General features: G+C 64.2%; 59 protein-coding genes, 4 other RNA genes and 8 pseudogenes. 32 read left to right on the top strand and 39 right to left on the bottom strand.

Features of this window, described 5'->3' with window-relative positions; genetic code table 11:
* Nucleotides 1–249: 249 nt before the first annotated feature.
* Nucleotides 250–771: pseudogene (locus tag NX05_RS14785) on the top strand (transposase); the annotation flags it as partial.
* Nucleotides 772–1,072: 301 nt separating this feature from the next.
* Here the strand turns inward: NX05_RS14785 and NX05_RS22780 are convergent.
* From NX05_RS22780 to NX05_RS14760, 6 genes are all read right to left on the bottom strand, one after another.
* Nucleotides 1,073–1,747: a DUF2290 domain-containing protein gene (locus NX05_RS22780; protein ID WP_080764561.1), complete on the bottom strand. Its 675-nt coding sequence runs from the start codon at nt 1,745–1,747 to the stop codon at nt 1,073–1,075.
* Nucleotides 1,747–3,969: a DEAD/DEAH box helicase gene (locus NX05_RS14780; RefSeq protein ID WP_039438892.1), complete on the bottom strand. Its 2,223-nt coding sequence runs from the start codon at nt 3,967–3,969 to the stop codon at nt 1,747–1,749. The genes NX05_RS22780 and NX05_RS14780 overlap by 1 nt, the downstream gene beginning before the upstream one ends.
* A 90-nt stretch (nt 3,970–4,059) precedes the next feature.
* On the bottom strand, nt 4,060–6,747 hold the full coding sequence (aceE, locus tag NX05_RS14775; RefSeq protein WP_010379561.1) for a pyruvate dehydrogenase (acetyl-transferring), homodimeric type: 2,688 nt from the start codon (nt 6,745–6,747) through the stop codon (nt 4,060–4,062).
* Between the two features lie 510 nt (nt 6,748–7,257).
* Nucleotides 7,258–8,259 carry an arabinogalactan endo-1,4-beta-galactosidase gene (locus NX05_RS14770; RefSeq protein WP_039434208.1) on the bottom strand — a complete coding sequence of 334 codons (1,002 nt, stop codon included), beginning with the start codon at nt 8,257–8,259 and terminating at the stop codon, nt 7,258–7,260.
* A gap of 424 nt (nt 8,260–8,683) precedes the next feature.
* Nucleotides 8,684–10,006 (bottom strand): XVIPCD domain-containing protein, encoded by a 1,323-nt coding sequence (locus NX05_RS14765; RefSeq protein ID WP_039434206.1) that lies wholly within the window; start codon nt 10,004–10,006, stop codon nt 8,684–8,686.
* Complete coding sequence (locus tag NX05_RS14760) at nt 10,003–10,602, bottom strand: hypothetical protein (RefSeq protein ID WP_039434204.1); 600 nt, start codon at nt 10,600–10,602, stop codon at nt 10,003–10,005. Before NX05_RS14760 ends, NX05_RS14765 begins: the two co-directional genes overlap by 4 nt.
* A gap of 182 nt (nt 10,603–10,784) precedes the next feature.
* Here NX05_RS14760 and NX05_RS14755 point away from each other — a divergent pair, with 182 nt between their 5' ends.
* From NX05_RS14755 to NX05_RS14740, 4 genes and pseudogenes are all read left to right on the top strand, one after another.
* Nucleotides 10,785–12,845 carry a SpoIIE family protein phosphatase gene (locus NX05_RS14755; RefSeq protein WP_052239585.1) on the top strand — a complete coding sequence of 687 codons (2,061 nt, stop codon included), beginning with the start codon at nt 10,785–10,787 and terminating at the stop codon, nt 12,843–12,845.
* Entirely contained in the window at nt 12,842–13,273 is a 432-nt protein-coding gene (locus NX05_RS14750; RefSeq protein ID WP_039434197.1) for an ATP-binding protein, read from the top strand. The genes NX05_RS14755 and NX05_RS14750 overlap by 4 nt, the downstream gene beginning before the upstream one ends.
* Nucleotides 13,270–13,689: an STAS domain-containing protein gene (locus tag NX05_RS14745; RefSeq protein ID WP_039434193.1), complete on the top strand. Its 420-nt coding sequence runs from the start codon at nt 13,270–13,272 to the stop codon at nt 13,687–13,689. The genes NX05_RS14750 and NX05_RS14745 overlap by 4 nt, the downstream gene beginning before the upstream one ends.
* Nucleotides 13,690–13,915: 226 nt before the next feature.
* Nucleotides 13,916–14,538, top strand: a pseudogene (locus NX05_RS14740) (HAD hydrolase-like protein).
* 149 nt (nt 14,539–14,687) lie between these two features.
* Here the strand turns inward: NX05_RS14740 and NX05_RS14735 are convergent.
* From NX05_RS14735 to mdcA, 9 genes are all read right to left on the bottom strand, one after another.
* Nucleotides 14,688–15,407 (bottom strand): GntR family transcriptional regulator, encoded by a 720-nt coding sequence (locus tag NX05_RS14735; protein ID WP_039434190.1) that lies wholly within the window; start codon nt 15,405–15,407, stop codon nt 14,688–14,690.
* Between the two features lie 79 nt (nt 15,408–15,486).
* On the bottom strand, nt 15,487–16,842 hold the full coding sequence (locus tag NX05_RS14730) for an SLC13 family permease (protein WP_039434187.1): 1,356 nt from the start codon (nt 16,840–16,842) through the stop codon (nt 15,487–15,489).
* 87 nt (nt 16,843–16,929) lie between these two features.
* On the bottom strand, nt 16,930–17,850 hold the full coding sequence (gene mdcH, locus NX05_RS14725; RefSeq protein WP_039434185.1) for a malonate decarboxylase subunit epsilon: 921 nt from the start codon (nt 17,848–17,850) through the stop codon (nt 16,930–16,932).
* A gap of 226 nt (nt 17,851–18,076) precedes the next feature.
* A complete protein-coding gene (gene mdcB / locus NX05_RS14720; RefSeq protein WP_039434182.1) occupies nt 18,077–18,946 on the bottom strand; it encodes a triphosphoribosyl-dephospho-CoA synthase MdcB in 870 nt (289 codons plus the stop codon).
* Complete coding sequence (gene mdcG / locus NX05_RS14715) at nt 18,943–19,584, bottom strand: malonate decarboxylase holo-[acyl-carrier-protein] synthase (RefSeq protein WP_039434180.1); 642 nt, start codon at nt 19,582–19,584, stop codon at nt 18,943–18,945. The genes mdcB and mdcG overlap by 4 nt, the downstream gene beginning before the upstream one ends.
* Before the next feature lie 2 nt (nt 19,585–19,586).
* Nucleotides 19,587–20,291, bottom strand: coding sequence for a biotin-independent malonate decarboxylase subunit gamma (gene mdcE, locus NX05_RS14710; protein WP_010371719.1), 705 nt, complete (start codon nt 20,289–20,291; stop codon nt 19,587–19,589).
* Complete coding sequence (locus NX05_RS14705; RefSeq protein WP_172645747.1) at nt 20,282–21,184, bottom strand: biotin-independent malonate decarboxylase subunit beta; 903 nt, start codon at nt 21,182–21,184, stop codon at nt 20,282–20,284. The genes mdcE and NX05_RS14705 overlap by 10 nt, the downstream gene beginning before the upstream one ends.
* Nucleotides 21,185–21,308: 124 nt before the next feature.
* A complete protein-coding gene (mdcC, locus tag NX05_RS14700) occupies nt 21,309–21,626 on the bottom strand; it encodes a malonate decarboxylase acyl carrier protein (protein ID WP_039434174.1) in 318 nt (105 codons plus the stop codon).
* Between the two features lie 9 nt (nt 21,627–21,635).
* On the bottom strand, nt 21,636–23,282 hold the full coding sequence (mdcA, locus tag NX05_RS14695; RefSeq protein WP_039434171.1) for a malonate decarboxylase subunit alpha: 1,647 nt from the start codon (nt 23,280–23,282) through the stop codon (nt 21,636–21,638).
* Between the two features lie 193 nt (nt 23,283–23,475).
* Here mdcA and NX05_RS14690 point away from each other — a divergent pair, with 193 nt between their 5' ends.
* Together NX05_RS14690 and NX05_RS14685 are read left to right on the top strand one after the other, a co-directional pair.
* A complete protein-coding gene (locus tag NX05_RS14690) occupies nt 23,476–24,015 on the top strand; it encodes a PadR family transcriptional regulator (protein WP_039434168.1) in 540 nt (179 codons plus the stop codon).
* Nucleotides 24,016–24,359: 344 nt separating this feature from the next.
* A complete protein-coding gene (locus NX05_RS14685; RefSeq protein ID WP_039434248.1) occupies nt 24,360–25,154 on the top strand; it encodes a siderophore-interacting protein in 795 nt (264 codons plus the stop codon).
* 72 nt (nt 25,155–25,226) lie between these two features.
* Here the strand turns inward: NX05_RS14685 and NX05_RS14680 are convergent, their stop codons facing one another.
* The 6 genes from NX05_RS14680 to NX05_RS14655 form a co-directional block, all read right to left on the bottom strand.
* Nucleotides 25,227–26,507, bottom strand: coding sequence for a histidine-type phosphatase (locus NX05_RS14680; protein ID WP_052239582.1), 1,281 nt, complete (start codon nt 26,505–26,507; stop codon nt 25,227–25,229).
* Nucleotides 26,507–29,008, bottom strand: coding sequence for a TonB-dependent receptor (locus NX05_RS14675; protein WP_039434165.1), 2,502 nt, complete (start codon nt 29,006–29,008; stop codon nt 26,507–26,509). The genes NX05_RS14680 and NX05_RS14675 overlap by 1 nt, the downstream gene beginning before the upstream one ends.
* A gap of 258 nt (nt 29,009–29,266) precedes the next feature.
* Nucleotides 29,267–30,352, bottom strand: a complete 1,086-nt coding sequence (locus NX05_RS14670) for a FecR family protein (RefSeq protein ID WP_039434162.1) — start codon at nt 30,350–30,352, stop codon at nt 29,267–29,269.
* Nucleotides 30,345–30,863, bottom strand: coding sequence for an RNA polymerase sigma factor (locus tag NX05_RS14665; protein ID WP_039434159.1), 519 nt, complete (start codon nt 30,861–30,863; stop codon nt 30,345–30,347). The genes NX05_RS14670 and NX05_RS14665 overlap by 8 nt, the downstream gene beginning before the upstream one ends.
* 393 nt (nt 30,864–31,256) lie before the next feature.
* Nucleotides 31,257–32,000, bottom strand: a complete 744-nt coding sequence (locus NX05_RS14660; RefSeq protein ID WP_080764563.1) for a YceI family protein — start codon at nt 31,998–32,000, stop codon at nt 31,257–31,259.
* Nucleotides 32,001–32,210: 210 nt separating this feature from the next.
* Nucleotides 32,211–32,801 carry a malonic semialdehyde reductase gene (locus tag NX05_RS14655; protein WP_039434156.1) on the bottom strand — a complete coding sequence of 197 codons (591 nt, stop codon included), beginning with the start codon at nt 32,799–32,801 and terminating at the stop codon, nt 32,211–32,213.
* 133 nt (nt 32,802–32,934) lie between these two features.
* Here NX05_RS14655 and NX05_RS14650 point away from each other — a divergent pair, with 133 nt between their 5' ends.
* Together NX05_RS14650 and NX05_RS22770 are read left to right on the top strand one after the other, a co-directional pair.
* Nucleotides 32,935–33,882, top strand: coding sequence for a mitochondrial fission ELM1 family protein (locus tag NX05_RS14650; RefSeq protein ID WP_039434240.1), 948 nt, complete (start codon nt 32,935–32,937; stop codon nt 33,880–33,882).
* A gap of 32 nt (nt 33,883–33,914) precedes the next feature.
* Nucleotides 33,915–34,439 carry a hypothetical protein gene (locus NX05_RS22770; protein ID WP_174856691.1) on the top strand — a complete coding sequence of 175 codons (525 nt, stop codon included), beginning with the start codon at nt 33,915–33,917 and terminating at the stop codon, nt 34,437–34,439.
* Between the two features lie 55 nt (nt 34,440–34,494).
* On the opposite strand, the gene NX05_RS14645 is transcribed toward NX05_RS22770, so the two are convergent.
* Nucleotides 34,495–36,276: a S53 family peptidase gene (locus NX05_RS14645; protein WP_230597691.1), complete on the bottom strand. Its 1,782-nt coding sequence runs from the start codon at nt 36,274–36,276 to the stop codon at nt 34,495–34,497.
* Between the two features lie 318 nt (nt 36,277–36,594).
* Here NX05_RS14645 and NX05_RS23845 point away from each other — a divergent pair, with 318 nt between their 5' ends.
* A complete protein-coding gene (locus NX05_RS23845; RefSeq protein ID WP_155282152.1) occupies nt 36,595–36,771 on the top strand; it encodes a hypothetical protein in 177 nt (58 codons plus the stop codon).
* Nucleotides 36,772–36,985: 214 nt separating this feature from the next.
* Here the strand turns inward: NX05_RS23845 and xopB are convergent, their stop codons facing one another.
* Nucleotides 36,986–38,824 (bottom strand): XopB/HopD1 family type III secretion system effector, encoded by a 1,839-nt coding sequence (gene xopB / locus NX05_RS14640; RefSeq protein WP_230597693.1) that lies wholly within the window; start codon nt 38,822–38,824, stop codon nt 36,986–36,988.
* Between the two features lie 107 nt (nt 38,825–38,931).
* On the opposite strand from xopB, the gene NX05_RS22765 reads away from it, so the two are divergent.
* The 3 genes and pseudogenes from NX05_RS22765 to NX05_RS14630 all read left to right on the top strand — a co-directional run.
* A non-coding RNA gene (locus NX05_RS22765) (sX9 sRNA) lies at nt 38,932–39,003 on the top strand.
* A gap of 334 nt (nt 39,004–39,337) precedes the next feature.
* Nucleotides 39,338–39,602 (top strand): annotated as a pseudogene (locus tag NX05_RS24980) (transposase); the annotation flags it as partial.
* Between the two features lie 6 nt (nt 39,603–39,608).
* Nucleotides 39,609–40,004: pseudogene (locus NX05_RS14630) on the top strand (VUT family protein); the annotation flags it as partial.
* Nucleotides 40,005–40,085: 81 nt separating this feature from the next.
* Here the strand turns inward: NX05_RS14630 and glnE are convergent.
* The gene (gene glnE / locus NX05_RS14625) at nt 40,086–42,911 is read right to left on the bottom strand and encodes a bifunctional [glutamate--ammonia ligase]-adenylyl-L-tyrosine phosphorylase/[glutamate--ammonia-ligase] adenylyltransferase (protein ID WP_039434233.1); all 2,826 of its coding nucleotides are present in this window, start codon (nt 42,909–42,911) and stop codon (nt 40,086–40,088) included.
* Between the two features lie 162 nt (nt 42,912–43,073).
* Here glnE and NX05_RS14620 point away from each other — a divergent pair, with 162 nt between their 5' ends.
* Complete coding sequence (locus NX05_RS14620) at nt 43,074–43,592, top strand: cupin domain-containing protein (RefSeq protein WP_039434145.1); 519 nt, start codon at nt 43,074–43,076, stop codon at nt 43,590–43,592.
* On the top strand, nt 43,592–44,512 hold the full coding sequence (locus NX05_RS14615) for an SMP-30/gluconolactonase/LRE family protein (protein ID WP_039434142.1): 921 nt from the start codon (nt 43,592–43,594) through the stop codon (nt 44,510–44,512). The genes NX05_RS14620 and NX05_RS14615 overlap by 1 nt, the downstream gene beginning before the upstream one ends.
* A 286-nt stretch (nt 44,513–44,798) precedes the next feature.
* Here the strand turns inward: NX05_RS14615 and NX05_RS14610 are convergent, their stop codons facing one another.
* From NX05_RS14610 to NX05_RS14595, 4 genes are all read right to left on the bottom strand, one after another.
* Complete coding sequence (locus tag NX05_RS14610) at nt 44,799–47,240, bottom strand: hypothetical protein (RefSeq protein ID WP_039434139.1); 2,442 nt, start codon at nt 47,238–47,240, stop codon at nt 44,799–44,801.
* A gap of 92 nt (nt 47,241–47,332) precedes the next feature.
* Nucleotides 47,333–49,510 (bottom strand): translocation/assembly module TamB domain-containing protein, encoded by a 2,178-nt coding sequence (locus NX05_RS14605; RefSeq protein ID WP_039434137.1) that lies wholly within the window; start codon nt 49,508–49,510, stop codon nt 47,333–47,335.
* 793 nt (nt 49,511–50,303) lie between these two features.
* On the bottom strand, nt 50,304–51,377 hold the full coding sequence (locus NX05_RS14600) for a 3-deoxy-7-phosphoheptulonate synthase (protein ID WP_039434134.1): 1,074 nt from the start codon (nt 51,375–51,377) through the stop codon (nt 50,304–50,306).
* 732 nt (nt 51,378–52,109) lie between these two features.
* Nucleotides 52,110–54,923, bottom strand: coding sequence for a TonB-dependent receptor plug domain-containing protein (locus NX05_RS14595; RefSeq protein ID WP_039434131.1), 2,814 nt, complete (start codon nt 54,921–54,923; stop codon nt 52,110–52,112).
* Nucleotides 54,924–55,418: 495 nt separating this feature from the next.
* Between NX05_RS14595 and xopX (NX05_RS14590) the strand changes: the two genes are divergently transcribed.
* From xopX (NX05_RS14590) to xopX (NX05_RS14580), 3 genes and pseudogenes are all read left to right on the top strand, one after another.
* The gene (gene xopX, locus NX05_RS14590; protein WP_240307855.1) at nt 55,419–57,464 is read left to right on the top strand and encodes a XopX family type III secretion system effector; all 2,046 of its coding nucleotides are present in this window, start codon (nt 55,419–55,421) and stop codon (nt 57,462–57,464) included.
* Nucleotides 57,465–57,766: 302 nt separating this feature from the next.
* Nucleotides 57,767–58,278 (top strand): annotated as a pseudogene (locus NX05_RS25265) (XopX family type III secretion system effector); the annotation flags it as partial.
* Between the two features lie 149 nt (nt 58,279–58,427).
* Nucleotides 58,428–60,611: a XopX family type III secretion system effector gene (gene xopX / locus NX05_RS14580; protein WP_249027765.1), complete on the top strand. Its 2,184-nt coding sequence runs from the start codon at nt 58,428–58,430 to the stop codon at nt 60,609–60,611.
* A gap of 296 nt (nt 60,612–60,907) precedes the next feature.
* Here the strand turns inward: xopX (NX05_RS14580) and groL are convergent, their stop codons facing one another.
* From groL to NX05_RS22760, 3 genes are all read right to left on the bottom strand, one after another.
* Nucleotides 60,908–62,548, bottom strand: a complete 1,641-nt coding sequence (groL, locus tag NX05_RS14575) for a chaperonin GroEL (protein WP_010368157.1) — start codon at nt 62,546–62,548, stop codon at nt 60,908–60,910.
* Between the two features lie 146 nt (nt 62,549–62,694).
* The gene (locus NX05_RS14570; RefSeq protein WP_003483210.1) at nt 62,695–62,982 is read right to left on the bottom strand and encodes a co-chaperone GroES; all 288 of its coding nucleotides are present in this window, start codon (nt 62,980–62,982) and stop codon (nt 62,695–62,697) included.
* A gap of 197 nt (nt 62,983–63,179) precedes the next feature.
* Nucleotides 63,180–63,255: non-coding RNA, sX9 sRNA (locus tag NX05_RS22760), on the bottom strand.
* Between the two features lie 143 nt (nt 63,256–63,398).
* Here NX05_RS22760 and NX05_RS14565 point away from each other — a divergent pair.
* Nucleotides 63,399–65,186: an endonuclease gene (locus tag NX05_RS14565; protein ID WP_039434123.1), complete on the top strand. Its 1,788-nt coding sequence runs from the start codon at nt 63,399–63,401 to the stop codon at nt 65,184–65,186.
* A gap of 4 nt (nt 65,187–65,190) precedes the next feature.
* Here NX05_RS14565 and NX05_RS22755 read toward each other — a convergent pair.
* A non-coding RNA gene (locus NX05_RS22755) (sX9 sRNA) lies at nt 65,191–65,266 on the bottom strand.
* 385 nt (nt 65,267–65,651) lie between these two features.
* Here NX05_RS22755 and cutA point away from each other — a divergent pair.
* The 6 genes from cutA (at nt 65,652) to accC (ending at nt 72,010) form a co-directional block, all read left to right on the top strand.
* Nucleotides 65,652–65,984, top strand: coding sequence for a divalent-cation tolerance protein CutA (gene cutA / locus NX05_RS14560; RefSeq protein WP_010379502.1), 333 nt, complete (start codon nt 65,652–65,654; stop codon nt 65,982–65,984).
* Nucleotides 65,985–65,989: 5 nt separating this feature from the next.
* Complete coding sequence (locus NX05_RS14555) at nt 65,990–68,317, top strand: protein-disulfide reductase DsbD family protein (protein ID WP_010368151.1); 2,328 nt, start codon at nt 65,990–65,992, stop codon at nt 68,315–68,317.
* An 839-nt stretch (nt 68,318–69,156) separates the two neighbouring features.
* Nucleotides 69,157–69,603, top strand: a complete 447-nt coding sequence (gene aroQ, locus NX05_RS14550; RefSeq protein ID WP_017121573.1) for a type II 3-dehydroquinate dehydratase — start codon at nt 69,157–69,159, stop codon at nt 69,601–69,603.
* A 98-nt stretch (nt 69,604–69,701) separates the two neighbouring features.
* Nucleotides 69,702–70,187, top strand: coding sequence for an acetyl-CoA carboxylase biotin carboxyl carrier protein (gene accB, locus NX05_RS14545; protein WP_017118414.1), 486 nt, complete (start codon nt 69,702–69,704; stop codon nt 70,185–70,187).
* 91 nt (nt 70,188–70,278) lie between these two features.
* A complete protein-coding gene (locus NX05_RS14540) occupies nt 70,279–70,653 on the top strand; it encodes a four helix bundle protein (protein ID WP_249027764.1) in 375 nt (124 codons plus the stop codon).
* The gene (gene accC / locus NX05_RS14535; RefSeq protein ID WP_039434121.1) at nt 70,643–72,010 is read left to right on the top strand and encodes an acetyl-CoA carboxylase biotin carboxylase subunit; all 1,368 of its coding nucleotides are present in this window, start codon (nt 70,643–70,645) and stop codon (nt 72,008–72,010) included. Before NX05_RS14540 ends, accC begins: the two co-directional genes overlap by 11 nt.
* Nucleotides 72,011–72,362: 352 nt before the next feature.
* Here accC and NX05_RS14530 read toward each other — a convergent pair whose 3' ends face one another.
* Both NX05_RS14530 and NX05_RS14525 read right to left on the bottom strand, forming a co-directional pair.
* Nucleotides 72,363–72,728 carry a hypothetical protein gene (locus tag NX05_RS14530; RefSeq protein ID WP_010368136.1) on the bottom strand — a complete coding sequence of 122 codons (366 nt, stop codon included), beginning with the start codon at nt 72,726–72,728 and terminating at the stop codon, nt 72,363–72,365.
* Nucleotides 72,725–73,654 (bottom strand): hypothetical protein, encoded by a 930-nt coding sequence (locus NX05_RS14525; RefSeq protein ID WP_039434119.1) that lies wholly within the window; start codon nt 73,652–73,654, stop codon nt 72,725–72,727. The genes NX05_RS14530 and NX05_RS14525 overlap by 4 nt, the downstream gene beginning before the upstream one ends.
* A gap of 607 nt (nt 73,655–74,261) precedes the next feature.
* Here NX05_RS14525 and prmA point away from each other — a divergent pair.
* Nucleotides 74,262–75,194 (top strand): 50S ribosomal protein L11 methyltransferase, encoded by a 933-nt coding sequence (gene prmA, locus NX05_RS14520; protein WP_039434117.1) that lies wholly within the window; start codon nt 74,262–74,264, stop codon nt 75,192–75,194.
* 3 nt (nt 75,195–75,197) lie between these two features.
* On the opposite strand, the gene NX05_RS22750 is transcribed toward prmA, so the two are convergent.
* Nucleotides 75,198–75,274, bottom strand: a non-coding RNA gene (locus NX05_RS22750) — sX9 sRNA.
* Between the two features lie 62 nt (nt 75,275–75,336).
* Nucleotides 75,337–75,846: a hypothetical protein gene (locus tag NX05_RS14515; RefSeq protein WP_039434116.1), complete on the bottom strand. Its 510-nt coding sequence runs from the start codon at nt 75,844–75,846 to the stop codon at nt 75,337–75,339.
* Between the two features lie 143 nt (nt 75,847–75,989).
* On the opposite strand from NX05_RS14515, the gene NX05_RS14510 reads away from it, so the two are divergent.
* The 3 genes from NX05_RS14510 to fis all read left to right on the top strand — a co-directional run bounded on the left by NX05_RS14510 (nt 75,990) and on the right by fis (nt 78,442).
* Nucleotides 75,990–76,367 (top strand): helix-turn-helix domain-containing protein, encoded by a 378-nt coding sequence (locus NX05_RS14510; RefSeq protein ID WP_010368130.1) that lies wholly within the window; start codon nt 75,990–75,992, stop codon nt 76,365–76,367.
* Between the two features lie 314 nt (nt 76,368–76,681).
* Nucleotides 76,682–78,064, top strand: coding sequence for a DUF3426 domain-containing protein (locus tag NX05_RS24975; protein WP_249027763.1), 1,383 nt, complete (start codon nt 76,682–76,684; stop codon nt 78,062–78,064).
* 105 nt (nt 78,065–78,169) lie between these two features.
* Nucleotides 78,170–78,442, top strand: a complete 273-nt coding sequence (fis, locus tag NX05_RS14500; RefSeq protein ID WP_039434109.1) for a DNA-binding transcriptional regulator Fis — start codon at nt 78,170–78,172, stop codon at nt 78,440–78,442.
* 211 nt (nt 78,443–78,653) lie between these two features.
* Here the strand turns inward: fis and NX05_RS14495 are convergent.
* The 3 pseudogenes from NX05_RS14495 to NX05_RS23825 all read right to left on the bottom strand — a co-directional run bounded on the left by NX05_RS14495 (nt 78,654) and on the right by NX05_RS23825 (nt 81,179).
* A pseudogene (locus NX05_RS14495) lies at nt 78,654–79,635 on the bottom strand (phosphatidate cytidylyltransferase).
* Nucleotides 79,632–80,233 (bottom strand): annotated as a pseudogene (locus NX05_RS23830) (lysophospholipid acyltransferase family protein). The pseudogenes NX05_RS14495 and NX05_RS23830 overlap by 4 nt, the downstream one beginning before the upstream one ends.
* 269 nt (nt 80,234–80,502) lie before the next feature.
* Nucleotides 80,503–81,179: pseudogene (locus NX05_RS23825) on the bottom strand (CDP-alcohol phosphatidyltransferase family protein).
* 74 nt (nt 81,180–81,253) lie between these two features.
* On the opposite strand from NX05_RS23825, the gene purH reads away from it, so the two are divergent.
* Genes purH through purD form a run of 3 tightly spaced genes read left to right on the top strand, consistent with a single transcriptional unit; the run spans nt 81,254 to nt 85,036 of the window.
* Nucleotides 81,254–82,837, top strand: coding sequence for a bifunctional phosphoribosylaminoimidazolecarboxamide formyltransferase/IMP cyclohydrolase (gene purH / locus NX05_RS14465; protein ID WP_010379469.1), 1,584 nt, complete (start codon nt 81,254–81,256; stop codon nt 82,835–82,837).
* 24 nt (nt 82,838–82,861) lie between these two features.
* Entirely contained in the window at nt 82,862–83,707 is an 846-nt protein-coding gene (locus tag NX05_RS14460; RefSeq protein ID WP_039434103.1) for a hypothetical protein, read from the top strand.
* A gap of 33 nt (nt 83,708–83,740) precedes the next feature.
* Entirely contained in the window at nt 83,741–85,036 is a 1,296-nt protein-coding gene (gene purD, locus NX05_RS14455) for a phosphoribosylamine--glycine ligase (protein WP_039434100.1), read from the top strand.
* The last annotated feature ends 211 nt before the right edge of the window (nt 85,037–85,247 follow it).

Below are 85,247 nucleotides of genomic sequence, written 5' to 3'. Positions count from 1 at the left end.
CGCTGGCTGCTGCGCTGGATCGCGTTTTTGCGTGCCTGGATGCGGGCGATGGAATGGCCATCCTTTAGCCACGTGCCGCTGTCACAGACGGCACGGGGCGCTTGAAGGGGATTTTTCAGGGACAACTGGCTATGGACGTACAACCACGAGCGCCCCAACATGGCGCTGGGCGGCATCACCCCAGCGATGAAATTGGCGATGACCGCATAGCTCCACTTTTGGCGACCGCTAAAAGCGGGGGGATTACCCCTGGTGCTCTATGCCAAGACACCGCGGGGACGTCAGCAACGCAATCGACGCGCGCCAGCGAAGGTCTCGCGTGCATCCTCCAGCTTGAAAGCCGCAGCGCGTGAGCGCGAGCCGTGGTTGATCGTTGCCTCCCCACAGTTACACGCACCCAGCGCGAAACACTTGGCCAATCTGTACGCACGAAGGATGCAGATCGAGCTGGCATTTCGTGATCTGAAGTCACATCGCTACGGTCAGGAGATGGAAGACAGCCTGACCCGTCGCGGCGAGCGGTTGCAGATCCTATTGTTGCTCAACACGCTGGCCACCTTCGCCAGTTGGCTGGCAGGACTGGGATGCGAAGCCACCGGTATCGCCCAGTGGCTATCGCCACGCAGCAGTGCACGCAAGCTCTACTCGACACTGCGCGTCGGCCGCGAGACGCTGGTCAGGTGCTGGCCGATGGAACCTGTCTCACGCTGGCTAGAACGCTTGCGTACACTGCCCGACGCAGCGCGCGAGCAGATGACATTGGTGCTGTAAAACGTGGGGATACCTAAGAACCTGACCCCGTTATTTTGAGGAACTGCTCGCCGGCATCCGCCTTCATCTACAGCAGCAGCGAGCCCTGGGCCACGACGCCTTCCGCGCGATGGTCGAAGCCAAGACCCGCCGCTTTGCGGGCGTCAGGCCCGCGCATCTGCCACGCAAGCCGGGCTCCGTCAATTGATAAGTGAACCTGACCCCGTTATTCGGCTGACGCTTCTGCATCGAACACCTCCGTGCGAGGATTGTACTCGCTTTTGGGTGTCCGAGATATCAGGGGTAGCCCAACCTGACCCCGTTATTCTCGAGCTCTTATGCTAATCAATGGCAGCCCGCCATCGAAACGAAATATATTATTTCTAGCGTGATTGACCTCCACGCTACTCACATCAAGATCTAAGCCAAGCATAGGAGAAAGAATCTCTATAAATGAAGCCGGCATGGGGAAACAATCAGCAGCCAATCGCAGGTCTTGCAACGCGCCATATTGAATATGAGAAGGAGCATGAGACGTAACGCCCTTGTCAAAATCGAATCGCAAATGAGATGTATTAAGTGGAAGGTCACGATTTTCTTCTATAGCTTCATACCAATTAAATAAATGATCTCCGATTTTTTCTCCATCCTGAGTTTCGTAGAATGACTCGGCTGCACTTAGAAAGTCTACGGCGCGTGCGTTAACTCGTAGCGGAGGCGGATAATAAGCAAGCCTTGCTTTCAGCAAACCTAGCGCAGAAAATTCGTAGTACATTTGGACAAAAGATCCATCCTGCAGCAAAAACGAATACTGAGCATTATCTATCAAGTACTGATATTCAAGAGCATAATAGATGTCTCTGTCGATTCCACGCTGGCGGTTTGCCCAAGTGATAACGCCAGAACTACCGACTATGGCACGATCAACCTGGAGAATCGGCCGGAGAACTGATCTTACGTGCTGCATGCCTTGCTGGACCGCTGCAATGCTTGTCATCACGCGTCCCCATTGCTCTCATCAAAAAAGTCTTCCTTGAAAAAATTTGCAAGCTCAGGATTCTTGCGGAGCATATCTGCAATCTTTTGATAGTCCGCAGCCTGTTGATCAGAAAGGGAAAGCAGGCTCTTCTTTTTCCGGACAGCGGTCTTTGAAGGACATATAAAACGGAATTTTGGTAAATCTGCCTTGATGCGCTCAATTTCATCACTTAACGATGAGACGCCGGCACCCACACCTGAGATATAGCACCAACCACGTGAACGCGTGAGCGCCACGAAGAATGCATTACGTGTCCGCAAAGTTCGATCGAGCGAAACATTCTCAGCATTTATCACAAAAATAATGTTTGCCTCGTTACCTTTCGCTCTAAAAGGGGTCGTTATAGTTACCGAACCCTTCGGCTTAAATATATCAGCACTTTCTACATAACCAGGTATAACAGAAGGAACCGAATGGTGCGTCAAATATTTTTGCATCTCAAGCATACTTTCCTTGTTGTTACCTTGCTTGAGATTCACAATGACGATCTCTTCGGCCGGGACTTCGTGATAGTCCAACAGCCTTCGCACTTGCGACGCAACATACTCTAATTGCTCAGCATCGCTCTCAAGCTGACGGATCTTTATCAGCTTAAGTGGATCGGCGCCTTCTGCGCGCAGCAAACCTTCTAAAATGTTCTTGCTATTTTCGTCTCCACGCTCGAGCTCTACTTGCTCACCCTCTTCTATGAAGAGACTATTAGGGGAAATTACACTATAGCCAAGCGCCTCCCAGTCGCCCCTTGTATAGAACATTTCATTGGGATTTGAAGTATATAATCCCATGGCCACACCATGTGCGGCCATAAGTACTGGACGTGGAGTGCGGTAGCAATTTGGAAGTACAAAGTCTTTCTGAATTTCGCCCGGATAGTAACCTTTGAGGGCAGTGTTCGGAATATTAGGCTGTCCATTTTCGTCTACACCAAACATTTCCGCTGGCTCACGCATCTGTGCGTCACGTAGCGACTGAAACTCGTCATAAGCCCATATAATTCTTTTATCTTGACCGACACCCTTGGTTAATTTATAGACAACCTGAAATACCTCATCGGGAAAATCTTGTGCCTCATCGATAAGCACCAAATCGTATATTGGCTCAAGCGCATGGCCAGCACGCTTCAGAAGATCATTGTAAATAAAGGCTAACGAATCTTGTGTATGACGCACTTCAGCCCACGTAAGTGGGCGCATGCCAATCCGATCGCAAATTGTAGAATACAGCCCTGGACGCTGCCGCCCGCCCCATGCGTGTAGCACGTGCATTTGATCGCTAAAGTCAGGCGCTTTCTTCGCCTGCATGGTGTAATGCTGAGCAATTAGCGATTGCACCTGCTGGTACATGCTTTGTGTATTGAAGAGATAAAGTATCTTGAAATCTTCAAACTTTGCGTGAGTAATCGCGGCCTTGAGGGATAGCACAATGGTTTTGCCAGTCCCGGCCAACCCCCTGATACGCTGCGGCCCCGGCGGTAGCTGCATTGAGGCAACCCGCTGAGCCTCATCTTGCTTGAAAATAACGCGTAAAGAGCGCTGGATAAAATCATTCCTTGTCCGCAAGGGGCGCTCATCAATTGCCTCTGAACGTCGCTGATACACGAAAGTCCCCTCTAAAAGGGAACAAATACTCGCGTATTCATCCTCACTCAGCGCCGCGTCACAGGGCAGCTCGTTTAACCAGCTCCTCAGATTCTCGACCGTGACATAGCCTGCTTCGTAGTTGGCAAATTTCTCGTACCAACCATCAACCTCATCCTCGGAGTTCCGACAAAATACAACTTTGGACTCGACGGGCACTCGAAGCCTACGGGTCTTTCGATCGTAAAGCCGCAGATCATTTTTTAGACGGCTAATTATTTCATCTGAATACAGCTCCATCACAAGATTCTTGGCGATAAAAGTGCCACCTGAATCCGCCCTCCAGTAATCAACGCCTTCTCGCTCATGCGCCGCGATAATCCGCTCCTCCACAACGTCAAGCAGAAGTATTCCGCGCTCTTTAGTGACAACTAAAAATGAAGGTACATCATCATCACTGACTCTCCCGAGCCGGGTCAGCTTATAGGCAACATAGCCATGTAGGTTCGCATGCTCTCTTTTGATATCCGAGAGGATTTGCATGTGAAAAGGCTTATTTTCTAAGGCCAATGAGCCCGCAAGCACGCCAAAATTTTCGACCATTTACAAATCCTCACCGTTGTGCCCGGACTTTACTCAAAAAGAAAAGCGACCACTAGGGTCGCTTTTCTTTTTTTGTTGTCAGTATTTCAATCAAACCCCAACAGGATTAGCCTTCTCAGGATCAATCTTGTACTGCTTGATCGCCCGGGCCACATCCTTGCCCGTCATCTTTCCATCCTTCGCCAGCGCGGCAATCGCCGCATGCGCGATGTAGTACCGATCCACCTCAAAGAAGCGGCGCAGGTTCGCACGCGTGTCCGAGCGGCCGAAGCCGTCGGTACCGAGGACGGTGTAGGTCATCGGGACGAACGCGCGGATCTGGTCGGCGAAGGCGCGAACATAGTCGGTTGCGGCCACGGCCGGGCCCTGGCGGCCTTCCAGCAGCTGGGTGACGTAGGGCTTGCGCTGTTCGGCTTCCGGGTGCAGGCGGTTCCAGCGTTCGACGGCGTAGCCGTCGCGGCGCACTTCATTGAGGCTGGGGCAGGACCAGATGTCGGCGGTGACGCCGAAGTCCTTGTCCAGCAGCTCGGCGGCGGCGATGGCTTCGCGTAGGATGGTGCCGCTGCCCAGCAGCTGCACGCGCAGCTCGCCCTTCTTGGGTTTGCCGGCGTCCTTGAGCAGGTACATGCCCTTGATGATGCCCTCGGCTGCGCCTTCCGGCATGCCGGGGTGGGCGTAGTTCTCGTTCATCAGGGTGATGTAGTAGTACTCGTCGATCTGGTCTTCCATCATCGCCTTCATGCCGTGCTGCATGATGACGGTGACTTCGAAACCGAAGGTCGGGTCGTAGCTACGCACGTTCGGAATCGAGCCGGCGATGACTTGGCTGAAGCCGTCTTCGTGTTGCAGGCCTTCGCCGTTGAGCGTGGTGCGGCCGGCGGTGCCGCCGAGCAGGAAGCCGCGCGTGCGCATGTCCGCTGCCTGCCAGGCGATGTCGCCCACGCGCTGGAAGCCGAACATGGAGTAGTAGATGTAGAACGGCAGCATCGGCACGTCGGAGACCGAGTAGCTGGTGCCGGCGGCCATCCACGAGGCGATCGCGCCCGGCTCGCTGATGCCCTGCTGCAGCACCTGGCCGGTCTGGTCTTCGCGGTAGTACATCAGCTGGTCGGCATCGACCGGCTTGTACTTCTGGCCGAACGGGGCATAGATGCCGATCTGGCGGAACATGCCTTCCATACCGAAGGTGCGCGCTTCATCGGCCACGATCGGCACGATGCGCGGGCCCAGTTCCTTGTCGCGCAGGGCGATGTTGAGGCTCTGCACGAAGGACATGGTGGTGGAATAGCTGCGCTCGCCGCTGTCCTTGAGCAGGCGCTCGAACTTGTCCAGCGTAGGCGCCACGAACGACTTGCTGGCCTTGGGACGGCGCGAGGGCAGGAAGCCGCCGAGCACGCTGCGGCGTTCTTTCAGGTACTGCACTTCCGGGGAATCTTCGCCGGGGTGATAGAACGGCACCTGGCCGTCTTCCAGCTGGGCGTCGGTGACCGGAATGTTGAAGCGGTCGCGGAAGTGCCTGACCGCCGCGTCGTCCAGCTTCTTGGTCTGGTGGGTGGGGTTGAGCGCCTCACCAGCCGAGCCCATGCCGTAGCCCTTGACCGTCTTGGCCAGGATCACGGTGGGCATGCCGGTGGTGTTCACGGCCTGATGGTAGGCGGCGTACACCTTGTGCGGGTCGTGGCCGCCACGGTTGAGGCGCCAGATGTCGTCGTCGGACAGGCCGGCCACCATGGCCGCGGTCTCCGGGTACTTGCCGAAGAAATTGGCGCGGGTGTAGGCGCCGCCGAAGGCCTTGCAGTTCTGGTATTCGCCGTCGACGGTTTCCATCATCAGCTTGCGCAGCACACCGTCGGTGTCCTTGGCCAGCAGGGCGTCCCAGTAGCCGCCCCAGAGCAGCTTGATGACGTTCCAGCCGCCGCCACGGAACACGCCTTCCAGCTCCTGGATGATCTTGCCGTTGCCGCGCACCGGGCCGTCCAGGCGCTGCAGGTTGCAGTTGACCACGAAGATGAGGTTATCCAGGCCTTCGCGGCCGGCCAGCGCGATGGCGCCGAGGGTTTCGGGTTCGTCCGATTCGCCGTCGCCGATGAAGCACCACACCTTGCGGTCGGACTTCTCGATCAGGCCGCGGTTTTCCAGGTAGCGCATGAACTGCGCCTGGTAGATGGCGGCCAGCGGGCCCAGGCCCATCGACACGGTGGGGGTCTGCCAAAACTCGGGCATCAGCCACGGGTGCGGGTAGGACGAGATGCCCTGGCCGTCCACTTCCATGCGGAAGTTGTCCAGCTGGGTCTGGCTGATGCGGCCTTCGAGGAAGGCGCGGGCGTAGATACCCGGGGCGCTGTGGCCCTGGATGAACAGCAGATCGCCTGGATGGTTGTCCGAAGGCGCGCGCCAGAAGTGGTTGAAGCCCACGTCGTACAGCGTGGCACTGGAAGCGAACGAGGCGATGTGGCCGCCCAGGTCGCCCGGCTTGCGGTTTGCGCGCACGACCGTGGCCATGGCGTTCCAGCGGATGATCGAGCGGATCTTCCACTCCAGCGCGGAGTCGCCGGGGTGCTTGACCTCGTTGGCCGGGGAGATGGTGTTGACGTACTCGGTGGTCGGCGAGAACGGCAGGTAAGCGCCGGCGCGGCGGGTCTGTTCGACCATGCCTTCCAGCAGCTGATGGGCGCGCTCCGGGCCTTCGACGTCGATGACGGCCTTGATCGATTCGAGCCACTCCTGGGTCTCGAGCGGGTTCGGATCGTTGTGCAGCACTTCGTTCAACCAGTTCATTAGCGCTCCCGGGGGACACACCCGCGGGTGTGTCGACATCATGAATTCGTGAACCCCCAAGTGTACCGCACGCACATCTTGGCATTGCTCGCTACGGGTGCGTATGGAATGGGACGCTGTCGTGCGCTGGGTGCGTTATCGATGCCGGCTGGGGCGCCGATCCGGCGCAGCGGCCGCGGCCGCCGTACGACCAAAGGATGAGGGCCAGCACGCGGCGGAGCCGCCGCATGCCACCTTCTCCCATCGGGAGAAGGTGGCATGTAGGGGTGGATGAGGGGACGGGCGAAGCCTGGTGGAGGTTGGGTCTACGAGGGCTTCGCCCCGTACCCTCACCCCAACCTCCGCTCCGCGCCCCGGCCCGCGCTTGCGGCGCGGGCGCTCTAAGGCACGCGCGCCATTGGCGCGCAAGCCGTGCCTTCTCGCCCCGAGGGGGAGAGGGGCTTTATCACCCGCGCCGTTGGTGTGCGAGGCGGCGGACGGGGCGGCGAGTGGGCAAGCAAACGAGGCCAGTCAAAACGCCTGCAGCGCTTCGGTCAGTTGGCCGTCGCTGGTGACGGCGCCCAGGGTGTAGCCCTGCCAGCCCGGGTAGGCGTTGGGTTCCCAATAGAACACTCCAAGCACGCGCGCGCCGATGCTGTTGCTGCGGCTGAGCAGGTTGCTGAGCATGGCGCGGGTTGTGGCTGCTTGCTGCCAGTCCATGCCGACCTCGGAAATCACCACGTCGCTGCCGTAGCGAGAGATCATGTCGCGCATGTTGGTGTCCAGGCGGCTGTTGTAATCCTGCCAGCTGCCGACGGGGGGGTAATGCGACATGCCGATGACATCCCACTTGCCGCCGGCCGAACGCAGGTTGTCGAAGAACCAGCGGAAGTTGGCATTGTCATAGCCGTTGGCCAAATGCACGACCACCTTGGCATTGGGATACACCGCCTTGGTGGCGTTGTAGCCGCTGTTGATGAACTGGCCCAGGTTGGCGAAGTTGGGCGTCTTGCCCTCGTTCCACAACATGCCGCTGTTGATCTCGTTGCCCACCTGCACCCAGGTCACGGTAATGCCGTTGTCCTTGAGATATTGGAGGATGCCCTGGGTGTGACCGTAGACATCGGTGTTGAGCTGGGCGACGGAGTGGCCGCCCCATGCCGCGGGTTTGGTCTGCTTGCCGGGGTCGGCCCAGCTGTCGCTGTAATGGAAGTCGATCATGATGCGCATGCCTTGCGCGGCGGCACGCTTGGCCTTGTCCAGGGTGTCGCGGCCATCGTTCCAACCGCCCGCAGGGTTGACCCACACGCGCAGGCGAATGGCGTTGCCGCCGACATCCTTGAACAACTTGATGAAGTCGGTGGTGTTTCCGGCCGAATCGCGAAACACCTGCGGCGGATTATTCGCCGCCTGCTGGTTGAGCCAGCTGACGTCCGCGCCCTTGGCAATACCTTGCGCGCTAACGCCAGCGCTGCACAGACACAGCAGCAATACGAGCAAGACGCGGTGGTAGTGCATACGAAAAATCATCATGGAACGCTCCCCTGGTTGATGGATAAAGCGCCGAGTGGCGCCTTGCTTGATTCCCCTGCATTGCTTCGTGCGCGCGACGGACCTGCGAGCACGCATTTTTGCCTCGCTTTGCGACGCTACAAAACGAACGCGATTCAAGCACGGCAGTACAGATCGGTTGAGGCCGCTATAGGTGCAAGGTCGTTGCGGCATATCTCAGTGCAGGAAAACCTTGAGCACGCGTGAGTTGTGCAGGCGCGTTGTTGTGCGGGTGCAGCAGTAACCGTGCGCGTGATTGCGCGATTGAACGCAAAAACGCCGGGCAAGCCCGGCGTTTTACTGCAACGTTCGATGGTGGTGATAAGCCGCTCTGCGCATGCAGCAAGGCTGCGCCAGGTGATGCGTCATTGCGCACCCACCCACAAGCCGCGGTTGCACGCCCCACTTATCCCATGGCGCGTGCGCCCTGCTGCTGTTGCTGGGTCTGCGACTGTTGATGTTCCAATGCGACCGACTGACGCGCTGCGTTTTCAGCAACGCGTTGGCTGCTCTGCTCCAGCGGGGTATTCATTGCAGTCATGGTCTCGACGCTCACACGTAGCTGTGCCGGGTCGTCGACGCGGCCCTGCACGGCGAACGTCCGCGCGGCATCTGGGCTCATCATCACTGCATCGATACGCTGGCCACCGGCGGCGTGCATTTCCGATGCGAGCGAACCGGATAACTGCGCGCTGTGGTGATCGGGCGTGCGCCCGGCACGTGCATCCTGCGCATGCACGCCGCGCTGGGCATCCTGGAACAACGCATTGCCCACGTGACCCGGCTGATCGATCCGCAAGGAGGTGTGGTCGTTGCTGTGCTCGAGCGCGTCGCGCTTGGCCGGCTCGCCCGGGGCGAGTGGGCCACGGATGGCGTCGATGGCGTCTTGGCCGAGGCCGCGCGCGCTACGCGTGAGGATGGTGGTACCGGTGCGCAGCCCGTCTATATCGCTGCGGTACTCGTCGATCATGCGCTTGTTCTGCTCGGCGAGCGGGCGCGCGTTGGGGTCCCTGAGTGCAGAATGTTCGCCCAGAAAGTTGCCCAGCTTGTGCGCCCCGAGCGAGCCGCCGGCCGCAACCAGCGGGTAGTCGGGAATCAGAAAGTTCGCCTTGCTGTTGCTGTAGCCGGCATCACTCAAGGTGACGATCTCGTCGGGCTTGGCGTACATGCGCACCTGCCCGAAGTGCGGCGATGCCGCGCTGACCGGGTCCGATGCCATGACGTGATTGATCACGCTGTTGCCACCTTCCGGAATGCGATAACTCAGGCTTGCCGCGCCATACGCGTTGAAGGTTTCGCCCTTGAGGGCGTAGTGGTGTGCGGACACCTGCGCAAGCGCGCCGCCGAGCGAATGGCCGGTGACGGTGACTTCCGGCGTACGTCCTTCTTCCTTGCCGAATTCCTTCGCGTAACCCAAGGCATGCTTGGTCAATGCCAACGCATCGGCTGCCTGCGGATTAGTCCGCGAGGTGACCATGGTGGCGTCAGTGAGAATGTCGTTGGCCGCACCTTCGGTGCCCCGATGCGCAACAACGATTTCGCCACTCCCCTCACGGCGGTAGATCGTGCCCTGGTAGCCGGTGGATTTATTGTTGACATGCTCGAGAACAGCGTAGCGCTGTCCTTCGAGTGTGACGATCTCTTCTTGCCCCGGGGCGCGGCGGCCTACTGCACGATCCTTATAAACGTCATCGGAGAGACCGGCGTATTGCGTTGAAGGAATGCTCATGGCGCAACTTCCTTGGCAGCCAACATGATGGTGAACAGCTTGTCGCGAATCTCTGGCTTGAACTCTTCGATATTGCGCTTGCCCATATCAGGGAAATCGCTCATTTCCGATCGCGGGTAACGCTCGCTCCAGTAGTACTTGCTCGATGCTTTCTGTCCGGTCACGGTTGCGGCTTCGATAAACGATAAGAACCGCGTCTCTTCCTCGGCACCGGTGGCCTTGAGCAGCACGCTGGCGCCGCTGAATTCCCAATGGCACACGCCGCGACCGTAGTAGTCCTCGTCCTGCATCAGATCCAGATACACGGTGCCGCGGTATTCGGTCTCGGAAATCTTTTTGAACGCTACGCTTTCCTGACTGGTGATGCGGCCGGCCGTGCCGGTTTCGGGCTGGATCCTGCCGCATTCCTGCTCGTTGCTAACATCGTATTGCGCGACAGCTTCCACCAGTCCAAACGCGCCAGGCGCCTTGTCCAAGGTGAGCGTGACCTCGTAGGCCTTACGCGGGCTCGGATTCACCTTGGCAAGACCGCGGCCGCCGGCCTGAACGTCGGCTGCTGCTGTGGCCTCGGCGGCGGGGGAATGGGTCTGGGTCATGCTGGTCTCCGGGGAGTTACAGGCCGTAAGCAAAAGGGCCAGCAGGCTTGGTGTCAGAATCTGGCGCAAGGCCGGCCTCCGTGGCAGGTGGGCGGTCAATCTAGTCCGCTCGCGTTCGGCCGGTCAATCGAGACACGTGAGGATGAGGTTGCTAGAGAGTTGTGCATGGCAGCAAAGCTGCCATGATCCAGCGCAGCTGCTGCCACGAAGAGTGCGCCATGCGCCACCGCCCGCGATCACTGCCCCACCAGACATCGGTCGCCGCGCGCATGCCCTGGCATCGCAGCTTGCGCATGCGTGTGCTGCTGGCGGCCACCGCGGTGCTGGTGGTGTTGCTGACGGTGCTGGGAACGGTGTTCTACCTGGGCGCACGCGCCGAGCTGGTGGAAGCGGCGCGCACCGAGGTGGACGGCCTGACCGAACAGACCGCGCGCAGCCTGGCGGCGCTGCTGGATTCGGTGCAGGTAAGCGGGCGCACATTGGCGGCCAGCAGCTGCGGCGTGGGGCTGCAGCCGTTCAATCTGCGTGCGTTGCTACTGGCCACGCTGACTGGCGACCCGGAGATCGGTGCGGCGCGCCTGATCATCGAACCGCGCACGCAAAAGGCCGGCGACAGCGGGTTTGTCTGGTACGTGCATCGCAGCGGCACGCGTGTGACGGAGAAATCCGCACTGGAATTGGGTTACGACTATCGCGTGATGCCCTGGTATCTGCGCACCCAGCGCGAAGGCCGCGCGTGGTGGTCCGAGCCGTCCCTGGATGCCAATGGCGGCGGCCTGTACACCAGCTACAACCTGCCGCTGCGCCGACCTGGCGATGCGCCGGATGCGGCGCCGGTAGGAATGGTGAGCGTGGACCTGCCGCTGCAGCACCTGCGCGAGATCATCGACCAGCTGCCACGCGATATCGGTATCCAGCCGATGCTGTTGTCGCCGGAAGGCATGCTGGTTTTCAGCCCCGACCCCGCGCTCAATCTGCACCATTCGTTGAATGCGTACGTGACCCGGTCGCGGCCGGATCTGCGGCCGTTGCAACGTGCCGTCGCGGCCGGCCAGCCGATTTCGTTTACACATACGTCGCCCGATGGCGAGCGCTTTTTGACCCATAGCGCAGCAGTGGGGCGCAGCGGCTGGACCTTCGTGTTGTCGGCCTCGGAAGGCTATGTGCTGGCGGGTCTGAACTGGCTGGCCGCGTGGGTGGCGCTGGCGGCGCTACTGGGTGCCGTGGTGTGGTGGTGGTTGATGCGGCGGATCACACGCAAGTTGACGCGGCCGATCGAAGAACTGACCGATACCGCCGAGCATTTCCGTCGTGGCGAATTCGAATATCCGTTGCAGCACATCGAACGCGACGACGAAGTAGGCGTGATGGCACGCGCCTTCGATAGCGCACGCGATGCGATCCGCCACCATATCGCCGAGATCGGCGAGATGACCGCCGCACGCGAGCGCATGCACAGCGAGCTGCAGATTGCGCGCGAAATCCAGCAGGCGATGCTGCCTTCCGGGCGCACCTTCGACCGCGCCAGTTCGCATCTGGAAACCTGCGCGTGGCTGGAACCGGCCAAGGCGGTAGGCGGCGACTTTTACCACTTCGTCGAAACCGAACCGGGCTTGCTGTGGTTCGTGGTGGGCGATGTCTCCGACAAGGGCGTGCCGGCGGCACTGTTCATGGCGCGCGCGGTGAGCGTGCTGGAAATTGCCGCGCGCCGATACACGCGCCCGGACGCCATCCTGATTGCCGCTTCCACCCGATTGGCCGAAAACAACGAGACCTGCATGTTCGCCACGGTGCTCTGTGGTTTGATCAACGTGGTGAGCGGCGACTACTGGCTGGCCAGCGCCGGGCACGAGCCGCCGCTGTTGATCGATATCGACGGCAAGGCGCACCCCTTGCCGCTGGAAACCGGTGCGCCGCTGGGGATCGAGCCGCAGGTGTCCTACCCGGTGCTGCAGGGCCGCATGAGCGCTGGGCAGACCTTGCTTGGCTACACCGATGGGGTGACCGAGGCGATGGATGAGCACGGCGCCAGCTACGGGTTGCAGCGGTTACTGGCCGCGCTGGACCCGCGCCGCAGCGCGGCGGCGCAATGCAAGGCGGTGATTGCCAACATCGCCCGCTTCACCGGCGAAGCCGAACCCTACGACGACATCACGCTGCTGGCGATCCGGCTGCGCCAGGAGCATGCTGGGCGGGTCGCAACCGCTGGCCGGGACGCGCCCGGAAAGGCAACGACTCCATGAAGCTCGATTTGGCGATTGCGCCATCGTTGGCCCAGCTGGCCGGCGCCAACGATGCACTGGAACAGTCGCTCACGCGCGAGGGCCTGCACGCCGAGCGGATCGGCCAGGTGCGGCTGATCGTGGAAGAGCTCGGTTGCAATGCGCTGACCCACGGCCAGTGCGCTGCACAGCCATTGCGCCTGCAGTTGCAGCTGGACCCGCAGGCCCTGGTGCTGGAGATGCACGACCCGGGCAACGCCTTCGACCCCTGCACCGCGCCCATGCCGGACGTGACCAGCCCGCTCGACGACCGCACCGTCGGCGGGCTGGGGTTGTTTCTGGTGCATCAGTTCGCCGATCACATCGACTACCGCCGCGATGGTGCATATAACGTGGTGCGCGTCACCCTGTTTCATCCGTACGCCCCTGTCCCCGAGGCCTTGTCATGACCACGCTCGCCATCCAGATCGACCCGCCGCAAGACACCCGTCAACGCGTCATCCTGACCGGGCGGCTGGACACCCACACCTACCAGGACCTGGATGCGGCGCTGTCGCCGTTGCTGGGAACCTTGATCACCACACTGGTGCTGGATCTCAGCGCAGTGGAATACATCTCCAGCGCCGGCATCCGCTGCATCTTCAAGGCCCGCAAGGCGCTGGCCACACGCCACGGCAAGGTGTTGGTGACCAACCCGCAACCGCAGATCCGCAAGGTCTTCGATATGGTCAAAGCGGTGCCGCTGAGCGACGTGTTCGCCTCCACCGAAGAGCTGGACGCGTACCTGGCCGCGATGCAGCGCAAGGTCATCGAACAAAGCGCGCAGAGCGATACGCCGATCGTGCCGCACTTCGCCGAAGCCTGAGCGCAGCCGTCCTACCGACGGCGCTCACCGCCGGGCGGGCGCGGCAAGGCGCGTACGTGGCATCGGCCACGCATGCAGTGCAATCGCCGCGGGCTTTCCTTCGGTGCCAACGGCTGCGCGCCACATCAATGTCGCCGACGTCGCCTGTGTGCACATGTGGGGACCTGTGTGCGTGGGTGCCGGCATCCTCCTGGTTAGGCTATGACGCCCTGCCCCGCGCGTTGCCATGCCCGTACTGATCATTTTCGATTTCGACGGCACGCTTGCCGATTCGTTTGGTTTTTTCCTCAGCACGCAGCGGCTGCTGGCCGAACGGCATGGCTTTCGCGCGGCGCAAGCGCATGAAGTCGACGATGCGCGGCGATTAAGCACGCGCGAGTTGCTCAAGGCATCGGGACTGAGCGCGTGGCGCGTGCCATGGGTGGCGGCCGACTTCATCCGGCTAATGCACGCCGCGCCACCGGTGGCGTTGTTTCCCGGCATTGTCCACACCGTGAGCGCGCTGCATGCCAGGGGTACCCGGCTGGCGGTGGTGTCGTCCAACTCCGTGGAGAACGTGCAACGCGCGCTAGGCGCGGAGCTGAGCACCACATTTGCCGTCATCGAAGGCGGCGCGCATCTGCTGGGCAAACAACGCGCCCTGCGTCGTGTGCTGCGTGCCACCGGGCACACTGCGTTGCAAGCGGTCTATGTGGGCGACCAGGTCGCCGACTGGGAGCAGCGCAGGCCGTGGGCCTGCCATTTGCCGCAGTCGCCTGGGGCTACGCGCACCCAGCCGTGTTTGCCGGATTGGCTGGCACGCAGGTGATCGAACGTGTGGAGGAATTGCTTGCGTTGAGCGGGCAGTAGGCAGCGGGAGTTGGAGATTGGCAAGAGTTGGGTATTGCCGGTAATGCGTGTCGACGCACCCGCATCCGCCCTTCGGGCATCTTCTCCCGATGGGAGAAGGAAGGTGCGATCTCGATGCGCGTGGTGATGCGCCCGGACAGCGCCAACTTCTACACCCCGCCCACCCGCGGCAACGGCGCCGGCACGTTCAACATCCCCCCTGACGCAACATAGGCTGCCAGGGCCTGGCCCTGGCTCAGCAGATGCCCGTGCATGGTGCGCTCGGCGCCTTCGGCATCGCCGCGTCGCACGCAGTCCATCAGCGCACGATGTTCTGCCAGCGATTGCGCCATGCGCCCCGGTGTCAGCAACTGACGGCCGCGATGCATCTTCAAGATGCGGTGCAGATCGTGCGTCACCCGGATCAACCATGGATTGCCGGCGTACTGCTGCACGGTTTCGTGGATCAGATAATTGTTGCGGTAGTACTCGGCCACATCGCCGGCTGCCGATGCGGCTTCCATGGCCGCGTGCAGTTCTTCCAGCCGTTGCACGCCGGCCGCATCGATGCGCTTGACCGCATCGTGCGCGCAACGGCCTTCCAGCATCGCCATCACCGGGAACAATTGATTGAGGTCTTCCAGCGTCAGCCGCGTGACCCGGCTGCCGCGGCCGGCATCCAGTTGCACCAGGCCTTCGGCAGCAAGCAGTTTGAGACTTTCCCGCAATGGCGTGCGGCTGATGCCGAGTTCCTCGGCCAGGGCTGGCTCGTCGATCCATTCGCCCGGCGGCAGTGCGTAGTCGTAGATCTTCTGACGCAGGCGCTCGGCCACTTCCTCGTACAGCGGCACGCGCTTTTTGGAGGCGCGCGAATCAGGAGCGAGGGTCATGGTGGGCAGGTCATCGGCGTGAGGGTGGGGGCGCCCATTCTACGTGGGCGCCCCGCGACGCTGTGGCGGACGGGCCAAATCACAGCCAGCCCGGCACCACGAACACCAGCCACGCCGCCAGCGGCCCCAGCAACACCACCAGGCCGCTATAGATCAGGAAGCGGCGGAACAGGCCATCGCGTTCTTCCTTGGCGGCCGAGGCCACCACCAACGCGCCGTTGGTGGAAAACGGACTGACATCGACGATGGTGGACGATACCGCCAACGCGCAGATCACCCCGGCCGCGCCCAGGTGGCCCTGCATCAGGAACGGCACCGCCAGCGGAATGGTGGCGCCTAACACTGCTGCCGACGAGGCGAACGCAGACACAATCCCGCCCACATAGCAGACCAGCAAAGCGCCCAACAGCGGCATGCCGATATGCGACACGCCGGCGCCGATGTAGTCCACTGCGCCAGATTTTTCCAGCACGGCGATGTAGGTCACCACGCCGCTGATCAGCAGCACGGTGGACCAACTGATGCCGTCCACCGCGCCTTTCTGTGCGTTGGGCGAGATCAGCGCCAATGCCACCGCCACCGTGATCGAGACCAGGCCGACGTTGAGGTTGTAGATCAGCGCGGCAACGCCCAGGCCCAGCAGGCCGATCAAGGTAATCACGCGGTCGCGGGTGATCGATACCGCCTCCAATGCCAGCGGGTCGGTGGACAAGGTGCCGCCGCCCGGCGTCACCAGCGCGCCATGCCCTTCGATCGCGAAGCCGCGGTGCGATGCCTGGTCGCCGGCAATGGGCACGTATTGCGCATCGGCCAGCGACAGCTCCTGCCGGCGCATCAACTTCAATCCACCGAAGGCACAGAAGCAGATGATCGCCATCATCAGATTGAAGCCCAGGCTGGTAAGAAATACCGCCATCTCGCTGACGTCCAGCCTGGCTTTTTCGACCACCTTGTTGGTGATGCCGCCGTACACGCTGATCGGCGAAAACCCGCCGCCCTGCGCGCCGTGAATCACCAGCAAGCCCATCATCAACGGATTGATGCGGTACTGCTTGGCAAAGCGCAGCGCCACCGGCCCGATGATGGCCACTGCCGCCGGCCCCAGCGCGCCGAAGGCGGTGAGTAAACCGGTGATGACAAACATGACCCACGGGATGGCGACGATGCGTCCACGTACCGCGCGTACCGCCCAGTGCACGAGCAAATCGATGGTGCCGTTCTTCTGCGCGATGGCGAACAGATAGGTAATACCGACCAGGGTAAGGAACAGGTCGCCGGGAAAGCCGGCAAGTACCTCCTTGCCCTCCAGCCCCACCCACACGCCGCCAATGATGAACGCCAGCGCGAAGGCCACCGCACCCATGTTGATGGGCAATGCGGTGGCAACGATGAACATGAGTACCAAGCCAAGAATCGTTGCAATTTGCGGGGTCATGCGCCCTCCCAGACACCTGATACGCGTACAGCACAGATGGCCACCCGCCATCCCAGGGTTACACCATGTGCAGGACCTACCTGATCGTCATGCCGCGCGCTCGCACGCAGCAGTGACCCACTCGACAACACCGTCGGTGCTGTGGAATTCATCTACCGAACGCACCTGGCATTCCGGTAATACTTCGCGCGCCATGCGCGCCAATGCGCTGCCAGGCCCGAGTTCGAGAAACACACGCGCGCCGCGTTCCGCCGCTTGCACCAGCACGTCATACCAACGCACGGTCTGTGCGATTTGCGCGGAGAGTGTGTCGATCACCAAGGCTTGCGTGTTGACTGCACGCGCATTGATGCCTGCCAGCACGCGCAGCGTGGGCGCGTTGAGCTGTGCCTCTGCCAATTCAAGGGCGAAGCCTTCGGCAGCCGCGCTTAACCAAGGCGTGTGTGCCGGCACGCTCACCGGCAGCAGCGTGACGCGTGCGCCTTGTGCGGTTGCAGCATCACCAAGCACCTTCAATGCATCGCGTGGGCCGCCAAGCACGGCGTGGTCATCACCGTTGATGATGGCAAGTGCTGCACCGTGCGTTTGGCAGAGCGTTTCGAGCACGCGCAACGGCAGACCGACCACTGCCATCAGCCCTGCCTGTTGCGGGCTGGCGGCATCCATCAACCTTGCGCGCGTCACGGCCAACTGCAGGCAGGTGTCGACAGACATGCTGCCGGCAACCGCATGCGCTGCCAGCTCGCCGACGCTGTAACCGAGCACCAGCAGCGGCGTTGGAAGCTGCGCGTGTAGTGCCTGCCAATGGGCCAGCGTGCCGGCGCATACCAATGGTTGGGCGATGGCATTGGCGTAGCGGCCTGGATCTGCAGCGACGGTCTGCGGCGCGGCGCCAAGCACACCGTGTGCGCTTGCGATGACGGCGGCTGCCGCAGGTGCATCGGCGACGCGCGCGAACATCTCGGCGTGTTGGCCGCCTTGGCCTGGGCAGAGCACGGCCAGGCTCATGCGGTGGCCTGCCTGATTCGGTTGGAATGCTGTGCGCGCGCGTTGCCACGTTCCATGTTGCGGCAGATGTGCCTGGACACTTGGATGCGGACTCGCATTGATGAGCAACGTGCAACATCTGCTGCGAATGGCCGCAGTACAGCGCTAACCGCATCCGCCAGCAAAACGCTGCTGCACTGCATGCGCGCATGCGGTGTTTGATCGACTGATATAAGGCAAACGCAGCTCATACCATCTCCTGCCGATGCAGGAACCATGCGCAGGCCAATAGATCTGCGCTGCCACCGGGACTCAGGCGACGCGCGACGAACTGCCGGCCGATCGCATGCAAGCGCACGCGCCACTGTGGTTGTGCGATGCCGCCGTCGGCAAGGAAGGCTGCTGCCTGCGCTTTGGCAAACGCCAGCCCGTCGGGCCCACCACGATGCAATAGATTGAGATCATCCACCGCGGCAATGAGCTGCATCAGGGTTTGTGCCAACGCCGCTTCCCGCGTGGCGCCACCGTCAAGTGCGCTGCGCAACGCAGGAAGTGCGATCTCGCGCAGCAATGGGTATCCCGCGGCGGCCTGTTCGCGCACCCCGCTGATGCGGTACTGCGCACGTACGCGCTGGCCATTGCTCTGCGGATTCACCGGTGCAGCCTGCAATGCATCGCGCCACATGCGTACGCCATCGCAGATCTCTTCTGCAGTGGGTCGCCGGCCGTGCGCAACACGCAGGCGTGCCGCCTGCGCCGTCAGCAAGCCCAGGCTGAAGATCGCACCACGATGTGTGTTGGTGCCACACGTGGCGCGCAGCATCGCGGCCTCGGCCTCGATCCCCAGCTGACGCAGCCGCTCGAACGACGCGTGGTCGATGCCGGCTTGGGCAAGAGCGACAAAATAGCCACGCAGGGCGAACAGGCTACGCACAAAGGTGGATGCATCCATGTCGGTATGACTGCCGCTGTCGAACGGCGTCACCAACCCCGGCTTGGGCGCGCAAGCCAGTTCTGCATGCAGGGCGCTAACCGCCAGGCGGCCGAGCCGATATGCAGCCTCGCGCGACGGCATAGGCGTATCGGCAACACACATCGCTTGCAGTTGCGCACTCATGCCGCACTCCATACTGGAAACAGCGCGGCACGCGGCAGCAGCCGGCAGCCTCGGTTAGATTTCACCAACACCTGCTGCGCGTTGCCGGCGTATTCGCGCCAGTTCACTGCGTTGTCGTCGGGCAGCAGCAGTTCGCCATCGGCACGTAGCCGATAACATTGCTCCCAGCGCTGCAGCAGTGCCACCACTGCGTGTGCGTGCTCGGGCATTTCGATGGACCAGAGCAGGTCGAGATCCGATTGCGCGTGCACGTACATCTGGCCGGTCAGGGCTTGCCAGGCAAAGCTGCCGAAGACACGCGGGTGCAATGCTTGCGCGTGTGTTTGAGCGAGCAAGGCCTGCAATGCCGGCAGCACCGCGACAGGCGCATGTGGCAACACCGCGTCCAATGTCAGCGGCGCCGTGCAGCGTGCGATATCGGCCACGTGCGCCTGGAGCGCCAAACGCTGCTTGCCCTCGCTGGGCGGCAGCGGCACACCAAGCCGCAGGGTGCCTGCTGACTGGCTGCCATCGCAACGCGCCACTACCGCTGGCAAGCCAGCAGCGAACCACTGCTGCAGCCGCAACTGGGCGCCCGGCGTAATGGCTTGCCACTGTGCGTCGCCGCGCAACCACACCAGGGCGTGGCGGCCGGCCATGCTCAGGCCTCGCCTGCTGTCACAGCCGTGGCAACATCGCGCGCCAGCGTGCGCCCGCCGCGTTGCGCGCCGAGTGCGCGGCGCTGGTCGCCATCGGCATGTGCGGCAAGTGCATCGAGCAGTGCCTGGGCCAGGTCGCCCTCCCACAGCGATTCCACCGCGCCCATGCGCACGTAATTTTCCACGCCCGGTGCGAATACCGGCGAGCTCTTGCTCAATGCCTGCAAGGTATCGACCGATTGTTTGGTCACGCGTGCCATCGCACGCAGATCCATGACGCGAATCTGCGCATCGGGCAGTGCGTGGATATGGTCGGCCATCAAGCCGAACGACAGAAATCCACCACTGACCGATTCGCCATACACCAGCGTGACCAGCCGCGCGCCGCGCTTGCGTGCCAGATCCAGCGACCGGGCCAGATGCGCGAAATAGCCATTGATGCCGAGCAATTCGTCGCGCCGCGCCAGCCGCTGCCCGGCGGTATCGGCCAGCATCACGATCGGGCGCTGCGGGTGCGCACGCGTGCTTGCCAAGACGGTGGCAGCCAATGCCAAGGCGTGATCAACACCCACTTCGAGCTTGTTGGCGGTGCCGATCACGGTGACTTCGCCGGCTGCAGTAGTCGCACTGCCGGTGAGCACATCGTCGTTGCGCGCGATGGCGTGACCGAGTGGAAACAGCTGATCGAGCAAGTGACTCAGTTCCATGGAAGGCTCCGGTCTGCGGTCGCGGCAAGAAAGGCCTCGGTGTCCAGCAGCGGCAGGCGCTGCGCATCGACGATGCCTTGACGCTTCCAGATCTCCAGCCCGTCGCGACAATCGCCATAGGCATCGATGCGTGCGGATAATTGCTGCTGCGCGTGTTCCAGCGCCTGCAATGCGGCTTCGTCTATCGCCTCTTGGAGTGCATCGAGCGTGGTCAGCGCGGCAGCGGCGAAGGCGCTGATGCGATCAGCCACCAGTGTTTGCGCCTCGCCAAGCAGGTAGCGATGCTTGCCGCCGGTGACGCGCCACACCAAGGCACGGTCGCGCGCATCAAACTCTTCCACGCCGCGCACGGTTTCGATCACGTCCGGGCCGGACAACGACAAACGGCCTTCTTCGGACATGATCACCGCACTACAGCAGCGCGCCACGATGCCCATGCCACCGAACGCACCGTTGCCGCTGCCGATCAAGGCCAGCACCGGCACGCCGGCGGCACGCGCGTTCAAGGTGGCACGCATGATTTCGGAGATGGCGATCAGCCCAGCGTTGGCTTCATGCAGGCGCACGCCGCCGGTGTCGAGTAACAACAACACGGCATCCGGTTGCGTGGCCGCAGCGCGTTCCAGCAAGCCAGTGAGTTTGGCGCCATGCACTTCGCCGACGCCGCCGCCCATGAAGGCACCTTGCTGCGCAGCGATCAACACGCTGCGGCCGTGCAAGTTGCCCTCGCCGACGACGATGCCGTCATCGAGGGCGCCGGGCGTGTCGAGCTGGGCCAGATGCGGACTGATCAGACGGCGACGCGGGCCGACGAACTCGCGGAAACTGCCGGCGTCCAGCATGCCATCGATGCGTTCGCGGGCATCGGCTTCGTAATAGCTGCGCTCGGCCATGGGAACGGTGGTGCTCATGCAAACCTCCCGATCGCTTGCGTGGGAGCGCACCCGGGCGCGACCGCAGCGTTACCGGGAACGTGCGTCGCGCCCGGGTGCGCTCCTACGGAATGGATGGAGCGGCTCATACGTCGGCTCCCTGCAGCACATCCAGCGCTTGTTCCAGGCGCAAGCTCACCACCGCCGGCGTGGCGCCAACATCGTTGATGCTGATGCGCACATCGCGCAGTGGGTGACGCGCGGCGAAGTCGTCCAGCACGGCCTGCCAGATCGTGCCAAAGCCACGTGCGGCGGTGAGGATTTCGATGTCCATGGCGCCCTCGAGCGGCACGCGCTCGACCAGCACCTCCAGATTGCCGGAGGCGACCACACCGACCAGCGCGTGTTCCAGCCCGGCGCGTGCGCCGCGCTGACCATCAAAGCGATATCGCAGGGTTTCCATGCTGTGCCCTTACCAATTGCGAAAGCGTTTCGGCGGGTCGTACAACCCGCCGGACCAGCGCACTAGGTCCTTGACCGTGCGCGCAGCGAGCAAGTCGCGCGTTGCATCGCGCGGGCGAATGCCCAGATCGTCCGGCCGCTTGATGACCCCGCGGTCGCGCAGGTTTTCGACCATGCGCCTGTCGCGCCCCAAACCAACCGCGGTATAGCCAGAAACGCCACGGATCGCCTGTTCGCGCTCTTCCGGTGTGCGGCACAACAGCAGGTTGGCGATGCCTTCTTCGGTCAACACATGGCTGACGTCGTCGCCGTAGATCATCACCGGCGGCAGCGGCATGTTGGCGCGCTCGGCCAGTTCCCAGGCGTCGAGCTTGTCGACGAATGCCGGTGCCATGTGCTCACGGAAGGTTTCCACCATCTGCACCACCAGCTTGCGCCCGCGCGGCATTTCGCCGGGCTTTGCCGCTTCGCGCCCGGCCTTGAGCCAGGCGGTGCTGGCATGCCGGCGGCCGCGCGCATCCGAACCCATATTGGGCGCACCGCCGAATCCGGCGATGCGGTCGCGCGTGGCGGTGGAGCTGTTGCCCTGCAGATCGATCTGCAAGGTAGAGCCGATGAACATGTCGCAGGCATACAACCCGGCGGTCTGCGACAACGCACGGTTAGAGCGCATGCTGCCGTCGGCACCGGTAAAAAAGATGTCCGGGCGTGCGGCGATGTACTTTTCCATGCCCAGCTCGGAGCCGAACGAATGCACCGAGTGCACAAAGCCCGATTCGATCGCCGGGATCAGCGCCGGATGCGGATTGAGCGCCCAATGCCGGCAGATCTTGCCCTTCAACCCCAGCGATTCTGCGTAGGTGGGCAGCAGCAACTCGATTGCGGCGGTATCGAAGCCGATGCCGTGATTGAGCCGGTCCACACCGTACTCGGCATAGATGCCCTTGATGGCCATCATCGCCATCAACACCTGGATCTCGGAAATCTGCGCAGGGTCGCGGGTGAAAAGCGGTTCGATGTAATTGGGCTTGGGCGCCTGGGTGACGAAGTCCACCCAATCGGCAGGAATATCCACGCGCGGCAGCGTGTCGACGATTTCGTTGACCTGTGCGATCACGATGCCGCCGTTGAACGCAGTGGCTTCCACAATTACCGGTGTGTCTTCGGTATTGGGGCCGGTGTAGAGATTGCCGTGGCGGTCGGCGGCCTGTGCGGTGACCAGGGCGATACGCGGGGTCAGGTCGATGAAGTAGCGGCCGAACAATTCCAGATAGGTGTGGATGGCGCCGATTTGGATACGGCCATCGCTGACCAGGCCCGCCAGGCGCGCGGCCTGCGGGCCGGAGAACGAAAAATCCAGACGCTTGGCGATGCCGCGTTCGAACACATCCAGATGCGCGGCCAGCGACAACACCGATTGCACCATGTGCAGGTCATGCACGCGCGCCGGATCCACTTCGGTAAGGCAACGCGCCAGGAAATCGGCCTGCTTCTGGTTGTTGCCTTCCAGGCACACGCGGTCGCCGGGCTCGATCACCGCTTCCAGCAGCGCCACCACATCGTCAGCCGCCACCACGCGCCCTTGCGGTGTCAGCGCGGCAGCGCGCTGCAGGCGCTGCCGCCGGCTTTCGGCCTGGGTGTCCCACTGTCGACTCATGCCTGCACCCCGGCGGGCCGGGCCCGTAATGTCAAAGTAATTACATCGTAATTATGGAAAGTAGCACTGTCTAGTCGCGTTGCAGCATCTGCGTCTGTCGCCAGATAGCTGGTCAGCTACGCAACAGACAATGGCTTGCCAGCAAGCTGGGTTCGATATATCGTTTTGTCATGCTTCGATATATCGAATAACGATGCGCTCCCGCAAAGATGACGTACTCAGCGAGCCCGATCCGTTCGTTGCGCCCAGCGCCACGCGCCGCGGCGGCGCGCGCGCGCGTCCGCTGGAGCACGGCGATCTGCCCCTGCTGCTGCTCGCGCTGATCGCCGAGCGCCCGCGCCATGGCTATGAGTTGATGCGACAGATCACTGCCCTCTTCAAAGGGCTGTACACGCCCAGCGCCGGTGCGATTTATCCGGCGCTTGCGCAGTTGGAAGCCGCCGGCTGGGTGCACACCGATCTGGACGCCGGCCGTAAGCGCTATCAAGTCACCGCCGCTGGCAGCGAGCACGTTGCCCAGCAACGCGATGCGCTCGACGCCGCGCTGGCGCGCACCCACCGACGCGCGCGTGAGCTGATCAAGGCGCAGACGCCGGCACCGATTCGCGATGCGATTCATCGCATCAAACATGGCCTGTTTGCGCGGCATGGGCAGTGGACAGAGGAAGAAACCAAACGTATTGCTGCATTACTCAACGCCGCCGCCGACGGCATGGAGCGCGATGACGAATGAGTGCGCGTAGCGCTGTACTCCGAGGCCAATCGCTGCTGGCTTGATGGCGATGTGCGACAGCTGCACGTCATCGCAGTGTTTGTGTTGCGGGTGGACGTGATTTGCGTGCGCTGCAGTCCATGCGGTTCAACTGCATGAGATTTTGCCCGTACCTTCATCCGCCCCTGCGGGGCACCTTCTCCCGATGGGAGAAGGAACTGCCACTGCGCTGGATGACATCGCACCTCCACGTGCCAGGTCAGACACCCACTGCTTTATTTACGCACCACGTAATCGATTTTGTAAGCGCCTCATCTTCCGCCCAACGCCGCGCACCTTTGCGCGCACTCCAGGACTCGCACACCATGGCTGCACACACCAACACCCAAGTCCGTCACGACACACGCCTACGCTCCGTCCAGGTGGTGCGTTGCGAAGCGATCACCCCGCAGATGCGCCGTATTGTGTTCGGCGGCAGCGAACTCGCAGGCTTCGAAAGCACTGCGCCTGACGATCACGTCAAACTGTTTTTTCCCAATCCCGATGGTGCTTTTGTGCTGCCGACCATGACGCCGGAAGGCCCGCGACACGAAGAAGGCTCACTGCCTTCGCCAGCACGCGACTACACGCCACGCCACTTCGACCCGCAAAACGGCGAGTTGAGCATCGACTTCGTGCTACACGGCGATGGTGTGGCATCCAGTTGGGCCGCGCAGGCACAACCCGGTGACCCACTGAATATCGGCGGCCCGCGCGGCTCATTTCTGGTCGCCGACGACTACGACCACTACGTAATGATCGGCGACGAGACCGCACTACCGGCGATCGGCCGCTGGCTCGAAGCGATGCCCGCCGACATGCACGCGGAGGTGTTTATCGAGATCGCCGATGCCGCCGAGCGGCAGGAACTGCTCAGCGCTGCCGAGGTGCGGGTGAACTGGCTGGAGCGTAATGGTTTCGATGCCGCCAGCAGCACCTTGCTGGAAGACAGCTTGCGCGACTACGAGCCTGAGGACGGCGACACGTTTTACTGGATCGGCGCCGAATCGATGCGCGCGCGCGCCATGCGCAAGTTTCTCGAAGGACACCTGGGCGTGGACAAGGAGTGGGTGCGCGCCAAGGGTTATTGGAAGGCGCGTGCCGAGCATGGCGAGGCGTGAGTGCACGCAGCGCGCGTCGGCGCTCGAGGCGTCACTAGCCGCTGCGTCCACACACACGTTGCATGACACATGCTACGGCTGCGCCGGCCAGGGCTGCATGGCCGGCAGTGCCATTTGCACCTGGGCCGGATCGATGCGCGTGCGCAGCCAGGCCAGTGCGACCGGCAACGGGCATAAGCTTTGACCGTGGCAACCGGGCAACACCAGTGTGGACGAGGCCAGCGCATCGCCGTCGAAGTGCCCACTGCGCAACGCCGACAGGCTCGGCATCAGAGTTCGCACGCGCAGCAAAGGCGCGTCGTTGCGCTCGAGCACGTCCAGCACCAGCGCGCCGCCGGGCGGGTAGTCGTCGGGGCGGTCGCTGCGATGCCACTGCACGCCCAGCAATCCACCGAGCGTGGCCAAGTTCGTGTCGTGACCCACCAATACCAGCAGTCGTGTAGAGGGCGGCGCCAATGCCGCCACCGACGGGTCTTGCCCGACCGCCGCCTGCACGGTAGCCAGCAGATGCGCCAGCAGGTTGGATGCCGCCGCTGTGGCAACCGGCAACGGATGCTTGCTTTGGGCGAACGAGGCATTGTGCAAGGCAATCAATTGCGCCACCGCGGCGCGATCTACACGGCCCCAGCCCCGCTGCTGCGCATCGAAACCTTCGACGTCTTCCAACATCAGGTTCTCGGCCAGTCCACCGGCCAGCTTGAGGGTGCTGGCCGCGTCCGGCGATCCATCGCGCATGGCCGGATCGTAGAGCCGGCTGGCCGGTGCCGAATCGGCGCAGGGTCCGTGCTGGCAAGCGCTCAACACTGCCTGCAACTGCGCCATTCGCACGCGCGTGTCGGCCTCCAGCCGCACCGGCGGTGCCGGCGCCTTGCCGCCATCGAACAAGGCGTTGTGTTTGCCCTCGGGCAAGGCCTGGTAATGCGCTGCGCAGTCCGGCGCCATGCCATGCAGCAGCGCCTGCGCACTGGCGTGGTTGCGGGCAGTGCTGTCGGCGATGGTGACGATCTGCTCAGTGCCATCGCAGCCACTGGCGGGCAACCCGAGCGGCGGGGCCAGCAGCGCGCGATAACGTGCGCCCAGCGCTTGCATGACTGCCCGTCCGTGCGGAGTGAGTCGGCCCGGTGCCACCGGCCACCGCGGCCATGGCTGCGCACTGTAGCGATCCAACTCGCTGCTGGATTGCGTCGGTGCACGAATACCATGCCGCACCAGCACGATGGTCAGGTGCACCTGCGTGGTTGCTGCAACGGACTCTTTCGCGGCCACGGCTGCCGCTGCCGGCAGACACAGCGCCAGAGCGAGCAGTGCTCGCCGCAACGCGCGGGAAATACGATGCGTGCGCATGGTCTGCATCAGAACGTCGCCGACAGATCGAGGAATACACCGCGGCCAGCCAAGCCGAAGTACAGCGGCGCATTATCGGTAGAACGCGTGCCGGCGTAACCGATCAGCCGGTGCGTATCGAGCAGGTTGTTGACCGCCAGGCTGAGCGAATAGCCCTTGAGATTCCAGGGACCATGCGTGCTGCGATAACCGCCGGCTGCATCCAGACTGGTGTAGGGCGGCAGCCGCTCGTCGTTGCCGAACACCGTCGCGCCAGTGGCATCGGTGCGGTTATCCACGCCGTAGCGAGCGCCGATAAACTTGTCCATCAACGAGCCGTACCAACCGCTGCCGCTGTTGTAGAGCATGCCCAGTGTTCCAGTGACGTGCGGCGCGGCCGCCACCTGCACGCTGCTGCCCTTGTAGGTGGCCTCGTTGTAGCTGACGTTGCCGTACACGCTGACGGTCGGACTCAGCGCGACAGTAGCTTCGCTCTCGATGCCGCGATACACCGCTCCACCACCATTGACGAAGGCCTGCTCGGTGCCGCTGGCGGTCGCCACGCGGGTCTGGCTGATGAAGTTGCTGAAGTCGATGTGGTAGACGTCCATACCGAAGGTCAATCCCCGATCGGCGTAGCCGGTGCCCAACTGCACGTTGGCGGTCAGTTCCGGATCCAGTCCGCGCGCGCCATTGAGTTCGATCACATCGATCGGCGGCGCCAGGAAACCGCGAGCAACCTGCGCATACGCGCTCCAGTGGTCGTTGATGGCATCGTGCAGGCTTAACGAGGGCAACCAGGCGTCATAGCTGGCGCGCGTGTATGAAGGCAGCGGCGGCGTGGACTTGTTGACCTCCGCGCTGAGTCGGCGCGTTACATCGGCATAGCGCACACCGGGCGACAGCGTGAGCGCATCGCTCAGCCGCCACGCATATTCGGCATAAGGCTGCGCAGTATCGGTGCGGTCCTTGAGCCGGTAGTTATCCGCGTTGCCGTACTTGGTACCGGTCGGCATGCCGGTGCTCATGTCCAACGGCGTTTGATAGCGATGATCCAGCGCACGTTCCAGCCACACGCCGGTTTTCAGCTCACCCGGGCCGACGTCGCGTGCTAGCCGCAATACATCCCCGAAGGCGAGATTGTCGTTGTCGGCCTGCTTGCCCGGCACATCGATGGCGGCCTTGCCGATCTTCTTGCCGGCGGCGTTGTAGAAGGTGACGCCATTGTCCTTGAGGCTGTCGCTGGTCGGCTCGGTGGTCTTGTCGGCGCGGTGGTCGAAGGTGTTGGCGTAAACGCGGTTATCCACGTCCCAGCCGCCCCACTGGGTGAGCAAGGCCAGGTAACTGAAACTGGAGTAATACGCCACGTCGTTGTAGCCGGTGTAACTCTGCAAGGCCGGATCCTCACCTAGGCCGGTGCGCCAGCCGTTGGCGCCGATCTGCGCCTTGGTGGCGCCCTGCACGGTGTTCTGGTGTTCCTGGTTGTAGCTGGTGACGAAGGCCAGCGTGCTGGCCTCGCCCACGTCGCTGATGGTCTTGATGAAAGCGTGTTCGCGGCGGTCGTCGGTGCCGTCGAGATAGGTGTCGCTGTGTTCTTTGGACAGATCCACCAGCAGGCGCGTGCCGCTGCCGAGATGCTGCTCCACGCTGACCCCGCCGGCGACCGTGTTCCAGCTGCCGACCGTGCCGTAGGCGGTGATGCCATCGACCGCGCCGGGATCACGCGAGCGCAGACCGACGGTGCCGCCAAAGGTGGCATTGCCGATGGTTGCGCCGCCGCCCGGGCCACGATCGATTTCCGCCTGGCCGAGGATGTGGTTGTTGAAGTAGGCCGAGGTGGTGTGGTGCAGATCGCTGGCATCGCCGAAGGGAATGCCGTCGAAGGTGATGTTGAACTGGCCGTCCTGGAAGCCGCGAATCGAAATGCCTTCGTTCTTGCCCATGCCTGGCCCTTCCGGCGAGGTGACGCTGACGCTGGGTGCGTACTTGATGATGTCGTCGTAATTGGCATTGAAGCGCAGGCCATCGCGGATGAAACGCTCGTCGATGACCGAGGTGGGCTGGATCGCGTCCAGCGGCGGCGCGCTGGGCGCCAGCGTATCGACCTGGTTCGCCACCACGGTGACCGGTGCCAGATCGCGTGCGGTGCTGCGGTCGGCGCTGACGTCCGCCGGTGCCGCCTTGGCAGCCGATGGCGGAGCGGGCGCGCGGGCCGGCGCGGCCGGGGCAATGCTGAGCGAGGTCGCAGTGAGCTGGCGCGCGGCCAAGCCGGTGCCGCCGAGCAGGCGTTGCAGTTGCACCAGCGGTGCCAGCCCGGCCGGCGCACCGGGGCTGCGCAGGTGCGCCGTCAGCGCCGGGTCGTAGATCAGTTGCAACCCGCTGGCCTGGGCGAATTGATCCAGTGCCGTGTCCAGGCTGGCCGGAGCGATGGCCGTCGCCGCCTGCGCCGACGGTGCGGCGGCGACGGCGGTCAGGGTCGGCGGCAGGGCGGTGAGCAGCAGGGCAATCTGAAGGGCGAGCGGGTGGCGCATGGGGACGTCATTCCAACGGGAGTGGGAGAGAGATCACGCAGGTAGCGCGACCGACCTCGTACATGAGTGGCCCTGCGGGCGCGGCGGACACCTCGGCTTTCGTGAATTTTTTTTGACAGGCGCCGGTGGGGCGCATCTGGCCGGAACAACGCAGGCAGCAATGACCGCAGCACGCAGACGTGGCGAGCTGGCTTGGCACTACAAGGCTGAGGCGATGCCGCAGCGCGAAAGCGTTGCGCCGTCGCAGCCGCCAGCAGGTCAGCGCACAGCGCGAACCATCACGCGCGCCTGCCCGCGCTCGACGCGCACGCCCGGCATGGCAGCCAGATAGGCAAGCAAGGCGGCGTTGTCGCGCAGATGGAAGACGCCGCTGACGCGGCGCTGGGCCAGCAACCGGTCATCGATCTCCAGCGGCACCGAGGCGAAGGCATTGAAGCGGCGCGCGACCTCGGCCAACGGTTGGTCATGTAGGCTGACGCGGTCGGGCAACCAGGCCGTGGCGGCGGCCAGATCGGCGTGCGGCTCCAGCGCCAGCACCTGCCCGCCCGCATCCAGCTGCGCCTGCTGGCCGGCACGCAGATCGGCCAGCACCGCACCGGTGTCGCGCCAGCGTGCCAGCCACCGCGCCGGCGGTGCCTGCACCTGCACTTGCCCGCTGAGCACGGTGACGCGGGCCGCCGCGCCGTCGTGCTGCACGCCGAACACCGTCCCGATATCGCGCAGCAGCACGCCGCCGGTCCACACCTGCAGTGGTCGGTGCGGATCGCGCCCGACATCGAACAGTGCCGCGCCTTGCAGCAGGTCGATGCGGCGTCGCTCGGGCGTATAGCGCACCGCAATGGCGCTACCGCGGTCCAGTTGCACGCGGCTGCCATCAGGCAGGTCGACGATGCGTCCTGCTGCCGAGGCACGGTAGACCACGCCATCCGGTACGGCCGGCGGCGTCAGCAACCAGCCGGCACTGAGCATGGCAATCACCACGCTGGCCGCCAGCGCCCACCGGCGCGCAGGAACGTTGCGTTTGCGCGCGGCACGTGCATTGCCCTGCCGCGGCACCGGGTCGAACGCCGCCGTGCGCCGCAGCGGCACCACTACCCCTTCGTCGTGCAGCGCGCGCCGGCACAAGTCGTCAACCTCGATGGCTTGCTGCTGCGCTGCCAAGGGTAAATCGGCAAACAGCCGCACCACCGCCAGATACTCGGCCACATGCGTCGGCGAGGCACGCAGCCAGGCCAGGAACGCAGTCTGTTGGGACGCACTGGGCTGGCCCTCGTGTAGCAGCAGATACCAGTCGGTGGCGGCTTGCGTGGTGGCACGCGGGCTGGATGGACGTGGCTCAGCCATAGCCCGCCATTCCCTCCCGACACAGCACCACGCCGCGCGCGATGTGTTTCTTCACCATCGGCACGGAGATCTGCAGCCGGTCGGCGATCTGCCGGTGGTCCAGCCCTTCGCGGTAGCGCAGCACCATCGCCGCCCGGCAGCGCGGCGGCAGCCGCTGCATCAACAGCGCCAAGCGCGCGCGACGCTGCTCGGCATGCAGTTCGCTGTCGGCTTGGAACGGCACCGACAAGGCCTCGTCCACGCAGGCGTCGAGCGTGGCTTCAGCGCTCCCGTGACGCTGCTGACGCATCCCCTGCTCCTTGAGCAGATTGGCCGCGATGGTAAACAAATAGGCTTCAGGGTTGGCGATTTCGCCGGCCTGCACCTGACTGCGTTGCAGACGCAGATAGACCTCCTGCACCAGATCTTCGGCATCCCAGGCGGGCGCACGACGACGCAGGAAATAGCGGTTGAGCGAGGGCCGCCACTGCAGGAACAGCCGAGACAGCAGCGGCGATGCATCGGAGCGCAAGACGAAAGACAACCGACCAGAAAGACGCACTCAGGCTGCGTGAACTGCATGACACCTAGATGAAAGCGGTCGGGCGCGTTGCACTTCGTGCGCCGTTGCCGGCGACGGCGTTTGTGCGGGCGGTCCAACGATCAAGACATCGACGCTGCGGCAAATCCCTAAAAACGTAGGCGTCCAGCTGCACATTGGCGAACGCGATGCGCATGGGATGGGGATTGGCGAAGCCGGGAGAGAACAGCGCAACCCTGCATGGTTGCCCAGACGATGCGGTGCCGGCTGCACCATCGATGCACACCGCAACGCGGTCACACCCGCCTGGGTAGCACCTGGCTGCCGCCTACACCGACAAAGGCCCGCCGAAGCGGGCCTTTGCCTGGACAGCAGCCAGACCGATTACTTGGCCACGGCATCCTTCGCAGCCGCGTCGCCGGCCTTGGCCTGCAGGGCTTCGGTGGTGATGCGGATCTTCACTTCGTCGCTGACGTTCGGGGCGTACTGGCTCACCCCGAAATCGCTGCGCTTGATGGTGGTGGTGGCATCGAAACCAGCCGCCGGCACCTTCTTCATCGGGTGCTCGCCGGCACCGTTGAGGGTGACGTCCAGCACGACCGGCTTGGTCTGGCCCTTGATGGTCAGATCGCCGGTGACGGTCAGCTTGTTGGTGCCGGCAGCTTCCACCTTGGTGCTCTTGAAGGTGGCGGTCGGGAACTTGGCCGCGTCGAAGAAATCACCGCTCTTCAGGTGTTCGTCGAGCTTGGCGGTGAAGCTGTTCAAGCCGGACAGCGGCAGGGTGACCTGCACGGTGGACTTGGTCACGTCGGCGGCGTCGTACACCAGGGTGCCATCGACATTGCCGAAGTGCGCGCTAGGGTTGGAGAAGCCGAAGTGGCTCCATTGCGCCAGCACGTCGGTGTGCGCCGGGTCCAGGGTGTAGGTGCCCGAAGCCACTTCAACGGCCGGGGCGGTCGAGGCGGCAGGTGCCGGTGCCGGTGCCGGTGCAGCAGCAGCGTCCGCCGGGGCGGTGGCAGCAGGCGTGGTTTCGGCGGCCGGGGCGGCGGTGTTGTCGGCCGGCTTGGAGCAGGCGGCAATGGCCAGGGTCAGGGCGAGCGGCAGCAACAGCTTGTGGGTGGTCTTCATTGAAACTCCATCTGATGAGAGACGCGTTGGATCAACGCAGGTGGGACAGGTGCAGACGGACGAGGACTGCAGGAAACCGAAAGACCATGTACGTCGAGACGGTAAGCGAGATCAAGCGGTCTGCCGGCGAACGGCCAACTGCGTCGCTTGAAAGCGGCACGCATGCGCGGTGTGCCGGGGCGCGCACCCCGCACGCATGCAGGCATCGCCTTACTCGAAGCGAGCGGCTTCGTCGAAGCTCAGGCGTGGCGAACGCGGGAACAGCCCGGCTGGGTCGCCGTAGCCGAGATTGATCAGGAAATTGGACTTGATCGGCGTGCCGGCGAAAAACGCCGCATCCACCTTGGCGTTATCGAAGCCGGACATCGGGCCGGCATCCAGTCCCAGCGCACGCGCGGCCAGGATCAGGTAGGCGCCCTGCAGCGAGCCATTGCGGAACGCCGATTCGGTGCGCCCTTCGCGCGGGCCGTCGAACCAGCTCTTGGCGTCAATATGCGGGAACAGGTACGGCAGCTTTTCGTGGAAGTCTTCATCGTGCGCCACGATCACCGTCACTGGCGCGGCCAGGGTCTTGGCGGCATTGCCCTCGGACAGCGCCGGCTTGAGCTTGGCCTTGCCTTCGGCGCTGGTCACGAACACGAAGCGCGCCGGACAGCTATTGGCCGCGGTGGGGCCCCACTTCACCAACTCATACAACTCGCGCAGCACCTCCTGGCTGACCGGCTTGTCGGCAAACGCGTTTTGCGTGCGGGCGGTGCGGAACAGCTGATCCAGTGCGGCGGCGTTGAGCGAGTCGGACATGAGCACTCCAGAAGAAGGGTGGTGCGACGGTAGGCTGCGGCGTCGGCGCCGGTGTTAAGACCCGCAGTGTAGAGTGACGCGATTGCCGCCACACGCGTTCAATCTGAAACAAATCTATGTCGGATCTGAAACGATGGGGCTGACCTGGGCGCTGAGCGACGGCCGCGCCGGCAATGCGCGTCAGGCCGAGGCGCTGGCGCGTGCCCTGCAACCCGATACCTTTCAGCCCATCCACCTGCAGCCAAAGGCGCCATGGCGCTGGGCGGCGCCGCGGCGGCTACCCGGCGCCCAACAGGCGTTTGGCGCGGCATTTGCCCGGCACCTGCAGCAGCCCGCGGCGCTGGCCATCGGCTGCGGCCGGCAGGCGGCGCTGGCCACCCGGCTGTTGCGTGCCCGTGGCAGCCGCAGCGTGCAGATCCTGGACCCGCGGCTGGACCCGCGGCACTGGGACCTGCTGGTGGTGCCCGAACATGACGCACTACGCGGCAGCAACGTGCTCACCCTGCTCGGCAGCCTGCACCCGGTGGACGATGCGTGGCTGGCGGCCGGGCGGGCGGCCTTCCCTGCCATGGGCGGCTTGCCGGGCCCGCGGCTAGCCCTGCTGATCGGCGGACCCACCGACCAGGTCCCGTGGACATCCGAGGTGCTGGCGGCGCTGTGCGCACGCATGAGTGCCCACCTGCGCACGCTGGGCGGTAGCCTGCTGATCACCACCTCCCGCCGCACACCGGGCGATGCGATCGCTGCGCTGCGCGTGGCCTGCACCGGCCTGCCGCACCTGCTGTGGTGCGACGAGCGCGATGGGCCCAACCCCTACGCCGGCCTGCTCGGCTGGGCCGATGCCATCGTGGCCACTGCCGACTCGGTCAACCTGCTCTCCGAAGCCTGCGCCACCCGTGTAGCGGTGGCTGCCGCGTTTGCCGAGCAGGCAAGCGGGCGCGTTGGCACCTACTTGCAGGCGTTGCGGCAACGTCAGCGCTTGCACCCCGTCAATGAAGTTCTCGCCGGCGCTGTCAATATCGTTCCTGTGCGCGAAACCGAGCGCATCGCCACGCAGGTACGCGCGCGCCTGCTGCCATAGCCCAACGCCGGTTCTTTTCTCGCTGCCAGCGCATGCCTGTTCGCCGCATTGACTTGCCCTGCGCACACGCCGGTCAAGCGACCACACCCGGCGAAAAATCCGAGTTCTATTCGGCGCTGTCTCTAGCCACACCAGTGCTGATCGCGTCCGGCGTGGTCGCCTCCGTCGTTGGCGGACCACTCGCTGCATCTACTGCAGTGGCCGAGTCACGCCGTGAGGCACGCGCGGGCAAGCTGCCGCCAATGCGCGTGGAGGCAGTCGACACCCTGCCCGCCGGCGCACGCCAGGTGCGCCTGCAGGAACCGCAACAGGCCGAGAACACCGCAGTGCTGCAATGGCAGGTGCGCCAGGACGACCCCGCCGCAGGCTTCCATGTGGGCGAAATAGTGACGTTCCAACCCGGCCGCTGGCAGTGGCTGGACCGTGCATGCCGAACAAGGGAACGCATTGGCGTTCGTACCGACCGAAGCCGCTGCCGCGTACAGCAGCAACCAAACGTGGTGACACGCACGCCCTGCGCTGCAGGCGGAGGACACATCAGATCGACTACAGCGTAAGTGTCGTGGCATTGGCGTCGTTGCCACGACGCCGATGCCGCCAGGCGCGCCGCGTTTACGGATTGCTGGGAGACCGCGGAATGCCGGCCGGCGCTGCGTCCAGCGCACCGATCATCAACCGCACGATCGGGGTTCCCAGGCCGGTGGTGTAGTTGTACTTGCCCGCGATCGGCACATCGTTGCTGACCACCCCGTTATTGCCGGGGATGCCGCGGTGGTAGGCCTCCGGTCCATTGGCAGCCAGGCGATACAGGTAGTCGTTGAGATTGCCCTGCCGGCCCTGCTTCTGCACCAGCAGCGCGGCCACGCTGGCGAACTCCGGCGCCGCCACGCTGGTGCCGATCATCTTGGTGATGGCACCGGCAACGTAGATGGACACCGCGCTGCCCTCCTGCTGACAGGGCTGCACGGCGATCGACGGGCAACCACCGACCAGCATGCCGACATCGGGCAAAGCGCGCATGGAAGTGCGCGTGCCGCCTAGCGCGCGCAGCTGATAAGCGGGGCGCTGGAACAGCGTGCTGACGCCGCCACCGGCACCCCAATAACCGCCGGTGAGAAGCGCGCCCACGCCATAGGGGTCATCCGCCTGCAATGGTTCGGCATAGGCGCTTTCGCTGACGTAGCCCGAACCCAGGTTGCCCTTCTTGTAGGCGGTGAACAGGTTGCCACCACCAACCGCGGTCACGTGTGCATCGGCGGCAGGCCACTCTACGCTGGGGATGTAACGGCCGTTCTTGCCATCTACCAGGTACTGCGTGTCCGGGCATTCCAGGCCGGCGTTGTCGCCGCTGGAGGTGACGAAGGTGATGCCTTGCGCGTTGCCTTGCTTGAAGACGGCATCGAACAGGCCAGCAATGAAGGTACCATCTCTGCCGCTGTTATAGGCTGGCGTGAAGTACTGCTCGCAGAGCCCAAACGAGGAGCTGACCACGTCTGCCTGATTGTCCTGCACGATCTGTCGGTAGCCGGCCAGCAGGGAATCGATGGTGAGATCGGGCAGCACGTACAGCAGCACATGTGCGCCCGGCGCGCCGCCGAGCGCCATGTCCACATCGAGCGTCGCCTCGCGCTCGGCAGCGAGATTGCCATCCTGCACGCCGGGCTTGGCACCGGCCACATAGCGGCGCGCGTAGAGCGTCGGATTGGCATGGTTGCCGGCATACCGGCTGAAGTGCTCATGGTCGAACATCGCGGCGATGTCCGTATCCAACACGTCGCTGCCGATCAAGATGGCGATGGTGCTGCCGCTACCGTCAAGCCGCTGCTGCTTGCCTGGCGCGCCAATCATCGTCTGGTAGGACGGATAGCCGTAGGCCTGTTTGAGATCGTTGTACCAATAACTCGTGCTGCCCTCGCCATAGCGGTTGCTGGGGTCGCCAGCCAGCACGCGCGAGTCCATGTGCGCCGCCGGCAGGCCCCGGCTCAGGCCGGTGACGGTAACACCGTTGGCACGTAGCGCGGCCGGCAGCTGCAGCGGAGCGGCAGCCGCCAGGCGTACCTGCTGGCCGGCCTTCAGATCAGCGACCAATGGCGCGGCGAACAGCCGCTCCACACTGTCTGCATTCGCGCTGACATGCAGGGTTGGCCCCTGCTGCACCACGGTCATGTGTGCGGCCTGCAGGGCGGCGCGCACCTGCGCGAGCTGCGCAGGCGCTGGACCAAAACGCCGCTGGAATTCGGCCGCCGACAGCCACTTGTGGTACTGCGGCGACAGCGGATCCTGGATGTCTGCCAGCAGCGCGTCCAGGGCCGCCTGGTCGCGTGATGGCAGATGCACGTCGAATGACACTGGCGCTGCGCGCAAGCAGGTCGAGGCCTGCCGCCCGCTTTGCAATCACCATGTGCTGCCGATGCCGTCGGTCGGGCGTCTCGTGCACACGTCACCGATGACGACCCGATGTCGTGGCGCAGGCTTGCCCCCTCACATCGCATGCCGACACTGCCGCCGAGCGTCAGCGTGGCCACGAGCGCCAGCGAACGCACCTCTTGGATTGCGGCCGCGATATGCGCACGCGCCCAGTCGGTCGCCGCCGGCGCGACGGGCACGGTCCGGCGGCAGGCGCCTGCGCACTAAAGGGGCGGCGTTGCGTACCGGCGCTGTGTCCGGCGAGCGCATCGATGCGCGGGTCCAGCCCTGCCGTCGAAGCGATCATTGCGCGCCCAGACAACGCCGTGTCGCCATGCGTCTTGCCTCGCCACCGGTATTCGCCCCGTCACCGCCCGTGCATTGCTCTGGGCGGTGCTGGCAATGGGCGCGGCGGTCCTGCTGTCCAACAGCCTGGTGCAATACCCGATCAACGACTGGCTGACCTGGGGCGTGTTCTATTAACCCCTGGCGTTCCTGAGGGTCGGCAGGGATTCGTCTGAAAAACAGCCAAAAGCGAGCTAGCTCTCTGTCAGAGAGGGTATTAATACGAATCCCTGCCGACCCTCATATCGACCGCAGACCCCAAATTCTAGCTGGCATCGAATAGTGGGAAGTCGACAGGAGAAATGTATCCCATGTCCCCGACCACTGATCGCTACCCGGGCTCTTACGTCGGTTACGGCTCCGGCGCGGGTTGGTGCGAAGTATTAGACACAGCCAGGTCCTGATATGGAATACGTTGGTTCAAGGGAGTTTCGCCATATCCAAGTTTACGGGCCAGCGCGGGAAGGGCCTCGAAGCTTGCATTCATGCCTTTGACAATTGCGGTACCTACATGACGAAGGAACTCGCTTTTGGGAGCCAAAATCTGATGCAATTCTTCTGCAGTAATTTCCCGTGCCCCGCTTTCCATTTGCTCGCTTGCTCGCGCCAGAATGGTTTGCACAACCCGCGCGTGCTTAGCGTTGTCTGAGTCAAATAGCCCAGGAACATGAATGCGCCCTCCAAGCGCCAGTGCATTCAGAGCGATGGATTCGATCGGATTAAAGACGGTGCTCCGGAAGATACGCAGCACTCTTTCCGAGAGTAATCCTGTGGCTTTGTTGCCGGCGATCAGCGGGATCATCCCGACAATGGATGCCAGCCCCATAGACTTGACGGCGGTGCTCTCGCCGGGGGCAACATCGAGCGCATGACGCGCCATCTGCTCAATCGCCTCTTTCGGGCCCACGTTCTCGCTGGGGCGCGCCATGACACCGTTCTTAATACTCTGGAACAATCCAGCACGCATCAAATCTTCGCCTTCCTTGACTTCGGGTGGAATGCCAGAGGCGGCGCCAAAGATGGCCGCTTCGGTTGTCGTCATATTGGCCGCAAGATTACCTAATCTTGATTTAAAGCCTGTGTACTCCAATACGTTATTGGGGAATGACGCAATTGAAGAGATGGCGCCGGCTTTCATTGCCTTGGGGAACAGGTTGCGCATGGACCATTCCTCACCCTTCATACCCTTGATGATTGCAAGCACACACATGGTGTCCATGGTCTCGATTAGCAAAGGCGGCACTGAATCGATTCCGGCCAATTGCAGAGCATACTGACTGGGCGAGAAATTTTTGCCGAAGATGGCTTTTTTCAACAGTTCCGAAGCGCCGAGCTCCCATGCGGAGCCGAGTATGCTGCTGGCGCCAATACTACCAGCCAAGCCACCGAGCTGGAACTCTTTCTTGGTCGCCACACATAGCAATTCCTGTGCACCCAGACGGACCTGGAGGTCTTCGTCCCCTCTGAGTTTCTGGCTGATGAAGTGCGACAGGCCATCGTCATTGGACGTGACATCTGGGGCACACGAGGCGAGGAAGGCTTTCGCGCTGATCTCGCTGCCATCTGCCATCTTGATCAAAGCGCTTGGGCCAAATGCTGCGGAGCCCCGTTCAATCGCTTTAAGCAATAAGGGGAGGTGAATGTCAGCATTGATTTGCTCAGCTTTCCGCTCTAACGAGTTGGCGGAAGGCATCAATTGCGCCTTCTCAACCGTGAATGCGTCCTTGAACTCCTCAAGCGCTTTCTCCGGGTCTCGACGCGACACCAACTCTAGTCGGACCCCGTCAGTGCTCGCGACCTGCGATGGAACTGGCTGGTCAACCTGCGCGAAAGATAGCAACGCGTGCACCACCGGGTCGGCAGAAACAAGTCGGCCCGCTTCCCTGCGCACCAATCCCGTATGCCTGGGCTTTTGGACACCTGTTAACGAGGCCGGTAGCAAAGTTTCTAATCCACTGTTATCAGTGTGACCGGAGCTTTGCCCAGTGGACCTGGGGCTAGTCGACCCGCTGCTTGTGCCGCGCCGGGGGGGCCTGGTGGTGAGCAATCTGCTATCTTCGGACTGACAGAAGCCGCTATGGCTGGGCTGTGCACCAGCTTCTAGATCACTGTCGTTGCCCATACCAAATTCGGGGCCGCGCATGTGATCAAGTGACGATAGGGAATGGGATCGTGCGTGATCTGCCTTCATGTCTTCCTATCCTTCTTTATAAATTAGTGGAAAAGCCAGGACCTTTAGAGTGGCTAACAAAACTGTGCACGGCCGTTAGGCGAGCGGGTCTGGTGATCGGAATCGGCATGTACCACGCGTAAAATCCGGTTCTGCGCGCCCGCACCCATCTGACGATCGCTGGCTACGTTGTATTAGCCGCATTTGGTATTGGTGAAACCTCGAAATCAATTTGAGAATTATTTCTCAGGATGGTCTGATCAATCTTTACTGTGACAGGGGTCGCATAATGTCCAGGTGAGCCTGCAGGCACGGCTTTGAGCTACATATTCCCATGTTGATCTCCTGCAGTAAGTGTTGAATAAAGTTTGACGCAGAGCTTTCTGAATGTCGTTTTATGCCCGAAGTCATGGTTGGGACGGCGAAGCATTGCGGGGTGAATCGCCCCGGGAAGTTGGGAGGCTCAAACTCCTGAGAAGATGGGGCCATGAGTAAGACGAAGTATTCCTTGGAAGCGTAAGAGCGGTTCGGCTAGTGCGGGAGCACCAAGGAAAGTCAGCTCGCGATGGGCGATCGAATCGATTCCCGCGAAAATAGGCTGTTGGTCGCAGACGCTGTGCAATTGGGTGCGTCAGGCCGAGCCTGATGCCGACAGCGTCAGCAGGCCGACGACGGACGAGCGGACACGGATAAAAGCGCTGGAACGCGAAGTGCGCGCGCTGGGGCAAGCCAGCGAGATCCTGCGCAAGGCCAGTGCGTATTTCGCCCAGGCGGAGCTCGACCTAAGCTTCACGCCCTGACCCAGGTCAGCAACCTGATCCATCGCCGCTTCAGGCCGCGTGCGGCACGCACGCTGGCCTAGTGCGGGTTTGCGTTGGCGGTGCTGCTCTCGTTCTGGCTGGCGACGCCACGCATTGCGGTGGCCTCCTGCAGCGCCTTTATCGCGGCGCAATTGCTGGACATCAGCGTGTTCGACCGCCTGCACGACGGCAGCTGGTGGCGCGCGCCCATCGTGGCCACCACCTGCAGCACCACCCTGGATACCACCATCTTCTGGAGCATTGCGTTTGCCGGCACGAGCCTGCCGTGGGCCAGCTGGACCGCAGGCGATCTGGCGGTAAAACTGGGCATGGGCGTGTTTTTACTCGGCCCGTTTCGCGCGTTGCTCTGGCCTAGCGCGCCGCGTCGGCAGAACGCATAACGCTAGCGCATGCGTTGCTACCGCGAGGACGGCAACGCATCGTTGTTGTCGGTTGTTACGCACGCATCGCATGCACCGCACTCACAGCGCTGTTTCGTCCTTGCCCAGCGGAAATATCAGGCCCTGCACCCGTGCGGCGTTGAAGATGACGCCGCGCGCCTGCTGGATGGCCGGCGTCGGTGCGATCAGACGCGGGCGGCGGTCCAGCGTGCAGCTCAGGCCGGCATCCACCAGCGCTGCATGCGCCTGATGCAGTGCTGCGGCGCTGTCATCCGGCAGCCAGTGCACCTGCACCAACGCGTCGATCAATGCCGGCGTATCGCAAACATCGAGTAGCTGCGGCTGCTGCGCTGCCATGCCGAGCACGCCAGCCTGCAACACGAATTCCAGATCCACCAGGCCGCCAGCGCCTTGCTTGAGATCCAGCCGGCCGGCATCGCTGCGATCCAGTTCGGCACGCATGCGCGCACGCATCTTTCGCACGTCCTCGTGCAACTGCGCGGTGTCGCGCACCCGCATCAACGTATAGCGGCGCACGTGGGCAAACGCGTCGCAAAGCGCCGCGTCGCCGGCCACTGCGCGTGCACGCACCAGGGCCTGATGCTCCCAGGTCCAGGCGCGGTCGCGCTGATATTCGCGGTAACTGGCCAGCGAGGACACCAGTGCGCCCTTGCCGCCATCCGGGCGCAGTCGCACATCGATGTCGTACAGCCGGCCGGCGCCGGTCTCGGCAGCCAGCAATGCCATCACCTTCTGCGCAAGCCGCGCAAACCAGCGCCCGGCCTCCAGCGGACGCTTGCCGTCGGAGGCGTCCACCTCGGGCGGATGATCGTAGAGAAACACCAGATCCAGATCCGATCCGAAGCCCAGCTCCAGCCCGCCCAGACTGCCGTAGCCGACGATGGCAAAGCTGCCGCCGGGCACGTGCCCGTGTGCTGCCACCATTTCGCTACGCGCCAGCTGCAGCACGGTCTGCACCACGGCTTCTGCAAGCCAGGCCAGTTGCCGGGTGCTTTCCACCGCCTGCTGGCGGCCATCCAGCGTGGCCAGTGCAATACGGAAGCTCAGGGCAAGCCGGCGCTCGTTGAGCTCGCGCAGCGCCGCTTCGGTGTCCTCGATATGCAAGGTGTCGGCGCAGGCCGCGTGCAGCGCTGCGCGATCCGGCCGCGGGCCGCTGATGCGCGTGTCGAGCAATTCGTCCAGCAGCAACGGATACGCCGCCAGCCGCTCGGCCAGCAGCGCACTGCGCGAGAGCACATCGACCAGGCGGGCAAGCGCGCTGGGTTGCTCGTCGAGCAAGGCCAGATAGCTGGTGCGACGCAAGGTGGCCTGCAGCAGGCCGAGCATGCGACGCACTGCCGCATCCGGCTGGCTGGCGCGGGTGGCCGCGTGCAGCAGTGCCGGCATCACCCGATCCAGCCGCGCACGCGCGTTATCGGACAGTGCACGCACGCCGGACGACTGCGCAAAATCAGCCAACACCTGATGCGCGCCGGCGGGATCGTTCAAGCCAATCCCCGCCAACGGCGCTGCATCGCCTTCCGGCAGCGCGCGCCAGTAATCGGCAAGCGCGTCCGGTGCGGTGGCGCGTACGCGTGGGGCCAGCAGCTCGGCAAATTCGGCCGCAACGCGTGCGCGCTGCGGTGCCAGCGCGTCCAGCAGGGCCGCCCACTCCGCGTAGCCCAGGCCCAGCGCAATCCGCTCGCGATCCAATGGCGCCTGCGGCAATGCGTGGGTCTGTGCATCGCGCAACATCTGCAGGCGATTTTCCAGCCGGCGTAGAAAACGATACGCAGTGGTCAGCGCCTGGCCGTTCTCCTGGTCGATCTGGCCTGCGGCCACCAGCGCCTGCAGCGCAGGCAGCAGCTGGCGTTCGCGCAGACGCGGCTCGCGCCCACCGCGAATCAATTGCAGCGATTGCGCCAGAAACTCGATTTCGCGAATCCCGCCGGGCCCACGCTTGATGTCGTCCAGACGATCGTGCCGCGCCACTTCGGCGGTGATGGCCGCCTTCATCTCACGCAAGCCATCCAGCGCGGTGAAGTCCAGATACCGCCGGTAGACGAATGGCCGCAGCGTTTCCAGCCAGGCTTCGCCGGCGTCGACATCGCCAGCCACCGCGCGCGCCTTGAGCCAGGCATAGCGCTCCCAGTCGCGGCCTTCGCGCTGGAAATACTGATCCATGCCGGCGAACGACAGCGCCACCCGGCCGGCTGTGCCGAACGGACGCAGGCGCAGATCCACGCGATGGCTGAAGCCCTCGGCCGTGGTTTCGTCCAACAACCTGGCCAGTTGCTGGCCTAACCGCGCGAAATACTCTTCTGCTGCCAATGGGCGCGCACCATCGGATTGACCGCGCTGCGGATAGGCGTACACCAGATCCACGTCCGACGAAAAATTCAGCTCGCCACCGCCCAACTTGCCCAGCCCGAACACCACCAGGCGTTGCACGCTGCCGTCTTCGGCAATGACGTTTCCATGGCGGGTAGCGAATTGCTGCTCCAGCGCGTGCAGGCCGCATTGCAAGCAGTGCTCTGCTAGCTGGGTTGCGCCGGCCAGGGTGGCCTCGACGCTGTCCAGACCGAGCACATCGCGCCACACCAGGCGCGTGGACTCGGCGCTGCGATAGCGTCGCAATTGCGCAGGCCACAGCTGTGGCTGGGCCGGATCGAGCTGCGGCAATGGCAGCGGCGGCGGATCGGGTTGTGCCAGGTGCTGCAGCAATGCCGGTTGTCGCGCCAGCGTATCGAGCGCGAACTCGCTGGCCAGTGCCACCTGCGCAAGCTGCCGATCGAATTCGCCGCCTGGCCATGCCTGTTCGGCAGGCACTGATTGACGGACACGCGCCACGGCCCGCTCGATGAGGGCGGTGAGTGCAGCAGACATGGAAGTGATAGGCATCGGCATGACCGGATTTTGGCATCCCTGCCACGCAGGGAGTGCACACATGCGCGACATCCCGCACAGCGACTGCAACGCGGCGTGCAGCATTTCGCCGCTTTGAACATCTCGCTGACGCAGCCCTGACAAAACCCATGCTGCACTGCGGCTTTCGCACGAGGCATCGCCATGTCGCCCACCACCTTGCCTGCAGCGTTGCTGCCCTCGCTGATTCCGCTCGATACGGACGGCAACGATCCGGCGCTGCCGCCCAGCCTGCCCTTCCTGCATCTGTGGACGGGCCCGGATGGCAAGAGCTGCCTCAACGCCTCGCAGCTGCCCGGCTTTGGCAGCAAGAGCGTGGGTGGCGGTGCCGCACCGCAGTGGTTGCGGCCGTTTCCTGGCAAGGTGCTCGGCATCCAGTTCGCGGTGCTGCCGGTGGGTTGGGTCGGCGACTGGCATGAGAGCCCGCACCCGCAGTGGGTGATTCCGTTGCGCGGCCGCTGGTTCATCGAAACCGGCGACGGCACACGCGTGGAAATGGGCCCTGGCGACATCCACTTCGGCCAGGATCAGGGCACCACCGATCAGCGCGGCCACCGTTCCGGCCAGCTGGGCGACCAGCCCTGCTTGCAAATGATGGTGCAGTTTGCACAATCGCCAGCGGCTGCCACCGCGCATCCGTTCGGCCATCCGACGCCGCGTTGATGGACAGCCACTGCCGCGTTCGCGCACCCGGCGCTGCCCAGCCGGCCGATTGCCCGCCACCCACCACGCAACACGCGGCGCTGGCTGCGCGCCTGGGCAACGCGCGCCTGCAGACCCTCTACGACCAGGCCACCTGGAGCGAGGGCCCGGCCTGGTGGGAAGCGCAGCGCACGCTGGTATGGAGCGATGTGGTGGGCCGCCGCGTGCTTGGCCGGCGCGAAGACGGCGCAGTGGATGTGTTGTTGGACGCCACCGCCTTCACCAACGGCAATGCGGTGGATGCGCAGCAGCGGCTGGTGCACTGCGAACACGGGCGCCGCGCGATCACCCGCAGCGATGTCGATGGCCGGGCGCATCTGCTGGTCGGGCGGTTCGAGGGCAAACGGCTCAATTCGCCGAACGATCTGATCGTCGCGCGCGATGGCGCGATCTGGTTCACCGACCCGCCCTTCGGGTTGCTCAAGCCCAGCCAGGGCTGCCCGGGCCCGCGGGAACTGGACCATCACGGCGTCTACCGGCTGCCGCCCGACGGCGGCGCCCTGCAGTGCATGGTCAGCCTGGATCATCCCAACGGGCTGGCGTTCTCGCCCGACGAAAACGTGCTGTACGTGTCGCAGACGCCCGAAGGCGGCCCCGGCGAGCCGGAGATCACCGCTTTCGACTGGCACGATGGCGCACTGCACAACCAGCGCCGCTTCGCGGTGGTGCCGGACGGCCTGGCAGACGGCTTCTGCGTGGACCGCCAGGGCTGGCTGTGGAGCAGCTCCGGCGCAGGCGTGTGCATCTTCGACAGCGACGGCCAATTGCTCGGCCTGGTGCCGACACCGCACACGGCCTCCAATTGCACATTCGATCTGGCGCAACGGCGGTTATTCATCACCGGCGGCAGCACGTTGTGGCTGCTGGAGCTGGAGCAATAAGCCCCGCGAGCCGGGGCGCCACGGCGCGTCAGGACAGCCTTTGCTGTGGCGTGCCGCGGGCGTGCAAGGTTTGGCCGCTGGCACCGGCTGGCGCTTGACCCGGTAACGTTCAGGCATAAAAAAGCCCGCTTGCAGCGAACTGCCAGCGGGCTTTGCTCCCTCCCCCACGTCGGGATGCAGGATCATAGTGCGCGCCCCGGATCCGACTTGCACGCTGCACTGCAAAACAATACTGAGTAGTACAGAACTGGCGCTTTCCCTCACATCGGTGCACGCGCTGCAGCCCTCAGCGCAGCAGGTCCGGCTGTGCGCGATACCACTGCTGTGCACGCAGCAGATGCCACTCGGGCACATCGCCGCGCAGGCCCACGGCCGCACTGAGCAGTCCCCAACGTGCCAGCAGGCTGCCGCTGCGTTGGTTGCCCTGCAACCGCAGACGCGCATCGCCCTGAAAGCGCTCGTTGCGTGCCTGCAACCGGTCGACGATGACCGTTTCGCCTTGCCAGTGCACGCGCGCGGTCAGCTGCGCCTGGCCGGCGTCCACCAATTGCAGCATCCAGTTCGGAATCGAGCGGTCGCGTGTATACAACGCCATCAAAAACGCCAGGTCGCGCACCTGGATACGCACACGTCCATCGACACCAACCGGCTGACGCCATTGCATGCGCGTATCGTCCAGCACGATGCGCGCCCACCAGCCATCACGACGCTGTCCATCCGGGCCGGTGAACCCAACATTGCGCAGCTGGATGCTGCTGGCATCCAGACTGAAATTTTCGGCGCGCAGGTCGCCGCGCTGCAGACGCAGGTCCGCATCCACATCGCCGCGCAGTGCCAAGCCGGCAAACTGCAGCCGCGCTGCACGCGCACCGATGCGCAAACCGCCTTTGCCGATGCGCCCACCCGGCTCGATCTGCAGATCGCCACTGAGCACGCCGTTGCCGCCGTCAAAACGCAGTTGCTGCTGCGGCAGATAGCGGTTGTAGGCACGTAGATCCGGCACGCGCGCATTGGTAAACACCAAGTGCGCGCGCGTGGCATCGCGCAGGCTGCTCAGGTTGCGTGCATCGGCGCGTGTTTGCAGATCCAGGCGCAAATCGCTGCCTTGCACGAACGGGCGCGTTGTTGCGTCGCTATGTGCGATTGAAAACTGCTGCATTTTCAATGCAAGCGCAGGCAGCAATTGCCCGTTGGCATCGGCATCAACGCGCAGATCGGCACTGGCCTGCCCCGTAATCGCGTGCCCCATCACGCCCACCTGCGCTTGCACATGCGGTACCTGCAGGCGGCTGCCGGCAGCAAGCTGGCCGCGATCGATCTGCAGGTCGGCATCAACCAGACCGTCGCCTTCCAGCGTGAGCCAGTCCACATCCGGAAACAGCGCGGGAATCCAGCGCAGCGACGACAGTTGCCAATGCAGCCGCGCATGCCCGGAAGTGCGCGGCAACAGGCTGCGCATGGATTGCAACGGCAACTGCCGGCCTTGCACGCGCAGGTCGGCATCCAGCGTCAGCCCGGCATCGGCCGGCTCGGGCATGCGTACCTGCACCCGCATATTTTGATCGACCTGCAACTGCGCGGTCAGTTCGCCCAGCAAAGCGGCCGGTGCGCGCGTGCTGTCGTGCAGCGGTGCGCGCCAGCGCAGTTGGCTACCAGACTGCAACGCACCGCGTATCCAGCGCAGTTCACCATCCGCACGCCCCTTGCCGGCACGCGTTGCGACCGTGTGCCGGCCCTGCGCATTGCGGGTGACATCCAACGCTGCGGTGTCGCCATGCAAGGCGATCAGCGCATCCGTGAGCTGCAGCACTGCTCGTCCACTTGCCTGATCCGGTGAATGCCGCGCGATGCTGGCTTCGATACGCAGCTGTCCATTGCGCAGCACTTCGCGTTCGCCCCAGCGCACACGCGCTGATTCGAACACTGCACGCGAAGGGAAGATTTCCATCGGCCCGCCACGCAGTTGCTTGAACAGACCCAGTTGCAGTTGGCCGTCGCCTTCGATGTGCAGCTGACGCAGCGCCAAGTCCTGCACGTGATCGGCAACGATGTGGTCGAATTGCAGGGTCCAGGCGGTTGGTGATGTTGGTGTGCTGGCTTGAGCGTCAACGCGCTGGGCTGATTGCGTCACACCGGTTGTGGGCGTTGCGTTGGTTGTGGTGGTTGCAGTCGTTACGCCTAGATTCTGCGCGGGCGGCTGCGTCGCCGCCGTGTTTTCGACATTGGGCGTTGCTGTGGGCATCCCCTCGTGTGCTGGAGCGGCCGGCGTATCGGCGCCCCCCTTCACCGGAGCAACAGCAGCACGCGTCGCTTGCGTTGCCGCAGACGATTGCGCCGCTGACGCTCCCGGCGCTACGACAGCAGCCTGCATGCCGCCACGCACGCCGTGCGCGTGCAACTCCGGCACCAGCAGTTGCCGGTGCAGCAATGGCAGCAGCCGAATCTGCCCGCTCATCCGCTGCACATACGCGTTCCAGTTCGTGCGCGTCGAATGGCCTTGCAGATCCACGTCCCATAGCACCACACGTCCGGGCCACCAGGTCAGTCCCGGGCCCCATTGCATCGTGAACTTATCGGGCGAGCGGTTCAGCGCTGCCGGGCCGAGTGGCGTATTGAGCAACAGATTGCCCAGCAGCACATAGCTTGCGTACAGCGCGATCAGCGCCAGTAGCGGCCAACGCAGTGCGCGCGGCAAGGCACGCCAGCGGGCGCGCACAGGCATCGTCATGACGGCAGGCTCCTGAAAACCGCGCACGCGGCATGCGCAGTGTGCCAAGTCTGCCGTGAGCAGGGCGCGGCGCTATCGCGACGGCAACCGCATCACTTGGTTTTGGAGACCGCCGGCAACAGTCCGGGCTGTGCGTCATACCACTCACGTGCGCCAGCCAGGTGCCATTGTCGCTGCTTGCCATCGAGCTCAATGCCGGCACCAAGCACGCCCCAGCGCAGATACAGATCGCCGCGCCGCTGCGCATCGTTCAAGGCCAGCCGCGCGCGCAGCGACAAACGCGCGTTTTCCGCATGCAGGTCATCGACTACCAACTGCTGCTTGCGCCAGCGGACCCGGCCGGTGGCATCCAGTTCGCCCGAATCCAGCAAGCCCAGCACCCAGCGCGGATAGTCGGCGCTTTGCGCGAACACAGAGAGCAGCGGTGCGATATCGCGCATGCGAATGGCCGCATCGGCATCCACCTGGAACGGTGCATCGGCCTGGATGGTGCCGGCACCCACCTGCAGCTCGCCCCACCAGTTGGCGTCTTTGCCTTCATCGCCCACGCGCATATTGCGCAGGCGGATGCGGGTGCCACTGAGGTCGAAGAACTTGTTCTTGAAGTCTGCGCGTTGCAGCGTTGCCTGCAACTCGGCATCGCCGCGCATCTGCACGCCGGCCAATGCCAGATGCGCGCCCTGCCCGCGCAGATTTGCATGCCCGCTGCCGACATCGCCGGACGCATTGAGCGCCACATCGCCGGTCAGGCTGCCGCTGCCACCGAGCAGGCGCACGTTATTGCCCGGCAAATAGCGGTTATAGACGGTGAGATCGGGCACACGCGCATCGCTGAAACGCAGCTGCGCCTTGAGCGTGTCGCTCAAGCGGGCCAGCTCGGCATCGCCATGCATGGCCAGGTGCAGATCACGGCCATCCAGCAAGAGTTGTTTGGGCGCATCGCGCGGCGCCGCCTTGAAGGTGGGAATGCTCACATCCAGATGCGCCTGCGGCGTGGCGGCATCGTCGATGCGCCCGTGCGCCTTGGCGATACCGGCCAGCCGCGTGTCGAACACCTGCGCCACCGCCTCGACCCGTGGAATATCCAGCGTGCTGCCACTGGTGAGCCGGCCCTGAGCAAGACGCAGATCCGCCTCGACCAGACCGCCGCCTTGCAGCTGAAACCAGGGCTTGCGCACAAATAGTTCGGCGATCCAGTTCAAGGATTCAAACTTCCAGCGCCCGCGCACCTGGCCCGACAAGCGCGGCAGCACCTGCGCCGGTTGTTCAAACGGAATGCTGCGGCCGGCGACACGCAGATCGGCGTGCAGTTCGCTGCCGGTCTTCTCATCGCGCGGCAGCCGTGCCTGCACACGGATGTCCTGCGCCACGTCCAGCTGCAGCGCCAGCATGCCGCGGTCGGTGGCACCCACACCGGCCAGCAACGGCAGTCGCCATACCGCACGGCTGCCCGGCTGTAGCGCGCCGCCGTCCAGGCGGATATCGGCCTCCACACGCGCCGCCGATGGTCCGCTGCTGACGTCCACATGCGGCGCGCCGGTATCGATCTTCAGCGCCGCGGTATTGGCCTTCAACTGCAGCCGCGCGCGGGTGATGCCGAGTTTGCGCAAGCCAGGCGCTTCATCGCGGTAATGGCGCGGAAACTGGAATTGCGTGTCCAGCTGCGCGCCGTTGAACACTCGCACCCCGTCGTAGCTGACCACCGCATCGGTAAAGCCCGCTTCGGACGGAAACAGCTCCGACGGCCCGCCCTTGAGTTGCTTCAGGAAACCGACCCTGCCGTGCCCGTTACCGGCAATCAGCAACTTGCCCAGACGCGCACTGCGGATGCTGTTGCTGGTGATCGCATCGAAGCGCAACGTCCAGCCCTGGTCGCCACGCGGCGGCGGTGGGATCGGCGTGTCGGAGGTTTCCACTTCCGCGCTCAGGCCGGTGGCGTGCAGCCACGGCAGACGCACCTGGCGCCGGAACAACGGCAGCAGCGCCACACGTGCGTGTGCGCGGTCGGCATGAAAGACGTACACGGTGCGGTTGGCCTGCCCGCGCATGCGCACGTTCCAGGCGAGGACCTCGCCCGGAAACAGCGTCAGCGCCGGGCCGGTCTGCATGGTGAACTTATGCGGCTGCCGGTTGGTGCTGGCGTCGAACAGCGGGGTATTGAGATAAATGTTGCCCGCCAGCAGGTACAGCGCGTACAGCGCCAACACCACGACCACCGCACGACGCCACGGCCGTGGCCAGCGCTGAAAGCGGTCGCGAAGTGAGGGCATGGGCACAGGCAGGAAAGAGTCTTCCGCCACTATCGCGGTTGTGCTGACCGCGAGGCGTGAATGCGGCCGTTGCCGCTATGGAGATGAGGGATTGGGGATGCGCGGTGGAGCTTACAGATTGGCAAGCGGCCGTGATCACTGCAGCAAGATCGTATCCCTGGCAGCGCATGCACTGGTGTCGCGCTGAACGTTTGGCATCAACACTCCATGGGTTTAACGCTGCTAAAACTTCATTGCTGCCTGCGACATGCAGCGACATCGCAGGGTCACGTACCGGGCGGATAACGTGACTGCCCGCTAGCGTGAAGTGACAGGAAGGCTCTCTCCCCCTCCTTCCACTGAGCAAAACGGGCCGTCACTTGGTGATGTCCAATCCGTCGGGCCGGCTCGCTGCGCCGGCCCGAAGTTCTTCGTCTGTGGCGGCCATTGACGCTGATGCGCTCGCTGCCATGCTGATCGATACTTTTTATTGTGAGTCACTGATGGCAGAAGTGTGTGCTGCGTTGGAGGTGCTGCACGCGGATATTTGCACATCGCATATCGTGCTTCGGATGCTGGACTGTGAAAGTTCCTAGCGTTGCGCGTGATGTGCTGCTAGTAGGAATTTGCTGACCTTCAAAGCTGCTGTTTTCCGTTAGGCTGCGCCAGGCCATTTGCAAGCAGGTGGTTTGGGATGGCTGTCTTCCGCCGTACCCTCACCCCACCCCCTCTCCCGGGGGAGAGGGCTTGAGCATTCGGCGCATAAGCATCATTGCAGGCGCGATTGCCGCCGCTAATAATGCGGTCCCGCAGCTCACGCAGCCTCGGCAACCCGTCGCGCGCGCCGCGCGCGCACCGCTGTCGCAAGACGTTCCAACACCTGCACCGAGGCATCCCAACCGATACAACCGTCGGTGATGCTCTGGCCATAGGTCAGCGCGCAGCCCGGCAGCAATTCCTGGCGCCCGCCGACCAGGTGGCTTTCCACCATCACGCCGACGATGCGCGTTTCGCCTGCTTCCAGCTGATTGCTGATGTCGTCGATGACCTTCGGCTGATTCTCGGGGTTTTTGCTGCTGTTGGCATGGCTGGCATCGATCATCAGGCGCGCCGGCAAGCCAGATTTGTTGAGCACCTGGCTGGCCGCTTCCACATTGGCCGCATCGTAGTTGGGCTGCTTGCCGCCGCGCAGGATCACATGGCAATCCGGGTTGCCCGCGGTCGCTGCCACGGCGGTATGGCCGTCCTTGGTGACGGCCAGAAAATGATGTGGATGCGAGGCCGCGCCCACTGCGTCCACCGCAATCTTGACGTCGCCGCCGGTGCCGTTCTTGAAGCCCACCGGGCATGACAGGCCGGACGCCAATTCGCGATGCACCTGGCTCTCAGTGGTGCGTGCGCCAATCGCGCCCCACGCCACCAGGTCGGCGATGTATTGCGGCGAGATGATGTCGAGAAACTCCACGCCGGCCGGCAAGCCGAGATTGTTGATATCGCGTAGCAAGCCGCGCGCTACGCGCAGGCCTTTATTGATCTGGAAGCTGCCGTCCAGATCCGGATCGTTGATCAAGCCTTTCCAGCCGATGGTGGTGCGCGGTTTTTCGAAGTACACCCGCATCACGATTTCCAGCGCGTCGCCAAACTGGTCGCGCAACGGACGCAGGCGCTGCGCGTACTCCATCGCCGCGACCGGGTCGTGGATCGAGCAGGGCCCGATCACCACCGCCAGGCGGTCGTCGCGCCCATGCAGGATTTCGTGTAGCGCGACGCGCGAGTTGGTCACGGTTTCGGAGGAGCGCTCATCGCAGGGCAGCAGCGACAGCAGCTGCGAAGGCGGTGCGAGGGCTTCGATCTTGCGGATACGCAGGTCATCGGTCACAGGCGGCATAACAGTGTCTCGGTGGGCGGTGTTGCATCGGGGAGCCAGGCGAGGCGGCAACAAAAAAGCCGCCAGTGTGCGCTGGCGGCTTTTCGGGAATGCTGCTGAAGTTTCCTTCAGGGTGAGCGCAATCCTTCCTCCGCCAGCGGCATTGGAAAACCGTAGTACCAAAAATAAAACTGGCTGCGGGGTGCGTTCATGGATTGCATTGATACCACGCACATTTGCGCGTTGCTACTGTTTCATCGGCAACGGAACCGGGCGCGGGTTGAGGCAAACGTCCTCTGCAGCCGCTGAAAGACACGCGCACAGGAGCGCAATGACTCCTGGAGCAGTGATTTCGGCACAGCTTGCGGGGCCGATGGCCAACCTGGCGATTGGCGACATCGCTGCAGCCAATCGGCTCGATGCGAACAATCAATGAAACAGTGATCTAACGGGTCGCCTCAATAAATCTCGCAGTCCGCCCCAAGCATCGCCAACTCAAACGGCTGCGCATGTTCGGCATGGCCCCAGCGATCTATCGAGTGCGTTGCGACCACATCACCAACACGCCACCTCCCAGTGCCGACCGCGGCGTCGTACGTCGCCAACGCAGAGGTGGTCGAACACCCTGTGCTGGCTTCGCTGATAGATACGATCGCCGTCGCGATGGCAGCTTCATCCGCACCATCGCAACACAGACATCAGACACTCGCACGCCACGGCACCAACCGTGACGTGCAGAGGAGCCGCAATCACTCAGAACGTAAACACATACTCCGCCGCCACTTCGCGGCCAATCGGGTTGAACAGTGTGGTGTTGTAGAGGCCGTAACCGTAGAAGCGCTCCTTGTGGTCGTAGCCCACTTCGTTGAACACGTTGTTGACGTAGAAATTGACCTTGGCGTGGTCGGTGATCTTGTAACCGGTGCTCAGGTTCCAGTAGATCGCCGGCCCTACGCGGCCGAAGTAACGCTTGCTGGTTTCGCCCAGGTGCACGTTGGCGGTATCGGTCACCAGACACGCATCGGAGACGCTGGGTTGATAGCCGTCATCAAAGCGTTCGCAGGTGCCCCAGTTGACGGCGCGCATCGCGCCGATACGGCGGAAGTACACGGTCCAGTCCCAGGCGCCGCCGTTGTCCCAATGCACGCTGCCACGGACGCGGCTGCGCACGCGTTCGTCGCGACGGTTTTCGTCGCTGTCGGTGCGGTAGATCTGCTCGCGGTAGGCGATCAGGTTGTTGTAGTCCAGCGACAACTGGAAGTTGCCCCAGCCTGCGGTGGCCAGGCGATACGTCAGCGCGGCATCGATACCGGAGGTTTCCATCTGCGCCAGGTTGATCGGGCCGCGATCGATGCTGGCGATAGTGCCGTCGGCATTGCGCATCACGCGTGAGGTGATGGTGTCGCAATAGCCCGCGCCGCCCGGATTGTTCCAGGTGCCGCCGCTGATGGTGGTGCCGGTGCGGCAGCCGGCTTCGGCCGACAGGATCTCGTCACGGTCCAGATCCTTGATCATTTCCTCCAGCTGGATGCGGTAGTAATCCACGCTCAACGACAAGCCTTGTGCGATGTCCCACACGATGCCACCGGTGAACGAGCGACCGGTTTCCGAGCGTAGATCCGGGGTGCCGCGACGATTGACATCCACGGTGTAGAAAATGTTGTTGTTCTCGTCGTTGCAGCCGCCGGTCAGGTACGCGCCCGAGGAAATGCAGCGGTATTGATCGATCACCGTCTGATTGGTGGAACTGGGTTCGCCCAGCACGTAATGCATGTCCGGCGCGCGGAAGCTGGTGGCCACCGTGCTGCGCACCAGCAGGCTCTCCACCGGCCGCCATTCCAGGCCGGCGCTCCAGGTGGTGTCGCTCTGCGTGCCCACATCGGTGGGGATGGCGGCCGAAGAACGGTAGTTGCCGTAGCGGTCGTAGCGGCCTGCCACATTCGCGCTTAATGTGGAGAGCAACGGAATCTGGAATTCCAGACCGGCCGAACTGCGCAGGCGTTCGCCGCCGCCACTGTCCACCACATCCACCGGGTAGCACGCGTTGGCGCACGGGTCGGGGGAGAGTTGATAGCCCTGCTTTGCCACTTCGGCCACGGTGGCGAAACGGATCGGCCCGGCCCAGCCCTGCACCACATCGCCGCTCACGCTGAAACTTGCTTGATTGACCCACGAATACGCCGAGTTGTGCGATTTGGCGACCAGCGCGTCGTATTGGTCCATCGACAGTGGCGTATACAAGCGCGCTTGGTTGATCGCATAGATCGACGTGCCATCGGCGGCGGTGCCGAGGGAGCTGCCGAGGAAGTAGTCGGTGGCGCGCGCGGTGTCCACGGTGCGGATGTATTCGTCGACGGTGTAGCGCGAGCGGCCCACGCTCAACTCCCAATCGAAACGGTCGGCCCACACGCCGCGCAAGCCGGCGCTCAGATCCCAGGATTGTTCCTTGTTGTCGTTGGCAAGCCGGTCCCAACCGCCGGCTTCGCGCCGGGTGAGCTGGCGGATCAAATTCAACGAACGGCCGGTGGCTGCGTCCTGGAACGGGCCCAGATACGCGTACGGTGGGTCGTAGGTCCAGCGGCCGATGCTGCGGTTGGCCGACACCGTGGCCCAGGCCTCGGTGTGTTCGCCGAACTTCCAGGTGCCGTAGAGATACGCCGAATAATCCTCACTGCCGGTAACCAGGCCCCAGTCGCCGTAATCGCGCGCAACGCCGCAGTAATCGCCGGCATTAGTGAGTGCGCCGGTGTTCTGGTTGTAGCTCAGCCGCTGCCCGTCGATGAACTCACCGCCGAAGCGCGCGCAGGTGCCGGCAGGCGGCGCCAGGCGCTCGTTGGTGTTGGCATCGATCAGGCTCAAGCCAGTGAACGGGTTGAAGCCGTACAGGCGGTTCTGCCCGGTCCAGTTGGAATAGGACATGTCGTCCGAATCGTCCATTTTGGGGCGATTGCGTCCACTCAGCGGGTCGCGCTTGGTGGTTTGCAGCGCGTATGTCAGGCTCCAGTTCTCGCCGGTGCGCCCGCCGGCCCACGACACGTCGAAACTATCGCGTCCACCTTCGGTGGCAGTGCCGCCGCGCAGCCGTATCTGGTCGCCCTGGTAGTTGCGCTTGAGGGTCACGTTGATCACGCCGGCCACTGCATCGGAGCCGTAAATCGCCGACGCGCCGCCGGTGAGGATGTCGATGCGCTCCACCGCAGCAGACGGAATATTGCTGTAGTTGGAGAAGTTGCTCTCGCCGCCGTAGTGCAGCGGGTAATCGGCCACGCGATGGCCGTTGACCAGCAGCAGCGTGCGGCCCGGCCCCAGGTCGCGCAGATTGATCGGCGAGGCGTTGGGCGTATGCGAGCCCCACTGCGTATCGGCTTCCACCGAGCCCTGCTGATTCATGCTGTTGAGCACGTCGTAGACGGTGGCAAAGCCTTCCTGCTGTATCTGCTGCGCGCTGATGGTGACCACCGGCTGCGCGCCTTCGACCTGCGCGCGTTTGATGCGCGAGCCGGTGACGCTGACCGCGTCCAGCGTGGAGGTGGCGCGCGTGGCATCGGGTTCGATTTGCTGGGCCATGAGCGGCGGCGCGCACGCGACAGTCACGGCAAGGGAGACGGAAATCGACAAGGCAAGGCGATGACTGCGGCAGTTCATAAGATCCCGGGAGAGGCCGGCCGTGGCCGGCGTGCAATGCGCTGCAACGACGCCTGCCAGCGATGCATGCACCGCTGCCCCTTGTCCGATGGCCCCCCGACCGCTCGGCGCAAGCGCCTGCCATGTGACGCTAAGGCTGCAATGACATCGGTGTCAACACGTGATTGCAGAGTGTGCCGGCGATTGGCACTGCGGCGGCCTGGCGCCGTCTTCAGTACGACCCACGTGCTCCGAGCGCACTCGACCAGCACAGGTGGCGGGGCGTCACGCGCTCACAAGTTGCCACCGTGTTGTTTCGTCGATTCTTCTTGCAGTGCAGCACTTCGCACCGCGCTACATCGGCCGGGCACGTTTGTACGAATGATTCATGAGCCAGCCAGTGCGAGCTGGCCATTCCCCTCACCAAGGAAACTCTCTATGGAGATCAAAACACAAACCGCAAGCTCTTCTTCTCTCGCGCCACCGCACGACGCCCTTGCGGACAACGCCCCCGTCGCCGACGCCGCACCGCCGAGGCAACCGCCGCTCCACCCCAGCTTGTCGGCGCTCACTCCGCGCAGCCGGTCGCGCGCGTCCAGTGCCGACTCCGAGCACGGCGCTTCGCAGATGGACTTGCACGACCCTGACATGCAGGCGCATTCGCCCGCACAGGCCTCCGGCCCGTCCACTGGCGCGACACTTGCCGCGCGCGCAAATGCTGCATTGGCAAGCGGCTTTCAGCAGGCTCGCGCTGCGGTCTCGAAGGGGGCATCCAATCTCTGGTCGCTCGCGGATCTGCGCACCATGCTGCAGATCCATGCGGACGATCCCGCGTTTCTGGCAATCCTACGGGGCGCCGATCCGGAACACGCGACGCCGCATACGTTGGACTCCTGCCGCGAGCAGATGCAGGAGCTAGGCCGGATCATCGAGACAGCATGCGGACTCGGAACGCATCAACGCAAGCAGCTGCTGGGCGACGTTAAGCAGGTACTGGACGCCCTGCAGCCGCTCGATCACACCGTACCGGTCGGCCCACGCGTACTGAAATCGATTGGCAACCTCATCAATTTCTGGCCGATCGTGATTCCCAGCCCGCTGATGGGCAATCAGGCCAAAACCTTCGCCTTCACTATGTCCACCGCCACCAAGGGGGTACTTAGTATGTCGGCCTCGGCGTTACGCCCCACTGCTGACGGCTTTCCCTTTCCGATCATCGGGGGTGGTCAGCTAGGCCGCGAAGCGAACGAAATGCATCTCTACAACCTGCTGATCAACACGTTGTTCCTCACTACCGAACTTCCAAAGAAATTCGGCGATCCGGATACGCGCAGAAACGCCGAGGACGTCAGCAAAAACATCGGCTACGCCGCGGGCGTTTCGGTGAGCTTCACGGCCATGATGCTGACCCCGTTCCTTTGGAACAGCCTCAGTAAGCTCGGCAACAGACTGCTGGATACAACGACACGCCTGGGCGCCGCCGCAGCGCAGGCAACGGGTCTGAACAACCAGGCGCAGCAACTGCGCGCCCGCCTGCCGCCTGAACGCATTAACGAAGAGGTCCGCGCGCAGCTGCAGCTAATCCGCGAACAGCTGGACGCCTCCTGCGAGGCGTTTCAGCAGGCGCGCCGCGACTTTATCAATCAGGATGGAGGGCGCGAACTCACCAGGACGGTAAATGCGCAATGCACGCATCTGTTGGAAACGCTAGACAGGTGTAGCAAACGGCTCGCAAGCGTATTGCATCTAGATAGCGAACAGACGCCAAGTCTTGGGCGCCAAATGCCCAACCACGATGTGTCCTCCAAGGTGGCATTGATGATACTGGCAACTGCGGTGACCGGCTCGACCGTCTACCTTATCCAACCTGATCGGTTGGGCACGATCAACCTGATCAGCGACACCTGCATCGTCACAGCGGTGATGGCGCAGTCGACATGGAATAAGCAGGCCACGCGGCAAGACGCAATGGAACGCTTCAAGGCCATGTGTGGCGGCAGCATGGTCATCGCCCTTGCGCTGGGCGCAGAGAAGTTGTCCAAGGTGCTCACCGACAAAAGCTTGATCGAATCCTCACCGAACGCTCAGTTTTATGCCGGGGTCATCATGTCGCTGATGGCGGTGACGATGCCAGGCCCGATCGCACGCGGTGCGGAGTTGGCGATGAACTGGGGCGAACGCCAGCTTGGCCGCAGGTTCACCGGACCGGATGGCACACCGCTGGAAACCCGTGTTCCCTCCTCTGCCGAAGAACTGCAGCAAACATCGCACCGCACGTTGGGGTATCTGCTGAGCCTGAGAGATGAACAGCTAGAGGAGTACGCGGAGAACGTGGGAGATTCGATCCTGCAAGCCATCCAGGAAGCCGGCGAAGCGGCGCAAGGCCGCCCCAGCAGCAGCGTCACCCTTACCGAGATCGATGACAACCAAGCCGCTGCGCCCGAACGTGCGCCGGGGGGCGCTGACAGGCCGCGCTCAGATTAAGCGCCGCCGCGCCAACGGTGCATTCGCAGCGAGTCCAGTGACGTCCACGGCCCGCGATGCCATGACATCCACCTCGGCCGCCACAGGACTCAACCGCTGCGCAATGAATGCGCCGTTCCGATGACTTTGCTAGTGCCCGAATCCTGCCGTCTCACATCACGCCAAGGAATATCCCATGCACATCAAGCAACCGAATCAAGCGGAGGCAGCCATCCAGCCGCACACGCAATTCCCCCAGGAAGCCGCACCGGCGGCATCGCAGCCGACACCTGAGGGTGCGGCCCCCCCAACCCCAACGCGATCCGAAATTGAGCGGGCTCAGCCAGCGCACACGCAGGCCCTCGTCGCCGGCCGGAAGCTCCGACACCGAGATCATCGAAGCAGACACCGCCAGCGTTGGCACAGATGCGGCACCGCCCCAGCACACCATGCTGCAGCCTAGGCCGCCTACGGTGGATGCACACAGTTCCGTGTTTCGCAAAGCAACCGCCGGCTTGACCGAGGGGGAGCTGCAACTCTCCGGCACGCTCAGAAACGCCGCTTCCAAGCTCTGGTCGCTGGCAGACCTGCGCACCATGCTGCAGATCCATGCGGACGATCCTGCATTCTGCAGATGGCGCGTCACACCGACCCGGAACAGCACGTGCCGCACAGTCTGGCCGCGTGCCGCCAGCAGATCACGCAGCTGCGCGATGCCAGCGAAGCGGCACCCGATCTGGAAGCACGCTTGCGTCAGCAATTGCTCGGCGACATCAAGGCCGTGGAAGACGCGCTGCAGCCACTGCAGCACGGCACAGGTGGCGAGGCGTTACGCGATCACAAGTTGCCATTGTGTTATTTCGTCGATTCTTCCTGCAGTGCAGCACTTCGCACCGCGCTACACCGGCCGGGCACGTTTGTACGAATGATTCATGTACGCCAGCCAGTGCGAGCTGGCCATTCCCCTCACCAAGGAAACTCTCCATGGAGATCAACAAAACACAAGCCGCAAGCTCTTCTTCTCGCGCGCCACTGCAAGACGTCAACGCGGACAACGCCCCCGTCGCCGACGCCGCACCGCCGAGGCAAACGCCACTCCACCCCAGCTTGTCGGCGCTCACTCCGCGCAGCCGGTCGCGCGCATCCAGCGCCGACTTCGAGCAAGGCGCTTCGCCGATGGCCTTGCACGACCCTGACATGCAGGCGCATTCGCCCGCACACGCCTCCGGCCCGTCCACTGGCGCGACACTTGCCGCGCGCGCAAATGCTGCATTGGCAAGCGGCCTTCAGCAGGCCTACGCTGCGGTCTCGAACGGGGCGTCCACTCTCTGGTCGAAATCGGATCTGCGCACCATGCTGCAAGTACACGCGAGCGACCCCGCCTTTTTGCAAATGGTGCGTCATCTCGATCAAGAGCAGGCCGCACCGCATAGCCTGGCGCGTTTGAGCGCAGCCATCGCGGATCTACGCGGGGCCATCTCGAACCCTCAAAACGGACTGGAAAAGCGCTTCCGTAACGCGTTCCTGAGCGACATCAAAGCGGTAGAGAAGGCGCTGCATCCGCTGGAGCACGGAACACCGGCAACCGGTCGTGCGCTGAAGGCACTGCTCAACCTGGGCAATGCCTGGCCACTGCTCGTGCCAAGCCCGTTCATGGCGAATCAGGCCAAGACGTTTGGGTATTCGCTTGCACTGGCAGCAAGGGGTGTGCTGATGCTGTCGGCATCCGCACTACGCCCTACCGCCGATGGCTTTCCCATCCCGATCATTGGCGGTGGGCAGTTGGGGCGCGACGCCAACGAGCTGCATCTGTATGCCTACCTGCTCAATGGTTTGTTCCTGCCATTCGAAATCACCAAGAAGGCCGGCAGCGAGGCTATGCGACATCAAGCCGAAGCAGTGGAAAACAACATGGGGTTTGGCGCAGCCGCAGCAACGGCCTGCGCGGCGATGATGATGACCCCCTTTCTCTGGAACAGCATTAGCACCTTGGGCAATCGCGCGCGCGACCAGGTGTCGCGGTTGCGCGCGAGCGCTGCGCACCAATTGGGCTTCACCGAGTCCGCGCAGCGGACGCGCGCCGGCATGACCCCCAGGCAGATCAGCGCGGAATTACGCACGCAACTCGACCAGATCGCAACCGTGCTGCTCAACGGCCGGGATGCATTTCAACAGGTGCGCCGCGACTTCACCGGCCCGGGCCAGGGGCATGAACTCACCCGTACGCTCAATGCCCAGTGCACCCATCTGCTGGAAACGCTTGATCGTTGCTGCAAGCACTTGAGCACTGCGCTACAGCACGGCCAGGACCGGTCTGAGTCGATTCCACGGCAACTATCCAACGACGACGTTGCCGCCAAATTGTCGTTGGCCTTGCTGGGTATCGCGGTGACCGGCTCGGTGATTTACCTGATTCAGCCGGACCGGATCGGGACGGTGGATTCGCTGGCCGATACCGCGGTCGTGGCGGCGGTCATGCTGCAGTCGACTTTCAACAAGCATGCGAACCGGCAGGACACGATGGAGCGCTTCAAGGCCATGTGCGGCGGCAGCATGGTGATTGCCATGGCACTTACTGCCGAGAAACTTGCCACTACCTTCGCCGACCAGAGCTTGATCGAAGCGTCGTCCACCTCGCCTTACTACGCGGGTGCGGTCATGTCGCTGATGGCGGCGACGATGCCGGGTCCGGTCGCCGACGCCACCGAGAAGGCGATGAACTGGGGTGGACGGCAGATCCGCCGGTTGTTCACCGGGCCCGATGGCACGCAGCTCGCAACCACCGTTCCTTCCACGCCGGAGGAGCTGCAAGAGACGAGCCGTCGCACGTTGCGGTATCTGCTCCAGCTGTCGCCGGAGCACCTGCAGGCTTACGAGGAGCAAGTCGCTCCAGACGCCGCGCTACAGGCGATCCGGGACGCCGGCGCCGCGGCGCAGCCGAGCACCAGCCGCGTCACCATCACCGAGATCCAGGAGGATGACGGCGTCGCCGCGCCCATCGCAGAAACACCGGACACCAGTCCGCCACGGCTGTCCACCAACTCTAACGGCGAGAGCGTGGAAGACAGTGTCTCTGCCGAGCCCGGAGCCGCGACAACGCTGGACAATGCGCAGTCTCCCTCGACCCGCGATGACGCGACGGCCGGCCGTGCTTCGACACCGCATTGACACTGCAAGGCAGACAGGCAGCGGCGCGCCAAACGCGCCAGCTCACGCCGCGCGGCGGGCTTCCCGGAATCCAGGGCCGCGGCGACCAGATCGCACGCCGTAATGGCTTGGCGGGTGCGATGTCGTCCCGGACTGGAGTAGGCACAACGCTCCCGGCAAGCGAAGCGTGCGCCGCTCGTCGCGCATCATCGTGCAGCCGGCACGACGATGCACAGCGCGCTGTATAAAAAAAAGCCCCGCATCGCTGCGGGGCTCCTTTTGACTGCGGTGTTGCGTGTCGGCTTGCGCCGGCTGGATCAGAAATCCATGCCGCCCATGCCGCCCATGCCGCCACCGGCCGGCATTGCCGGCTCGTCCTTCTTCGGTGCATCGGCCACCATGGCTTCGGTGGTGATCATCAGGCCAGCGATCGAAGCTGCGTTCTGCAGCGCCGAACGGGTGACCTTGGTCGGGTCCAGGATGCCGAATTCGACCATGTCGCCGAACTGGCCGTTGGCGGCGTTGTAGCCGTAGTTGCCGGTGCCTTCCTTGACCTTGTTCAAGATCACGGACGGCTCTTCGCCGGCATTGGCCACGATTTCGCGCAGCGGGGCTTCCATGGCGCGCAGGGCGATCTGGATGCCGTGGGTCTGGTCTTCGTTGGCACCGGTCAGGTTACCGACAGCCACCAGCGCACGCACCAGGGCCACACCGCCGCCCGGGACAACGCCTTCTTCAACGGCTGCACGGGTCGCGTGCAGGGCGTCTTCGACGCGTGCCTTCTTTTCCTTCATTTCGATTTCGGTCGATGCGCCGACCTTGATCACTGCAACGCCACCGGCCAGCTTGGCCACGCGCTCCTGCAGCTTCTCACGATCGTAATCGGACGAGGTGTCTTCGATCTGGGTCTTGATCTGGCCGACGCGCGACTCGATCGCGGCCGAATCGCCGGCGCCGTCGATGATCGTGGTGTTTTCCTTGGAAACCTGCACCTTCTTGGCGCGGCCCAGGTCCTTGATGGTCGCCTTCTCCAGCGCCAGGCCCACTTCTTCGGAGATCACGGTGCCGCCGGTCAGCACGGCCATGTCTTCCAGCATCGCCTTGCGACGGTCGCCGAAGCCCGGCGCCTTGACGGCCACGACCTTGACGATGCCACGGATGGTGTTGACCACCAGGGTCGCCAGCGCTTCGCCCTCGACTTCTTCGGCGACGATCAGCAGCGGCTTGCCGGCCTTGGCCACGCCTTCCAGCACGGGCAGCAGGTCACGCACGTTGGAGATCTTCTTGTCGTGCAGCAGGATGAACGGGTCGTCCAGATCGGCCGACTGGCTCTGCTGGTTGTTGATGAAGTACGGGGAGAGGTAGCCGCGATCGAACTGCATGCCCTCGACCACGTCCAGCTCGTTTTCCAGGCCCGAGCCTTCTTCAACGGTGATCACGCCTTCCTTGCCGACCTTCTTCATCGCTTCGGCAATGATGTTGCCGATCGACTCGTCCGAGTTGGCCGAGATGGTGCCGACCTGGGCAATCGCCTTGTCGTCGGTGGTGGGCTTGGAGATGTTCTTCAGCTCGACAACCGCAGCCTTGACGGCCTGGTCGATACCGCGCTTGAGGTCCATCGGGTTCATGCCGGCGGCCACAGCCTTGGCGCCTTCGCGGATCAGGGCCTGCGCCAGCACGGTGGCGGTGGTGGTGCCGTCGCCGGCGTTGTCGTTGGTCTTGGAAGCGACTTCCTTGACCATCTGCGCGCCCATGTTCTCGAACTTGTCAGCCAGCTCGATTTCCTTGGCGACGGAGACGCCGTCCTTGGTGATGGTCGGAGCGCCGAAGCTCTTTTCGAGCACGACGTTGCGGCCCTTCGGACCCAGGGTTGCCTTCACGGCATTGGCAAGCACGTTGACGCCACGAACCATACGGGTACGTGCGTCTTCACCGAAACGAATGTCTTTAGCAGCCATTGGTTGTTACTCCGGAAATTGAGAATGGGGAATGGGGAATCGGTCAATCAAAGACGGAGATCGGGGGCTGGGTGGGATGGCGAGGGCGTTGGCCGCTCTACCGATTCCCGATTCCCCACTCCCGATTCCCGGCGCGTAGCGCCTGATCAGCCGATGACGGCCAGAATGTCGTCTTCGCGCAGCACCTTGTACTCGACGCCTTCGGACTTGTAGCTGCTGCCGGCGTACTGGCCGTAGATGACCTTGTCGCCAACCTTGACCACCGGCGCGCGCAGGCTGCCGTTGTCCAGCGGCTTACCGGCGCCAATCGCGACGACTTCACCCTTGGTGGACTTTTCCTTAGCGGAGTCCGGGATCACGATGCCGCCGGCGGAAACTTCGTCGGCTTCGATCGGTTTGACTACAACGCGGTCGTGAAGCGGCTTGATGCTCATAGAGAAGACCTCTTAAGTATTTGATTGGCCTGGAAATTATCGGCTATGTTAGCACTCGCATATGACGACTGCCAGCACAGCGCGCGGAAAAAACCCGACAGAGCGGGTGCGGGCCAGAGATTGTGCTGCGTGGGCGGCCTTTCAAGGGCTGGCGGTAAAAATTTTTCTTCGACCGCTCCCTCCGAAACGCCGAGAGCGGCTGACAAGACGCAGCGAGCGGTTGTCAGGTGGGGGCGGACGGCGCGGAGGAACCGGAGTGTACGAGTGGTACATGAGGATTCCGAGCACCGTCCGCGCCCGCCAGGCAGACGCGCAGTCGTTTTGTCGGTCGCTCTAGAAATGGAACCAGGTTCCACCTTTTGTCATGCGCGCGTTTTACAGTCGGGATCGCATTCCCCGATCACAAGGAGCTGTCGATGAGGTTGCCGTCCCGTGTTGTGTCCCTGCGTTGCACCCTTCCCCTGGCCTGCGCGTTTGCGCTGAGCGCCACCTCCGCCAATGCGGCGGTCTTCATCAACGAACTGCACTACGACGACGCGGGCGCCTCCGGCGACAGCGGCGAAGGTGTGGAAGTGGTGGCCACGGCTGGCGAATCGCTAAGCGGCTACCGGATCTATCTGTACAACGGCAACACCCCCAGTGCTGCGGTGGTGTATGCCAACACGGCGGTACCGGCCGGCAGTATGGTGAGCTGCGGCAGCCAGGTGCGTATCGCCACGGTGAGCTACGCCAGCAACGGCGTGCAGAACGGCCCCAACGACGGCGTGGCGCTGGTCGACCCCAACGGGCAGTTGGTGCAGTTCCTCAGTTACGAAGGCGCCATCACCGGCAGCGGCGGCCCGGCGGCCGGCGTGGCCAGCCAGAACCTGCCGGTGAGCAAGAGCAACAGCATCGCGGTTGGCAGTTCGCTGCAATTGACCGGCACCGGCAGCAGCGCGGCCAACTTCAGCTGGGCCGGCTCGGCGGCGCAGACGTTCGGCGCCTGCAACCGCGGCCAAACCTTCACTGGCAGCGACGGCGGCGGCACCGGCGCTCCCACCATCGGCAGCACTACCCCGACCCAGGGTGCCACCGGCTTCCCGGCCGCCGGCGATCTGGCAGTGGGCTTTAGCGAAGCGGTGACGCTCAGTAGCGGCGCGTTCGCGCTGAGCTGCGCCAGTTCCGGCAACGTGGCATTGAGTTACGCAACGACTGGCACCCGCTTCACGCTATCCACCAACACCGCCCTGGTCGGCGGCGAGCGCTGCACCCTGGCCATCACCGCCAGCGCCATCCGCGATGCCAGCGGCCTGAGCCCGGCGGCCAACCAGTCCATTGCCTTCACCGTGGCTAATGCCAGTGGCGGTGGCACTGGCTACTACTCGCGCGTCAACACCGCCAATGCCAGCCAGCTGCGCTGCTCGCTGCATGCCACCATCCAGGGCCACACGGTCTACCCATACAGCGGCACAGGCACCAACACCTGGACCATTCTGGAAATGGCCGACGAGGATCCCAGCAACAGCGGCCGCATCCTGGACGCCTACCGCAACCGCAGCTACGCCAAGGTCAGCGACCGCGCGGGCACCGGTAGCGGGCTCACCTACAACCGCGAGCACACCTGGCCCAACTCGCTGGGCTTCGGCAGTGCCACCGGCGACCGCGGCTTGCCGTACGCGCCCTACACCGACACCCACATGCTGTACCTGACCGACACCACCTTCAACGCGGACCGCGGCAACAAGCCCTATGCCACCTGCACCAGCAGCTGCGGCGAGCGCGTGACCGAGGTCAACGACGGCAGTGGCGGCGGCAGTGGGCGTTACCCCGGCAATTCGAACTGGGTGCGCACGCCCGACGGCAACAGCGGCACCTTCGAGGTGTGGGGCCGGCATAAAGGCGACATGGCGCGCGCGGTGATGTACATGGCGATCCGCTACGAAGGCGGCACCGACGCGGCTACCGGCCAATCCGAGCCGGACCTGGAGCTCACCGACGACCGTAGCAAGATCGTGCAGACCTCGGCATCGCCTGCGTATATGGGCCTGCTCTCCACGCTGCTGGCCTGGCACCAGGCCGACCCGCCGGACGATGCCGAACGCGCCCGCAACCAGGTGATCTTCAGCTTCCAGGGCAACCGCAACCCGTTCGTGGATCACCCCGAATGGGCCACCGCCAGCCTGTTCAATTCGGCCAAACCAGCTAGCTGCCAGTTGGCCAATTAAGAACGGCTAACAAAACGCAGCGAGCAGTCGCCGGGCGGGTGCGGACGGCACGCTCAGAACCGCGTGTACGCGTGGTACATGCCGATTCCAAGCACCGGCCGCACGCGCCTGGCGGTGAGCGCAGTGGTTTTTTCAGCTGTTCCAAGCTGCACTGGCCCGGCGCGTAAGGCGTTGGGCCGCTGGGCTTGGATCGTGCGGAAACACTGCCCAGAACGGAGGTACCGCCAGGCACTCCGCCGAGGTATGTGTTCGCCGGCAGGCAGCAGGCCGCCGATCCAATCCCCTTGTTCCACGCCACCCGTTGTGCACGGCGGCTGCAACAGCCACCCAGCAATAACGCAGGGCGGGGCGGGCGGCTGTGGGCCGCTCAAGCAAGGCGCCTCAACTTGAGGCCACCAAGTTAAACGTCTTGTTTCGGAATCGGCGGTCGATCCCCTGCAGACAGGGGATTACACTGCCGGTCAGATGAGCGCACCTTCCCTCCATTTGTTATTCAGCACCTGCCCGGATGCAGACAGCGCCGATCGCATCGCGCACGCCTTGCTTGAAGAACGGCTGGCGGCGTGCGTCACCCAACTGCCTGGCGCGCAATCGCTGTACCGCTGGAATGGTGCGATCGCGCGCAGCACCGAAGTGCAGTTGCTGATCAAAACCTGGGACGACCGCCTGCCCGACGCCATCGCGCGGCTGCAGGCCTTGCATCCGTATGAACTGCCGGAAGCGGTCGCTGTCCAAACCAGCGCCGGGCTGCCGGCGTATTTCGATTGGGTCCGGGCCGAAACCCGCAAGGAATCCTGACGTCCATGAAGTCTCTGTCCCGCTGGATCGCCCGCTGCGCGTTATTGGCTGCCCCCTTGTTCGCCGCGCCGCTGGCGGTGCTGGCCCCCGCCCCCGCACAGGCGGCAGTGAGCGAAGCCGATCTGCTGCCGGTAGACCAGGCTTTTGCGTTGAGCGCCACCGCCGACAGCCGCGACCGTATCGCGCTGAACTGGAAGATCGCGCCAGGTTATTACCTGTATCGCCACCGCATCAGCGTCAAGTCCGGGCAGGGGTTTGCTGCCGGCGAACTGGCGCTGCCGGAAGGCGAGAGCAAGCACGACGAGTTCTTCGGCCAGGTGCAGACCTACCGCAAGCAACTGCAGGCCACCCTGGCCGGCAAGGCCGACCCGGCCGTGCAGACCGCCGTCCTGCAGGTGCAATATCAAGGTTGCGCCGACGCTGGCGTGTGCTACCCGCCGCAGCGGCGCGAGATTCGCGTCAACCTGCCCGCCGCCGCGTCAGCAGGGGCGCCTGGCACCGCCCCGCAACGCGAAAACCTGGGCGCGCTGGTGCCGCGCAACGCCGCCGGCCCGCGCCTGTTCGGTGCCCCCGGCCAGACCGCCGGCGTGGACGCGCTGCCGCTGCCGGCCGAGCAAGCCTTCAACTTCGAAGCCATCGTCGGCGACGGCAACAGCCTGCTGCTGCGCTTCACCCCGGCGCCGGGCTATTACATCTACCGCGACCGGACCTCGCTGGCAGTGGAAGGCGCTAGCGGCCTGCGCACCGGGTTGCCGCGCTGGCCGCAGGGCAAGGCCCACCGCGACGAACATTTCGGCGATGTGGTGGTGTATTTCGACCAGGCCGAAGTGACCCTGCCGCTGCTGCGCGATAAACCTGATCCGGCCCATGTCACCCTGGTGGCCACTTTCCAGGGCTGCCAGACCGACGGCATCTGTTACCCGCCGATGACCCGCCGCGTCGCCCTCGATGTGCCGGCCGGCATGGTGTCGCCGCAGAACCAGGCGCAGGCCGCGCCATTGATGATTTCGCCGCTGGCCGCTGACCAGGTGCCGGTCGAACCCGCGCCCGCTGCGGCCCCCGTCGGTGCTGCCGGCCCAGTTGCCGACGCCTCGGCCGGCAATCCGGAGCGCACCCCGCCGCCCCATACCGACAAGGGCCTGCTGGGCATGCTGGTGCTGGCGCTAATTGGCGGGCTGGTGCTCAACCTGATGCCGTGCGTGCTGCCGATCCTGTCGCTGAAGGTACTGGGGCTGGCGCATAGCGGCGAGAGCCGCGGCCATGCGCGCAGCCACGCCATCTGGTACTCGCTGGGCGTGCTGGTGTCTTTCGCCGCCATCGGCGGGCTGGTGATCGGCTTGCGCGCCGCCGGGCAGGCCGCCGGCTGGGGCTTCCAGCTGCAGCAGCCATGGTTCGTAGCCGCGCTGGCGTACCTGATGTTCGCAGTGGGGCTGAGCCTGTCGGGCGTGTTCACCCTGGGCACCAACCTGGGCGGCATCGGTCAGTCGCTGGCCGCGCGTAACGGCCCCCTGGGCGACTTCTTCACCGGCGTGCTGGCCTGCGTGGTCGCCAGCCCCTGCATCGCGCCATTCATGGGCACCGCGCTGGCCTACGCGTTCACCGCACCCGCGCTGCTGGCGATGCTGGTGTTCCTGGCGCTGGGCCTGGGGCTGGCGCTGCCATTCCTGCTGATCGGCTTCGTGCCCTCGCTGGCGCGGCGCCTGCCCACCCCCGGCGCGTGGATGGAAACGCTCAAGCAGGTGTTGGCGTTCCCGATGTATCTCACCGCGATCTGGCTGCTGTGGGTCTTGGGCAAGCAGCGTGGCGTGGATGCGCTGGCCCTGATGCTGGTCGGCGCTACCCTGCTCGCCCTGGGGCTGTGGTGCTTCGAGCGCAGCCGCTGGAAGAGCCACCGCCTGGGCATGGGCCTAGCCACGGCGATGCTGGTGCTGGCGCTGGTGCCGGTAGTGGCGGTAACGCGCCTGAGCCTGCCGGCGGCCACTGCGGCCGAGGGCGTGGTGGCGTTCTCGCCGCAGCTGCTGGACCGCCTGCGCGCCGACAACCGCGTGGTCTTCGTCAACATGACCGCCGATTGGTGCGTGACCTGCAAGGCCAACGAAAAGAACGTGCTGAGCAGCGCCGAATTCCGCGATGCACTGCGCCGCGTTGATGCGGTCTACATGAAAGGCGACTGGACCAATGTCGACCCTGCCATCAGCACCTTCCTGGACCAGCACCAGGCCGTCGGCGTGCCGCTCTACGTGGTCTACGGCCCCGGCGCCCCACCAGCGATCCTGCCGACCGTGCTGACCGGCGCGATTACCGAGGATGCCTTGCTGCGCGCTGCGCGGTGAGACGCGACGTCGGTGCAGTCACTGGCGCTTGATCGACGGCCCAGGTGCTGCGCTGGAAGTCCTGCTAAAACTGTGTAGACCGCGCCGTTATCGAAGAACGGCTTGCTGCGCGTTGAGGCGCTGGCTTGGTCCATCTGGCGCGCTATGGTCCCGGCGCAACGCTAGCGGTCTGCAGGCGTTGCTGCCGGTGCCACCATCTGGGATGCGCTGCGGCCAGCTGCGCGATGAGTCGCCCATTCGATCCAGCTGACGCCTGCGATGCATCGATACCCGCGACACGCGCCAACGGTGACAACCGCGGTGAACTGCACAGCGGACAGCTGCATGAATCATCGCGGCCGATGGGTTCCATAGCGCTGCTCGCGCCGCATCCGCCGGGCCGGCCTCGTCCGGCCTGGCGCCACGTTTTTGGAACCTAGATCGCCACGCGAAATGCACCTCGCCACGTGTTGCATCGTCACCTCGAGGTCCCTCCGGCTGCGAAAAAGCCGGCACTTACCGAACTGCTGCCAACGGCACAACATTGTGACGCCCGACAGTGGAGGATGCAGGCAGCCGCGAGCCCAGCGTTGCCGTGCCCGCACCGGCACATCCCTCGGCCCGCACGTCACCGCTGCGCACCGGATGAGTTCGGCAACCTGCATGCCCTGCTCGCATGGACTTGGCGCCCATTCAGCCGGCGCTAGGACCTCCGGCGCACGGACGCCCGCCGCCGTTAGGCCCTCGGCAAAACCATTTAAAAATTTAAAACGATCGTTTTAAACAGGCTTAAGTTCGTCGAACTGGACAGCATCGGCGACATCGCGCAGACTTCCGGCCTTTGCGCTCTTCCGGATACCATGGCCCATCTGCTGCTGTTGCATGGCCCCAACCTCAACCTGCTCGGCACCCGCGAGCCGGACGTCTACGGGCGTACCACGCTGGCGCAGATCGATGCGGCCTTGGTGGACCGCGCGCAAGCGGCCGGGCACGCGCTGGACTGCCTGCAGTCCAATGCCGAGCACGTGCTAGTGGAGCGCATCCACGCTGCGCGCGAGGACGGCACTGCCTACATCCTGATCAACCCGGCTGCCTTTACCCATACCTCGGTGGCGCTGCGCGACGCGCTGCTCGCCGTTGGGCTGCCGTTTGTGGAAATCCATCTGTCCAATCCGCATGCGCGCGAGCCGTTCCGGCACCACAGCTATCTCAGCGACAAGGCCGACGGCGTGATCTGCGGCTTCGGCGCAGACAGCTACCGGCTGGCGCTGGAAGCGGTGATCGCGCGCCTGGAGCGCGACGCATGACACCTGCAGCACCGCCCCCGGCCAGCACGCCGGCGTCCTGACCCCATTCCCGCCGGCATCCGCCGGCACTCCCCACCGTTTCACTTCCAGAGGCCCTTATGGATCTCCGCAAAATCAAGAAACTGATCGACCTGCTCGAAGAATCCAATCTCGCCGAAATCGAAATCAAGGAAGGCGAAGAAAGCGTACGTCTGGCGCGCGTGCCCAAGGGCACAGCGATGATGAGCGCTCCGGTGCAGCAGTACGCCCCGGCCCCCGCCGCGCAGGTGCCGGCTGCGGCCACCATGCCGATGCAATCGCCCACCGAAGCCTCCACCGGCGGCGCCAAGCAGGCCGCCGCACTGCCGGAAGGCCACGTGCTGCGCGCACCGATGGTCGGCACGTTCTACACCTCGCCCTCGCCCGACAAGCCGGCCTTCGTCACCGTGGGCCAGCAGGTCAAGGTCGGCGACACCCTGGCGATCATCGAAGCGATGAAGATGTTCAACCCCATCGAAGCCGACGCCGCCGGCACCATCGTCGCCATCCTTGGCGAAACCGGCCAGCCGGTGGAATTCGATCAGCCGCTGTTTGTGATTGGCTGAGAGCCGGGAATCGGGAGTGGAGAATCGGGAATCGGCAAAGCGGCCTCATGAACGCCTGGAGGCCTGGCGCGACTCCATGGAGCTTGTGGAAATGATCTATCGGTTCACCGAGGTCTTTCCCGAGCAGCAACGCTATGGTCTGAGGGCGCAACTGCGCCGTGCGGCCATCAGCGTCCCGTCGAATATCGCCGAAGGTGCGGCGCGACGTTCAACTCCCGATTACGCGCGGTTTCTCTCGATTGCGCGCGGCTCGCTCTCCGAACTGGATACACAGGTCCAGATCGCCGTACGACTGGGCTATCGCAACACCGAAGACGAAGACATCGTCAGCCAGCAGCCAGCAGGTCGACCAGGTCTTCGCCAAGCTCACCGCATTGATGAATGCCTTACGCAGACGTGGAGCCGCACCATGATGCCCGCTTCTACCCATTCCCCATTCTCGACTCCCTATTCCCATGCTCGATAAAGTCGTCATCGCCAACCGAGGTGAAATCGCGCTGCGCATCCTGCGCGCGTGCCACATGCTCGGCATCCGCACGGTCGCGGTGCATTCCACGGTCGACCGTAACCTCAAGCACGTGGCCATGGCCGATGAGTCGGTGTGTATCGGCCCAGCCGCCTCCAGCGATAGTTATCTCAACATCCCGGCGTTGATCGCCGCGGCCGAGGTGACCGATGCGCAGGCCATCCATCCCGGCTACGGTTTCCTGTCGGAAAACGCCGATTTTGCCGAGCGCGTGGAGCAATCCGGCTTCATCTTCATCGGTCCCAAAGCCGACACCATCCGCCTGATGGGCGACAAGGTGGAAGCGATCCGCGCAATGAAGGCCGCCGGCGTGCCGTGCGTGCCCGGTTCGGGCGGCCCGCTGGGCGAGGACATCGTCGCCAACACCAAGATCGCCCGCGAGATCGGCTACCCGGTCATCATCAAGGCCGCCGGCGGCGGCGGCGGCCGCGGCATGCGCGTGGTGCATTCGGAGGCGGCGCTGAAGGCCGCCATCGAAACCACCAAGTCCGAAGCCAAGGCCGCTTTCAGCAACGATCAGGTCTACATGGAGAAGTTCCTGGAAAATCCGCGCCACGTGGAGATCCAGGTCCTTGCCGACGGCCAGGGCGGTGCGATCCATCTGGGCGAACGCGATTGTTCGATGCAGCGTCGCCATCAGAAAGTGGTGGAAGAAGCGCCGGCACCGGGCATCACCGAAGAACTGCGCAACCAGATCGGCAAGGTCTGCGTGGATGCGTGCATTCGCATCGGTTACCGCGGCGCCGGCACCTTCGAATTCCTGTTCGAAAACGGGAGTTTCTACTTCATCGAAATGAACACGCGTATCCAGGTGGAGCATCCGGTGACAGAACGCATCACCGGTATTGACCTGGTCTGCGAACAGCTGCGCATCGCTGCCGGCCACAAGCTGAGCATCAAGCAGAGCGACATCGTGCTGCGCGGGCATGCGATCGAATGCCGCATCAATGCCGAGGATCCGGAAACCTTCATGCCGAATCCGGGCTTGATCACCGCCTTCCATCCGCCGGGTGGCCCGGGCGTGCGCGTGGATACGCACATCTATGCAGGGTACAAGGTGCCGCCGAATTACGATTCCATGATCGGCAAGCTGATCGTGCACGGCCCGGATCGCGAAACTGCGATTGCGCGCATGCGCGTGGCGCTGAGCGAAATGGTGGTGGACGGCATCAAGACCAATATCCCGCTGCAGCAGCGCATCATGCGCGACAAGGGCTTCCAGGCCGGCGGACAGAACATCCACTACCTGGAAAAACGCCTGGCCGAGCGCAAGAACAAGTCGATTGCGTTGACCTGATCGCGCTTGCTGTTGCATCGACGAATAAGAAAAAGCCCGGGAAACCGGGCTTTTTCGTTGCTCCCCGGCGCATCGCGCCGACATTGCGTCACGCCGTCAGCCCTGCAAGCCAGCCGGTCCATGCGTAGGAGCGCACCCGGGCGCGACCAGGCTTTATTGACAGAGCCCGGTCGCGCTCCTACTGAATCCGAGGGTTCGAGGCCTGGATGGCGCACGCCAGCGCCGGATCCGATGTGCAGGTCTTTGATCGTCTGCAAGAGAGAGTGGCTGAGCTGCGGCAGTGCGTCCCCACCGTTGCCGCCTACGCTACCGGATCCGCAGCGACCGCGACCCTATCAACACGCTGCACCGTTCAGCGCCGCGGCGCAGGCCCCTGCTGGCTACCCGGCACCGGCACGATGCCGCTGGCCGACGACGGGTCGACCACGGTCATGGTTTCGGTGGAGCCGTCCGGCCACACCACCTGAAATGTCGAGCCGGCAGGCAAGGTGGAAAACGGCATCGCGCTACTGGCGCGGTAGACCGCAGCAACCTGGCTTGCGCCATGTCGTCGCTGCTGTTCGTCGGTAGTGATGCTGGTGGACTTCACCGACAGCGGCTGGTAGCGGTGATCGGCGGTATCGATCATCACGATGCTCACTGCCGCCGCCGAATACGCCACAAATAACGCAACCCATAACCAGAACTTGGCGCCATGCACCAATCGACGGTAATTCATGACTGCGCTCCCGGATCGGAGACCAATGTATCGACCATCTCATCCACCCTGTCTGCTCCCTGCCGCGGCACCGCGGCATCGAATACGAACGACACAAAATCCTGTGCGCTATCGCGCGAGCAGATGCCCGCGTTGGCGCAATAACTGGTGACCAAGGTGCTGTCGGCGCTGCAATCCAGCCCCAGCCGGCATGCGGCCACTTGCCAGGCCAGCTCGGCGAATTGATCGCCAGCCACATAGCCTTGAAGGCTATCGTCGCCGCTGGCGCGCGCGCCCATGGCCGGGGCCAGGGCCAGATAGGCCTCTGGATCGCGCGAGGCCAGCACGCGTTGCACCAGCGCGCGCTTGTAGCCGGGCGAGGCGTGCAACGGTTCGCCCAGCGCCAGCATGGCGGCCTCGGCAGCCAGGCTGCCAGCGCGCGCCGCGTCCTGGCGTTGCTGCGCCACCACGCGCGAGCTCAGTCCATCAGTGGGGGCAAAACCAGCGCAGCGCTGCGCCACGCGCTCGCGTGCGGCATGCATCGCCACCACACCTGGGGTGCGCTGCGCGGCGAGCCATGCGCTGTCGGCGGCGTAGCCGGACGGGCTGGCCGCATAGGGCGCGCAGTAATCGTAGACACGGCTCAACCGCCACCCGGCCTGTGCATCGCCGGCGCGCACCTTCTGCTGCAATTGCTGCGCGTAGTGATACAGATCCGGTTGCGCTTCCACCGCATCGCGGTGTGACAGCTGGAGTGCCGTGCCGTGCTCTTTCACTACGAGCGGCTGCGGTGCAGTGTCACCGACCTGGGTCACGTGTGCTGCAACCGGAACCGCCCGGTCGCGGGCATGCTCGGCCGGCTGCGCGCGCACATGCCACCACGCGGCCGCCGCAAACGCAGCGGGAGCGAGCAGCAGCCAGAGATGGCGGGCACGAGCAAGCGGCATGAAGAGCGGCGACCCTGCTGCGGAAACACCCGCAGCGACGGCGCGGAGTCTAGCACTCGCATACGCACAAGACCGCCGCCAAGCAGACGCTGCCGGCGTAGATCGCCAGAGGGCAAAACATGCGGTGACGGCCTGCGCGGACTGCAGGTGAGTGGCGCGCTGCAGGCATTTGGTTGCGCTGTGGGCTGTGCGTTGGTTGTCGTGGTGTTGGTTGATTGGTTGGTCGCCGCTTGATGGCTTGGTGGTTGGATGCCGTGGTGGATCAATTGCGAGTTGCCGGGTTGACCTTCGCGGATTTGGTCTCCGGCGGCAGCACATTTCGAAGCGATCTTCGTGGGCCGAGTCTGCCGTTTGGCGCATCACCACGCCTGCCTTGCGCTGCACTCGCAGCGTGCCACTGCCAGTCTGGATCATCTTCCGTTGGCCGAACACGGTGGCCGATCTCGGCGTTCCCGACGCTGCGTGACGGGATTGCCGTGTTGTTGCGATGTGGGCGGAGCACTCAACCGCGCCCGTCGCGACAGCATTGCGGCCGACCCGCGCAGCGCGCAGGCATGCCGGTACGAATGGTCTACGATGCGTGCTTTCGAATTGCCCGACCAACACGATGCCGTTTCTTGAACTGACCCTTTCCTGCTCCGAGGTCACCCTGCCCCGTTTCCAGAATGCGCTGGACGACGTCGGCGCACTGGCGGTGACCATGCTCGACGCCGATGCCGACACCAGCAACGAGCGCGCGCTACTCGAACCCGGCGTGGGCGAAATGCCGCTGTGGGACCGGCTGACCATGACTGCGCTGTTCGATGGCGCCAGCGACGCGCTGGTGGTGCTGGCGGCACTGGAAGCCTTCGACCCGGGCCTGGACTGGAGCCAGGTGGGATTTCGCACGGTCGAAGACAGCGACTGGATCCGCGCCTGGATCGACCTGTTCAAACCGATGCAGTTCGGCGCGCGCACGTTTATCGTGCCGTGGAATCAAGACCTACCTGAAGCTGCCAACGCCCCGGACGCTGCCGTGGTGCGGCTGGATCCGGGCCTGGCCTACGGTTCGGGCACGCATCAGACCACGGCGCTATGCCTGCGCTGGCTGGACAGCCTGGCCGTCAGCGATGAGCTGCAAGGCCGCAGCGTGCTCGATTTCGGCTGTGGCTCGGGCATTCTTGCGATCGCCGCGCTGAAGCTGGGCGCCAGCCGCGCGGTCGGCGTGGACTATGACCCGCAGGCGCTGCTAGCCACCGCCGACAATGCGCAACGCAACGATCTGGAAGCGCAGTTGGCGGTGTACATGCCGCAGGACGAGCCGGTGCAGACCTACCAGGTGGTGGTGGCCAACATCCTGGCGTCGGCACTGGATAGCCTGGCCGACACCCTGGCTGCGCGCGTGGTTCCGGGCGGGCGGATTGCGTTGTCGGGGATCCTGCACGGCCAGGAAGACGAATTGCTGGAACGTTACGCTCCCTGGTTCGAGCAACTGCGCTGCGAACGCGACGACGAATGGATGCGCATCGAAGGCGTGCGTCGCGCCACATCCGGCATCTAGATGGGCTAACAACCCATCGCGAGCAGGCGTCAGGTGGGCGCGGGCGGCGCGCTCAGAACCGCAGTATCCGCGTGGTACATGCCGGTTCCGAGCACCGGCCACGCCCACTTGGCGGCCGCGTAGTCCTTATCAGCCGCACCAGCTAGCGCGGCGGCCGGCCGGCGCGGATCTGCGCAGTGGTCACCGCATCGGCACGACTGATCGCCCGCAGCCAGGTCACTGGCTGCCAGCCGGTGCGTTGCAGGGCCGCCGTGCGCCACTGCCCGGCTCGCCAGGCCACGCACACCCGCAGCACCACCTCGGCCACCAGCAGCGCCGCCCAGGCCGCGGGCGACCATGCCTGTGCACCGGCAAACGCCAGCGCGCCGGCGATGGCAACCATTGGCCCACTCACCGCCAGCAGCCACCAGTGCCGCTCCCGCAGCGCCCAGAGCCGTGGCGCCAGCGCGGCCGACCATTGCGGACCCTCGGCGACTGCGGTCCATTTGGCGCCGCGCCGCCAGATCTGATATCTGGCCGCACCACGAAAGCGGTTTGCCGCTGGGTCCAGTGGCGAATGCGCAGGCCATGGCGCATGTGGAGGCGCCGAGCGCGAGGGCGTGCTGCGTGCATGCGGATCGGGTTTCGAATCGGCAGGCTCGACCATGAACATCCTCCTTGAGTTCGCTGTGATCGGGTCATCACTGGCTGCGCGACAGTATCGCAAACATATTGCGACATGAAAGGCATACGAACTATCTCAAGGCGCTGCTAGGGCTATACCTCCCGGCCCTGCCTGCTTTCCAACGGTGCCGTGTGAGCAAGCTGTACGAACGAGTACGCGAAGCCCGCAGCCTCACCAAGCTGACCCAGGAAGCCCTGGCTGGCGAGCTGGGTGTCACCCGCAGCGCCGTGGCGCAATGGGAAATGGCCGAAGGCACCGCGCCATCGGTGGAGAATTTGATCGGCCTGGCCAAGCGCAGCGGCATGACGTTCGAATACCTGGCCACCGGCCGCGGCGACCGCGTGTTCGGCCCGCCGGTCTCGGCCATTGCCGAAGAGCCAGCGCAATATCGCCGCCTGGACGACCAGCAACGCGTGCTGCTGATGCGCTTCGACACCCTGGCACCGCGCCAGCGCAGCGGCCTGCTGGATCTGTTGTTGGCCGAGGGAAAAACGCGGCGCAGGCGGTGAGTTGGGGAATCGGATCGGGATCGGGATTCGCCGAGCTGGCATTGCCGAGGCTGATTTTCCACGGGGATGATTCGCTGGCTGCGGCTTCCTGATTGTTAGCCGAGCCTGGCCGGGATTCGCTTGCTGACTGGGGTGGGCGTCGTTGCCGCGGACATCAACGGCGTGCTGCGTGCGTGGCGTTAGCGTGGACGTGGACGAAGTCATTACCACTGGGGTTGGGGCAATTACCTAGGGTTGACCGCACCCGGTTGGCCAGGGTTCGCCCTTGGACCTGCGCGTGGTTGAATAGCGGTCTTCCCGCTGCACGCCTGCCGATGTCCGAGACTCCGCCACCGCGCCGCCCCCTGGCCACGTTCCTGCGTGCGACGCCGGCTGCTCCGCCGCTGGTTCCGACCCCGGGGGCTCCGCCTATGGAGTCGTTGGAGCAGGCCACGCCGGCCCCAGGCTCTACGGCGCCGCCGGCAACACCGCCCGAGGTGAGCGCGCTTCCCGCGCCGCGCGTGCCATCGCCTGCTGCCGCGGTAGCTCCGTTGCCGCATCGCGCAACGGGCACGCCCGGGCAGGATGGTTTCCAGGCGCCAGTGCCCGGCGGGACGCAACTGCCCGCGCCCGGTAGCGCGATGCCGTCCGCCTCGGCGACCGCGCCCGCGGCAGGACGAGTCGCTGATGCGATGGGCGATCCACCTCGCTCGGTGTCGGCCGCCCCCGATGCCCACATAGGCGATGACGGGCTTGCCCCGATCGATGCCGCGACCGATGACGCCCTCCAGGACCCAACCGCGCGGACTGCACCTGGCCCGTTGAATTCAGCGCAGCAACACGCGCTGCGTGCGTCAGCGCATGCAGACCTCCCGTCTCCGAATGCGCCGGGCACGCCGAGGGCGCTGGCAGAAACGACCGCGCGCGAGGCTCCAACCGCAGCGGCAGCAGCGCCTGCGGGATCTGCAGCACCTGTGGCAACAGCGCCAGCCGCAACGCAAGCCGACACCAGCGGCAGCGAGCGGGCGGCGAGCACACCCGAAGGCCCGTCTCACCTGGACTGCCCCTCCAGCCCTCTCGACCCGCCAGCCAACGAGGTAGGTGGAGCCAACGCATTGGCAGGCGAAGACGCGCAGTTCGATGCCCGTCGCGCGCAGACCCGTCCCCCACCTTTACAAATGCAGCCCCTGCCCGCTCCCGCCCTGGCTGCGCCCGCCTTTGCGCGGCGTGGCATCACCCGGCCGCGGCTGCGTGCCAGTGGGGGCCAATGGGCGCTGTTGGTCGGGCTGGTGGGCCTGCTCGGCTTGCAGATCGTCATCGCCGACCGCGCGCATTTGGCCACCAGCCCGCGCTGGCGTCCGCTGGTCAGCGCAGCCTGTAGGCTGGCGCGCTGCACATTGCCTGCCTGGCGCGAGCCGGAGGCACTGACCCTGCTCAACCGCGACGTGCGTCCGCTGCCGGGTGTGGCGGGGGGATTGCAGATCCAGGCCAGCTTCCGCAACGACGCACGCTGGGCGCAGGCCTGGCCGTGGCTGCAGCTGTCGCTGTCCGATGCCGACGGCCGGGTGATCGGCACCCGCATCCTGTCGCCGCAGGACTATCTGGGCCAGTCGCCGGCTGCGCAGGACGCGCTGGCGCCGGGGCAAGCAGTGCAGGTGGCGTTCCGGGTGCGCGAACCGGCTGCGAGCACGGCTGCCTTCAGTTTCGACTTCCGCTGAGCGGGCGCGACCGCCACATGGGCGTGGCGAGCGATGAGGTCACGCGCTAGACTCACTCCCCCTCGCCGGCCACGCGTCCCGGCTTCGTGACACTGGGAACCTCCTTTGAACGCAGCCCCCTCTCGTCCTGACACCAGTCGTGGCGCCCCGAAGTCGCCTCTGCGCGAACACGTGGCACAGTCCGTTCGCTGTTATCTGCGCGACCTGGACGGCAGCGACGCGGACGACGTGTATGAAATCGTGCTGCGCGAAATGGAGATCCCGCTGTTCGTCGAAGTGCTCAACCACTGCGAAGGCAACCAGAGCCGCGCCGCGGCGATGCTGGGCATCCACCGGGCGACCTTGCGCAAGAAGCTCAAAGAGTACGGGCTGACGTAAGCGGGAATCGGGAATCGGGAATCGCAAATGCGTGCTGCAGCGAGAGGTCGTGCGCACTGAGGTCCCAGTCAAAGCGTGAGTGGATACGGGTCAGCATCATGGGCGGCTGAACGCCGTTGTTGACCGAGACGCGCAGCGCGGGTTCGACGCTGCACATCGCAGTCTCGCGCGGCACATATTGCGATGTTCTGACGATCTGCTTTGCAGGCGATCATGCCCACCCGTAGCGGATCAGGTGGAAGAACACCGGCGCGGCGAAGCACACCGAATCCAGGCGATCGAGTACGCCGCCGTGGCCTTCAATCATGTGGCCCCAATCCTTGATGCCGCGGTCGCGCTTGATCGCCGACATCACCAGCCCGCCGAAAAAGCCCATAAATTGGCCACCAACGCCAGGCCGAAGGCATGCCAAGGCGCGAACGGGGTGATCCACCACAGCGCCATGCCGAGCAGGCTGGCCGACAACACGCCGCCGATGAATCCTTCCACCGTTTTGGACGGCGACAATTTCGGCGCGATCAGATGGCGGCCGGCCAATTTGCCCCACACGTACTGCAGCACGTCCGAGGACTGCACCACGATCACCAGGAATGCGATCAACAGCAGATTGCACCCGGCGTAGCCGGGAATGTCCAGATTCAACAATGCCGGCACATGCGAAATGCAGAACACGCAGATCATCAGGCCCCACTACACTTTGGCGGTGCGTTCCAGATAACGCGTGGTGTCCCCGCCAATGGTGGCCAGGATGGGCAGCACCAGCAATGCGTAGACCGGAATCAGCAACGTGTACATGCCGTACCAACCGGTCCACACCAGGCCGCACTGCCACGGCAACACGATGTAGAACGCAGCCAGCAGCGCGTAGTCATCGCCACGCCGCGTGGGGGCCAGGGTGATGAATTCGCGCAACGCGAACAACGACACCAGCGCGAACAAGCCAATGACGCCGGCACGCCCGAAGACGAAGGCAATGCCGACCACTGCGGCCATTACCCACCATGCGCGGATGCGGGCGACCAGGTTGTCCAGCACCGCGCTCGGGCGTTCGCGCGCTCGCGCGCTCGCCAGCGCAGTGTTTCGGAAATGGCCGTGGCGATGAGTAATACGAGCGCGATACCGCTGAACAACCACAGCGTCTGTTGCTGCATCGAGGACTGCTGCAGCTGCCCGCTAAACGCATAAAGACTCATGCGCGCGCTTCCAACTGATCCGGCGATAACGCCAACAAGGCCTCACGCGCACGCGCCAGAAAACGCGTCCTTGGTTTCGTCCGCGTCCAGCCGCAACGGCACACCGAAGGTGGTAGTGCACAGCAGCGGCAACGGCAACGGCAACCACTTGCATTTGGGCATCACGCGCTTGAGGTTATCGATCCACATTGGCAAGAACTCCAGTTCCGGGCGTTGCCGCGCCAGGTGATACAGCCCGCTCTTGAACGGCAGCACGCCGTCGTCCGGGTTGCGCGTTCCTTCGGGAAACAGGATCAACGAATCGTCGGCGTCCACCGCATCGCACAGGCATGCGATCGGGTCGCGCGTGCGCTGGGAGGGGGTCGCGTTCGATCTACACGCCGTTGAAAACCGCGTGGATCAGATAGCGCCGCAGTGCGGTGCGCTGCCAGTAGTCGGCCACCGCCACCGGGCGCACTTCATGGCGCAGGCGGGCCGGCAGCGATGACCAGATCAGCACGAAATCGCCGTGACTTGCGTGGTTGCCGTAATACACGCGGCGTTCGTTGGAGGGCGCGCAGCCGCGCCACAGCGCACGCGCGCCGGTCAAGGTACGAATGGCACCACTGCAGGCACGCGATCAAATGGGCAATGATCTCTGCTCCAAGGTGCGCACCGGCATGCGCAGCGGTAACACCACGATTCGTCCTGCAGTGGCTAGCCATGTCGCCACGTCCGGCGCCAGGGCACACATCACGCACAACGCCGACTGCATGGCATGGCCCAGCCATTGCAATGAAACAACCCACCCAGTGACTGGCGACAACCGCTGCATGCGCTGCACGCTTGCCATCGGCGCGGCGGGCGCATCTGGGGCATATGCCGCGGTCACAGCAGCGCCTTGCCGATCAATGCAGCGGCCAGCGCGATCAACTGCACCACCACGCTGCCCAGCGGCGCCGCTGCGGGATATGCCGCCAAGCGCCGGCGCCGCCACACCGTGACCCTGCAGGCCAGGCTCAGCACGATGGCCACCCAGGTGACTCGGCGTGCGCCCAGCAGCCGCTGGCCAGGCCCACGCCCAGCACGCCGATAACGAAGGCGCGCTCGCTCTTGCCCATCGGCCCGTCGTAACGGCGGCTGGCGCCGACCATCAAGCCGAGCACGCCGGCGTATTCGGTCAGCGCGGCCAAAAGCGCGAAGATCCACAGCCAGTGCGCGCTCACACCGGGCACACCAAGCAGGCTCAAGTACAACGCCGCGTCGGCCACCACATCGCAGAGTTCGTTGAGGTAAGCACCCAGCCGCTATTGCTGGCCGAACTCGCGGGCCAGCATGCCGTCCACCGCATTGAGCGCCATGCGCACCAGCATTCACACGGGTAACAACAGATACAGCAGCGGCCAGCTGTGGCCGCCGCGCAACACCGCGGCCGCCGCCATCAGCGACACTGCCGCAGCGATCAGCGTGACCTGGTTGGCGGTGATGCCGCCGCGATACAGCGCGCCGACCATCGGCCGCAGCAGCGCCTGGAAGCGTCCTTTCACTGCATAGATCGAGGCCATACGGGGCTGTTGAGTCCATTCGAGCGCTGGCGCAGCCTACAATATCGGCTGCCCCGCAACGACATCCCCCACCGATGGCCCCTGATTTCCTGCCCGTGCGCCGGGCCCTGCTCTCCGTTTCCAACAAGACCGGCCTGATCGACCTGGCCCGCGCGCTGGTGGCGCGCAACGTCGAGCTGCTGTCCACCGGCGGCACCGCCAAGGCGATCCGCGAAGCCGGCCTGCCGGTGAAAGACGTCGCCGACCTCACCGGTTTCCCGGAAATGATGGACGGCCGCGTCAAGACCCTGCATCCGCTGGTGCACGGCGGCCTGCTCGGGCGCGCCGGCATCGATGAAGCGGTGATGGCCGAACACGGCATCGCGCCGATCGACCTGCTGGTGCTGAACCTGTATCCGTTCGAATCGGTCACGGTCAAAGCCGATTGCACGCTGGCCGAGGCGGTGGAAAACATCGACATCGGCGGCCCGGCGATGCTGCGCAGCGCGGCCAAGAATTTCGCGCGCGTGGCAGTAGCCACCGACCCGGCGCAGTACCCCGACCTGCTGGCCGAACTGGAGGCCAACAACGGCCAACTGTCGGCGGCCAAGCGTTTTGCGCTGTCGGTGGCCGCGTTCAACCGCGTGGCGCAATACGACGCGGCGATCAGCAACTATCTCTCGGCAGTGGCCGACAGTACCGAAGCGGTGCCCACGCGCAGCCCGTTCCCGGCGCAGATCAATTCCAACTTCGTCAAGGTGATGGACCTGCGCTACGGCGAAAACCCGCACCAGTCCGGCGCGTTCTACCGCGACCTGTACCCGGTGCCGGGCACGCTGGCCACCTTCCAGCAGTTGCAGGGCAAGGAACTCAGCTACAACAACCTGGCCGATGCCGATGCCGCGTGGGAATGCGTGCGCCAGTTCGATGCGCCGGCCTGTGTGATCGTCAAGCACGCCAACCCCTGCGGCGTGGCCGTGGGTGCAGCCTGCGGCGATGCCTATGAACTGGCCTACGCCACCGACCCGACCAGCGCATTCGGCGGCATCCTGGCCTTCAACAAGACGCTCGATGCAGCGACTGCCAAAGCTATTCTGGATCGTCAGTTCGTGGAAGTGCTGATCGCGCCCGATTACGAGGCCGGCGCACTGGAATACGCCACCAAGAAGGCCAACGTGCGCGTGCTCAAGATTCCGCACGGCAATGGCTTGAACAACTACGACACCAAGCGGATCGGCTCTGGCCTGTTGATGCAGTCGGCCGACAACCGCGGCATGTCGCTGGGCGAATTGAGCGTGGTCACCCAGCGTGCGCCCAATGAGGCCGAACTGGGCGATCTGCTGTTTGCCTGGCGCGTGGCCAAGTACGTCAAGTCCAACGCCATTGTCTACGCCAAGGACAGCCGCACCATTGGTGTCGGCGCCGGGCAGATGAGCCGCGTGGTCAGCGCCAAGATTGCCGCGCTCAAGGCCGAAGAAGCCAAGCTCACGGTGGCCGGCTCGGTGATGGCCTCGGATGCATTCTTCCCGTTCCGCGATGGTATCGACGCGGCGGCAGCGGCCGGCATCAAGGCAGTGATTCAACCCGGTGGTTCGATGCGCGATGGCGAAGTGATCGCCGCCGCCGACGAACACGGCCTTGCGATGGTGTTCACCGGCGTGCGCCATTTCAGGCATTGATGCCAGCGGCACAGGGACAGGTCGATGCAGCGTTTGCGTTGTTATGCCGCGTTTATTGCCACTACCGTGCTATTGAGCGCGTGCAAGCAAGCGCCGGCACCGGCTGCGGCGCCGGTCGCCGCAGCCCCTGCAGCGCCCGCCAACAGCGCCCATTTAAGCCGCACCGAGCGGCTGAATGGGTTCCTGCGCACGCGCTATGGCGCCAAGGCCGGCCTGCCCGCGCAATGGAGCGGCGAAGCCGACGGTGTCAAGGCCGACAGCCAGGTCTATGCGGAACAGCCGGTGGTGGTGGGCGAACAGGTGCAGCAACTGCTGGCGGTGTGCCACAGCCTCAGCGATGGCGGCCACGGCAACCCGGGGCTGATCGATTTCTTCGTGCTGCGTGGCGATGGCGACGATTTCAAAGTTGTCGTCGAACGGCTCGCCGATGGCTACGGCAGCGACGGCCAGCCCGGCAGCGTGGACATCCTGCGGCTAGGCAGCGATTTCTACGGCTTTGCCGTGCACAGTTTCTGGATGGGCCAGGGCCTGATGCTGGAATCGCAAGATCTGGTCGTGCCCGGCCCCAAGGGCTTGGTCAATGCCGGCTCGCTGCGCGCGCATATCGACAATAGCGGCGCACTGGCTTGCGACGACGACGCGCGCGCGCCGGATCAGACGCGCGCGCAATGTCTTGCCGAGGCCTTCGATGTGGATTTCGCGCTGGACGTGGACAACAGCAAACCGCAGGCGCGCACCTGGCCGCTGCGCATCCATGAGCACGGCAGCGATTGCGGAGTTGCTCTCGACAAGACGCACGCGTTCGCGCTCGACACCAAGACCTGGACCTACCCATTTCCCAACGCACTGCAGCGCGAAGGCTGCAGGTAGCGCCCCTTTCTCCCGTACTAGCGAGCAGCTCCCTTGAAAATCCTCGTCATCGGCTCCGGCGGCCGTGAACATGCCCTAGCCTGGAAGATCGCGCAGTCCGCGCACGTGAGCGAAGTGCTGGTGGCGCCGGGCAATGCCGGTACCGCCACCGAAGCCAAATGCCGCAATGTCGTGATCAAGGTCGATGACCTGGACGGCTTGCTCGCGCTGGCGCAGCGCGAAGCGGTCGCGCTTACCGTGGTCGGCCCGGAAGTGCCGTTGGTGCTGGGCGTGGTCGACCGCTTCCACGCGGCCGGCCTGCGCATCTTCGGCCCCACCGCCAAGGCCGCGCAGTTGGAAGGCAGCAAAGCCTTCGCCAAGGATTTCCTCGCCCGCCACGGCATTCCCACGGCGTATTACGCGGTGCATACGGACGTGGATGCGGCGCTTGCGTACGTGCGCGAAAAAGGCGCACCGATCGTAGTCAAGGCCGATGGTCTGGCCGCCGGCAAGGGCGTGATCGTGGCGATGACCTTGGCCGAGGCCGAAGATGCAGTGCGCGACATGCTTTCGGGCAATGCGTTCGGTGACGCCGGCGCACGCGTGGTCATCGAAGAATTTCTCGATGGCGAAGAAGCCAGCTTCATCTCGATGGTCGATGGCAAGCACGCCCTGCCGATGGCGACCAGCCAGGATCACAAGCGTGTCGGCGATGGCGACACCGGTCCCAATACCGGCGGCATGGGCGCGTATTCGCCAGCCCCCGTCGTCACACCCGAAGTGCATGCGCGGGTGATGCGCGAGGTGGTCGAGCCGACCGTGCAGGGCATGATTGCCGACGGCGTGCCGTTCACCGGCTTTCTCTACGCTGGACTGATGATCGACGCGCACGGCGCGCCCAAGGTGATCGAATTCAACGTGCGCTTCGGCGACCCTGAAACCCAGCCGGTGATGCTGCGCCTGCAGTCGGATCTGGTCGAGCTGCTCAACGCGGCCATCGACGGCAGGCTCGACCGCGCGCAAGCACAGTGGGACCCGCGCCCGTCACTGGGCGTGGTCATCGCCGCCAGGCCTTACCCGGAAACCCCGGTCACCGGTGAAGTCATCACCGGCCTGGACGCGGTGCCGGCCAACGCCAAGGTCTTCCATGCCGGCACTGCGTTGAATGCCGCCGGTGAGGTGGTCAGCGCCGGTGGCCGCGTGCTGTGCGTTGCGGCCCTGGGCGACAGCGTGCATGACGCGCAGCGCACCGCCTACGCCGGCCTGCAGCCGATCCACTGGGCCAGCGCTTTCCAGCGCAGCGACATCGGCTGGCGGGCAATCGCGCGCGAGCAAAACGCGCAGGGCTAAGCGCTTCACGCCTGCGACAGCAGCGCCCAGTGCGCGCTGTCGCAGGGCATCGGTCGCAGCGCCTCCGCGAACCGCCACAGCACGCGCCTACGCCAGCGCGTGCCGCCTGCACCAACCCACGCCACGCAGCTACTGACAAAGAACTAGCCGCCATCTACCCCGGTGGCACGTGGCTGCGGCAATAATGCCCGGGCACCCTCCCCTGTAGAGA

Source organism: Xanthomonas vasicola (genome assembly GCF_000772705.2).
Classification (GTDB): Bacteria; Pseudomonadota; Gammaproteobacteria; order Xanthomonadales; family Xanthomonadaceae; genus Xanthomonas; species Xanthomonas vasicola.
This window is presented reverse-complemented; position numbering and strand designations above follow the sequence as displayed.

Coding starts and splice junctions, on each gene's coding strand:
- NX05_RS22780 (WP_080764561.1), bottom strand. CDS start 1,747: ATGACAAGCATTGCAGCGGTCCAGCAAGGCATGCAGCACGTAAGATCA.
- NX05_RS14780 (WP_039438892.1), bottom strand. CDS start 3,969: ATGGTCGAAAATTTTGGCGTGCTTGCGGGCTCATTGGCCTTAGAAAAT.
- aceE (WP_010379561.1), bottom strand. CDS start 6,747: ATGAACTGGTTGAACGAAGTGCTGCACAACGATCCGAACCCGCTCGAG.
- NX05_RS14770 (WP_039434208.1), bottom strand. CDS start 8,259: ATGATGATTTTTCGTATGCACTACCACCGCGTCTTGCTCGTATTGCTG.
- NX05_RS14765 (WP_039434206.1), bottom strand. CDS start 10,006: ATGAGCATTCCTTCAACGCAATACGCCGGTCTCTCCGATGACGTTTAT.
- NX05_RS14760 (WP_039434204.1), bottom strand. CDS start 10,602: ATGACCCAGACCCATTCCCCCGCCGCCGAGGCCACAGCAGCAGCCGAC.
- NX05_RS14755 (WP_052239585.1), top strand. CDS start 10,785: ATGATCCAGCGCAGCTGCTGCCACGAAGAGTGCGCCATGCGCCACCGC.
- NX05_RS14750 (WP_039434197.1), top strand. CDS start 12,842: ATGAAGCTCGATTTGGCGATTGCGCCATCGTTGGCCCAGCTGGCCGGC.
- NX05_RS14745 (WP_039434193.1), top strand. CDS start 13,270: ATGACCACGCTCGCCATCCAGATCGACCCGCCGCAAGACACCCGTCAA.
- NX05_RS14735 (WP_039434190.1), bottom strand. CDS start 15,407: ATGACCCTCGCTCCTGATTCGCGCGCCTCCAAAAAGCGCGTGCCGCTG.
- NX05_RS14730 (WP_039434187.1), bottom strand. CDS start 16,842: ATGACCCCGCAAATTGCAACGATTCTTGGCTTGGTACTCATGTTCATC.
- mdcH (WP_039434185.1), bottom strand. CDS start 17,850: ATGAGCCTGGCCGTGCTCTGCCCAGGCCAAGGCGGCCAACACGCCGAG.
- mdcB (WP_039434182.1), bottom strand. CDS start 18,946: ATGAGTGCGCAACTGCAAGCGATGTGTGTTGCCGATACGCCTATGCCG.
- mdcG (WP_039434180.1), bottom strand. CDS start 19,584: ATGGCCGGCCGCCACGCCCTGGTGTGGTTGCGCGGCGACGCACAGTGG.
- mdcE (WP_010371719.1), bottom strand. CDS start 20,291: ATGGAACTGAGTCACTTGCTCGATCAGCTGTTTCCACTCGGTCACGCC.
- NX05_RS14705 (WP_172645747.1), bottom strand. CDS start 21,184: ATGGCCGAGCGCAGCTATTACGAAGCCGATGCCCGCGAACGCATCGAT.
- mdcC (WP_039434174.1), bottom strand. CDS start 21,626: ATGGAAACCCTGCGATATCGCTTTGATGGTCAGCGCGGCGCACGCGCC.
- mdcA (WP_039434171.1), bottom strand. CDS start 23,282: ATGAGTCGACAGTGGGACACCCAGGCCGAAAGCCGGCGGCAGCGCCTG.
- NX05_RS14690 (WP_039434168.1), top strand. CDS start 23,476: ATGCGCTCCCGCAAAGATGACGTACTCAGCGAGCCCGATCCGTTCGTT.
- NX05_RS14685 (WP_039434248.1), top strand. CDS start 24,360: ATGGCTGCACACACCAACACCCAAGTCCGTCACGACACACGCCTACGC.
- NX05_RS14680 (WP_052239582.1), bottom strand. CDS start 26,507: ATGCAGACCATGCGCACGCATCGTATTTCCCGCGCGTTGCGGCGAGCA.
- NX05_RS14675 (WP_039434165.1), bottom strand. CDS start 29,008: ATGCGCCACCCGCTCGCCCTTCAGATTGCCCTGCTGCTCACCGCCCTG.
- NX05_RS14670 (WP_039434162.1), bottom strand. CDS start 30,352: ATGGCTGAGCCACGTCCATCCAGCCCGCGTGCCACCACGCAAGCCGCC.
- NX05_RS14660 (WP_080764563.1), bottom strand. CDS start 32,000: ATGAAGACCACCCACAAGCTGTTGCTGCCGCTCGCCCTGACCCTGGCC.
- NX05_RS14655 (WP_039434156.1), bottom strand. CDS start 32,801: ATGTCCGACTCGCTCAACGCCGCCGCACTGGATCAGCTGTTCCGCACC.
- NX05_RS14650 (WP_039434240.1), top strand. CDS start 32,935: ATGGGGCTGACCTGGGCGCTGAGCGACGGCCGCGCCGGCAATGCGCGT.
- NX05_RS22770 (WP_174856691.1), top strand. CDS start 33,915: ATGCCTGTTCGCCGCATTGACTTGCCCTGCGCACACGCCGGTCAAGCG.
- xopB (WP_230597693.1), bottom strand. CDS start 38,824: ATGAAGGCAGATCACGCACGATCCCATTCCCTATCGTCACTTGATCAC.
- glnE (WP_039434233.1), bottom strand. CDS start 42,911: ATGCCGATGCCTATCACTTCCATGTCTGCTGCACTCACCGCCCTCATC.
- NX05_RS14620 (WP_039434145.1), top strand. CDS start 43,074: ATGTCGCCCACCACCTTGCCTGCAGCGTTGCTGCCCTCGCTGATTCCG.
- NX05_RS14615 (WP_039434142.1), top strand. CDS start 43,592: ATGGACAGCCACTGCCGCGTTCGCGCACCCGGCGCTGCCCAGCCGGCC.
- NX05_RS14610 (WP_039434139.1), bottom strand. CDS start 47,240: ATGACGATGCCTGTGCGCGCCCGCTGGCGTGCCTTGCCGCGCGCACTG.
- NX05_RS14605 (WP_039434137.1), bottom strand. CDS start 49,510: ATGCCCTCACTTCGCGACCGCTTTCAGCGCTGGCCACGGCCGTGGCGT.
- NX05_RS14600 (WP_039434134.1), bottom strand. CDS start 51,377: ATGCCGCCTGTGACCGATGACCTGCGTATCCGCAAGATCGAAGCCCTC.
- NX05_RS14595 (WP_039434131.1), bottom strand. CDS start 54,923: ATGGCCCAGCAAATCGAACCCGATGCCACGCGCGCCACCTCCACGCTG.
- xopX (WP_240307855.1), top strand. CDS start 55,419: ATGGAGATCAAAACACAAACCGCAAGCTCTTCTTCTCTCGCGCCACCG.
- xopX (WP_249027765.1), top strand. CDS start 58,428: ATGGAGATCAACAAAACACAAGCCGCAAGCTCTTCTTCTCGCGCGCCA.
- groL (WP_010368157.1), bottom strand. CDS start 62,548: ATGGCTGCTAAAGACATTCGTTTCGGTGAAGACGCACGTACCCGTATG.
- NX05_RS14570 (WP_003483210.1), bottom strand. CDS start 62,982: ATGAGCATCAAGCCGCTTCACGACCGCGTTGTAGTCAAACCGATCGAA.
- NX05_RS14565 (WP_039434123.1), top strand. CDS start 63,399: ATGAGGTTGCCGTCCCGTGTTGTGTCCCTGCGTTGCACCCTTCCCCTG.
- cutA (WP_010379502.1), top strand. CDS start 65,652: ATGAGCGCACCTTCCCTCCATTTGTTATTCAGCACCTGCCCGGATGCA.
- NX05_RS14555 (WP_010368151.1), top strand. CDS start 65,990: ATGAAGTCTCTGTCCCGCTGGATCGCCCGCTGCGCGTTATTGGCTGCC.
- aroQ (WP_017121573.1), top strand. CDS start 69,157: ATGGCCCATCTGCTGCTGTTGCATGGCCCCAACCTCAACCTGCTCGGC.
- accB (WP_017118414.1), top strand. CDS start 69,702: ATGGATCTCCGCAAAATCAAGAAACTGATCGACCTGCTCGAAGAATCC.
- NX05_RS14540 (WP_249027764.1), top strand. CDS start 70,279: ATGATCTATCGGTTCACCGAGGTCTTTCCCGAGCAGCAACGCTATGGT.
- accC (WP_039434121.1), top strand. CDS start 70,643: ATGCTCGATAAAGTCGTCATCGCCAACCGAGGTGAAATCGCGCTGCGC.
- NX05_RS14530 (WP_010368136.1), bottom strand. CDS start 72,728: ATGAATTACCGTCGATTGGTGCATGGCGCCAAGTTCTGGTTATGGGTT.
- NX05_RS14525 (WP_039434119.1), bottom strand. CDS start 73,654: ATGCCGCTTGCTCGTGCCCGCCATCTCTGGCTGCTGCTCGCTCCCGCT.
- prmA (WP_039434117.1), top strand. CDS start 74,262: ATGCCGTTTCTTGAACTGACCCTTTCCTGCTCCGAGGTCACCCTGCCC.
- NX05_RS14515 (WP_039434116.1), bottom strand. CDS start 75,846: ATGTTCATGGTCGAGCCTGCCGATTCGAAACCCGATCCGCATGCACGC.
- NX05_RS24975 (WP_249027763.1), top strand. CDS start 76,682: ATGTCCGAGACTCCGCCACCGCGCCGCCCCCTGGCCACGTTCCTGCGT.
- purH (WP_010379469.1), top strand. CDS start 81,254: ATGGCCCCTGATTTCCTGCCCGTGCGCCGGGCCCTGCTCTCCGTTTCC.
- NX05_RS14460 (WP_039434103.1), top strand. CDS start 82,862: ATGCAGCGTTTGCGTTGTTATGCCGCGTTTATTGCCACTACCGTGCTA.